The organism is Streptomyces sp. NPDC043908, assembly GCF_056435525.1.
The window spans coordinates 230,686-343,464 of sequence record NZ_JBWKEI010000004.1; the positions used below are offsets into that span (position 1 = coordinate 230,686).

Sequence of the window (112,779 nt, forward strand, 5' to 3'; positions counted from 1 at the left end):
GGGGGTCGGAGCCGGCCGCGCGCGCCGCGTCGTAGTCCGCCGGAGCGAACACCACGGTCGCAGCGGGGATGTTGAGCAGGGCCGGGGCACGGCAGGCCAGGACACTCAGTGGCCCGGGCACGCCCGACGAACCGCCCGCCGTGCTGGCGGCCAGCGCCACGAACGCGTCGGCGAGCCGCTGTTCGGGTGTCATGACACCTCTCTCAGATAAGTTTCCGGTCTCCGTGTACGACCTGCCGGGCCACGGTGTCGCAGGAGACCTCCTCCGCGAACGCCCGGGCCTTGATGAGTGCCAGCGCGTCCGAGACGGAGCAGCCGGCACCCGCGGATACCATTCCGGCCGCCTGGTGCACGGTGGCCCGGATGTCCGTCCCGCCGTAGAGGTGGGGGTCGGCGTCGGGGTCGAGTAGCACGATGTGGGTGAGGGCCTCGGCGACCTCGGCGAGGTGAGCGGTCGCGGTGTCCGCGGGCCGCGTGCCGAAGACCGTCAGCGCGCCGATGCAGCTGCGCTGCGCCCGCAGCGGTACGGCGGCCACCGAGGCGATGCCCAGCGAGAGCAGGGAAGGCCCGCACCACGGCCAGCGCGCCTCGATCTCGGGCCCGGACACCCGCACCGGACGCTGCCCCGCCGCCGCGTCCCGCCCCGGGCCCTCGCCCAGTACGTACTCCAAATCCTGTGCCAGGACGGCCAGGTGATTCGACGCGGCGAACGCGAGCTGGTTCTGCTCGGCGTCGAGCAGGGCGACCGCCGCGCTGGGCGTACCGCACGTCTCCGCGACCACCGTCATGAACCGCGGCCGGGCGCTCTGCCCTTCGGACCAGGCCGCGGCGCGCTGGGCGAAGCCGTCCTGGAGGCGGGCCGAGGCGCGATGGCTGTCGGCGGTCCTGCGATGTGTCTTCGCGATCTGGGCGTGGAACTCCTGACCGGGCCGCGTGGCCAGGAGCTCGTGCCGCTCGGCGATCGCGTCCGCCCGGTCCGCCCTGTCCCGGGCCAGCGCGGCGCGCTGCCGGGCCACCGCTGTCAGTCCGAAGTGCTCCCCACGCCCCTGAGGGTCCATGAGTACGACGCTACGCCGCCGGGGGTGAGTGGAAGGTGTGGTTTCGGCTCTCTTCCATCATCAGGACGACGCCGCCGTGGTTTCCGCCGAACGGGGAGCAGAACACGTCGCAGGTGATGGGCCGGCCGATGCGGCTGAGCGCCCCCACACCGAGCGGGCCGGAGCGCTCGCGGGTCTCCATGCATCGCTCCACGACGGGCCGCAGCTCCTCGGTGGGCAGGCCGAAGTCCAGGTCGAAGAAGGGCCGGTCCAGCACCTCGTCGGCGCGCAGTCCCCACAGGTCGACGGCGCCCCGGTTCCAGCTCTTCACCTTCAGGTCCTTGCCCAGGACCACGACACCCGCCGCGATGCTCGTGAGGACCGCCTCCAGGAACGATCTGGCCTCGTCCAGTTCGTCCGTACGGATGCGCATCTCCTCGTTCATCGTCTCCAGTTCCTCGTTGCCGGACTGGAGTTCCTCGTTGGTGGTCTCCAGTTCCTCGTTGGTGGACTGGAGTTCCTCGTTGGTGGTCTCCAGTTCCTCGATGCTGGACTGGAGTTCCTCGTTGGTGGTCTCCAGCTCCTCGTTGGTGGACTGGAGCTCCTCGTACGCCGTCTCCAGCTCCTCCCGGACCCGTTTGACCTCGGCCTTCAGCTGCGTGGCGACCGTCACGTCGGTGAAGGAGATCACGGTGGCGACGTGCAGCCCGCTGGGTCCGGAAAGTGGCTGGATGAGGATGTCGCAGTACAGGACGTCCCCGGCCCCCCGCCGCTCGACGCGGTTGACCCGCAGGGTCCGGCGCTCGTGAGTGGACTGGTCGATCAGGGAACGGAGCTCGACCGGCCGGTAGGAGACTTCCAGGTCCTGGAAGGGGCGGCCGATGTCGCTGGTGCTCAGGCCGAGCTGGATTCTCGCCTGGCTGTTGACCGCGACGACGGTTCCGTCGGCGTCGAGGGCGATCAAGGGGGTGGGGCCGGCGTCGAGCACCAGGTCGCGCAGCTGGCGGGTGCGCGCCACCGAGTGCACCTCGCTGCCCGTGGCGGCCCTGATCTTCAAGGGGGCCGGGTGATAGGCCGGTCCCTTGACGCCGGCCCTGCGCCGGAAGACGCGCTGGCGCATGTTCACCACTTCGAACCGCTCGCCGTCGTTCAGCAGCATCTCGGCCTTGCCGAGGAAGAGGAAACCGCCGGGGCGCAGGGCGAAGTGGAAGCGGTCGATGATCTGTGTCTGGGCCTCGACGTTGAAGTACATCATCGTGTTCCGGCACACGAGCAGGTCGAGCCGGGAGATCGGGGCGTCACGGGTGATGTCGTGGCGCCCGAAGATGACCCGGCGGCGCAGGTCGAGGCGGAAGCTGAACTGAGCGTTGTTCTGCTCGAAGTACGTGTCCCGCAGGTCCGAGGGGAGCGACTCCAAGGCCTTCGCCGTGTACAGCCCGGAACGGGCCTCGCGCAGTGCTTCCTCGTCGACGTCCGTGGCGTAGATCTTGACCCGGCGCAGACACTCCTCGATGCCCAGCGCCTCCGAGAACATCATGGCCAGCGAGTACGCCTCCTCGCCGCTGGAGCAGCCCGCGCTCCACACCCTGATCTCCTGATCCGGGTCGAGCGTTTCCAGCAGCTCGGGGACGACCTCGTGCTGGAGGAGGGTCCACGCCTCCGGGTCGCGGAAGAAGGAGGTGACGTTGATCAGGATGGTGTTGAACAGGGCGCTGAACTCGTCCGCGTCGGTCTCCAGGAGATCCTGGTAGTCCGGATACGAGCGGATGCCGACGTCGGTCATCCGCTTGTGGATGCGCCGGGCCAGCGTCGAGCGCTTATAGCCGGTGAAGTCGAAACCGCGGGCGTCCCGGATGAAGGTGAGCAGCTCCTCCAGCGCCTCGTCGTCCTCAGCGTCCTGCGGTCCGCCCATCACTGCCTCTCGGCCTCGACAAGTCCGCGTACGACCGCGGCGATCTCCTCAAGAGGTAGCACGAAGTCGACCGCCCCGGTGTCCACGGCCGACTGGGGCATCCCGGCGAACTCCGCGGTCATCGGGTCCTGGGCGATCACCGTGCCGCCGTGCGCCTGCACGGCACCGGCTCCGGTGGCTCCGTCCCGGCCGGTCCCGGTGAGTACGCAGGCGATCGCAGCCGGACCGTAGGCACGGGCGACCGACTCGAAGAGAAGATCGGCGGAGGGACGGACGAAGTGGACGGGCTCGGTGGTGGACAGACTCAGGACGCCTTCCGAGTCGACGAGGAGGTGCTGGCCGGGAGGGGCGATGTACACGGTGCCGGGCCGCACGCGCTCCCCGGCATCCGCGATCTTGACCACAAGCGCGGTCCGGCGGGCGAGGACCTGGTCGAGCACCGTCCGGTGGCGTGGGTCCAGGTGCTGGACCAGCAGCACGGGTACCGGCAGCTCCGGGCCCAGGCCGCCGAGCACCGCGCTCAGTGCTTGGATGCCGCCCGCGGACGACGCGACGGCGACGACGCCGAAGTGATCTGCGGATGAACGTTCGCGCGTCACATCACGAGCGTAACGGAAACGGTGGGTGAGGAGCCGAAGCCGCCGACGGAGGCCCGTGCTGACGGCCGATGCCTCAGGAGATGACCGCCTGGTCCAGTGGCACCTGTTGAGCTCACGGTCAAGCTAATCAGCAAATGTTTACCCGAACAGGTGTATCTCACTTCGAGTGAATCGTTTCTGTTCGAGGGGATGGCCTGTTCCCGACCTGGGGCGGCCTAGAGTCACCTGGTCGTCACCCGTGCTCCCGGTGGCCGAGGACTTCCACTGACGCCCGCTTCGCTGTCGAAGCGGGCATCTCGCGAACCCCACGGAGATGGCGCGATGCCCCGGGAGCCCGTTTCTTCCGTCCACTTCTCTGTCGGCCCTTCTGTCCACCAGATGCGCGTCCGCGAGACGGCAGGGCGGACTGTCGTCGAACTGCTCGGTGAGATCGACATGGCCGTCGTCCTGTGCGTCACCGCCGAGATGGACGCACTGACCGACCGTCCGCATACCGACATCGTGGTCGATCTCGGCTCTGTCGAGTTCCTGGACTGCTGCGGGCTGGGGATGCTGTGCCGTGCGCGGCGACGCGTCGAGGAGCGGGGCGGACGCCTGACACTCGTCCGCGCCGGCCCCGTCGTCCGCAGGATGCTCCGGATCCTGGGGCTCGACCAGGTCTTCGCTGTGGTGGGCACCCTGGAGGGGGCGCTCGGCCGCCGCACGTCCGTGAACTGAGACCGGATCCGCAGGACCTCGGTTCCGGGCGGCCCCTGCGATGATTCGGCCGGTAGTGGCCTGTTGCCTGGGGGCAACCCGTCCTAGGCTGCTGCAACAAGGAACTCCACGCCCACCGAGTCAGAGGCAGCGGTGTAGGCCTGTGCGGTGGGCGGTTTCCGACCCCGTGCCCCCGGGTCGGGAGAGACATGTTCTTCCCGTGGCCGGAACCACGTCCCGCAACGGACGTGAACGGACTCCGGCCCGCGTCCTCCCGGTCTCTTCGAGTTGGGGCCGTACTCCCGCGATGCCCCACTGGCTGCGAGGACGATCCGCGCGCGCGGATCCCGTGAATGGGGGACGCTGCTCCGCGCGCCGGCGGCCGTCGCCGATGCAGGGCGCCGGCGACGGCCGCCGAAAAGGCCTCCTCCGAACCGTTGATGGGCCGGACCGGCTCGAGCGTTCGGCAGGGCATGGTGCCCCCGCCCTTTCAGGCGTCCTCCCCCTAAACGGAAACCATGCCGATGCCGACTCTGCGGCGAGTCGGCTCAGGAGCCACCGTGCGAGTGGTGCGGTCACACGAAGTGCATCTCAGGATTCGAGACAACCCGGGGGCCCGCCCTCAAGGTGGGGGCTTAGGGGCTCAATTCGGGGCCGTAATCGGCGCTTTATGGCATGCGAATGGCACGCAACCCAAAAATGGTCTGGACAAGAACAAACCCCAGGTCGTCGACCTGGGGTTTTCCATGGAGCGAGTGACGGGAATCGAACCCGCGCTCTGAGCTTGGGAATCACGCGGGGCTTGAGCTGCGGATACCGTCCTGAACTGCGGAAACAAGGTTAGTGGCGGCCGTCGAAGTGGCCATCTTGACACCCCTGGTGCCCGCTGGCTTGGAGCGGCGGCGCTGTGACGGGGTCGGCGGATCAGGGGATCAAGAGCAACACCTGTTCGGGGCTGGCAGGGCAGACCCAGGCCGCTCTATCGTCCACCGCGGCAGCGGACATCGGGTGCGGGTGCCCTGGGCACGGGGGCAGGGCTTGGCCGTGTGTCAGCTCGATGGCCCAGTCCTGCAGCCGGTCGGCCAGGAGCACGAGGGCTTCGACGTCCTCCATGTCCGGTGGCAGGTGGACCCGCGTGGACTCGTCGGCGCTGGAGACCAGGACGTGGACGCCTTCGCCCAGGGGTGGCTCATCGTCGAGCGGCGCCGGCCCTGACTGCACTGTGAGCCAGGAGCTGTATGCCTCCGCCGGGAAGGGGGCAGTTACGGTTTCCCTCGTGAGGGCTGTTGGGTCGTACCCAAGGGTCACGACCGAGATCTCGCACCGGCCTGTCAGGCCGAGACGGTTGACGATCGCCTCGGCCTGACGGGTCACCATGTCAGTGGGATGCATGCGGGGATTATCCGCGGATAGGGACGACGCCGCCCGCGAAGGTGAGCGTGCCGCGGCCGGTGCGGCCACCGATTTTGACGGAGAAGGTCATGTAGTCCTGGTAGTCCACCGCGTCCCACGCGTTGACCTTGCCCATGGTCCCGTGGAACAGGTACGACGAGCCGACCGTGTGGGGGCTGTTCGCGGGCTGGCTCTTCCTGTTCTTCCACCAGCGCAGGCCGGTCTCCCGCACCGGACTGCTGATGATGGCCCGTACCGCCGGGGAGATCTTGTATCCCCAGTTGATGTTGTTGTAGGCACAGTTGTGGCGCGCCACGAAGGTGCCGCGTGCGTCGCTCCAACTCCGGTTGTCGTAACACTTGAGGACAGACCGGCCACCTCCGCCGCCCGGGTCGACACGCATCGGGGTAGCGGTATCGTCCGCGGCTTCCGGCGTGTCCGGGGAGTCGTTGTCGGCCGAGAGCACGCTCAGTTCCTCTGCCGAAAGCGTGCCCGCCGGTTCGGGGGTCGAGGCGACGTCCACGACGTCGTTGAACTTCGTCAGCTCGTCGGCCACCTGCTCGTCGGACATCACCGGGGTGTCGTCGCCGTGAGGGCGGTCCTCCGGAGCCTGTTTGTCGAGGACGATGGTCAGCTTGGCCGTGGCGTTGCCGGTGTCCGAGACGACGATCGGATCGTCGGACTCCGACGCTCCGTCCGCGTGGGCGGCGGACAGGGGCCCGAGGGCCATCGGACTCAGTGCGAGTGCGAGCGTGGCAGCAGCACGTCCGGTCAATAACTTGGTGCGGCGTCCCATGTGAATCCTCCCCGAAGCGGGCAGTCGGTCAGTCCCCCGAGCCGGGGGAAGTGGATGTCCAAGAGCCCGGCTCGGTGAACTTAGCGGCGGACAAGGTTCGTTGGGCATCTGTGACGAGCCCGCGTGTTGATCGAGCGGTGCCTGTTACAAGGCCGCAGTAATCCGGCCGCGACTGTCCGAGAGGTGTGACCAGTGCGGTGCCGGGACCGATACCCGCATCTCTTGGCACTGTCATGTTCTTGTTGTCGCGCTTGAAGGCGCTTTCGCGTCTGCGCAGGAACATGCGCCCGCCGCACGAATGGTGCAGATCACATGAAATCCGTCTCGGGATTCGAGATGATTTGGCGGCGCGCCCCCCTGGATGGGCTTGTGCCGCTCGACTAGGTGCAGTATTCGGTCCCTTATGGCACGCGAATGTCATGCGGAGCCAAATGGTCTAGATGACAAAAAACCCCAGGTCGTCGACCTGGGGTTTCTCCATGGAGCGAGTGACGGGAATCGAACCCGCGCTCTGAGCTTGGGAAGCTCATGTTCTACCATTAAACTACACTCGCGCAACGATCCCCCGAAGGGCCTCGCATCGTTGCTCACCTTACCTCATCCCCGCCCCCAGGCGTATCCGCCCGGGGGCTTCTCGTGTTGCGCGTGGCGGGATTCGGGTGTGGGGGGCCGGAGTTGGGGCGTACGGTGCTGGGGGTCCTCGGGGGTGGGGGCGGTGTCGGAGTGCCGCTTGGAGTGGCGTCCCGTTCATCCCTTAATGTGGTGGTTTCTCCGTCCATGCTTGTTGTTGGGGAAGGGACTTGAGCCACTTGATGGACTCGCTGGAGCGCACCGTCGTCCGCTGTGCCGAGGGGCACGTCTTCACCACCGATATGTTCCCGATGCAGCAGCTCGGGGCCGAGCGGATCGGGCCCGGCCGGCTGCTCCGGTGCCCCCGCTGCGCCCGGCTGCGGCACGCCGTCCCCGTGGCGGGCGAGCGGCGGTAGGCAACCGCCCGGGCCGTACGCGGTGGCGCGCGCGGGTCTGTCCGATTACGGCGGGCCCGCGCACCCTGCGTATCCTCGGGACGTGCTTCTCTCAGACAAGGACATCCGGGCCGAGATCGACGCGGGTCGCGTCCGTATCGATCCGTATGACGAATCCATGGTCCAGCCGTCCAGCATCGACGTACGGCTCGACCGCTACTTCCGGGTGTTCGAGAATCACCGGTACCCGCACATCGACCCCGCGGTCGAGCAGGCGGACCTGACGCGGCTCGTCGAGCCCGACGGCGACGAGGCCTTCATCCTGCACCCGGGCGAGTTCGTGCTCGCCTCGACCTACGAGGTCATCTCCCTCCCCGACGACCTCGCGTCCCGGCTGGAGGGCAAGAGCTCGCTCGGACGGCTCGGCCTGGTCACGCACTCCACGGCCGGCTTCATCGACCCGGGCTTCTCGGGGCACGTGACGCTGGAGCTCTCCAACCTCGCGACCCTCCCGATCAAGCTCTGGCCGGGCATGAAGATCGGGCAGCTGTGCCTCTTCCGGCTGACCTCCTCCGCCGAGGAGCCCTACGGCTCCGAGCGGTACGGCTCCCGGTACCAGGGCCAGCGCGGACCGACCGCCTCGCGGTCCTTCCTCAATTTCCATCGGACCCAGGTGTGAGTGACATGAGCGACGTACGCGAGAACCTGACCTACGAGAAGTTCGGGGGCGCCATCCGCGACCTCGCGCAGACCATCGCGGACGACGGGTACGAGCCCGACATCGTCGTCTCCATCGCGCGCGGCGGCGTCTTCGTCGCGGGTGGTCTCGCCTACGCCCTGGACTGCAAGAACATCCACCTCGTGAACGTGGAGTTCTACACCGGCGTCGGCACCACCCTGGAGATGCCGGTCATGCTCGCGCCCGTCCCCAATGCGATCGACTTCTCCGGCAAGAAGGTCCTGATCACGGACGACGTCGCCGACACGGGTAAGACCCTCAAGCTCGTCCACGACTTCTGCGTCGACCACGTCGCCGAGGTCCGCAGCGCCGTCATCTACGAGAAGTCGCACTCGCTCGTGAAGTGCGAGTACGTCTGGAAGCGCACCGACGAGTGGATCAACTTCCCGTGGAGCGTCGAGCCGCCCGTCGTACGCCGTGAGGGTCAGGTCCTCGACGCGTAGAGCAGGCAGGGACAGACAAGGGACGGACAGTCGACACGGGGAGGGGCCCGGGGTTCACAAAACCCCGGGCCCCTCCCCGTATCCACCGAGCACCCGTACCCGCGTACCCGCGTACCCGCGTACCCGCGTACCCGCGTACCCGCGTACCCGCGTACCCGCGTACCCGCGTGCCCGCTAGATCGTGCCCAGCTTGATCAGGCTCAGCAGCGCCACCAGCTGGATCGCGCTCGCGCCCAGTGCCCTGGGCCACGGCAGGTCGTGCGACTTGCTCACCATCGACGTGAACAGCGCGCCCGCCGCCAGCCAGGTCACCCAGCCGACCACCTGCACCAGGCCGTTGTCCCCGCCCAGGAACAGCGCAAGGAGCAGCCGGGGCGCGTCCGTGAGGGACATGATCAGCATGGACAGGCCCACGGTCGGCTGCCAGGAGCCGTCGCCGCCGAGCTGGCGGGCCATGGTGTGGGTCACCGCGCCCAGGATCATGCCGCCGAGGACGAAGACCACCCCGGTGGTGAGGACCACCGGGACGGCCTTGTTCAGCGTCGTGTTGATGACGTCCTCGCGGGCCTTGTCGAAGCCGAAGATCGCCAGCAGGCCGTAGAGGAACGTGATGGTCAGCGCCGGGCCCCACACGGCGTAGTCGCGCATCTGCCAGAACGTCGGTCCCGGCCGCGTCACGATGCCGTGCAGCAGGTCCTTCCAGCGCAGCCGGGGGCCGGACGGGGGCGCCGCCGCGGCGCCGGCGCGGTAGGTCGCGCCCTGGCCGTACGGGTCCTCGTCGATGCTGAAGGCCTGGGTGTGGCCCGGGTTGTTGGCGTACGGGTCCTGGGCGGGCGTGTACCCCTGGGGAGCGCCCTGGCCGTAGCCGCTCTGGCCGTAACCGCCCTGGCCCTGGCCGCCGTACGGGTCGCCGAAGTACTCCGGCTCGTCCTGCCGCGGGTGCGGCTGCTGCTGCCCGTATCCGTACTGCTGCTGTGCGCGCTGCTGCGGAGAGGCGGGCCACTGGCCTCCCTGGCCGTGTCCCTGCCCCTGTCCCTGCTGCGGTCGCCGTCGCGGGTTCCGGTCGTCCCGGCCGCGCCCCATCCTGAATCCTGCCACGCTTTCGAACGTACCTGTTCTGACGGGGCGCCAAGCCGGGGCGGCGGGTCCGGGGCGTCTTTGCGGCTGAGCTGTGACATCCCCTAGGGGGTCCCGGAGGGGGCCGGGGGCGCGGCCCGCCGGGCTCGGCCCCAGCCCGCCGTCGTGAACCGGACCAGGGGTTTCTCCCGTACGCCGGTGTCCGTTCCGGCGTACACCGCCACCAGGTCGCGCGTCTCGTCCCGGTGGACACGGACCGCCACATCGGCCACTTGGTCGCCGGTGAAGTCCGCGACCTGGAGGACGTCCGTCACCGGCGCCGCGCCGCCGCCGGGCAGGGTGGTCGCGGGCGGCCGCGGGGGACGGGCGGAGGTGGCGGGGCCGTACGTGTAGGTGCCGCCGGGGCGCGCCGGGCCGCGGGGGCCGCCCAGGAGCAGCCGGGCCCGCGCGCCGGGGGCGGCCGACTCGCGGACCACCAGGTCGTCGCAGCCGTCCCCGTTCACGTCCGCTCCCGGCTCCGGCGCGGCCAGGACCGGGCCGCCGCCGGGGAGCGGGGCACCCGCCGCGCGCGGGGCGCCGGTGCGGGCGAAGGGGCCGCGCAGGAAGCTGATGCGGCCGCCGGTGGCGGTGACCGCCAGGTCCATGGCCTCGTCGCCGTCGAAGTCGCCGCAGACGGGGTGGTCGGGCCAGTCGTCGCCGTACCGGGCGCGGCCGGGGATGCCGAGGACGACCGCGCGGGTGGTGAGACCGCCGGGGCCGCCGAAGAGGACCTGGAGGGGTACGGGCGGGCGGCCGGTGCCGTCGTACGGCGGGTCGGTCGTCACGATCAGGTCGCCGAAGCCGTCGCCGTCCAGGTCGCACGCCGCCTCGGCCTCGAAGGTGGCGGGCCGCTCGCCGCGGACCGGGGCCGCGTCGTGGCGGGTCGTGAGGATCTGGCGGGCGGCCGGGTCGAGGGCGCGGGCGGGGTCCGTGCCGTAGACGACGGCGATACCGGCGTCGTCGCCGTGGCGCTCGCTCTCGTCCTTGGCCAGGTCGTCGACGACCAGGTCGCGGTGGCCGTCGCCGTTGAAGTCGTACGGGACGGTGCTGCCGCGGCCGTGCGGTACCGGCCGTCGCGGCTCCACGGGTGGCGGCACGGACCCGGCCTCGGTGGCGGGCGCCGACGGGCGGGCGGGGGCGGACTGGCAGCCCGCCGCGCCCCACACCGCCGCGGCGACCACGGCGGCCGCTCCTGCCGCTCTTGCCGCTCTTGCCGCACCTGCCACGGTTCTTCGCGTACGCATCGGCCTCGTCACGCGCCACAGGATGCCCCATCGTGGGCCAGGGGTGAGCGGGGGGTGGCCGTCTGTGCTGACGTCCGTCCCGCGTCCGTCCCGCGTCCGTCCCGCGTCCGTCCTGCATCTGTGCTGCCTCTGTTCTCCGGATGGCCTCGGCCGGCCTCCGGCCGTCCTCGCGTACACGACAGCGGCCGGTCTCCGCCTGGGGGCGGGGACCGGCCGCTGTGGGTGGTGCGGGGCCGTCGGGTGCGGTTACTTCACCGGCTCGGGCTCCGGGGCCGGCTCCGCGTCCTCGGAGGCCGTCGGGTCCGCCGGCGTCTTCACCGAGTCGAGCAGCAGCTGCGCCACGTCCACGACCTGGACGGACTCCTTCGCCTGGCCGTCGTTCTTCTTGCCGTTGACCGAGTCGGTCAGCATGACCAGGCAGAACGGGCAGGCCGTGGAGACGATGTCCGGGTTGAGGGAGAGGGCCTCGTCGACGCGCTCGTTGTTGATGCGCTTGCCGATCCGCTCCTCCATCCACATCCGCGCGCCGCCGGCGCCGCAGCAGAAGCCGCGCTCCTTGTGGCGGTGCATCTCCTGCTGGCGCAGGCCCGGGACCTTGTCCATGATCTCGCGCGGAGGCGTGTAGACCTTGTTGTGACGGCCCAGGTAGCACGGGTCGTGGTACGTGATCAGACCCTCCACCGGGGTCACCGGGACCAGCTTGCCCTCGTCGATGAGGTGCTGGAGCAGCTGGGTGTGGTGGATGACCTCGTACTCGCCGCCGAGCTGCGGGTACTCGTTGGCGATCGTGTTGAAGCAGTGCGGGCAGGTCGCGACGATCTTCTTCGACGACTTGGGCTTCTTCGTCTCCGGCTCGTCGTCATCCTCGCCGAACGCCATGTTCAGCATCGCGACGTTCTCCTGGCCGAGCTGCTGGAACAGCGGCTCGTTGCCCAGGCGGCGCGGCGAGTCACCGGTGCACTTCTCGTCGCCGCCCATGATCGCGAACTTGACGCCCGCCATGTGCAGCAGCTCCGCGAAGGCCTTGGTGGTCTTCTTGGCGCGGTCCTCCAGGGCGCCGGCGCAGCCGACCCAGTAGAGGTAGTCGACCTCGCTGAGGTCCTCGACGTCCTTGCCGACGATCGGGACCTCGAAGTCGACCTCCTTGGTCCACTCCACACGCTGCTTCTTGGCGAGCCCCCAGGGGTTGCCCTTCTTCTCCAGGTTCTTGAGCATCGTGCCCGCCTCGGACGGGAACGCGGACTCGATCATCACCTGGTAGCGGCGCATGTCGACGATGTGGTCGATGTGCTCGATGTCGACCGGGCACTGCTCGACACAGGCGCCGCAGGTGGTGCAGGACCACAGGACGTCCGGGTCGATGACGCCGTTCTCCTCCAGCGTGCCGATCAGCGGGCGCTCGGCCTCCGCGATCGCGGCGGCCGGGACGTCCTTCAGCTGCTCGGGCGTCGCCTTCTCGTTGCCCTCCATGTCCTTGCCGCCGCCCGCGAGCAGGTACGGCGCCTTGGCGTGCGCGTGGTCGCGCAGGGACATGATCAGGAGCTTGGGCGAGAGCGGCTTGCCGGTGTTCCAGGCGGGGCACTGCGACTGGCAGCGCCCGCACTCGGTGCAGGTGGAGAAGTCGAGGATGCCCTTCCAGGAGAAGTGCTCGATCTGGGAGACGCCGTAGACGTCGTCGTCGCCCGGCTCCTCGAAGTCGATCGGCTGGCCGCCCGAGGTCATCGGCTGGAGCGCGCCCAGCGCCGTGGAGCCGTCGGCCTCGCGCTTGAACCAGATGTTGGGGAAGCCGAGGAAGCGGTGCCAGGCCACGCCCATGTCGGTCTTGAGGGAGACCGTGATCATCCAGATGAAGGAGGCGGCGATCTTCAGGCCCGCGACCGCGTAGGTCAGGTTCTGGATCGTCGTCAGGCTCAGGCCCTTGAGGGCCAGGATGAGCGGGTACGAGGCGAAGAACCCGGGCTCGTAGCTGTCCACGCCGTGCTGGACGCCCTCCAGGGCGCGCAGCGTCATGATGCAGACGCCGACGATGAGGATGATCGTCTCGACGAAGTACGCCTGGCCGGTGTTGGAGCCGGCGAACCGGGACTTGCGGCCCGGCTTGTCGGCCTTGCTCAGCTGGCGGACGGTGATCAGCGTGAGGATGCCGAGCGTCGTCATCAGGCCGAGGAATTCGACGAAGATCTCGTACGGCAGCCAGTCGCCGATGACCGGGATCAGCCAGTCGGCCTGGAAGAGCTGCCCCACCGCGTTGACGATCGTCAGCAGCAGCGAGAAGAAGCCCACCGCCACGAACCAGTGCGCCACGCCGACGACGCCCCAGCGGTTCATCCGGGTGTGGCCGAGGAACTCCTTGACCACGGTCACGGTGCGCTGGACGGGTTCGTCGGTGCGGGTGCCCGCGGGCACCGGCTGGCCGAGCCGCACGAACCGGTAGATCTGCCAGATTGCACGGCCGAACAGCGCTACGCCGACCGCGATTAGGACCAGCGACACGATGATCGCGGCGAGTTGCATGTGGGGGCTCCTCGGGCCTGCCAGGGATTACTAAGCAGTAACTTATCGAGCTCGTCTGAGCGTACCCATTTATGCGGCGGCGCTGTAGCCGCGCACGCGGTGATCTGTGTCGCTCAGGCGGCCCTCAGTGTGGACGGGGTTTCCGGCACTTTTGAAATGTCCATCGTGTTATTCAGCCCATACACGGACATAACAATCTAACTTGGTTCGCATGATCTCCGGGCTCACCGCCGCCGTCGCCGCCCTGCTGTGCACCGCCCTGCTGGCCGCGGTGGTCCGCGCGGCCGTCCTGCGTGCCGGGGCCGGGGGCCCGCGCCCCGCCCGCACCCCGCACCTCGGCGGCATCGCCGTCGCCGTGGGCACGCTCGCCGCGGTCGGAGCCGGCCCGGTGCTCGGGCTCGCCGAGCTCGGGGACGGGGTCGGGCCCCTGCTCGGCGCCGCCGGGGCCGTGGCGCTCCTCGGGCTCGCCGGGGACCTGCGCCCGCTCGGGGCCCGGGTCAGGATCGGGGTGCAGACCGCCGCCGCCACCGTGGTGGTCGCCCTGGCGTCGGGGCTCTCCCCGGGGACGGGCGCGCTCGCGGTGCTCTGGATCGTGCTCGTCACCAACGCCTTCAGCCTGCTGGACGCCACCGACGGGGCGATGGGGACGGTGGCCGCGGTCATCGCGCTCGGGCTCGCCGTCTGCGCCATCGAGGACGCGCTGACCGGACTCGCCCTGCTGCTCAGCGTGCTGGCCGCCTCCCTCACCGGGTTCCTGGTGCACAACTGGCACCCCGCGCGGATCGTCCTCGGCCACTGCGGCTCGCTCTTCACCGGCTTCCTGCTCGCCTGCGCGGCCGTACTCGTCCACACCGAGGCCGACCCGGCGCGGGCCACCGCCTCGCTGTCCGCCCTGACCGCCGTGGTCCTGGCCGACGCGGTGCTGGTCCTGGTGTCGCGCCGGCTCGCCGGGCGGGCGCTGGCCGAGGGCGCGGCCGACCACATCGCGCACCGGCTGCGCCGCGTCGGCCTGACCGTGCAGGGCACGGCCGTCGTCCTCGGCGTCGCCGCGCTGCTCGGCACCGTCACCGCGCTGCTCGTCCATGACGGCCGCCTCGCCCCGGCCGCCGTGCTGCCGCTCGTGCTCGGCACGGCCGTCGCGGTGGTGGCCCTGCTGCGGGTGCCGGTCTACGGCGACGCGGCCCTGCGTACCGAACCGGCCCCCGGGGCCGCCCGCGAAGGAGCACCGGCGTGAGCATCGACATGATCGCGATGGGCGACCGCGCCCGGACCGCCCTGCGCCGCCTCGCCCGCCCCCTCGGCGCGCCCGGCCGGCCCGCCGACGAGGACGGCGCCCGCCTGGTGCGGCTGCTGCGGCGGTACGAGATCGACCTGGTCCTGGACGTGGGCGCGTACAGCGGGGCGTACGGCACGATGCTGCGGCGCTGCGGCTACGAGGGGCGGATCGTCTCCTTCGAGCCGCTGCGCGAACCCCGCGCCGAGCTGCGGCTGCGGGCCGCGGAGGACCCCTTCTGGTCGGTGCTGCCCTACGCGCTCGCCGACCGCAGCGGGCCGCTCACCCTGAACATCGCGGGCGACGCGGGCGTGAGCAGCTCGGCGCTGGCGATGCTGCCCCGCCATCGCGCCGCCGCGCCCCACACCGCGTACACCGGCACGCGGTGCGTCGAGGCGCACCGGCTGGACGCCCTGTGGGAGGGCGTCACCGCGCCCGGCGAGCGGGTCTTCGTACGGCTCGCGGTGCAGGGGTACGAGCACGAGGTGCTGCGGGGCGCGGGCGCGTACGCGGACGAGATCGTCGGGCTCCAGGCCGGGGCGGCGCTGGTGCCGCTGCACGAGGGGGGCGCCGGGTTCGACGATGTGCTCGCCCACGCGCGCGAGGAGCTCGGGCTCTCGCTCATGTCGGTGCGGCCGGGCCTCGCGGACCCGCGCGACGGACGCCTCCTCCAGTGCGAACTGATCCTCCTGCGCGAGGACGCCCCGGCCCCCTCGGAACAGGTCCCGCCCCAGGCCGCACACGCCGACTGACTTGGTGGGACCCCGGGCACGCGCATAAGCCGCACATAAAAGTTGAGCCCCCCAGACTCAGCTCTGTTGACCGCTCGGGGCGAGTCATGCATCCTTGAGTCAGTTCCACTCAAGATGTCAGTTGGAGGAAACCGAAATGGCACGTGCGGTCGGCATCGACCTGGGCACGACTAACTCCGTCGTCAGCGTTCTCGAAGGCGGCGAGCCCACCGTCATCACCAACGCCGAAGGCGCCAGGACCACGCCGTCCGTCGTCGCCTTCGCCAAGAACGGCGAGGTCCTCGTCGGTGAGGTCGCCAAGCGGCAGGCCGTCACCAACGTCGACCGGACCATCCGCTCGGTCAAGCGCCACATGGGCACCGACTGGAAGATCGACCTCGACGGCAAGACCTTCAACCCGCAGCAGATGAGCGCCTTCATCCTGCAGAAGCTGAAGCGGGACGCGGAGGCCTACCTCGGCGAGAAGGTCACCGACGCGGTCATCACCGTCCCGGCCTACTTCAACGACTCCGAGCGCCAGGCGACGAAGGAGGCCGGTGAGATCGCGGGCCTCAACGTCCTGCGCATCGTCAACGAGCCGACCGCCGCGGCGCTGGCGTACGGCCTGGACAAGGACGACCAGACGATCCTCGTCTTCGACCTCGGCGGCGGCACCTTCGACGTGTCCCTCCTGGAGATCGGTGACGGCGTCGTCGAGGTGAAGGCCACCAACGGTGACAACCACCTCGGTGGTGACGACTGGGACCAGCGCGTCGTCGACTACCTGGTGAAGCAGTTCCAGTCCGGCCACGGCGTGGACCTCTCCAAGGACAAGATGGCGCTCCAGCGCCTGCGCGAGGCCGCCGAGAAGGCGAAGATCGAGCTGTCCTCGTCCACCGAGACCTCGATCAACCTGCCGTACATCACGGCCTCGGCCGAGGGCCCGCTGCACCTGGACGAGAAGCTGACGCGCGCCCAGTTCCAGCAGCTGACCGCGGACCTCCTGGAGCGCTGCAAGCACCCGTTCCACAACGTCATCAAGGACGCGGGCATCCAGCTCTCCGAGATCGACCACGTCGTCCTCGTCGGTGGCTCCACCCGTATGCCCGCCGTCGCCGAGCTCGTCCGCGAGCTGACCGGCGGCAAGGACGCCAACAAGGGCGTCAACCCGGACGAGGTCGTCGCCATCGGCGCCGCCCTCCAGGCCGGTGTCCTCAAGGGTGAGGTCAAGGACGTCCTGCTCCTCGACGTGACCCCGCTGTCCCTCGGCATCGAGACCAAGGGCGGCATCATGACCAAGCTCATCGAGCGGAACACCACGATTCCGACGAAGCGCTCCGAGATCTTCACGACGGCCGAGGACAACCAGCCGTCCGTCCAGATCCAGGTCTACCAGGGCGAGCGCGAGATCGCGGCGTACAACAAGAAGCTCGGCATGTTCGAGCTGACCGGTCTGCCGCCGGCCCCGCGCGGGGTCCCGCAGATCGAGGTCGCCTTCGACATCGACGCCAACGGCATCATGCACGTGACCGCGAAGGACCTGGGCACGGGCAAGGAGCAGAAGATGACCGTCACCGGCGGCTCCTCGCTGCCGAAGGACGAGGTCAACCGCATGCGCGAGGAGGCCGAGCAGTACGCGGAGGAGGACCACCGCCGCCGCGAGGCCGCCGAGTCCCGCAACCAGGGCGAGCAGCTCGTCTACCAGACCGAGAAGTTCCTCAAGGACAACGAGGACAAGGTCCCCGGCGACGTCAAGACCGAGGTCGAGGCCGCGGTGGCCGAGCTCAAGGAGAAGCTGAAGGGCGACTCCGCCGAGGGCGACAACACCGCGGAGATCCGCACCGCGACCGAGAAGCTCGCGGCCGTCTCCCAGAAGCTCGGCCAGGCGATGTACGCGGACGCCCAGGCCGCCCAGGGTGCCGCCGGCGCCGAGGGCGCCGAGGCTCCCAAGGCCGAGGACGACGTCGTCGACGCCGAGATCGTGGACGACGAGAAGCCGGGCGACGCGAAGGGTGGCGCGGCCTGATGTCTGAGGAGACCCCGGGCTTCGAGGAGAAGCCCGACGTCCCCTCCGGCGCACAGGAAGACGCCGAGCCGAAGGCCGCCGACTCCTCGAAGGAGGAGAAGGCGGCCCCGGCCGGGGACGCAGCCAAGGAGATCGCCCTGCAGGCCGAGCTGGACCAGGCCCGGACGGCGCTCGCCGAGCGCACGACGGACCTCCAGCGCCTCCAGGCCGAGTACCAGAACTACCGCCGCCGCGTGGAGCGGGACCGCGTCACGGTCAAGGAGATCGCCGTCGCCGGCCTCCTGACCGAGCTGCTGCCCGTGCTCGACGACATCGGCCGGGCCCGTGAGCACGGCGAGCTGACCGGTGGCTTCAAGTCGGTGGCCGAGTCGCTGGAGACGGTCGCCGCGAAGATGGGCCTCCAGCAGTTCGGCAAGGAGGGCGAGCCCTTCGACCCGACGGTCCACGAGGCCCTGATGCACAGCTACGCGCCGGACGTCACCGAGACGACCTGCGTCGCGATCCTCCAGCCCGGGTACCGGATCGGCGAGCGTACGATCCGCCCCGCGCGGGTCGCCGTCGCCGAGCCCCAGCCGGGCGCGGCGAAGGAGGGCAAGGAGGCCAAGGAAGGCGGCGGCGGCACGGCCGAAGAGGAGAGCGGTGGCCCGGACGAGGGCTGACGCGACGGTCATGGGTGAAGTGGTCGTCCGGGAGGAGGGACGTCGATGAGCACGAAGGACTTCGTCGAGAAGGACTACTACAAGGTCCTCGGCGTCCCCAAGGACGCCACCGAGGCCGAGATCAAGAAGGCGTACCGCAAACTCGCCCGCGAGTTCCACCCGGACGCCAACAAGGGCGACGCCAAGGCGGAGGAGCGCTTCAAGGAGGTCTCCGAGGCGAACGACATCCTCGGTGATCCCAAGAAGCGCAAGGAGTACGACGAGGCGCGCGCCCTCTTCGGCAACGGCGGCTTCCGGGCCGGTCCCGGCGCCGGCGGCGGCAGCTTCAACTTCGACCTGGGCGACCTCTTCGGGGGCGCCCAGGGCGGCGGGGCGGCCGGCGGCTTCGGCGGCGGGCTCGGCGACGTGTTCGGCGGGCTCTTCAACCGGGGCGGCGCGGGCCCGGGCACCCGGACCCAGCCGCGCCGCGGCCAGGACCTGGAGTCCGAGGTGACGCTCAGCTTCACCGAGGCGGTCGACGGGGCCACGGTCCCGATCCGGCTCTCCAGCCAGGCTCCCTGCAAGGCCTGTTCGGGCACCGGCGACAAGAACGGCACGCCCCGGGTGTGCCCGACGTGCGTCGGCACCGGACAGGTCTCGCGCGGCACCGGCGGCGGCTTCTCGCTGACCGACCCGTGTGTGGACTGCAAGGGCCGCGGTCTGATCGCGGAGAACCCCTGCGAGGTCTGCAAGGGCAGCGGCCGCGCCAAGTCCTCGCGGACCATGCAGGTCAGGATTCCGGCGGGCGTCTTCGACGGCCAGCGGATCCGGCTGCGCGGCAAGGGCGCGGCGGGCGAGCGCGGTGGCCCCGCGGGCGACCTGTACGTGGTCGTCCACGTGGACAGCCACCCGGTCTTCGGCCGCAAGGACGACAACCTCACCGTCACCGTGCCGGTCTCCTTCGCGGAGGCGGCGCTCGGCGGCGAGGTGAAGGTGCCCACCCTGGGCGGGCCGCCGGTCACCCTGAAGCTCCCCGCGGGCACGCCCAACGGCCGTACGATGCGGGCCCGGGGCAAGGGCGCGGTCCGCAAGGACGGCTCGCGCGGGGACCTGCTGGTCACCGTGGAGGTCATGGTGCCCAAGGACCTCGGCGACAAGGCGCGCGAGGCCCTGGAGGCGTTCCGCGAGGCGACCGCGGACGAGGATCCGCGGGCAGAACTGTTCCAGGCCGCGAAGGGAGCATGAGATGGACGGCCGACGACGCAATCCGTTCGAACTGACCGATGAATCGCCGGTGTACGTCATCTCGGTCGCCGCTCAGCTCTCCGGTCTGCACCCGCAGACCCTGCGCCAGTACGACCGCCTCGGCCTGGTCTCGCCCGACCGCACGGCCGGGCGCGGCCGGCGCTACTCGGCCCGCGACATCGAACTGCTCCGTACGGTGCAGCAGTTGTCGCAGGACGAGGGCATCAACCTGGCCGGTATCAAGCGCATCATCGAGCTGGAGAACCAGGTGGCCGCGCTCCAGCAGCGCGTCGCCGAGCTCTCGGCCGCGGTGGACGGGGCGGCGGCCGCCATGCGGCAGCGCGAGGCCCAGGTCCACGCGTCGTACCGGCGCGACCTGGTGCCGTACCAGGACGTGCAGCCGACCGGCGCCCTGGTGGTCTGGCGGCCCAAGAGGCCGAAGGACACGCACTAGCGCGGTCCACCGCCCGGACGCGACACCGGTGGCTCGACGAACGAACGAGAGGGCCCGCGGTCCCCACGAGGGGGCGGCGGGCCCTTTCGCGTGGGCGCGCGGGACCCGGCGCGGAGTGCGGCCCGCGCGCGGCATCCGGGGCGCGGCCCCGGCGTGCGGCCCGGGGCCTTCCACCGGTGGCCGCCGGTCAATGGCCCGTGCCCTGCCAGAGGCTCACCGCGAGGGCCGCGCACGAGGTCAGGGCGGCGATCGCGGGCAGCGGCCAGCGCCCGCGCTCCAGGGCGTCCAGACGGTCGTCGTGTTCTCCCAGCGTCTTGTCGGTCTGGTCGGCGCGCTGGAGCAGCAGTGCCAGGTCGCCCCGCGTGGTGGCGAACCCGACCTCCACCGCGCGCCGCAGCCGTTCCAATTCGATCGCGACTCCTTCGGCCTGGCCGGTGTTCACCATGAGGGCTCCTTCGGTAGATGGCGGATCAGGACCACGAGCCGGCGGGAGGAGAGCCGGCCGCGGTGCCAGTCCAGGAGGTCCACGCCGTAGTGGCGCAGGAGCGCGGCTTCCAGCGCCTCGGCGTTGTCCTCCACGTACACGCCGAGGCGCAGCCTTCCCCCAGGCCGAGCCCGGTGTCGCGGCCCCAGGAGGCGAGGACCGCCTCGATGTCGTGCGGTGAGGGGCGGTGGCGGCGCAGCCGGGCCGACTGGGCCCCGCCGAGGAGGAGTTCGAGCGAGGCGCCCAGGTCGTCACCGCCCAGGGCGCGCAGGGCGCGGGCCGTAGCGCGGGTGAGTTCGCCGGGCAGTTCGAAGAGCTCGCCGCCCAGCTCGAAGGCCCAGGAGCGGCCGGACGCCTCCAGGCGCTGGGCGCGGGCCGCGTCGGCGCGAGGGGCGCCGGGGGCGGGTGTCGCGGGTGGTGCGGCCATGGTGCCTCCCTCAAATGGCCGGTTCCGTAACGGGGTTGAGAGCCGGATCGCCGTACCCGCCGGGCGGGTCAGCGGATACAGTCGGTGTCACCTCTACGGGTGAGGCAGGGGAACAACGTGACCGTGAACGTGGACGAGCGCGAACGGCTGGCCGAGCGGTTCGAGGCCAACCGCACCCATCTGCGGGCCGTCGCCTACCGGATACTCGGCAACCTCAACGAGGCGGACGACGCCGTCCAGGAGGCCTGGCTGCGCCTCAGCCGCACCGACGCGGGCTGTGTGAAGAACCTCGGCGGCTGGCTCACCACCGTCGTGGGCCGCGTCTGCCTGGACATGCTGCGCTCGCGCGACTCCCGGCGCGAGCTGCTGTACGACGAGCCCGTGCCGGTGCGCGGGCGCGGGCACGAGGAGCCGGGCGACCCGGAGCACGAGGTGCTGCTCGTGGACTCGGTGGGCCTGGCGATGCTGGTCGTCCTGAACACGCTGGCGCCCGCCGAGCGGATCGCCTTCGTGCTGCACGACATGTTCATGGTGCCCTTCGACGAGATCGCCCCGGTGGTGGGGCGTTCCACGGTCGCCACCCGCCAGCTCGCCAGCCGGGCCCGGCGCCGGGTGCAGGAGTCCGCTCCGGTGCCGGACGCGGACCTGGCCCGCCAGCGGGAGGTCGTCGAGGCCTTCTTCGCCGCCTCGCGCGCCGGGGACTTCGACGCGCTGCTCGACCTGCTCGACCCGGACGTGGTGGTCCGGGCCGACCGGGCGACCGTGGAGGTGGGGGCGATGGGCGAGGTCCGGGGCGCGGCGGCGGTGGCCGGCACGTTCAACGGCCGCGCCCACACCGCCCAGCTCGCCCTGGTGGACGGCACGGTGGGAGCCGTGTGGGCGCCCGGGGGCGAGCTCAAGGTGGTCATCGGGTTCACCCTGGCCGGGGGCCGGATCACCGGGATCACGCTGCGGGCCGACCCGGACCGGCTGCGCCGTCTGGACCTGGCGGTCCTGGCGGCGTAGGAGGCACGGGCCGGGCCCACGCCCGGCGTTCGCGGGACGGCCGTGGGCCCGGTGGACGCGGTGCGGTGCGGTGCGGTGCCGTGCGGTGTGGTGCCGCGCCGTGCCGTGCCCGAAGCCGGGCGCGGAACGGCGCGACCGGCCGGGCACGGTCCGGGTCCGCACGGGGTCCTGCGGGTCAGAAGGCGACGATCCCCTCCGATCCCGGGGCAAGCCCGCCCGCGCTGGGCGCGAGCACCCCGGGGCTGATCACCCGCGGCGGGTCATCGGCCACGCCGAAGCCCTTCAGCGTGGTCAGCCCCGCGCTGGACTCGATGCGGTAGGCGCTGATCGACATCTTGTCGCAGTACGGCGTCCCCTCCACGTAGGTGGGCAGCCGGGGGTCGGCGATCTTCTCGTCGATCCCGGCGGTCAGCACGTACAGGTACAGGCCGTCGTTGGTGATGGCCATGTCCTGGGTGGCGTGCGAGTTCTTGCTGACGGCGAGGTGGCCGTCGGCCGGGAAGAGCGTGATCTCGCCCCGCTCGTCGATGCGGAAGGCGCCGATCGAACCGCTCTGGGCGTTCGCCACGTACACCACGCCCGGGTCCAGGACGCTGTTCGCCGTCCAGCAGGTGGTGAGTTCGGTGGTGGTCACCGACGCGCTGATCACCTGGAGGGTGCCGTCGCGGCCGACGTGGTACGTGGACATGGAGCCCAGGAAGCCGGGTGCGCCGATGATCTCGGTGACCATCAGCACGTCGCCGTGGAAGGTGGCGGTGAAGGGGGCGAGCCCCGCGGACTGGTTGCGCACCGGCTCGCCCACGCGGCCGTAGGCGTCGACGGGGAAGACGTCGATGATGTTCGTCTGCCGCTCGGTGACGATCAACCGGGTGCCGTCCGGCGTGAACTGGATCTGCGAGGGGCCCGCCCCCGCCCCGCCGATCAGGGCCTTGCGGGAGCCCTCCACCGGAGTGAGCGAGCCGTCGTCGCCGACGCGGAAGCCGGCGATGGACCCGTCGGTGGCGTTCACGGCGAACAGGAGGTTGCCGTGGACGGCCACGCTCACCGGGCGGACACCGCCGGCGGGGACCCGGCTGACCAGCCGCAGCCGCTCGCCCTCGACGGCGAGCGAGGAGACCTCGTCGCTGCCGGAGTCGACGCCGAACAGGAACCGCTGGTCCTCGGAGGCGATGAGCGAGCCCTGCGAGACCAGCGGGTCGGAGGTGTCCTCCAGGTCGTAGCTGCGGCCGACGCCGAGGCCGCCGGTCGGGTAGGTGCCCTTGCGGGTCAGGTTGCCGTAGACGTCACGGGCGAAGACGGTCACCGAGTTGCCGGTCTCCTGGTTGCTCATCACATAGACGAAGCCGCCGCGCCGCGCCGGGGGCGGGGGCGGGTTGTCGCCGGGGTGACCGGAGCCGGAGGCGGTCACGGCGCGGGTCTGCGCGCCGGAGGTCTCGTTCGTATCCATGGGGGACTCCTTCTTCTTGGCCTTCTCGGCCTTCTCGGCCTTCTTGGCATGCGGCTTTCGGCCGCGGGGCAGCAGACGCACGGTGTACGGGCCCTAGGCCGCGGGACCGGCCGCGCGGGAGGCACGCAGGCCGTGGGCGGCGATGTCGTCGGCGATGTCGAGGCCGAGGCGGACGCCGCCGATGTTGAGGCTCAGGTCCATGTCGCCGGAGGCGTTCGGGACCCAGCCGTCGTAGTTCCAGTGCACGCCGAGGAAGACCCGGCTGAGGCTGTTCTCGCGGATCATGTCCCAGAGCCCGCCGGGGAAGGTGCGGACCACCCGGGTGCGGGCGATCCCGTTGGTGTCGGTGGTCGTGCCGTTCAGCTCGTCGGAGACGAACTCGAGACCGGCCGCCAGGTTGTCCGGCCCGTAGGAGCCGTGGCGGTAGAACTGCCGCACCGACTGGAAGGCCGCCGCGCCGAAGGTGGCGTGGCCCGAGGGGTAGGACGGGAAGTTCGGCGTCCGGTTGACCCGGCCACCGGGGTTGTTGGTGTTGGGCGCGCCCAGTGGCAGCCACTCGGGATCGGCGTCCGCGCCGAGCGGCGCCCCACCGGTGCCGGCCGGGCCCGAGGAGGGGTCGTGCTCGCGGATGCCGACGACCGGGCGCCACAGGTCGTAGACGTACTTGTCGGTCCAGGCCAGGATGCCCGCGTCGGCCATCGCCGCGTTGAGGAGGGCGAACAGCCGGGCGTTCTGCGCGGTGTCGTTCCGCTGGGCCTCGGCGACCTTGCGGACGATCATGTTGTAGAGGCGCGGCGGCGTGCCCAGGCCGATGACCCCGTCGTACGCCCAGAACACGCCGATGGCCGTCTCCCGCGGGGTGCGCCGGCCGGCCCGCAGGTCCTCGGGGAGCGCGCCCGCCAGATGCGTCGCGATGCCCTTGGCGCGGACCTGGCGCAGCGCCGCCTCGTACCGCGGGCTGCCCGGCCGCGGCGGGGCGTCCAGGTGGTGGCGGGTGGTGGCCGCGAAGAGGTGGGAGCGGGCGCCGTAGTACGCGGCGTACACGCTCTGGCCGGGGTCGACCGGGTCGGGGCGGTGGTGTCCGCGGGCGGTGGAGTAGACGTAGCCGTCGTCGCCGAGGCCGGGGTCGGCGCCGCGCAGCGACAGGAGCGCGCGGGCGACCCGCAGGCCGAAGGCGTGGCCGGGGCCGGTGCCGGGTCCGGACGGCAGGGCGGCGGCCCGGTGCTGGGCGTTGAAGTACTCCTTCTGGGCCGGGTAGAGGGCGCTGAGCGTGGCGTGCGCGGCGGCGGCGACGGCCGCGTCGGAGGAGGCGCCGGCCGGGGCCTCGGGCAGCGAGTCGCCGAGGTAGCAGTCGTGGCCGGGGTGGATGGCGAAGTAGGCGTCGTGCATGGCGAGATGGGTCAGGGCCAGCGCCCGGGAGGCGCCGCACGGGCCCCGGGTGCCCGCCTCGGCGGGGGCGCCCGTGGTGTGGGTCGTGCGGTCGGCCTCCAGGGCCACCGCGTTCCAGAACAGGATCTGGTCCACTGGGGACTCCTTTCACGGTGGTGTGCCGCAGGCACGGCCGCGGCGCCCTTCTCCTGGGCGGAGGGGCGTGAGGGAAGCGGCCGGAGCAGCACGAAGCGGCAGACCCGTCGCCCCGGATGTGGGCGCGGTTCTGCCGCTGCTCCCAGTGTGATCGGGGGTGCCCGATCCCGCAACAGGCCTGCTCGGGGCGGGGGTTGGGGCGTGAGCGGGGACAGCGGAAGGGCCCCACCCGGGGTGCGGGTGGGGCCCTGCGGAGAACGGGTCACGCCAGGCGGAGAGCTGGTCACGCCAGGCGGCGGAGCGGGCCGGGTCAGTGGTGCGGGATCTCGTCGCGGTGGACGGAACGCTCCGCCGCGAACACGTCCTCCAGCCGGTAGAGCAGCCTGCGCCCCTGCCGGCCCGAGGCGCGCAGATGGCCCAGCTGGACCCACTTGCGCAGGGTCGCGGGCGAGACGGCCACCTCGGCGGCGGCGAGCTCGCCGGAGACCAGGCCCGGGGCCGGGAAGGCGGTCACGAGGCCTCCTCCAGGTCCGTGCGGACGACATGGCGGCACACGGGGTTCACACAGAGCACGGCGCCGCGCTCGGGGAAGACGCGCAGCGACACCGAGGCGCACGCGGGACAGCGCCCGCCGATCCGGATCATCTGCTCCGGGTCCCCTAGCTCGCGGGCACAGCGCCGGGCCATCCGCCGGGTCTCGGCCGTCACGTGCGCGGCGAGGTCCGGCAACTCGTCCACGGCGTCGAGGAGTTCGGCGATACGGGCCAGCCGGGCCACCACCGGGGCCGGGGCGGGCGGGCGCAGGCCGAGCCGCTCCCGTACCGCCTCCTCCAGCTCGACCACGCCGTCGGTGATGTCCCGTACGGCGTCGGAGATGTGCAGCCGGATCGGGGCGGTGGTGGAGCGGAGCGAGCCGCCGGGCCGCTCCCGCGGGCCCGCCGGGGACGGCGCCAGCTCCGCGAGGAGGTCGGGGAAGCGGCGGGCCAGCGACTGGAGCCACACCGCGTCCGCGCGTCCGCCGCTCATCGCTCCGCCTGCCCGGGCGCGGGCGTCGGGGGCCGTTTGACCTCGCGGCCGTTGCGCCAGAGCCGTCCGCCGCTCACCCCGTCGAAGAAGGTGTGCGCGGGGTCGACGACCACTTCGCACTCGGTGCGGATGGGACACTGATTGCATGCTCGCAATACCGGTTCGGCGTCGGAGGGGACGCGGGCGAACACGGACTGTTGTGGGAGGTTCGCGCAGGCGGCGGCCCTGCGCCAGTCGAGGTCGTCCGCCGCTCGGGACAAGTACGAGGTCATATGGGCTTTTCGAGTGGTCAGGTGTGCGGGCACGTGCAAACCCCTCCCCACGTATGGGAACACGAGTTCGGCAAATTGCGAACGCGTGATCAGGGTGACACGGTGCGTGCGCGTACGCAAGCGACTCATGCGTGCGGGCGCGCACCTACTGTCGCGCGAGCGCCCCGGGGGTACGCTGTCTCCCGCGACGAGGGAGAGCGACCACATGGGTTCGAGCGCACGGGCCGGCGCCCGCAACGAACAGGGCTACCGCGGCGACGGCGGTCGCGGTCATGCGGACGGGCTGGAGGAGTTCGCCGCCTGGATCGAGCGCCTGATGCGGCTGCGGAACTACGACATCGACAGCCCGCGCGGGGGCGGCAAGTCCAAGCTCGCGGACGACGCCGGGGTCCACCGGGCCGCCGTGAGCAGGCTGTTGCAGCGCCAGAGCATGCCGGACCTGGAGACCATGCGCAGACTGGCGGCGGTGCTCGGCGTACCGCTGCGGGACATGCTCATCCGCTCCGGCAGGCTCTCCGAGGACGATCTGCCGATCGCCGTGGGCCGGGGCGGGCAGGACGGGGAGGGCGCGGTGCCGCTCGGCCCCGAGGAGGCCGCCCGGCTCATGGGGGTGCCCGAGGAGCTGCGCGAGCTGTTCGTACGCGTGACGAAGGCGTTCCTGCCGGACGGACGTGAGGGGGCCGGCAGCCCGGGGGTGTGAAGGAGGGCGGGGGATGGCGGACGGCGACGGTTCAGGAGGCGAACAGGACGCTCTGGCCGAGGTGTTGGGCGGCCTGTTGATCGAACTGGGGGAGAAGGTCCGGCGCGCCGGCCTCGACGGCGTACGGGTCCTGACCGACCAGGAGCTCCAGCACGAGCAGCTCCGCTGGTTCCGCGAGGGCTGGGAGGAACACGCCCGCGTCGGCCGCGGGGCGGACGCGCAGGGGCGCGCCGCCCGGCGGGGCGAGGACGGGCCGCGGCCCCCGGTGGAGGAGGACGCCTGTCACGGGGGCGACGGCGAACGGGACGCGGCCGGGCACCCCGAGGCGGGCCAACCGCCGCCGTCCGGGCGGCTGTTGCGCTTCCCTCAGACCCCCGACGGCCGCCTTGGCCACCCGCTGCCGATCGTCGGCACCGGCGAGGCGCGCGGCAGGGACCTCATGCCGCACCGCCCGCGCGGGCGCCAGCGCGGCCGGCCCGCGGACGACGGCGACCCGCCGGGCAGCCACCCGCACGTATGAGACCGGGCAGCCACCCGCACGTATGAAGGGGAGAGGGCGGCCGCTCCCGTACGAGGTGCGCGGGGCCCGGCTCAGTCGTCCTGCTCCAGGATTCCGGACTGGGCGATGAGATAGCCGAGCTGGGCGCGGCTGCCGCTGCCCAGGGCGGCGTTCAGCTTGGCGATGTGGGCGCGGCAGGTGCGGACGTTCATCCCGAGGCGCCGCGCGATGGAGTCGTCCACGTGCCCCTCCACGAGGAGTTTGGCGATGGAGCGCTGGACGCCCGTGATGCCCTCCGCCTTGGAGGAGCCGTACGGGACCTCCTCCTCCCACGGCACCGCGTGCAGCCAGAACTGGTCGAAGACGCCGACCAGATACTGCACCAGGCCCTCGTGCCGCAGCTCCAGCGCGACCCGGCGGTCGCTGCGCGCGGGGATGAAGGCCACCCGGCGGTCCACGATGATCAGCCGGTCGATGATCTCTTCCAGCGTGCGGACCTCCAGGCCGTAGGGCGCGATGCGCTCCACGTACCCGATCGTCGCGGAGTGGTGGCGGGCGGTGTGCTGGTAGAGGGTGCGCATCCCGACGCCCCGGTCGAGCAGTGGCTGGACCCGGCGCAGGCCCGACTCCAGGGTCTCGGGTCTGCGTCCGCTGCCGGGCTGGATGGTGAGCAGTTCCTTGGTGCACTCGTCGATGACGCGGTCCAGCGTCGCGTTGATGAGCTCCAGGCCCTCCAGGACCGTGATCGCGTGGGTGCTCGCCGCGTCCTCGCTGGTGATCGCCATGAACGGCTCGAAGGTGCTGGCCAGTGACATCGACAGCTTCCTGCGCTCCTGGATCTCGCGTTCCAGGGGCTGCACGAGCTGGTTCAGGACGACGGAGGGAGGGACCGGCCGCAGCTGCTCCGCGTCGTCCGCGTCGGGCCGCAGCAGCGCGAGATCGATGAGACAGGGAGCGGCCTGGGCTTCCGTGCGAGTTATTCCGCCGGTACGCAACGCGGTGGCGTAGAGGGTCTTGCCCATCTCGCACAGGTCTGTAGGGCCATGACTATGTCCGAAGTGCCCCTGATACAACCGGATTACACCCCCCTCATACTCCTGAATTACAGGAACATGATGCCTGGCCTCGCTGGTGGAAGCGCTCAGAGTGAGCCATCGTCTTATGCGCGGGGGGAGGGAATGATCATAAAGAGGTGGAGATCGGCCATGAGCAGGATGGTTCGAGCACTTAGCGCTATAGCCGTTGTCGCGGCTGCTCTTTGCGCTCTCGCCGCGAGTGGGGAACCCACGTGGGAGAGCAAGCCGTCCCACGGAACCGTGGCGGCTCCGGGAGAGCCCACCTGGGAGCACAAGCCGGTGACGCGGGTCCTGGCGGCTCCAGTGGAGCCTACCTGGGAGGTCGCGCCCGCGGGTGTAAGCGCATGAGCCTCCCGCCGGACGACCGGGTCTTCCGGCGCGAGATGGCCACGGCCTACCGCTCGGGGTGGCACTTCATCGACCTCGTCACGGCGATCCCCCACCGTGGCGATTCGTTGATGGTCACCCTGTTCGGCGAGCCGATCCTGGTCGCGCGCGAGGACGACGAGGACGTCCGTGCCTACCGGTGCCTGCGCCGGCCGCGCGGGGCGCCGCAGCCGATTCGCTGTGCCGTGCGCTACGGCATGGTGTTCGTCAATCTGGACCAGCGAGACCACCAACTGTTCGACCCCGAGTCGTCTACCGCCACCCCCCGCAGTGCCTGAAGCGATTCCCCCGTCGTTGTAAATCGCTCAGGCGCTTCCCCCACACAGCGGCGCCATCGTGGACCTGAACACGGTGGCGCCGCTGTGCTGCCCGGGTACGGGCCCGCCCGCGCCCCGCGCGCGTGGCCGGGCCCGGCTCAGCCCCGGCCCATCGCCCGCTCCAGGACGATCTCGATCAGCACCCGGTCCGGGTTCTCGCGCGGCGTCCGCCCGTACCGCTCGGCGTACCGCGTCACCGCCTCGGCGATCGGCCCCGCCTCCGTCCGTACGTACGCCCGGCCCTCCAGGGTGGCCCAGCGGCGCCCGTCCACCTGGCAGACCGCGACCCGCGCTCCCTGCTCACCGGCCGCCAGCACGTTCCGCACCTTCCGGCTGGACCGGTTGGCGATCACCCGCGCCACGCCCGCCTCCGGGTCGTAGGTGACCCCCACCGGCACCAGGTGCGGGCTGCCGTCCGGGCGCGGAGTCGTCAGCGTGCACAGGTGGCGCTCGCGCCAGAAGGCGAGATAGGCCGCGTCGGGCTGCCGGGGGTCCACAGGGGTACGCGTGCGGGAGGCCGGGACGGCCGCCGTGTCCGTGCTCGTGCTCATGCGCCGAACCTACGCGGAACTCGTCCCCGCCACCTTGAGCGGAATGGGCTCAACTTTATGTACGCTGGATGAGTCATGGATTTCGTACCCCCTGCGCCGAGGAGGAGAGACCGCGCGTGGACGCCGAGCTGACCAACAAGAGCCGGGACGCGATCAACGCCGCGAGCAGCCGGGCCGTGTCCGACGGACACCCCGACCTGACGCCCGCGCACCTGCTGCTCGCCCTCCTGACCGGCGAGGAGAACGAGAACATCACCGACCTGCTGGCCGCCGCCGGGGCCGACCAGGCCGCCGTCCGGTCCGGGGCGGAGCGGCTGCTCGCCGCGCTGCCCAAGGTGGCCGGTTCCACGGTCGCCCCGCCGCAGCCCGACCGCGACCTGCTGGCCGTCATCGCCGACGCCGCGCAGCGCGCCAAGGAGCTGGGCGACGACTACCTCTCCACCGAGCACCTGCTCATCGGCCTCGCCGCCAAGGGCGGCCGGACCGGCGAGCTCCTCTCCCAGCAGGGCGCGACCGCCAAGAAGCTCCTTGAGGCATTCGAGACAGTACGAGGAGGACGGAGGGTGACCACCCCCGACCCGGAGGGCCAGTACAAGGCCCTGGAGAAGTTCGGCACGGATTTCACGGCCGCCGCCCGCGAGGGCAAGCTCGACCCGGTCATCGGCCGGGACCAGGAGATCCGCCGGGTGGTGCAGGTGCTCTCCCGGCGCACCAAGAACAACCCGGTGCTCATCGGTGAGCCCGGCGTCGGCAAGACCGCGGTCGTGGAGGGCCTGGCCCAGCGGATCATCAAGGGCGACGTCCCGGAGTCGCTGAAGAACAAGCGGCTCGTCTCGCTGGACCTGGGCGCGATGGTGGCCGGGGCGAAGTACCGGGGCGAGTTCGAGGAGCGCCTGAAGACCGTCCTGTCGGAGATCAAGGCGAGCGACGGCCAGATCATCACCTTCATCGACGAGCTGCACACGGTCGTCGGGGCGGGCGCCGGCGGCGACTCGGCGATGGACGCGGGCAACATGCTCAAGCCGATGCTGGCCCGCGGTGAGCTGCGGATGGTCGGCGCCACCACGCTCGACGAGTACCGCGAGCGCATCGAGAAGGACCCGGCCCTGGAGCGCCGCTTCCAGCAGGTCCTGGTCGCCGAGCCCACCGTCGAGGACACCATCGCGATCCTGCGCGGCCTCAAGGGCCGGTACGAGGCGCACCACAAGGTGCAGATCGCCGACAGCGCGCTGGTGGCCGCGGCCACCCTGTCCGACCGCTACATCACCTCCCGCTTCCTGCCGGACAAGGCGATCGACCTGGTGGACGAGGCGGCCTCCCGCCTCCGTATGGAGATCGACTCCTCGCCGCTGGAGATCGACGAGCTCCAGCGGTCGGTGGACCGCCTCCGTATGGAGGAGCTGGCCCTGTCCAAGGAGACGGACGCGGCGAGCAAGGAGCGGCTGGAGAAGATCCGCCGCGACCTCGCCGACAAGGAGGAGGAGCTGCGCGGCCTGACCGCCCGCTGGGAGAAGGAGAAGGAGGGCCTGAACCGCGTCGGTGAGCTCAAGGAGCGCCTCGACGACCTGCGCGGCCAGGCCGAGCGCGCCCAGCGCGACGGCGACTTCGACACCGCCTCCAAGCTGCTGTACGGCGAGATCCCGACCCTGGAGCGCGAGCTGGAGGCCGCATCCGAGGCCGAGCAGGAGGCCTCCAAGGACACCATGGTCAAGGAGGAGGTCGGCCCGGACGACATCGCGGACGTGGTCGGCTCCTGGACCGGCATCCCGGCCGGTCGCCTGCTGGAGGGCGAGACGCAGAAGCTGCTGCGCATGGAGGACGAGCTGGGCCGCCGGCTGATCGGCCAGTCCGAGGCGGTCCGCGCGGTCTCGGACGCGGTGCGCCGGACCCGGGCGGGCATCGCCGACCCCGACCGCCCCACCGGCTCCTTCCTCTTCCTGGGCCCCACCGGCGTCGGCAAGACCGAGCTGGCCAAGGCGCTGGCCGACTTCCTCTTCGACGACGAGCGGGCCATGGTCCGCATCGACATGTCGGAGTACGGCGAGAAGCACAGCGTCGCCCGCCTGGTCGGCGCCCCGCCCGGGTACGTGGGGTACGAGGAGGGCGGCCAGCTCACCGAGGCGGTCCGCCGCCGCCCGTACAGCGTGGTGCTGCTCGACGAGGTCGAGAAGGCGCACCCGGAGGTCTTCGACGTCCTGCTCCAGGTCCTCGACGACGGCCGCCTCACCGACGGCCAGGGCCGCACGGTCGACTTCCGCAACACGATCCTGGTGCTGACCTCCAACCTGGGCAGCCAGTACCTGGTCGAGCCGCTGACCAGCGAGGAGGAGAAGAAGCAGCAGGTCCTGGAGGTGGTGCGGGCGTCCTTCAAGCCCGAGTTCCTCAACCGCCTGGACGACCTGGTGGTCTTCTCCGCGCTCACCAAGGACGAGCTGGCCCACATCGCGGAGCTCCAGATCGCCCGCCTCGCCAAGCGCCTGGCCGACCGGCGCCTCGCCCTGGACGTCACCCCCGAGGCGCTGGCCTGGCTCGCCCACGAGGGCAACGACCCGGCCTACGGCGCCCGCCCGCTGCGCCGGCTCATCCAGACCGCCATCGGCGACCGGCTCGCCAAGGAGATCCTGGCGGGCGAGGTCAAGGACGGCGACACGGTCCGCGTCGACCGGGTGGGGGACGGCCTGAGCGTGGGTGCGGCGACCGGAAAGAGCCTGTAGCCGGGTGGCCGCGCCGGGATTCGGTCAGCCGTCAGCGGATACCCGTGGCGGGGGTTGCCAGCCCCCGCCCGGCATGGGAGAGGATGACCGGAACCGTACGAAGGAAGATTCACGATGAGCATCGACCCGTCCTCGATTCCGAATTTCGGGGCTCAGCCCGGCCCGCAGCCCACCGGTGGACCGGCCGGGCCCGTCGTACCCGACCAGGATCTGGTCAAGCAGCTCCTGGACCAGATGGAGCTCAAGTACGTCGTGGACGACGAGGGCGACCTCGCCGCTCCGTGGGAGGAGTTCCGCACGTACTTCATGTTCCGCGGCGAGGAGGACCAGCAGGTCTTCTCGGTGCGGACCTTCTACGACCGCCCCCACGGCATCGACGACAAGGTCGCGCTGCTGGAGACGATCGACGACTGGAACCGCCGCACCCTGTGGCCCAAGGTCTACACGCACACCCACGACGACGGCGCCGTCCGCCTCATCGGTGAGGCGCAGATGCTGATCGGCACCGGCGTCGCCCTGGAGCACTTCGTCTCCTCGACGGTCAGCTGGGTCCGCGCCTCGATCGAGTTCGACAAGTGGCTCGTGGAGCAGCTGGGCCTGGAGAAGGCCGTCGACGGCGCCGAGGGCGACGAGGGCGACGCGCCCGGCGACGACGCCTGACGCGCACCGCTCACAGCGCCATCGGGGCCAGCGTCAGCAGATACGCCCCGTACGCGAACGACAGCCCGGCCAGGGCCGCGGTCACCGTGACCGCCGCCCGCGGCCGGGCTTTCGTCAGCGCCGCCGCCAGCGGCAGCAGCAGCGGGAACGCCGGCAGCAGGAACCGCGGCTTGGACTCGAAGAACCCCGACCCGCCGACGGTGATCAGCACCAGCACCCCCGTGTAGACGAGCAGCGGCAGCGGCGGGCGCTCCAGCACGAACAGGGCGAACAGCAGCAGCGCCGCCACGGTGATCAGGAACGCCATCGTGTAGCCGAGGTCGAACGGCCCGGTGGCCAGCTTCCGTACGAAGCGCAGCGAGCCCCGGCCGAAGTCGAACCGGGACGTCCAGGCGGCCTGGACCGCGAAGTAGCCGCCCAGCGGATCACCCCTTCGGGCGCCGACCGACAGGACGTATCCGCACCAGCCCAGCGGCGCCACCGCCCCGGCCGCCCACACCCGCCAGTCCCGCCGTGCGCCCCGCCCGCCGCCCCACAGGGCCGCCGCGGCCGCCGCCGTGACCGCCGCGGCCACCGCGACCGCGTTGGGCCGCGAGAGGCCCGCCAGGACCGCCAGGCCGCCCGCCCACAGCCAGCGCCGCTCCAGGACCGCCCACAGCGACCAGGCGGCCAGCGCCGTCATCACCGGCTCGGTGTACGCCATCGACAGCACCACCGAGTGCGGCAGCAGCCCCCACAGCAGCACCAGCGCGGTCGCCGTGCGCCGCCCCGCCAGCCGCTCCCCGACCGCGTGGATCCCCCACGCCGCCGCCCCGGCCGCCGACCAGGACACCAGCAGCCCGGCCGTGCCGCCCGCCACCGGCAGCGCCGTCGTCACCAGCCGCAGCAGGCTCGGGTAGAACGGGAAGAACGCCAGATCGCTCTGGACCGTCCCGTCCGGCCAGTACAGCGTGCGCCCGTAGCCGTTCGCCGCGATCTTGATGTACCAGTCGGCGTCCCAGGCGGTGGCCAGCAGCGCACGCGGCGAGCGCCCCAGGTGCCAGGCCCACACCGCCAGGACCAGCATCCCGGTGAGCCGGGCGGCGGCGAACAGCCCGAGCGCGGGGGCCGCCCGGCGCAGCGCGGTCAGCCGGCGCGGCGTGGACAGGGCGTCCGCGGACCGGCGTACGAGGGCGGTGATCTCGGCGGACAGGGTGCACCTCCGGGCGCGCGCGTGGTCGGTCCTCCCCGGACTCTCGCGGCGCCTCGTCCCGCGAGCTCAGCCCGCGAGCGCCTTCAGCCGGGAGACGGCCTCTTCGAGCACACTCTCCCTCTTGCAGAAGGCAAATCGGACGAAAGGCGCGCCCGCGTCCCGGTGGTCGTAGAAGACGGCATTGGGAATCGCCACCACCCCGCAGCGCTCCGGCAGCGCCCGGCAGAAGGCGAAGCCGTCGCCGCCGTGCGAGAGCTCGCGGCCCAGCGGGCGGATGTCGGTGGTGACGAAGTACGTGCCGGCCGGGCGGTACACCCCGAACCCGGCCGCCGCCAGCCCCGCGCTCAGCAGGTCCCGCCTGGCCCGCATCTCCTCGCGCAGGGTGTCGAAGTACGCGTCGGGCAGCCGCAGCGCCTCGGCGACCGCGTACTGGAAGGGCCCGGAGGCCACGTACGTCAGGTACTGCTTGGCGGAGCGCACGGCCGCCACCAGCTCGGGCGCGCCCGTCACCCAGCCGACCTTCCAGCCGGTGAAGGAGAACGTCTTGCCCGCCGAGCCGATGGTGAGGGTGCGCTCGCGCATCCCCGGCAGGGTGGCGACGGGCACGTGCTCGCCGTCGAAGACCAGGTGCTCGTAGACCTCGTCGGTGACCACCAGCAGGTCCCGTTCGCGGGCCAGCTCCGCGATCGCGGTCAGCTCCTCGCGGCTCAGCACCGTCCCGGTCGGGTTGTGCGGGGTGTTGAGCAGGATCAGCCGGGTGCGCGGGGTGACGGCGGCGCGCAGCTCGTCCAGGTCCAGCCGGTAGCGGTCGCCGTCGGGCCGCAGCGTCACCGGCACGCGCGTGCCGCCCGCCATGGCGACGCAGGCCGCGTAGGAGTCGTAGTACGGCTCCAGCGCGATCACCTCGTCCCCCGGCTCCACCAGCGCGAGCAGCGAGGCCGCGATCGCCTCGGTGGCACCCGCCGTCACCAGCACCTCGCGGTCCGGGTCGAACGCCAGCCCGTAGCGCCGCAGCTGGTGGTCGGTGATCGCGGTGCGCAGCTCGGGCACGCCGGGACCCGGCGGGTACTGGTTGCCGCGTCCGTCGCGCAGGGCGCGCACGGCGGCCTCGCGCACCTCGTCGGGACCGTCGGTGTCGGGGAAGCCCTGGCCGAGGTTGATGGCTCCGGTCGACACCGCGAGGGCGGACATCTCGGCGAAGACCGTGGTGCCGAACTCGGCGAGGCGGCGGTTGAGGACAGGACGCGCGCTGGAGGTCATGGCGGCCATCCTGTGGGCAACCTCTGGAGTTGCTCAAGTCTGCTTTCGCGCGCGCGGGCCGAGGGCATCCCCCTGTCACACGATGCAGAAGGACGGTGGGGGAGATGGGATATGTCGTCGCGGGGGCCGTACTGGTACTGATCTGGTACGTCGTCGGCAGGGTCACCAGGGGAAGCAACGCCAGGTGGCGGCGGGGGTGGTACTCGTCCAAGGGGGGCGGCTCCGCCGGCGCGGCCGGCTCGTCGGGTCCCTGGTGGGCCGGGGACAGCGGGGGCGGCCACGGCCACCACGGCCACCACGGCGGCCACTCGTGCGGCGGCGGCCACTCCTCCTGCGGGGGCGGCTCGTCCTGCGGAGGCGGGGGCGGCGGCTGCGGCTCCAGCTGACGGCGTGCGGCGGTCGCGGCTGACACGGGGCAGCCGATTCCGTCCGCACGCCCCTTCCCGGCGCCCGGCGGGTCCGCACCCGCCGGGCGCTCCCGCGCGCACCCTCGCATTGAACAGGTGAACCGGCTTGCCTCCCAGGGGATGGAAACCACGTCAAGTTGGGTAAAAACGCTGTGAGCGCCGCGTACTTCATGATTCCCTCGCTGTTGAGAAACGCAGCCCACGGAACCTCCCCCCACCCGGGCGGACCCGAGCAGACGGTCCCCCCTTCCCCCGCACGGTTCCGGGGTGCCCCCGGTCGTCCACCCTCCCCATGTGCGTTTTGCGGAGCCCACCCATGCTCACGACTCTCAAGACCGCCTACACCGACACGCGTGCCAGCGACCTCGCCTGGGCGCTGGGCCGGGAGCCGCTGCCCGCCCTGGCCGTCCTCGACCTCGAACTGTCCGGCGCGAAACTCCAGTTGAGGCTCCTGGGCGCCTCCCACCAGGTGCTCCTCGAAGAGGAGCAGGGCTCCTGTTCGGAGACCGTCGCCTGTATGCCCGGCAGCAGCACCCCGCTCCCCCTCGGGGTGGCGAAACACCTCGGGGAGTGGGAGTACGAGTTCGCCGCACGGGTGGAGACGCTCTCCGGGGGCTCGTTCGCGGGGCGCGCGCAGGAGCTGCTCGCGCTGGTCGCCGACCATCCCAACGGCCTCGCGGGGACGTTTCCCGGCTCCCCGCACGCCTTCACCGCGATGCTCGCGCAGCGCAGCGAGGGCCAGGTGCGCTGGCGGACCTGGCACGCGTACCCGCAGGAGGGACAGTTGGTGGTGACCCGAACGAGGGTCGGTGTCCGGACGGCGGCGCCCCTCGCGCGGTGAGGATGCGTGCAGGCAGGAGGGGGTGCGCCGCCACCCGGGGGACCGTAATTCCCTCCGCCGTGCGCGAGTTGCACCCTTGTGGGTGACAAGGTGCCAGCGAGTCGTGACGTAGCGTTCCCATCATGATCGAACCGTCTGTGCCCGTCCTGCCCTGTGGCATCCCGCCGCCGGCACCCCGGCGCAGCACCGCGCGGTTCATCGTGCTCGGCACCGTGTTCATCTGCGCGGCCTGCGGACTCGTCTACGAACTCGAACTGGTCGCCCTCGCCTCGTACTTGATCGGCGACTCGGTCACCCAGGCCTCCGTCGTGCTGTCCGTGATGGTCTTCGCCATGGGCATCGGCTCCCTACTCGCCAAACGGCTGCGGGTGCACGCCGCCGTCGGCTTCGGCCTGATCGAGGCGGCCCTGGCGCTGGTCGGCGGCTGCTCGGCGATGGTGCTGTACGCGACGTTCGCCTGGCTCGGCGGCGCGCGCTACGCCCTGGTGGCCTTCTCGCTCGGCATCGGCGTGCTCATCGGCGCGGAGATCCCGCTGCTGATGACGCTGATGCAGCGCGTCTCGCGACAGGACCCGGGCGGCACGGTCGCGGACCTGTTCGCCGCCGACTACGTGGGAGCGCTCGTCGGCGGCCTCGCCTTCCCCTTCCTGCTGCTGCCGCTGCTGGGCCAGCTGACCGGCGCGCTGCTGACCGGCGCGGTCAACGCGGTGGCGGGCGGGGCGCTGGTGCTGTGGCTGTTCCGGCGCGATCTGACCCCCCGCGCCCGCTGGTGGCTGCTCGTGGCGAACGTTCTGGTCCTCGCCGTCCTGGCGGTCACCACGGCCCTGGTCGGCGCCTTCGAACAGGCGGCGCGGCGCGCGGTGTACGGCGGTCAGGTGCGGGTCGCGGTGCAGACCGGCGTCCAGGAGATCGTCCTCACCGGCAGCCGCACCGGGCACGGCCCCGGCGGCCCGCTCGACCTGTTCCTCGACGGCCGGCTGCGGGTCAGCGGCCGGGACGAGCACCGCTACCACTCGGCGCTCGTGGGCCCCGCGATGGAGTCCGGGCGGCACCGGCGGGTGCTGATCCTGGGCGGCGGGGACGGCCTGGCCGCGCGCGAGGCCCTGCGCTTCGCGGACGTGCGCGCGGTGACCCTGGTCGAGCTGGACGCGGGCGTGGTCGCCCTGGCCCGCCACGACCCGGCCCTGTCGGCGCTGAACGGCCACGCGTACGAGGACCGGCGGGTGCGGCCGGTGGTCGCGGACGCCTTCGACTGGCTGCGCGGGCCCGGCCGCTCGGCCGGGCCCTTCGACGTGGTGATCTCCGATCTGCCGGACCCGGGCATCACCCCGAGCACCAAGCTGTACTCGGAGGAGTTCTTCGGCCTGGCCGCGCGTGTGCTGGCGCCCGGCGGGCGCGTCGCGGTGCACGCGGGCCCGGTCGCGACGCGGACGCACACGTACTGGACGGTGGAGTCGACGGTCCGCTCCGCGGGCCTGTGGACCGTGCCCTACCGGGCGACCGGCCGCCTCACGGGCTTCACCGCGGGCCCCGACCGCGCCTCGGGCGCCACCGGGGCCCCGCACGACTGGGGCTTCGTCCTCGCCTCCCCGTCCGGCCCGCCGGGCGCCCCGCTCGCCCCGGAGCTGGAGCCCCTGGGCGAGGACCGCCCCCGCGAGGAACTGCCCCCGTCGACGCTGGTGCACCCGCGCTATACGGGATGACGGCGGGCCGCGGGGCCGCGCGGGCCCGTCCGGGTCGGGGGCGGGGCCCGGACGGGCGGGTTCGGCGCGGCCCGGCGCGTCGTTTGCGGAGACGGGACGGCCACCCCTGAGTAGGCTCGTGACCCATGGAGCATGAGGTGTTCGTTCCGGTTGAGGTCCAGTCCCTGCGTGAGACGCTGCGGGACCCGGGCAGGGTCGCCCGCTGCGTCCCCGGTCTCCAGCAGGACGCGGGCGAGCCGCCGGTCGCCGGCCGGCTGAAGCTCCGCGTCGAGGGCCACACGATCACCTACCGCGGCACGATGCGGATCACCGAGCTCGACGAGGACACCTTCGGCGTGGAGGCCGAGGGCACCGAGGCGCGCGGCACCGGCGCGGGCAGGTTCTCCCTGACGCTCCGGCTGGCGCCCCAGGACGAGGGCACCCGGATGTCCGTCACCGCCACGGCGACCGCGGACGGCCGCGTGGCCACCGCGACCCCCGAGGGCACCCGGGCCTCGGCCGCCCGCCTGCTGGACCGTTTCGGCGCGGCCCTGGCGGCGGACGCCCGGGGAGCAGGGGAGGAGAGCGGCGACACGGCCCGGGACACCGGCGAGCCGGACGCGACCGAGGCCGGGGCGGCCGTCCAGGGCGCGGAGGCCTCCGGACCCGACGCCGCCGCGCCCCAGATCCCCGCGCCCGACACCGCCCCCCACGACGCCGCGCCCCGGGACGCCGCCGCGCCCGGCGAGGAGCCCGCGGCCGGTCCCGCCGGGCCCACCACCTCCGGGTCGGGGACCGCCTCCACCCCGGACGCCGACGCGGACGTGGACGCCGCGGCGCGCGGCGAGGACCCGGCGGAGGACCCCGGCCTCGGCCACTCCGTCTTCGACGCCGCCGTCCCGCCGCCCTCGCTCGACCCGCTCGCCGAGGAGGAGTTCGACATCCCCGGGGACGGCGACTACCTGCCCGCCGAGGCCGCGCACGCCCGGCGCACGATGATCGGCCGCAGCGCCGAGGAGGTCGACCACGCGCCGCCGCGCGGGCGGTACGCGCCCGTGCCCGCCCCGGCCGGCTCCGGCGCGGGCGCCACCCTGCGCTGGGCCGCCCCGGCCGCCGCGTTCGCGCTCGCCTCCGCGGTGGTGGTCGGCCGCGCCCTGCGCCGGCGCCGCTGACCCGCTCCAGTCGGCCGGACACGGCGACGCGCGCGCGGGCGGGTGCGGTGACGCCAGTAGTGTCGGGGGTGTGAGTAGCGACAAGAGTGTCCGGCTGGCGGCCGGCGACGTCGAGTTGACGGTCCGTCCGGACCTCGGGTGCCGGATCGAGAGCCTGCGTGTGGGCGGTACGGAAGTGCTGCGCCAGGGCGACAAGTACGGCTCGTTCCCGATGGTGCCCTGGTGCGGCCGGGTGGAGAACGGCGAGTTCCGCAACGGCGGCACCAACCACCGCCTTCCGCTGAACGCGGCGCCGCACGCCATCCACGGCACCGGCCGCGACACGGCCTGGAAGCGGGTGCGCACCGGCGAGACCGAGTCCGGCCACGCCGAGGCCCACTTCACGTACGACCTGGCCGAGCCCTGGCCGTACACCGGTCGCGTGACGCAGATCTTCGAGCTGTCCGAGAGCGCGCTGACGATGACCATGGGCGTGGAGACGTACGGCGACTCCTTCCCGGCGCAGGTCGGCTGGCACCCCTGGTTCCGGCGCAGCCTCGGCGGCGAGGACGTACAGCTGGGGTTCACCCCCGCCTGGCAGGAGGAGCGCGGGGACGACCACCTGCCCACCGGCCGGCGCATCGACCCCCTGCCCGGCCCCTGGGACGACTGCTTCGGCATGCCCGACGGCGTCGACGTCACCCTCACCTGGCCGCGGCAGCTGGAGCTGAAGGTGACCAGCCGCAGCGAGTGGGTGGTGGTCTATGACGAGCAGGAGGAGGCGGTGTGCGTGGAGCCGCAGTCCGGCCCGCCCAACGGCCTCAACACCCTGCCGCGGCTGGTGACGCCGGTGGACCCGCTGGAGCTGGCGACGACCTGGAGCTGGCGCCGCCTTTAAGCTGGCCGACATGACTGATGTACGAGCCGACCTGCTCCAGCAGATCAAGGACAAGGCCGTGGTCCACGGCAAGGTGACCCTCTCCTCGGGCCGGGAAGCCGACTACTACATCGACCTGCGCAGGATCACGCTGGACGGCGAGGCCGCGCCGCTGGTCGGCCAGGTCATGCTCGACCTCACCGCCGACCTGGACTTCGACTGCGTGGGCGGCCTCACCCTGGGCGCCGACCCGGTGGCGACGTCGATGCTGCACGCCTCGGCCGCGCGCGGCCGCCGCCTCGACGCCTTCGTCGTCCGCAAGGCGCAGAAGGCGCACGGCATGCAGCGCCGGATCGAGGGCACCGAGGTCAAGGGCCGCCGCTGCCTGGTGGTCGAGGACACCTCCACCACCGGCGGTTCGCCGCTGACGGCCGTCGAGGCGGTGCGGGAGGCGGGCGGCGAGGTCGTCGCCGTGGCCACGATCGTCGACCGGGGCGCGGCCGACGCGATCACCGGAGCGGGCCTGACGTACCTCACGGGCTACCAGCTCGGCGATCTGGGCCTGGCGTAGCGGCCGCGCGGCGGTGGGTGCGCCGCCCCGGATGCCGGGGCGGCGGTAACCGGTCCGGGGTACCCGGCAAGATCGACTGACGGGCACTCCGAAAGTGGTGGGCCGGGCCCCCGTACCCCTGCCCACCGACTCTGACCTGCGCTTTCGGTGAGAGGGCGGCTGTTTCACGTGAAACAGCCGCCCTCTCCCGCGTCCGCGGGGTGGAGCCGGGCGCGGAGTCTGGAAAGATGGGCCGCGACGATGACGTCGCCCCCAGGTCAGGGCCAGCACATATCGCACACCCCGCACATCACAAGGAGCGGACAGATGCCCATCGCAACCCCCGAGGTCTACAACGAGATGCTCGACCGGGCGAAGGCAGGCAAGTTCGCCTACCCGGCCATCAACGTGACCTCGACCCAGACCCTGCACGCTGCGCTGCGCGGCTTCGCGGAGGCCGAGAGCGACGGCATCATCCAGATCTCCACCGGCGGTGCCGAGTTCCTGGGTGGCCAGTACAACAAGGACATGGTCACGGGCGCGGTCGCCCTGGCCGAGTTCGCGCACGTCGTCGCCGCCAAGTACGACATCACCGTCGCGCTCCACACCGACCACTGCCCCAAGGACAAGCTGGACGGTTACGTCCGTCCGCTCCTGGAGGTCTCGGCCGAGCGCGTCGCCAAGGGCCTGAACCCGCTCTTCCAGTCGCACATGTGGGACGGCTCCGCCGAGACCCTCGCGGACAACCTGGCCATCGGCCAGGAGCTGCTCGCCAAGGCCGCCGCCGCCAAGATCATCCTGGAGGTCGAGATCACCCCGACCGGCGGCGAGGAGGACGGCGTCAGCCACGAGATCAACGACGAGCTCTACACCACGGTCGACGACGCGCTGCGCACCGCCGAGGCGCTCGGTCTGGGCGAGAAGGGCCGCTACCTGCTGGCCGCCTCCTTCGGCAACGTCCACGGCGTCTACAAGCCGGGCAACGTCGTGCTGCGTCCGGAGCTCCTCAAGGACCTCCAGGAGGGCGTCGCCGCCAAGTACGGCAAGGCCTCGCCGTTCGACTTCGTCTTCCACGGAGGCTCCGGCTCCACCGAGCAGGAGATCGCGACCGCGCTGGAGAACGGCGTCGTGAAGATGAACCTGGACACCGACACCCAGTACGCCTTCACCCGTCCGGTCGCGGACCACATGTTCCGCAACTACGACGGCGTCCTGAAGGTCGACGGCGAGGTCGGCAAGAAGTCGACGTACGACCCGCGCACCTGGGGCAAGCTCGCCGAGGCGTCGATGGCCAAGCGCGTCACCGAGGCGTGCGCGAACCTGCGCTCGACCGGCACGAAGCTGAAGTAACGGGCGCGCGGGCCCGCAGCCCGCGCTCCCCCGTCCGGGCCCGGTATCCCCCTCGCGGGGGGTGCCGGGCCCCGTGCGTTCCGCGAGAGTGGAGTGCATGAGCGTGACGATGGGGACGGCGGCGGGGCGGTGGGTGCTGTTCACGACCGTGCTCGGGTCCGGGATGGCGATGCTCGACTCGACCGTGGTCAACGTGGCCCTGCCGCGCATCGGGGCGGACCTGGACGCGGACATGGCCGTGCTCCAGTGGACCGTCAACGCGTACATGCTCACGCTCGCCGGGCTGATCCTGCTGGGCGGCGCGCTCGGCGACCGGTACGGCCGCCGCAAGGTCTTCGTCGTCGGCGTCGTCTGGTTCGCCGCGGGCTCCCTGCTGTGCGGGCTCGCGCCGGACGCGGGCGTCCTGATCGCCGCCCGCGCCCTCCAGGGCATCGGCGGCGCGCTCCTCACCCCCGGCTCCCTCGCCCTCATCCAGGCGAGCTTCGCCCCCGCCGACCGGGCGGCGGCCGTCGGCGTCTGGTCGGGCCTGGGCGGCGTCGGGGCGGCGGTGGGGCCGTTCCTGGGCGGCTGGCTGGTGGACGGCCCCGGCTGGCGCTGGGTCTTCCTGCTGAACGTCCCGCTGGCCGCGCTGTGCGTGCCGGTGGCGCTGCGGCACGTACCGGAGTCCAGGGACGCACGCGTGCACACGGCCCGGTTCGACGCGACGGGCGCGGCGCTGGGCGCGCTGGCGCTCGCGCTGGTGACGTACGCGCTGATCGAGGCGCCGGGGCAGGGCGCGTCCCCGCTGGTGCTGGGCGCGGCGGCGGCGGGCGTCCTGGCGGGCATCGCCTTCCTCCGGCTCGAACGCCGGCTGACCGACCCCATGCTGCCGCCCGAGATCTTCGCCTCGCGCCAGTTCACGGCGGTGAACCTGGTGACGGTGTGCGTGTACGCGGCGTTCGGCGGCTTCTTCTTCCTGGCGGCGCTCCAGCTCCAGGTGGTGGCGGGGTACTCCGCGCTCGGCGCCGGCGCGGCCCTCCTCCCGACGACGGCCCTGATGCTCCTGCTCTCGGCCCGCTCGGGCGAGCTGGGGGAGCGCATCGGCCCGCGCCTGCCGCTGACGGTGGGGCCGCTGCTGTGCGCGGGCGGGATGCTGCTGATGCTGCGGGTGGGGGAGGGCGCGTCGTACCCGCGGGACGTGCTCCCCGCGGTCGTCGTCCTCGGCCTCGGCATGGTCACCCTGGTCGCGCCGCTCACCGCGACGGTGCTGGGGTCGGTGGACGCGGGGCGGGCGGGCCTTGCGAGCGGCATCAACAACGCGGCGGCGCGGGCCGCGGGCCTCATCGCGGTGGCGGCGCTGCCGCTGGTGGCGGGCATGTCCCCGTCGGCGTACCGCTCGGCGGCGGAGTTCGGCTCGACGTTCCGGCGGGCGATGCCGGTGTGCGCGGGGGTGCTGGCGGTGGGCGCGGTGCTGGCGTACGCGACGGTGCGGCGTCCGCGGGCGGGGTGCCACGCGGAGTGCCGGGTCTGCTGCGGGGTGGCGGGGCCGCCGCTGGAGCGGGACCGGGAGGTTTGACGTTCGGGGCCGCCGAGGGCTTCTCCCCCCGGGCCCCCTTGGTTCGTCCGCGGACCGTGCCGGGGTGCTCGCGCAGTTCCCCGCGCCCCTTGGATGCGCTCCTGCGGGGCTCCCAGGGGCTGCCGCGCAGCGGCATTCTCAGGGGCGCGGGAGCGGGCGGCGTGGGGGGAGAGGACCCGGTTGTCGGTCGGACGCGGCAGACTGGCTCCATGTCCCTTCACGAAAACCTCCTCGGCGGCCCCGCCCCCACCCACCTGCCCGACGACCCGGAACCCCGCGAACTCCTCGCGCAGGGCACCGCCCCCGCCGACGTCGCCGCCAAGTACCCCACCTCCTCCCTCGCCTGGGCGCAGCTCGCGGACGACGCGTTCGACGCGGGCCGCACCGTCGAGTCGTACGCGTACGCCCGCACCGGCTACCACCGCGGCCTCGACTCGCTGCGCCGCGCGGGCTGGAAGGGCCACGGCCCGGTGCCGTGGGAGCACGAGCCCAACCGCGGCTTCCTGCGCGCGCTGCACGCCCTGGCCCGCGCCGCCCAGGCCATCGGCGAGGAGGCCGAGTTCGAGCGTTGCACCGCGTTCCTGCGGGACTCCTCGCCGCTCGCGGCCGACACGCTGAGCTGATCCGTGCGTATGCGTACCGCCCGGACAATTGGCGTACGGGCGGTACGATCGCACGCAGCATCGAATACAGGACAATCGAACGAAGAACGTCGCTCATGCACGAGTGAGCAACGCGGACGCGCTGGCGCACGAGGCCCCACACCTCTCCCCCAACTCCAGCCGGGAGCAGGGGAGAAGTCTGTCTTGGGCAAGCGAGCAGCCCGCAACGGAGCCCGTCGTGCGGGCGGCCCGGCCCGGCCCCGCAGCGGTGGCGGACACGCTCCCCGGCGCGGCCCACGCGCCCTCCTCGTCGGCGGCCTCCTCGGCCTCGCCCTCGTCTGCGGGGCGGCCCTGAGCGCCTGCCGCCCGGGTGACAACGATGCCGCGGCCCACGACGGCAAGGGCGTGCCCGCCTCCGGGCCCGGCACCTTCACCCCCGCCCGCGCCTCCGGCGCCCCCGTCGGCACCGGCGGCCCCCTGCGCCGCTACAGGGTCCTCGTCGAGAACGGCGTCGACCTCTCGCCCGCCCGGGCCGCCACCGAGATCCAGGCGATCCTCGCCCACCCCCGCGGCTGGGCCGCGCACGGCCGCGGCCGGTTCCAGCTGGTCTCCGGCGACCGCGCCGCCGACGTGACCATCAAGATCGCCACCCCGGCCACCACGGACAAGCTCTGCGCGGTCAACGGCGACACCCACGGCGAGCTGAACTGCGAGGTCACCGACGGTGTCGTGGTCAACCTCAAGCGGTGGGTGAAGGGTTCGCCGCAGTACGACGGACCGCCCGCCGAGTACCGGCATCTGATCATAAACCACGAGATCGGCCACCTGATCGGCTTCCACGGGCACATGGCCTGTCCGGGCCCCGGCCGGCCCGCCCCGGTGATGCAGCAGCAGATCAAGGGCCTGAACGGCTGCACGTCCAACGCCTGGCCGTACACCGAGTCGGGTGGCTTCGTGGAGGGCCCGTCCGTGCCCTGACGTGGGTGGAGGGGGCGTGCTTATGATGCGGGTGGGGACCGGGGCTCCGATGCCGATGAAGGAAGGGGCGGACCGCTACCCGGACACGTCGAGGAGACAGCGATGTCATCAAAGATGTCCGAACCGGCCGAAAACGCCGGAGCCGCCCGATCCGCCGAAGCCGCCCGCTCTGCCGAAGCCGCCCGCTCCGGAGCCGCGGCCACCGCCGCGGCCACCGCCGCGGCCACCGACCCGGCCGACGCCCCCAACCTGGACTTCGCGGGCACGACCCCGTACGAGGACTACGTCCAGGCGGACGTCCTCACCCACCTCCAGCACCTGCGCTCCGACGACCCCGGCGAGATGGTCTTCCTGGTCACCACCCAGGTCATGGAGCTGTGGTTCACGGTCATCGTCCACGAGTGGGAGACCGCCACGCGCGCGTTGCGCGAGGACCGGGTCCAGGTGGCCGTGGACGCGCTGAAGCGGTCCGTACGCGAGCTGGAGGCCCTCAACGCCTCCTGGACGCCGCTCGCCCAGCTGACCCCCGCGCAGTTCAACTCCTACCGCTCGGCCCTCGGCGAGGGCTCCGGCTTCCAGTCCGCGATGTACCGGCGGATGGAGTTCCTGCTGGGCGACAAGTCGGCGTCGATGCTGGTGCCGCACCGGGGCGCGCCGCGCGTGTACGCCGAGCTGGAGAAGGCGCTCCAGGAGCCGAGCCTGTACGACGAGGTGCTCGCCCTGCTCGCCCGCCGGGGGCACGCCGTCCCGGCCGCGGTCCTGGAGCGCGACCTCTCCCAGCGGTACGAGCCCTCGCCCGAGGTCGAGGCGGTCTGGGCCGCGCTCTACACCGGGGACCAGAACGGGGAACTCGTGCGCCTGGGCGAGGCGTTGACCGATGTGGGCGAGCTGGTGTGGCGCTGGCGCAACGACCATCTGGTGGCGACGAGGAGAGCGATGGGCGCGAAGACGGGCACGGGCGGCTCGGCGGGCGTGGCCTGGCTGGAGAAGCGCGCCGCGAAGAGCGTGTTCCCCGAGCTGTGGACGGCGCGCAGCCATGTCTGAGTCCCTGGCCGGCAAGGCCGCGGCGCTGGACGCCGCAGACGACCTCGCCAAGCACCGCGAGCTGTTCGCCCTCGACGACACCACGGTCTACCTCGACGGGAACTCGCTGGGCGCGCTGCCGCGCCACGTCCCGGCGCGCATGCAGGAAGTGATCACCCGCGAGTGGGGCGAGCTGCGCATCCGCTCCTGGGACGAGAGCGGCTGGTGGACGGCGCCCGAGCGGATAGGCGACCGGATAGCGCCGATCGTCGGCGCCGCGCCGGGCCGCGTCGTGGTGGGCGACTCCACCAGCGTGAACGTCTTCAAGGCCCTGGTGGCGGCGGTGCGCCTGGCGCCCTCCGACCGGGACGAAATTCTCGTCGACGCGTCCACGTTCCCGACGGACGGGTACGTGGCGGGGTCCGCGGCGCGGATGACCGGCCGGTCCGTCCGGGCGGTCGCGCCCGGCGAGATGGCCTCGGCGGCGGGCCCGCGTACGGCGGCGGTCCTGGTCAACCACGTCGACTACCGCACGGGCCGGCTGCACGACCTGCCCGGCATCACGGCCGCCGCGCACGAGGCGGGCGCGCTCACCGTGTGGGACCTGTGCCACAGCGCGGGCGCGCTGCCGGTCGGGCTCGACGCGCACGGGGTGGACTTCGCGGTGGGCTGCACCTACAAGTACCTGAACGGCGGCCCGGGTTCCCCGGCGTACCTGTACGTACGGGGCGACCACCAGCCGTCCTTCGACTCCCCCCTGCCCGGGTGGAACTCGCACGAGGACCCCTTCGGGATGCGCGCGGAGTACGCCCCGGGGGCGGGCGCCGTACGGGGCCGGGTCGGCACCCCGGACATCCTGTCCATGCTGGCCCTGGAGGCGGCCCTCGACGTCTGGACGGGCGTCTCCATCGACGCCGTCCGCGCCAAGTCGCTGGCGCTGACGGACTTCTTCCTGGAGTGCGTGGAGGCGTACGTGCCGGCGGGGCGGGTGGAGTCGGTGACGCCGTCCGCGCACGCGGAGCGGGGGAGCCAGGTGGGGTTGCGGTGTGAGGGGGCGGGGGATGTGATGCGCGCGCTCATAGCCGCGGGGGTGGTGGGGGACTATCGCCGTCCTGATGTGCTGCGGTTCGGGTTCACGCCGCTGTACGTGGGGTTCGGGGATGCGGAGAGGGCGGCGCGGGCGCTGTCCTCGGCCCTGGGTTAGCCCCACCCCGCCCTTTCCCTGAACCCTCCGGGGGTGGGGGGGCTCCCAGGGCTGCACCCCGACCCCGCGGCGTCCGGGGACTGCCCCGGCCCGGCCCCGCTGCCCCGGGCTTCGCCCCTGGTACCCCCTTTTTGTCTGCGGACCGTGCGTGGCTGGCCGCGCAGTTCCCCGCGCCCCTAAAAGCCACGGGCCGAGCCCCCACAAGGGCGCGGGAACGACGCGCCGGCCCCACCCGCCCCGAAAGGGGCGCGGGGAACTGCGCGAGCAGCCCACCACGGCCCGCAGACAAGGTTCCGGCCGGTCAAGGGGCGCGGGGAACGGCGCGAGTAACCCACCACCGGCCTGCAGACAAGGCTCCGGCCGGTTAAGGGGCGCGGGGAACGGCGCGAGCAGCCCACCACCGGCCCGCAGACAAGATTCCGGCCGGTTAAGGGGCGCGGGGAACTGCGCGAGCAACCCACCACCGGCCCGCAGACAAAGGTTCGACCCGAAAGGGGCGCGGGGAACGGCGCGAGCAACCCACCCCGGCCCGCAGACAAAGCCCCGGCCCGCACACATCCCCCAGAAAGGCGCCCCCATGCAAGACCCACTCCCCCCCAACCCCCAGGACGCCGCCGAAGCCGCCTCCGCCTTCTCGCACCCCCACGTCCCCCCGGACACCACCGCCCCTTACGGCCCCCACCCCGACCAGGTCATCGACTTCTACGCCCCCCGCCACGACACCCCGGCCGCCCCCCTCGTCGTCGCCCTGCACGGGGGCGCCTGGCGTGAGCGGTACGACCGGGGGCACCTCACCCCGTTCGTGGACTTCCTCGCCCGCCGCGGGTTCGCCGTCGCCAACGTCGAGTACAGGCGCGGTGGCCTGCTGCCCAGGCAGGGCGGCGGCGGCACCCCCGTCGCCGGACGCTGGCCGGACACGTTCGACGACGTGGCCGCCGCCCTCGACGCCCTGCCCGCCCTCGTCCGCACTCACCTCCCCACCGCCGACCCACGGCGTACGGTCCTCACCGGCCACTCCGCCGGAGGCCATCTCGCGCTGTGGGCCGCCGCCCGCCACGTCCTGCCGCCGACCTCCCCGTGGCACGCCCCCGCCCCCGTCCCCCTCCGCGGTGTCGTCGCCCTCGCCCCCATCGCCGACTTCGCCACCGCCCTGGCGCTGGACGTGTGCGACGGGGCCGTGCTCCAGCTCCTCGGGGGCGAGGGGCCGGGCGGCGAGGCGAGGGCCGAGGCCCGGGTCGCGGACGCGGACCCCGCCGCCCTCCTTCCCACCGGCATCGCCACCACCCTCGTCCAGGGCCGGGACGACGTCGTCGTGCCGATGGCCGTCGCCGAGGCGTACGCCGACGCCGCCGCCCGCGCCGGAGAGCCCGTCGGGTTCACCGTGCTCGACGGCGTCGGCCACTTCCCCCTCATCGACCCCGCCGCCGACGCCTGCGCGGTCGTGGCGGAGGAGATCGCGCAGCTCGCGTACTAGACCGGCGGCCGGCGCCCCGCGGGCCGGCGCCCCGCGGGCCGGTGCCACCGGCCCCAGTACCTCGGCCCCAGTACCTCGGGTAGTACCTGAGACGGACGCCGCCGGATCCGCAGCGCAGGGGACGCCCCGGGCACCCGCCCCCGCCTACCGTGGTCCCGTGAACGAGACCCTCAGCCCCCCGCCGGGCGGTACGCCGGGCAGCGGCGGGCGCAGCCCCGAGTTCCTGCTCGCCATGGACCTGTTCGGCGGGCTCCGCCAGGACCTGTTCCGGGACGCCTTCGCCTACCGGCCGCTGCCGCCGATGCGCACGGACGGCCCGCTCACCCGCCGGCTGCCCGCCCGGCTGCGCGGGTACGCCGCCTGGCGGGCGCACGCGGCCGTGCTCTTCGTCGCGTTCTGCGCCGCGATGATCACGTACACCGACCGGTCCCAGGGCTCGGGTCCGGGGCTGATCGTCTGGGCGGCCACGGGTCTGCTCACCGCGATACCCGTCGCCATGACCCTGATACGGCCGGTCGGCGCCTGGTGGGCGGTGTGCGCGTCCACGGTGGTCATGGCCGTCCTCGGCGGGGGTGGGGGCGGTTTCTCCGTCTGGCCGTGGGGGCCGGGCGGGTTCCTCGCGCAGCTCGCGGTGATGGTCGTGGTGGCGCTGCGCACCCGGCCCCGGACCGCCGCGTGGATGTGGGTGCTGACGCTGCTGCTCGGTTCGTTGATGCGGTTCCCCGGCGGGTACGGCGGTTACGGGGGCTACGGCGGCTCGGACGAGGGGCCGATGGCCGTGACGTCCGCGATCCTGCTCCTGATCGCCGTCCTGGTGAACGTCCGCCGGGACGCCGAGCGGAAGATCACCGTCCAGCAGTCGGTCACCGCCGTCGAACGCGACAAGCGGACCGTGCTGGAGGAGCGCACCACCATCGCGCGCGAGCTGCACGACGTGGTCGCGCACCACATGTCGGTGGTCGCGATCCAGGCGGAGGCGGCCCCGTACCGCGTCGAGGACCCGCCCGCGGAGCTGACGGCCGCGTTCGCCACCATCCGGGAGAACGCGGTGGCCGCGCTGACCGAACTGCGGCGCGTGCTCGGTGTCGTACGCGCGGAGGACTACGAGGCGCCGGACGCCCCCCAGCCCACCCTCGCCGACCTCGACCGGCTGCTGGCGAACGTACGCGACGCGGGGCTTGAGGTGACCAAGGCGGTCACCGGCGCGGTGCGGGAACTCCCGCAGGGCGTCGAGCTCTCCGCGTACCGCATCATCCAGGAGGCGCTCAGCAACGCCCTGCGGCACGCGCCGGGCGCCGAGGCGCGGGTGGAGGTCGGGTATGTGCTCGGCGGGGTCGGCCTGCGGGTCGTCAACGGCCCGCCGACCGCCGCCGTGCCCGCATCGCCCGGGAGCGGCCACGGCATCACCGGGATGCGGGAGCGGGTGGCGATGCTGGGCGGCGAGATGACGGCGGGCGGGACCGGGGACGGCGGGTACGAGGTCGCGGTCTTCATCCCCGTGGCGCGGGACGGGGCGGCTGAGGCTGCGGAGGCTGCGGAGGCGGTGGAGGCATGAGCGCGAGCGCCGGTACGGGGATCCGCGTCCTGATCGTCGACGACCAGATGATGGTCCGGGAGGGCTTCTCGGTCCTGCTCAACGCCCAGCGGGACATCGAGGTGGTCGGCGAGGCGGTCGACGGGCGGGAGGCGGTGGCCCGGGTCCGCGAACTGCGCCCGGACGTCGTCCTGATGGACATCCGGATGCCCGAGATGAACGGGATCGAGGCGACGCGGGAGATCGTGGCGGCGGACGCGGGGGCGCGGGTGCTGGTGCTGACGACGTTCGACCTCGACGAGTACGTGTACCAGGCGCTGCGGGCGGGGGCCTCCGGCTTCCTCCTCAAGGACGCGTCCGCGCGCCAACTCGCCGAGGGGGTACGGGTGGTGGCGGCCGGGGACGCGCTCCTCGCCCCCTCGGTGACGCGCCGCCTGATCACCGAGTTCGCCCGGGCGGCGCCGGTGCGGCGGGGGGTGGCGCCGGGTGTGGCGCCGGGGGCGGTGCAGGTGGAGGAGCTGACGGACCGCGAGACGGAGGTGCTGGTGCTGATCGCCCAGGGCCTCTCCAACGCGGAGATCGCGGACCGGCTGGTGGTGGCGGAGTCGACGATCAAGACGCATGTGAGCAGGGTGCTGGTGAAGCTGGGGTTGCGCGACCGGACGCAAGCAGCGGTATACGCCTACGAATCCCGCCTGATCACCCCGTCCTGACCCCCACCCCGGGCCTGCGCCCCGAGCCCCGTCTCCGTCTGACGAAGTCCGGGCCGCCCGCCCAGGGCTTGAGGGGGCGGGCGGGGTGGGGAAGAAGTCTTCATGGACACCAGCCCCTTCGACCCCACCTCCCCCCACTTCACAGCCAACCCCTACCCCGCCTACCAGCAACTCCGCCGCACCGCCCGAGCCCACCACCACCCCCCGACCCACCAGTGGCTCATCCCCCACCACGCCGACGTCTCCGCCCTCCTCCGGGACCGCCGCCTCGGGCGTACCTACCTCCACCGGTTCAGCCACGAGGAGTTCGGCCGTACCCCGCCGCCGCCCTCCCACGAGCCGTTCCACACCCTCAACGACCACGGCATCCTCGACCTCGAAGCCCCGGACCACACCCGTATCCGCCGTCTCGTGGCGAAGGCGTTCACGCCCGGACGGGTTGAGGAGCTGGCGCCCGTCGTCGACCGGATCGCCCGCCGCCTCGTGGGGGACTTCGTCGCGGCGGGCGGCGGGGATCTGCTCGCGGAGGTGGCCGAGCCCCTCCCCGTAGCGGTGATCGCCGAGATGCTCGGCGTCCCCGGGGCCGACCGGCAGCTGCTGCGGCCCTGGTCGGCCGACATCTGCGGGATGTACGAGCTCAACCCGGACGAGGAGACCGCCGCCCGCGCGGTCCGGGCGTCCGTGGAGTTCTCGGCCTATCTGCGGGAGCTGATCCGGGAGCGGCGCCGCGCCCCCGCCCCCGACCTCGTCTCCGCGCTCATCGCCGTCCACGACACCGACGGCACCACCCTCACCGAGCAGGAGCTGATCTCCACCTGCGTCCTGCTCCTCAACGCCGGCCACGAGGCCACGGTCAACACGACGGCCAACGGCTGGTGGACGCTCTTCCGCCATCCCGAGCAGCTCGCCCTCCTGCGCGCCGACCCGGCGCTCCTCCCGGGCGCCGTCGAGGAACTGCTGCGCTACGACACCCCGTTGCAGCTCTTCGAACGCTGGGTGCTCGACGACATCGAGGTGGGCGGCACCCCCATCCCCCGGGGCAGCGAGGTCGCCCTGCTGTTCGGCTCAGCCAACCGCGACCCGGCGGTGTTCCCGGACCCGGAGACCTTCGACGTACGCCGCCCGCCCGCCACCAACCGCCATGTCAGCTTCGGCGCGGGCATCCACTACTGCCTCGGCGCGCCCCTGGCCCGCCTCGAACTGGCCACGTCGTTCGGTCTGTTGCTGCGCCAGGCCCCGCGCATGCGGCTGCTGGCCGAGCCGAGGTGGAAGCCGGGGTACGTGATCCGCGGCCTCACCGCCCTCCAGGTGGAGGTCTGACTCCCCAGCCACCCCGGACCGCCTCCGGCCGGGCCACGGGCCGCCCCGGGCCACTTCCGCCCGGACAACCGGCCGCCTCCGCCCCGGCCACCTCAGCCCCCGGCCGCCTCAGCCCCCGCGGGCACCATCAGCGCCCACGATCCCGCCGTCCACGTACGACTCCACACCGGCCCCACCACCACCGGCCCCGCCCGGTACCGGAACCCCTCTCCGCCCCGGACCCCACCCCCGGACCCGCCCCCGGCGACACCTTCGGACCCGCCCCCGCGCCCCCCGGCGGCCCCGCCCCCGTACATCCCCCCAACCGACACCCCCCCGACCGACACCTCCACCACCGACCCCCGCCCCCGCACCACCGACCCCCCGCACTCCTCCACCACGACCTGCGCCACCCCGTCCCCGCACCCCACCGACACCCCCGCGAGGGGACGGTCCAGGTCGGTCAGGAGGGTGCCGTCCGTCTCGATCCGCAGGTGGTGCGCCACCGCCGCCGCCACCGGGGTCGGCGCGCCCACCAGCGTCCGGACGAGCGAGCGGCACGTCCCCCACACCGTCGGACCCGCGGCCCGGACGGGCGCCGGAGCCGGCGCGGGGATGCGCAGCTCCCCCAGCACCACGCCGCCGCCGTCGTCCACCAGGAGGCCGCGGCGGCGGGGGACGCCTTCCAGGACCGCCCGGGCGGCCGCCACCGCGTCCGTCGGCACCCCCAGTGACCTGGTGATTTCCACGGCGGACGCGCTGCCCACGGGCACCACGGAAAGGGCCGGGCCCGACAGTCCGTGCTCCCGTTGGAGCAAGGTCACAGTACGTAGCAGGACATGGTCGTCACCCACCACCACCAGCCGCCGCCCACCCCGCCTGGCCAGGGCCCGGGAGAACTCCTCCACCCCCTCCGGCCAGCATATTTTCGCCTGTGCGGCCGCAGACAGCACATCCTTCGCGATCCGTACGGACTCGCCGTCGATACGGCGGGCGACCGGGTCGATGACCACCAGTAGCCGGTCGGCAGCCGACACGTCGGTCCTTCCTCGGGTAGCATCTTTGTGCAAGAGCCCCTTGCGCTATTGCGCCAGGGGCTTCGTCTATTCCGGGGCACGCGGGTGAGGGCGGCGACACGCCCCTGACCTTGGACATGCCCCGCCCGGAAGGGGTGTACGCCTGTGCCCGCACTTGTGCTGCTCGGTGCTCAGTGGGGTGACGAAGGCAAGGGAAAGGCCACCGACCTCCTCGGTGGATCCGTTGACTATGTAGTGCGCTACCAGGGCGGCAACAACGCCGGCCACACCGTCGTCGTCGGCGACCAGAAGTACGCGCTGCATCTTCTCCCTTCCGGGATCCTCTCGCCGGGGTGTACCCCGGTCATCGGCAACGGAGTCGTCGTCGACCCGGCGGTCCTGCTCTCCGAGCTGAGCGGGCTGAACGAGCGCGGCGTCGACACGTCCAAGCTGCTCATCAGCGGTAACGCTCACCTGATCACGCCGTACAACGTCACCCTGGACAAGGTGACGGAACGGTTCCTCGGGTCCCGCAAGATCGGCACCACCGGCCGCGGCATCGGGCCGACCTACGCGGACAAGATCAACCGCGTCGGCATCCGCGTCCAGGACCTGTACGACGAGTCGATCCTCACGCAGAAGGTCGAGGCGGCGCTGGAGTCGAAGAACCAGCTGCTCGCCAAGGTCTTCAACCGCCGCGCGATCGAGGCGGAGAAGATCGTCGAGGAGATGCTCCAGTACGCGGAGCAGATCAAGCCGTTCGTGGCCGACACGACGCTGATCCTCAACGACGCGATCGACGAGGGCAAGGTCGTCCTCTTCGAGGGCGGCCAGGGCACGCTCCTCGACGTCGACCACGGCACGTACCCCTTCGTGACCTCGTCGAACCCGACCGCGGGCGGCGCCTGCACGGGCGCGGGCGTGGGCCCCACGAAGATCAGCCGCGTCATCGGCATCCTCAAGGCCTACACGACCCGCGTCGGCGCCGGTCCGTTCCCGACCGAGCTGTTCGACCAGGACGGCGAGGACCTGCGCCGCATCGGCGGCGAGCGCGGTGTGACCACGGGCCGCGACCGCCGCTGCGGCTGGTTCGACGCGGTGATCGCGCGGTACGCGACCCGGGTCAACGGTCTGACGGACTTCTTCCTCACCAAGCTCGACGTCCTCACCGGCTGGGAGCAGATCCCGGTCTGCGTGGCGTACGAGATCGACGGCAAGCGCGTCGAGGAGCTGCCGTACTCCCAGACCGACTTCCACCACGCGAAGCCGGTCTACGAGATGCTGCCGGGCTGGTCCGAGGACATCACCAAGGCGCAGACCTTCTCCGACCTGCCGAAGAACGCGCAGGCGTACGTGAAGGCGCTGGAGGAGATGTCGGGCGCGCCGATCTCCGCGATCGGTGTCGGCCCCGGCCGGACCGAGACGATCGAGATCAACTCCTTCCTGTAGGACGGACGCTCCACCCCCGAGGGCCTGCCGGTACGTACGTACCGGCAGGCCCTTCGGCGTCGGTACTGCCGGTGCCCCGGCCGTATCGCGGCGGCCCGGAAAATCGTTCTGCCGGGTGTGATCACCCGTCAGCTGCTCTTCTGCCTCGGCGTGAGCGTGGCGCTCGGCCCGATCGGCGCGCAGGTGTACGCGGAGACCGGCGCCTGTCCGGTGGGCCCCGTGCCGCCGCCGAGGGCCGCGCCGCCCGCGCCCACAGCGCCCACAGCGCCCGCCGCGCCCGTCGGGGCCCCGCGGCCGCGGCCCGCGCCCCGCGGCGAACGCCCCGGCCCCGGGCCCCTCGCGCCCCCGGCCCGCCCCCGGGCGGCGGTGGCGGCGGCCCGGCCGCGTCCCGGGCCGCGAGCCGTCCCCGCACGGGCGGCCGACGCGAGCGTGCCGCGGCCGGCGGCGGCCCGCGGCCACCGCTTCGGCCGCGCGTACCACCCGAGTGCGACCGGCCACCTGGCGCCCGCCGGGTTCTCCACGGTCACGCTGATGCTCCTCGTCACCACCCCGGCCGTCCTGGCCGCCGCCATCCTCCGCCCCCGATCCCGTTCCGGAGCCCGCCCGTGTCGCAATGGCTAGTCCTCGTCGTCGCCATGGCGCTCGTCTGCGCCGTCGTCCTGAGCGTCACCGTGCTGCGCCACCGGCGGGTGGCCGAGGCCGAGGACCCCAGCGAGACGCCCGACGTCATCGAGTACATGGTGATGATGGTCGGCGTCGTCTACGCCATCGTGCTCGGCCTCGCGATCGCGGGCGTGTGGGAGGCGCGCGGCGCGGCCGAGGACTCCGTACGGCGCGAGGCCCAGGCGCTGTACGAGGTCGGGCAGCGCGTCGACGTCTACCCGCCCGCCGTGCGCGACCGTATCCGCGGCGAGATCGGCACCTACGCGCAGCACGCGGTGACCGCCGAATGGCCCCTGCTGGTCAAGGGCCGGGAACCGGAGCCGGACGGCGCGGCGCTGCTCGCGGCCGTCCGCAGCGACGTCGCCCACCGCGCCCCCGCCAACGACCTCCAGGCGCAGGCGTACCAGCCGCTGCTCGACCAGATCGCCACCGCCGACGACGCCCGGCACACCCGGATCGCGGGCGCCGGTTCCACCCTGCCGGACGTCGTCTGGCTGGGCCTTCTCGCCGGGGCTGTGGTGACGATCGGGCTGATCTTCACGCTCCAGATCCGCCGCTCGGCCCGGGAGCTGCTGCTCGCCGGGATCTTCAGCGGCCTGATCGTCTTCCTGCTGTTCCTGGTCTGGAGCTTCGACGCGCCGTTCGGCAGGTCGGGCACGGAGTCGGCGGAGCCGCTCCGCGAACTCGTCACGCAGGCGGCCGCCCGCTGAGCCGGCGGCGTACGCCCCGCACGGCTCCCGCCGCCTGCCCGGTCACTGCTCCCCGGCCTTGTCGTACGTCAACTGCTCGCCGGTGTCGTCGTTCTCGCGGCGCAGCCGGCCGTCCGCGAGGAGCGTGACGGTGGTGGCGGCGCCCGGGGAGCAGGACGTGGTCGGGCCGGACTCGACGGTCGACGGGCCGAGCTTGAGCGGGCCGTCGGGGCCGGTGGGCGCGGCGGCGAGCTTGGCGCGGAAGACGCAGTGGTAGGTGCCGCCGGAGTCCAGCGGGCCGTCGGCGGTGAGCGTGAGCACCGTGTCGCCGACCTTGCCGGGCTCGATGACCAGGCGGCGGGTGCTGTGCCCGGAGCCGCTGTCGATGGACCCGGCCCACGTCCCGAGGTACTGCCGCGGGATGTCCCCGGCCGGGCTCTCGCCGGGGGTCGGGCTCGGGCTCGTGCCGCTCGTGCCGCTGGTGGCCGGGCCGGGGGTCGGCTCGCCGGACGAGGGGGCGGGCGAGGCCGAGGAGCCGCCCGCCCGCTTCGGCTTCCCGCTGTCGCCGTTCATGTACGCGTACACGGAGCCGCCCGCGCCGACCGCCACGACCAGCGCCACGACCACGAGCGCGACCGTCGACCTGGTGCTGCGGCGCGGCTCCTCGTCGGGGGGCGGGGGCGGGCCGTAGCCGTAGGGGGGAGCCGCTTGGGGATAGCCGTAGGCGTGGGGAGGCTGGGGGGAGGCCAGATACGGGTTGGGGTGCGGGGTCGAGTTCGGGGTCGAGTGCGGGTGCGGGTGGGGGTACTGGGGCTGGGGCGGGTGGCCGTGGCCGCTCCCGTTGGCCCAGGCGGGAGGGAACAGGGGTGGCGGGGTGCCCGTGCCGTTGGGGGAGATCACGGTCGGGGTGGGGGTCGGGGTCGGGGTCGGAGTGGGTGCCGGGGCCGCCGGGGGCGGGGGGCCCGGGGGGAGTGCGGGCATCGGGGGCGGGGCGGGGGACGGGGGCAGGGCGGGGGTCGGCGCCGTGCCGCCCTCCGGGTTCTCCACGTCCAGCAACTGCACGGCGTGGCTGCCGAGTTCGGCGACCAGCGGGCCGGGGAGCCACGGCCCGGGGGAGGCGTCCTCGGGGCCGAGGCGCTCCAGGATCGCGTCGAGCGAGGGCCGTGACCCGGGGGTCTTGTGCAGGCAGTCGCGGACGAGGTCGCGCAGGGACTCCGGGACGCCGTCCAGCTCCGGGGGCTCCTGGGCGATCCGGAACATCAGCGCGTGCACGCCGCTGTCGCTGCCGCCGAAGGGGAGTCTGCCGCTGGCGGCGAACGCCAGCACGGACCCCAGGCAGAAGACATCGCAGGCCGGGGTGATCCGGTCGCCGCGCACCTGCTCGGGGGCCATGAAGCCGGGCGAGCCGACCAGCGCGCCAGTACGGGTCAGGTTCTCGCCGGCCGCGGTCTCCAGGGCCCGGGCTATGCCGAAGTCGATGACGCGGGGGCCGTCGATGGTGACGAGGACGTTGGAGGGCTTCAGATCGCGGTGGATCAGCCCGGCGGCGTGGATGTCCTGGAGGGCGTGGGTGAGGCCGCGGGCCAGGACGCGTACGGAACGTTCCGGCAGGGGGCCGTGGTCGCCGCCCACCACGGTGTGGAGGCTGGGGCCGGCGACGTATCCGGTGGCGACCCAGGGGACGGGGGCCTCGGTGTCGGCGTCGAGGACGGGGGCGGTCCACCGGCCGCCGACGCGCCGGGCGGCCCGCACCTCCTGCCGGAACCGGCCCCGGAACTCCTCGCGGGCGGCGAGGTCCTCGCGCACGAGCTTGACGGCGACGGTGCGGCCGCGGTCGGAACGGGCGAGATAGACCTGCCCCATGCCGCCCGCCCCGAGCCGCGCGAGCAGCCGGTACGCCCCGATCCGCTGCGGATCCCCGTCCTGAAGCCTCTCCATGGCGCCCGCCGCCCCCCTCGCTCGAACGAGCTCAACGGCCTGAGGATAGTGGGAGGGGAAGTTGGGTGCCCCTGACCGCCCCAATTTGGCCCGACCCCGTCCCCCTCGTGCGGGGGCGCGGCGTGACCGTGCAGCGTGTCTTTGTCTGCGGACCGTGGAGGCTTGCTCGCGCAGTTCCCCGCGCCCCTGGGGGGTTGGGCGTGGCCGGGGCGTGTGTGGCTCGGCCCCTTGGGGGCGCGGGGAACTGCGCGGCCAGCCCGGGGCGGTCCGCAGGTGACCGCGAAACCTGTCTTTGTCTGCGGGCCGTGGGGCTTGCTCGCGCAGTTCCCCGCGCCCCTGAGGGGGTCTTCCCTGGCCGGGGTCGTTTGGCTCGGTCCTTTGGGGGCGCGGGGAACTGCGCGGCCAGCCCACCACCGGCCGGCCGGTGACCGTGAAGCCGGGGAACCCGTCTCCCGGGACGACCGCCCCGCAAGGGGCGACACCCTGCCGACCCACGCCCCCCACGGCAGACAACCTGGCCATCCCCACCCCCACCCCCCACTCCTTACCCTGGCCCCATGACCCCTCATGTCGACCCCGACCCCCGGACCGGCGCGGCCGTGAAGGCCGCCGACCGCGCGCACGTGTTCCACTCCTGGTCCGCCCAGGGCCTGATCGACCCGCTCGCCGTCGCCGGCGCGGAGGGGTCGTACTTCTGGGACTACGACGGCAAGCGCTACCTCGACTTCACCAGCGGCCTCGTCTTCACCAACATCGGCTACCAGCACCCCAAGGTCGTCGCCGCGATCCAGGAGCAGGCGGGCAAGCTGGCCACCTTCGCGCCCGCCTTCGCCGTGGAGGCCCGCTCCGAGGCCGCGCGGCTCATCGCCGAGCGCACCCCCGGCGACCTCGACAAGATCTTCTTCACCAACGGCGGCGCCGAGGCCGTGGAGAACGCCATCCGGCTGGCGAGGGTGCACACCGGGCGCCACAAGGTGCTGAGCGCGTACCGCTCGTACCACGGCGCCACCGCCCAGGCCATCAACCTCACCGGCGACCCCCGCCGCTGGGCCTCGGACACCGGCTCGGCGGGCGTCGTCCGCTTCTGGGCCCCGTTCCTCTACCGCTCCCCCTTCTACGCCACCACCGAGGCCGAGGAGTGCGCCCGCGCCCTCACCCACCTGGAAGACACCATCGCCTTCGAGGGCCCGGCCGGTATCGCCGCGATCATCCTGGAGACGATCCCCGGCACCGCCGGCATCATGACCCCGCCCCCGGGCTACCTCGCGGGCGTCCGCGAGATCTGCGACCGGTACGGGATCGTCCTCGTCCTGGACGAGGTCATGTCCGGGTTCGGCCGCACCGGATCGTGGTTCGCCGCGGACCTGTACGGCGTCACCCCGGACCTGATGACCTTCGCCAAGGGCGTGAACTCCGGGTACGTCCCCCTCGGCGGCGTCGCCATCTCCGCCGAGATCGCCGCCACCTTCGACACGCGGCCCTTCCCCGGCGGCCTCACCTACTCCGGGCACCCCCTGGCCTGCGCCGCCGCCGTCGCCACCATCAACGTGATGGAGGACGAGGGCGTCGTCGCCCACGCCGCCCACATCGGCGCGACCGTCCTGGAGCCGGGTCTGCGCGAGCTCGCCGCCCGCCACCCGGCCGTCGGCGAGGTGCGCGGTACCGGCGTCTTCTGGGCGCTCGAACTGGTGCGGAACCGGGAGACCCGCGAGCCGCTCGTCCCGTACAACGCCTCCGGCGCCGACGCCGCCCCTATGACCGCCTTCGGCGCGGCCTGCAAGAAGAACGGCCTCTGGCCCTTCATCAACATGAACCGCACCCATGTCGTCCCGCCCTGCAACGTCACCGAGGCGGAGGCGAAGGAGGGCCTTGCGGTCCTGGACGAGGCGCTGTCCGTGGCGGACGAGTACACGGTCTGAGCCCTCCGGGGCCGCGCCCCGGACCCCTTGCGTCCTTCGTCCGCGGGCCCGGTGGGAACTGTGCGTCGAGCCTCCACCGGCCCGCGGGCGAACCCGCAGCTCACCCCGCCCCGCCGTCCGCCCAGGGCCCCCTGGCCTATCGTGTGCGGAACACCGACGAGGGGAGGGGCGCCCGTGCCCGCGAGTGGAGGCGTGACCCGCAGTACGCTGCGGCAGCAGATCGCCGACGCGCTGCGTGACGAGATACTGGCCGGGCGGCTCCAGCCCGGCGAGGAGTTCACCGTCAAGCAGATCGCCGAGCAGTACGGGGTCAGCGCCACCCCCGTGCGCGAGGCGCTCGTCGACCTCACCGCGCAGGGGCTGCTCGACTCCGACCAGCACCGCGGCTTCCGCGTCCACGAGTTCTCCGTCGACGACTACCGGGGCATGGTCGAGGCCCGGACCGTCGTGGTGAACGGCATTTTCAAGAAGATCACCGAGCTGGGCGCCGGGCACGGCCCCGCGCTCGTCTCCGTACGGCGCCGCGCCGAGGAGTGCGCCCGCGCCGCCCGCAGCGGGGACCTGAACATCCTCATCGGGTACGACCTGCGGTTCTGGCGCGAGCTCGGCGCCCTCGCCGGGAACCCCTACATCTCGGACTTCCTGCACCGGCTGCGAATGCAGTGCTGGGTCTTCGCCGTGCCGTACCTGCGGGGCCGCTCCGACCTGTGCGACTGGCTGTGGAACGGCCACGGCGACCTGGTCGACGCGGTGGTCGAGGGCGACGGCGACGCCGCGTACGCCGTGATCAGCGCGTACAACGACCACTCGCTGACCTGGGCGGAGCGGCTGAAGAAGTGATCGACGGCGGCCTGCTCGACCTCTCGGTCGTCATCCCCGCGTACAACGAGGAACGACGCCTGGGTCCCACCCTGGACGCGATCCGGGACCACCTCCACGACGCCCCGCTCTCCTGGGAGCTGATCGTCGTCGACGACGGGTCCCAGGACGGCACGGCGGACGTCGCCCGGGACGCCGCCGGCGCCGACCGGCGCATCCGTCTCGTCGCCGCCGACCGCAACCACGGCAAGGGCCACGCCCTGCGCCTCGGCGTCGCCGCTTCCCGGGGCGCCCGGGTGCTGGTCACCGACGCCGACCTGGCCACCCCCGTCGCCGAGCTCGACCGGCTCACCAAGGAGCTCGACGGCGCCGAGGCCGCCGCCGCGATCGGCTCCCGCGCCCACCCCGAGGCCGACATAGCCGTCCACCAGAGCCGGGTCCGCGAGTGGCTGGGGCGGATGGGCAACCGGCTGATACGCGCCGTCGCGGTCCCCGGCATCCACGACACCCAGTGCGGCTTCAAGCTCTTCGACGGCGACAAGGCGCGCGCGGCCTTCGCGGACGCCCGCCTCGACGGCTGGGGCATCGACGTGGAGATACTCCAGTACTTCCGCCGCCGCGGCTGGGCCGTGGCCGAGGTCCCGGTCCGCTGGTCCCACCAGGAGGGCTCCAAGGTCGGCCCCGCCGACTACGGCCGGGTGCTCCTCGAACTCGTCCGCCTCAAGGCGCGCTCCGCCAGCCGTGCGAGCCTCGCCCTGTCCGGCCTCTTCCTGCTCGCCTCGGTCCTGCTCTACAAGAACCTGTGGGCCGATCTCGGCGACGGCTACCTCGCCGACTCCGGGCAGGACCAGAACCAGTGGGAGTGGTTCTTCTCGGTCACCGCCGACAACGTCCGGCATCTGCGCGACCCGCTCTTCACCACGCTCCAGGGCTATCCGGACGGGGTGAACCTCATGGGCAACACGCCCATGCTGGGCCTGTCCGTACCGCTCGCGCCGGTGACGCTGACGCTCGGCCCGACCGTCACCTGGGCGCTCGTCCTCACCCTGGGCCTGACCGCCACGGCGTACGCCTGGTACCGGCTGTTCGCGCGGTGGGTGACCGGCAACCCGTGGGCCGCGGGGCTCGGCGGGGCGCTCGCCGCCTTCGCGCCGCCGATGGTCTCGCACGCCAACGCGCACCCGAACTTCTGCGTCCTGTTCATGATCCCGGTGATCCTCGACCGCGCCCTGCGGCTGTGCGCACCGGCCGCGGACGTGCGCCGCGACGGCGTGCTGCTCGGGCTCTTCGGCGCGTACCAGATCTTCCTCGGCGAGGAGGTGCTGCTGCTCGCCGCGCTCGGCACGCTGCTCTTCGCGCTGTCGTACGCGCTGGCCCGCCGCGAGGTGATCCGGCAGGCCGGACCCACGCTCGCCAGGGGCCTGGGGGTGGCCGCCCTGGTCTGTCTGCCGCTGGTCGCCTACCCGCTGACCCGGCAGTTCTTCGGCGAGCAGAGCTATCACTCCGTGCTGCACGGCGACGCGGCGGGCAACAGCCCGCTGTCGTTCCTGAAGTTCTCCGGCCGGGCGCTGCTCGGCGACGAGACGACGGCGGACGGGCTGGCGCTCAACCGGACCGAGCAGAACGCCTTCTACGGCTGGCCGCTGATCGTCCTGGCCCTGGCGATCACGGTACGGCTGTGGCGGCACGCGCTGGTGAAGGCGCTCGCGTTCACGGCGGCCGCCGCCGCGCTGCTCTCGCTCGGCCAGAGGATCCGGATCCCTTACACGCACGTGGTGCTGCCGGGCCCCTGGCGCGCCCTCGCCCACCGGCCGCTCTTCGAGTCGGTCATCGAGGGCCGGGTCGCCATGGTCTGCGCGCCGGCGCTCGGCGCGCTGGTCGCGCTCGCGGTGGGACGCCTGACCACGGCGGGCCGGGTGCGGCGGGCGGCCGTCCTCGTGGCGGTCGCGGCGGCGCTGCTGCCGATCGTCCCCACCCCCTTTCCGGTGACCGGGCGGACGCCGGTGCCGTCGTTCTTCGCCGACGGGCTGTGGCGGGCGTATGTGAAGCCCGGCGAGTCCGTGGTGACCGTGCCGCTGCCGGACCCGGCCGCCGCCGACGCCCTGCACTGGCAGGTCCGCGCGGACCTCGGCTTCCCGCTGCCCGGCGGCTACTTCAACGGCCCCTGGGGCCCGGACCGGATCGGCATCTACGGCGCCTCCCCGCGCTGGACCTCCAACCTGCTGCGCGACGTGCGCTACGGCGCCGCGATCCCGCACATCGACGAGGGCTGGCGCGCCCAGGCGCGGGCGGACCTGGCGTACTGGAAGGCCGGGCTCGTCGTCCTGCCGCCGCAGGACAACGAGGAGGCGCTGTACACGACGGTGACGCGGCTGCTCGGCAGGGAGGGCCGCCGGGTGGACGGGGTATGGATCTGGGACGTGGGCCGCTGAGGGCCGACGGCGAGGGGGAGACGTCCATGGGTCTTCCGGGACGTGTGGGACGCCCGAGCCGGCGGTCCGGCGGCGCGTTGACGCGTGCTCGGCACGGGAGTTGACGGGCGAGCTTCGCGGAGCGTGCTCGGCGGACTACGCTGTCCCGACCATCGCGACCTCGTAAGGAGCCCCGTGGCCTGTGACTTGTGGCTGGTCCCCCTCGTCGACGTGCTGTGCCACAGCCCCGACAACCCGTTCGCCGAGGAGATCGCCTCGTACGACAAGGCACTCGGTGAGGCAGGGCTGCCGCCCGTGCCCGTCTTCGCGTACATGCCCGGCCTCTCGGGCGACGTCGCCCCGGTCGCGGGCTTCGACTACGACGCGCTGCACTTCCTGCGCCGCGCCTACCTCCTCCAGCTCTGCCGGCTCGCGGTGACCCCGGTGGACGAGCTCGGCGGCGACTACGAACAGCTCCTGGAGATGTTCGAGACGACGGCCCAGCAGTCCCATCTGGTCTGGCACTACGACCACGCGGGCGCGTATGTGCCGGTGGACTTCCACACCCCGCTCGCCAACGAGGAGCTGCTGGCCGGCGGCGGTCCGCTGGGCTCGACGCACGGGCTGCTGCGGGAGCTGGAGTTCGTGGCCCCGGCGATCGGCATAGACCCGGTGAACCCGCCGATGGCCCCGGCCCCGCCGGACCGCCCGACCTCGCTGGAGGAACCGGCCGGCCCGATCCCGTACGACGAGAGCCCCTTCGCCCGGGAGCGGCACGTGTGGCTGGGGCTGCACGCGGCGGCGACGCGCTCGCTGGCGCAGGGATCCATGATCATCTTCAGTTAGGCCCCGGCCGGCGGGGGGATGTCGCCGGGGCACCACCCGCCCCACCCCCGGCCGTAAACTCCGCGCCATCCGGCGGGAGTAGGACCGGGTCCATGGCAGAAACGACGAGCGCCGCGAGCGCCGCCCCGGCCCGCTTCTCCGACGTCAAGGGGTGGTTCTGGCCCGCCGACCAACTGCTCTTCGACTGGTTCCTGACGCGCCAGGAGCGCCAGGGGTTCCGGGGCGACCTGCTGGAACTCGGCGCGTACCTGGGCAAGAGCGCGATCTTCCTCGGGTCGTACCTGCGGGCGGGCGAGACGTTCACGGTCTGCGACCTGTTCGACTCGCCCGCGCCGGACGACCCCAACAGCGAGGAGATGGACCGCTCGTACGCGACCCTGACGCGGCGGGCCTTCGAGGCGAACTACCTCTCCTTCCACGACGAGCTGCCGGTCGTGGTCCAGGCCCCCACCTCGGTGATCACCTCGCGGGTGCGCCCCGGGAGCTGCCGCTTCGTCCACGTGGACGCCTCGCACCTGTACGAGCACGTGTACGGGGACATCGAGGCGGCGCGGGAGCTGATCGCGCCGGGCGGGATCGTGGCGTTCGACGACTTCCGGGCGGAGCACTGTCCCGGGGTGGCGGCGGCGGTGTGGGGCGCGGTGGCGACGCACGGGCTGCGGCCGGTCTGCATCACGGGCACGAAGTTCTACGGCACGTGGTCGGATCCGGAGCCGGTGCGCTCCGAGCTCCTGGCGTGGCTGGGGGCGCGGCCCGATCTGTGGCACGGGGTGGAGGAGGTGGCGGGGGCGCCGCTGATCCGGATCGACGGGAAGAGGGCGGTGGCGCCTGGGGCGCCGCGCTCCCGCCACGAGGGGGTGGCGTCCCCGGGCGGCGCCGCCACGCCTCCGGCGCCCCCGGAGCCGCGGCCCCCGCTGGCGCGACGCCTGGCGAGAACGCTCCTGCCGCGCCGCTGAGGCGGTACCCCCACCCCGCCCCTTCCCGAAAGTCCTCGGGCGGGCGGCCTGAGCTCCGGCCCGCGGACCGTGGTGGGCCGAGCGCGCAGTTCCCCGCGCCCCTAGGCGCCTAGGGGCGCGGGGAACTGCGCGAGCAACCCCAGACAACCCGCAGCCAAAAACCGGGCCCCGAAGGGGCGCGGGGAACTGCGCGGCCAGCCCCCACCGACCCGCAGACAAACACTCGGCCGAAAAGGGGCGCGGGGAACTGCGCGAGCAGCCCCCACTCACCCGCAGACGGAGCAGCGGCCGCCTACCGGGGCGACTCCGGTGGCCGCTGCCGCGGCATGTTCGGGCGGGTGCCCGGAGGAAGCGGGAAGCGGCCGGGGCCGGGTGCCGCGTCCGGGCGGGGGGACGAGGACGCCAGGGACTGCATCACCAACGGCGCCGGCCCGGACCGGAACTCCACCATCCAGTCCGCCGTCTCCGACCGCACCAACTCCGTCACGTCCTCGGAGAACCGCCGCAGCACCGACAGACACCGCTCCGCCGCCTCCCCGGCCGTCCCCTCCGTGGGCCCCAGCACCTCCCGTACGCTCTCCGACGCCCAGTCGAACTGGAGCCCCTGCAACCGCCGCTGCACCGCCTGCGCCGTCGCCACGTCCCGCATCCACCCGGACGTCAGCCCGAAGTAGCGGTCGCAGGCCAGGCACGCCGCGCCGAGCAGGAGGAAGACGTAGCCCCAGCCGGAGGCGCCCGACAGCGCCCCCGTCACGTCGAGCAGCGGCAGCGTCGCCCCGGCGATCGCTCCCCCCGCCGTGCCCACCCGCAGCGCCCGCGCCCCGCGCCGCTTCCACAGCCGGTCCGCCAGGTACCACTCGGCCGTGCGCAGCGCCCCCGCCTCGACCCACCGGTACAGCTCGTCCAGCCGTTCCGCGGGCTCGCCCCAGTCGCCGAGCGGGAACGGGCGTCCGGTCAGGTCGCGCTCGTCCCGGGGCGGTCCCGGGGGCCCCTCGGGCTGCATCTCCGGCTGGCTCACCCGGCGCTCCCTCCGCGGTGCGAATCGACATCCCACGTCATCCCACGTCATCCGATCACCGCAGACGGACGGCGACAGTGACGGTGACGTAACGTACAGTCACGTACAGTTACGTCTTTTCGGCCTCCCCCGAGACGTGACGGCCCTTCCTACCGCCGAATGGAGGGGGCCAGAGCCGATATCCCGGGATTTCACCCCGTAAGTGGGCCTTGATCAGGTCGGAGAACCTCCGTGGAGTCACTCGAAAGAGTTGCGGAGCAGGGCGCGGGGAGACCACGTAGGCTCGGAGTGCCGGATCCTTCCGGCACGGAACAGACAGCAGCAGCGAACAGCAGCAGTCAGCAGCAGTCGACGTGAAGACGGAGTGCACCGTGATCCCTGGTGGTGGCCAGCCCAACATGCAGCAGCTGCTCCAGCAGGCGCAGCAGATGCAGCAGGACCTCGCCCGCGCGCAGGAGGAGCTCGCCGCGACCGAGGTCGACGGCCAGGCCGGCGGCGGTCTGGTGAAGGCGACCGTGACCGGCTCCGGCGAGCTGCGCGGCCTCGTCATCGACCCGAAGGCGGTCGATCCGCAGGACACCGAGGGCCTCGCGGACCTGATCGTCGCGGCCGTCCGCGCGGCCAACGAGAACGCCCAGCAGCTCCAGCAGCAGAAGCTCGGCCCGCTGGCGCAGGGCCTCGGCGGCATGCCGGGCCTGCCCTTCTGAGACGGGCGCGCCCGCGGGTGCGCCCCGCGGCCGGTACCGCCCATGTGAACAGTGGTGAACAACGCGGGTCCGCCCTTCTGCGGCGCCCGCCCACCAACTACCGTAAGCACCCGGAAGACCCACGAGAGGCAGTCCGTTGTACGAAGGCGTGGTCCAGGACCTCATCGACGAGTTGGGCAGGCTGCCCGGCGTCGGTCCCAAGAGCGCGCAGCGGATCGCCTTCCACATCCTCCAGGCCGAGCCCACCGACGTGCGCCGGCTCGCGCACGCCCTGCTCGAAGTGAAGGACAAGGTCCGGTTCTGCGAGGTGTGCGGAAACGTGGCGCAGCAGGAGCGGTGCAATATCTGCCGTGACGCCCGCCGCGACCTGGCCGTCATCTGCGTGGTGGAGGAGCCGAAGGACGTCGTGGCGATCGAGCGGACCCGTGAGTTCCGGGGCCGCTACCACGTGCTCGGCGGCGCCATCAGCCCCATCGAGGGCGTCGGCCCGGACGATCTGCGCATCCGCGAGCTGCTCGCCCGGCTCGCCGACGGCACCGTCACCGAGCTGATCCTGGCCACCGACCCGAATCTGGAGGGCGAGGCCACGGCGACGTACCTCGCCCGCATGATCAAACCGATGGGCCTGCGGGTCACCCGGCTGGCCAGCGGACTCCCCGTCGGGGGAGACCTTGAGTACGCGGACGAGGTCACGCTCGGGCGGGCCTTTGAAGGAAGGCGACTTCTCGATGTCTGACGCAACGCTGCACGCGGTCAACCAGGATCCGGACTCCTTCGCGGTCCAGATCGCCGACCAGGTCGAGTCCTTCATCGTCGCGGTCACCGAGGTGGCCAAGGGCGACGAGCCGGACAGCGCCGTGCCGTTCCTGCTCCTGGAAGTCTCCCAGCTGCTGCTCGCCGGGGGCCGCCTCGGCGCGCACGAGGACATCGTCCCGGACGAGCGGTACGAGCCGGACCTCGGCCCCGAGCCGGACGTCGACGACCTGCGGGAGCGGTTCGCCGCCCTGCTGGAGCCGATCGACGTGTACTCGGAGGTCTTCGACCCGTACGAGCCGCGCAAGGCGCCCGTCCCCTGCCGGATCTCCGACGACCTGGCCGACGTCGTCACCGACCTGCGCCACGGCCTCGCCCACTACCGCGCGGGCCGCACCAGCGAGGCCCTGTGGTGGTGGCAGTTCTCCTACTTCTCCAACTGGGGCTCCACCGCCTCCGCCACCCTGCGCGCCCTCCAGTCCCTGGTCGCCCATGTCCGCCTCAACCAGCCCCTGGAGGAGCTGGACGGCCTGGACACGGACGAGGACCTGTCCGAGGACTCGCTGGCCGACGAGGCGGGACGGGTGATGGCCGAGGAGATCGCGGGCCCGCTGGGTCTGCGGACGGTCAAGTAGTCCGCGTACGGGCGAGCAGGTCCGGCGTACGGGCGAGCAAGTCCGGCGTGCGGGCAAGCGGCCCGCGACGCCCCGCCGCCCTGTGAGCCGTCCCACACCATGCGTACCCGCGCGGTGGAGGGGCAGGTGCGCCTCCACGAGCGGACCGGATCCGACCCCCCCCTCCCGGGACTCGCCGCATCGCGAGCGGGACATCTCACGATGTGGCACCTCCCGGGCGGATCCGGCCCGCTCGTTAGACTGAGCCGACCGCAGTAATGGACTGAGCGAGGAGCGCACGTGGGCCTTGTCGTGCAGAAGTACGGAGGCTCCTCCGTTGCCGATGCCGAGGGCATCAAGCGCGTCGCCAAGCGGATCGTGGAAGCCAAGAAGAACGGCCATCAGGTCGTTGTCGTGGTTTCCGCGATGGGCGACACGACGGACGAGTTGATCGATCTCGCCGAGCAGGTATCCCCGATGCCTACCGGCCGTGAGTTCGACATGCTGCTGACCGCCGGGGAGCGGATCTCCATGGCGCTGCTGGCCATGGCGATCAAAAACCTGGGCCACAACGCCCAGTCGTTCACGGGCAGCCAGGCCGGCGTCATCACGGACTCGGTCCACAACAAGGCGCGGATCATCGACGTCACGCCGGGCCGCATCCGCACCGCCCTCGACGAGGGCAACATCGCGATCGTGGCCGGGTTCCAGGGCGTGTCCCAGGACAAGAAGGACATCACCACGCTCGGCCGCGGCGGGTCCGACACCACGGCGGTCGCCCTCGCGGCGGCGCTCGACGCCGAGGTCTGCGAGATCTACACGGACGTCGACGGTGTCTTCACCGCCGACCCGCGGGTGGTCAAGAAGGCCCGGAAGATCGACTGGATCTCCTTCGAGGACATGCTGGAGCTGGCCGCGTCCGGCTCCAAGGTGCTGCTGCACCGCTGCGTCGAGTACGCGCGCCGATACAACATCCCGATCCATGTGCGGTCGTCCTTCAGCGGACTCCAGGGCACCTGGGTCAGCAACGAACCACGTTCCCAGGCGGAGGGTCAGCAGGTGGAGCACGCCATCATCTCCGGAGTCGCCCACGACGTCTCGGAGGCGAAGATCACGGTGGTCGGGGTCCCCGACAAGCCGGGCGAGGCCGCGGCCATCTTCCGGACCATCGCCAACGCCGAGATCAACATCGACATGGTCGTCCAGAACGTGTCGGCCGCCTCGACCGGGCTGACCGACATCTCGTTCACGCTCCCCAAGGCCGAGGGCCGCAAGGCCATCGACGCCCTGGAGCGGGCCAAGACGACCATCGGCTTCGAGTCGCTGCGCTACGACGACCAGATCGCCAAGATCTCGCTGGTCGGCGCCGGGATGAAGACCAACCCTGGCGTCACCGCCGGGTTCTTCGAGGCGCTCAGCGACGCCGGCGTCAACATCGAGCTCATCTCGACCTCCGAGATCCGCATCTCGGTGGTCACCCGCGCCGACGACGTCAACGAGGCCGTCCGCGCCGTGCACACCGCCTTCGGCCTCGACTCCGACTCCGACGAGGCGGTCGTCTACGGGGGCACCGGACGATGACCCGCAAGCCGGCGCTCGCGGTCGTCGGAGCGACCGGGGGCGCCGGCGCGGTGCTGCTCCGGATCCTGTCCCAGCGCGCGGACGTCTGGGGCGAGATCAGACTGGTCGCCTCGCCGCGTTCGGCGGGCCGCAAGCTCACCGTGCGCGGCGAGGAGTGCGAGGTCCTCGCGCTGGACGAGGAGGCGCTCGACGGCGTCGACGTCGCCGTCTTCCTGGTGCCCGAGCCGGTCGCCGCCCAGTGGGCGCCGGTCGCCGCGGCCAAGGGCGCCGTGGTCGTCGACACCTCGGCGGCCTTCCGGACCGACCCGGACGTGCCGCTGGTGGTGCCCGAGGTCAACCCCCATGCCGTACGGATGCGGCCGCGCGGCATCGTGGCCTCCCCGCACTGCGCCACCCTCGCGCTGATCGTGGCGGTGGGCGCGCTGCACGCCGAGTACGGCCTGAGCGGGCTCGTCGTCTCCACGTACCAGGCGGTCAGCGGCGCCGGCCGGGCCGGAGTCGCGGCCCTGCGCGGACAGCTCTCCCTCGTCGCCGGTACGGAACTGGGCACCGGACCCGGTGACGTGCGCCGGGCCGTGGGCGAGGACACCGGTCCTTTCGCGGCGCCGGTGGCGCTCAACGTGGTGCCCTGGTGCGGGGACCCGGCCGAGGACGGCTGGTCCTCCGAGGAGCTGGGGCTGCGCGAGGAGACCCGCAAGGTGCTCGGTCTGCCGCGGCTCGCGGTGGCCGCGACCTGCGTCCGGGTCCCGGTGGTCACCACCCACTCCGTCTCCGTCCACGCGACCTTCGAGAACGAGGTCGAGGTGGCGCGGGCCCACGAGATCCTGGCCACCGCGCCGGGCGTGGTGCTCCTGGACGACCCGGCGGCGGGAGAGTTCCCCACGCCCGCCGACGCCGTCGGCACCGATCCCGCGTGGGTGGGACGGGTCCGGCGATCCCCCGACGATCCGTACGCGCTCGATCTCTTCGTCTGCGGAGACAACCTCCGCAAGGGCATGGCTTTGAACGCCGCTCAGATCGCCGAGCTGGCCGCCGCCGACTTCCCCGGCTGAATACCGGGCTGGATACGAGGCCGGATACCAGAGCGATTTCCCGGCGAGAAGGCCACAGACTTTGTACGATCTGTGAACGCTCTGTGAGCAAGTCGCTGGTCTGTACCACTTGAACTGCGCCGTTGCCCTGTTACACGATTCATTTCCGTGTCCCTGCAACCGGCAGCCCGGCATGGAGCGTCTATGCGGTCGCCCATCAAGGCGCCGTAAATATCGGGGCATTGGGGAAGAGCGAGTACGCATGAGGGCATTTGTCGCACTGTCAAAAACGGTGCCGTACGCGTACAACCCTGACGGGGGGAAGCGTGTCCAACTGGCGTGGCAGAGGTTCTCGACATCACCGCGATTCCGGTGCGCGGCTCAGTGGTCCGTCCGCTCCGGCGGCCGCGGTCTTCCGGCGGCATGCCGGTGATCGCCCCCACGCCGACCGCGCGCCCCACCCGCGTCCCCGCGCAGCCGACGCCGGCGCGCGAGGGCACTGACGACGCCATGGCCGCGGGGACCACCGTCGATCACCTCACCGAGACCTACCGCGCGCACTACCGCTCCCTGCTCGGGCTCGCCGCGCTGCTGCTCGACGACACGGCCTCCTGCGAGGACGTCGTCCAGGAGGCCTTCATCCGCGTCCACTCGGCTCGCTCGCGCGTGCGCGAACCCGAGAAGACGCTCGCCTATCTGCGCCAGACCGTCGTCAACCTCTCCCGCTCCGCCCTGCGCCGCCGCATCCTCGGGCTCAAGCTGCTCTCCAAGCCGATGCCCGACATGGCGAGCGCCGAGGAGGGGGCGTACGACCAGCTGGAGCGGGACGCGCTGATCAAGGCCATGCGCGGCCTCCAGCGCCGCCAGCGCGAGGTGCTCGTGCTGCGGTACTTCGCGGACATGACCGAGTCGCAGGTCGCCGAGACGCTGGGGATATCCCTGGGCTCGGTGAAGGCGTACGGTTCGCGCGGGATCGCGGCCCTCCGGATAGCCATGGAGGCACCGGTATGAGCGCCAAGTGGAATGCGGGATTCGGGGACAGGGAGGACCGGCGGGGAGACGGCGGGAGCGGCGACCACCGCGGCCGACGGGAGAACGACACACTTGGCGCGGGCGACGCGTTCGGCGCGGGGAGCGCGGCCGATGCGTTCGGCGCGGATGGCGCGGATGGCGTGTTCGGGGCGGGCGGGGTCCGAGGGGAACACGGACACCACGAAGACCGCCACCATGCGGACCGCCACCAGGAGGACCGCCACCACGGTGACCGCCACCACGGGGAGAGCACATACGGGCCCGACCGCCCTTGGGACGACCGGACTGGAAACACCATCGTGAACGACCCCTTCCCACCTGGCCCCACCCCCGACGAGGACGCGCTGCGCCGGCTGCTGCGGGGCGCGGTGGACGGCCTGGAGCCGTCCGACGGGGCCCTGGACCATCTGCGCCGGGCCGTCCCCGCCCGCCAGGCCCGCAAGCGGCAGGCGGTGGTCGGCGCGGTCGCCGCGGCCCTGCTCATCGGCACCGCGATCCCCGCCTTTCTGCACGTCGCCAACACCGGCGGAACGTCCGAGGAGCGGCCCACCATCGCCGGGCACGGCCAGCAGACCCAGGGCGGCACCGGGGCCGCGCCGGGTGTGGAGGACGGGGGGCGAAAGGCCGGCCGGCCCTCCGGCCGCAGCACCCCCGCCCCCACGCCGAGCGGCACCGTGAAGTCCCAGGAGCCCGGCAGGACCTCCGCCGGCGGCACGGTGGGGGGCCCGAGCGCACCCGTCGGCGGGCCCGTGCAGACCGACTCACCGGCCTGCGACGCCACCGAACTCGGAGTGAAGTCCGCGCGCATCAGCAAGCCCGACGCCGACGGCAAGGTCTACGGAACGTTCCGCGTCGCCAACGTCTCCCAGAAGCTCTGCCAGGTCAGCGGGGCCGGCAAGGTCGACTTCCAGGCCCTCGGCGCGGCCGACGCCTCTCGGATCACCGTCGTCGACCACGCCACCGGCGACCCGGCGGCCGGACTGCCCGACCCCTCGCTGGAAGCCACCGGCCTGGTGCTCAAGCCGACGGCCGCGTACGAGATCAAGTTCGCCTGGGTGCCGTCCGAGACCTGTCCCAAGCCGCAGCCCTCGCCCGACCCCTCGTCCTCGACGGTCAGCGGTGGCAGCGGCGGGGCGACCACCGGCACCGGCACCGTGACCGCGACGACCGGCACCCAGCCCCAACTGGCCGCCGTCGACCCGGCGACCCCGGCCACCCCGGCGGACGGCAAGGTCGCGGTGACCCACGTGGCGGAGCCCGGCGCGCCGACGGCCGAGGCGACCATCCCCAACGCCTGCGCCGGAACGATCTACCGCACAGGAGTCCTGGCAGCCCCGACCCCACCGTCCCCCTGAGGGGGAGCCCGGGGCGGGGTTCTTCTGCGGCCCGGTGGCGGGTTGCCCGTCCGCGGCCAAGTGGTGGGTTGCCCCTGGTGGGCTGGTGTTCGTCTGCGGGCCGGTGGTGGGTTGCTTGCGCAGTTCCCCGCGCCCCTGGTGGGCGGGTGTTCGTCTGCGGGCCGGTGGTGGGTTGCTTGCGCAGTTCCCCGCGCCCCTAAGGGCCGGTGTTCGTCCGCAGACCGTGGCGGGCTGGTCGCGCAGTTCCCCGCGCCCCTAAGGGCGTCTGTGGCCGAGCTGGGCTTTCCGGCGGAACCCGACCCCCTAGGGGCGCGGGGAACTGCGCGAGCAACCCACCACGCACGTGCAGACACAGGCCGGGCAAAACGGGGCCGCGGGGAACCGCGCGCTCAGGCGGACGGGCGCGGGCGGGCGGGCCGCGGGCGGGCTCAGGCCGTGCCGTGGGGCTCGGGCGTCAGACCCAGCTCCGCGTCCTCCGCCGCCTCGGCCTCCCGCCGCAGCAACCGGAACCACATGAACACCACGAACCCGGCGAAGACGAACCACTCCCCGGTGTACCCGAGGTTCTGGAACGCCTTCAGATCCAGCCCGGTGTTCTGCGGCTTCACGGCCGGCACCGCCGTCATCCCCGAGTCCGCCGTCGTCAGCGTGACCCACGCGTCGTACACCTCGTACGGCACCAGGTTGACCAGCGACGCCGCGCTGATCATCCCCAGCTGGCCCCGGGGCAGTCCGCCCGAGGCGTTCACCCCGTCCGTCCCCGGCGTCTCGGACGCCTGGAGCGCCCCGGTGACGGTGACCTGGCCGGTGGGCGGGGCGGGCGCCGGGCGCCCCTCGGGGAGCCAGCCGCGCACCACGGGCAGGGCCTTGCCCGCGTCGGTACGCAGCAGGGTCAGCACATAGGACCCGTCGCGCCCGTCCACCCGCCGGTCCGGCACCAGGAACTGCTCCCCGTACCGCCCGATCGCGTTCACCGTGCGGCCCGAGGTCTTCTGGTCGACGGGCAGCAGCTCGCGCAGCGGCGCGGCCTTCTGCCCGGCGGGGTCGGGCCGCTTCTCGGCCGCGTTGTGCGACTGCACGCGGTCCTCGAAGCGGCCGAGCTGCCAGGACCCCATGAACACGCAGAAGGGGATGGCCAGCACGACGAAGACGTTGATCCCCCACCAGCGGGGCGTCAGCAGGAACCGGTACACACCACCACGGTACGGAATCCCCCCGGGATCCCGGGCCGCGGGGTCCCGGGGCCGCGGGGTGCCGGGGTGCCGGGGCCGGGTGCCCGGGGGCGGTCAGGCCTCCAGGTGCCTCCCCGCGAAGTCCAGTTCCAGCCGCACCTGCTTGATCCGCTCCTCCACGACCAGCGAGCCGTGCCCCGCGTCGTACCGGTACACCTCGTGCGGCGCGCCGCGCGCGGCCAGGCGGTCCACGTAGTTCTCGACCTGGCGGATCGGGCAGCGCGGGTCGTTGACGCCCGCCGAGATGTAGACGGGCGCCTTCACCATGTCCACGTACGTCAGCGGCGACGACGCCTCGAAGCGCTCCGGCACCTCCTCCGGCGTGCCGCCGAACAGCGTGCGGTCCATCGCCTTCAGCGCTTCCATCTCGTCGTGGTACGCCGTCACGTAGTCCGCCACCGGCACCACGGCGAGCCCGAGCGCCCACGCGTCCGGCTGGGTGCCGAGGCCGAGCAGGGTCAGATAGCCGCCCCAGGACGCCCCCGACAGCACCAGCCGGGACGGGTCGGCGAGGCCGGACGACACCGCCCACTCCCGGACCGCCGCCACGTCCTCCAGCTCGATGAGTCCGACCCGGTGCTTGAGCGCGTCCGTCCACTGTCTGCCGTAGCCCGTGGAGCCCCGGTAGTTGACGCGCACCACCGCGTAGCCGTGGTCGATCCAGGCCGCCGGGCCCGCCGCGAACGCGTCGCTGTCGTGCCAGGTGGGGCCGCCGTGGAGCTCGAAGACCGTCGGGAACGGGCCCGCCCCGGCCGGCTTCTGCACCAGCGCGTGGATACGGCCCCCCGGGCCCTCCACCCACGCGTCCTCCACCGGCACCGAGGCCGGTGCCTTCATCCCCGGCGGGTCGAGGACGACCGCGCCCGTGGTGGAGCGCACCTCGGACGGGCGGGCCGCCGAGGACCACAGGTACTCCACGGTCCCGTCGGGCCGGGCCGTGGCGCCCGAGACGGAGCCGGCCGGGGTCTCCACCTCGATCAGCTCGGCCGCCCCCAGGTCGTACCGGAACAGCTCGCTGCGGGCCTCGAAGCTGTGGACGACGAGCAGCCCCGAGCCGTCCGGATACCACTCCGCCACCACGTCACCGGGCAGTTCGAGCGCGAGCTCGGTCTCCTCGCCGGACGCCACGTCCCACACCATGGGCTCCCAGCGGCCCCGGCGCTGATGGGCGACGAGCAGCCGGGTGTCGCCGGGCAGCGGAGCGAAGCCCAGCACTTCGAGGCCGAGCTCCTCGGCCCCGCCCTTGGTGTCGTCGAGCTCGGCCACGGGGGAGCCGTCGAGCCGGACCACGCGCAGCGCCGAGTGCATCGCGTCGCCGTGCTCGGTGTGCTCCAGGGCGATCAGCGTCCCGTCGTGCGAGAGGTCGCCGACGCCCGCCGACTCGCGGTGCCGGTAGATCTCGGCCGGGGCGGCCCCGGGCCGGACGACGTGGACCGTGGTGCCGTCCTCGTCGGTGGAGCGGCCGACCACCGCCGTGCCGTCCCGGCCGAGCGCGAGGCCCGCCGGGTAGGACGGCTCCAGGCCCGGCACGGCGGGCTCGTCGGCGCCCCCGCCGAACGGCTGGCGCATCCACACCCCGAACTCGTCGCCGTCCGTGTCGTTGAACCACCAGATCCACTCGCCGTCCGGGGTCAGCACCCCGTCCGTCGTCCCGTTCGGCCGGTCCGTCGCCTGGCGCTGGGCGCCGCTCGCGCGGTCCCATGCGTACAGCTCGTACGTCCCCGTCGCGTTGGACACGAACAGCGAGCGGTCCGGGGCGTCCTCCGCCCAGTCGGGGAGCCCGACCCTGGGCGCCCTGAACCGCTTCTCCCACTCCGGCATCTCGTTCATGGACCCCATCATGCGCCGCCGCGCCGACAACCCGCCCCCACCGTCCGCAGCCTGTGGACAACTGTGGGCGTGGACATGCCGAGCGAGCCGGGGGGGCGATCAGGGGCCCGGGCCTCCGGCCGGGGGCAGGGGGCGCGAGCCGTGCGGACGGGGACGGCTGCCGGGGACGGCCGGCAGGGGCGGTGGCGGGCCCTTCGGTGGCCGCGCCACCGGGGAAGGGCGCAGCCGTTCGTCCGCCGTACGCCCGTGCCTCACAACTCGTTCATTTTGGGCTCATAGCTTCGCGGCCATGAGATCCATGGGACACAAGCGCCGCAAGGCGCTGACGGTGGTGGCGCTGGCCTCCGCCGTCGCGGCGGGCAGCGCCGTCACGGCCAACTCCGCCCCGCAGCACGGCGGCCGCCCGTTCCCGGGCCACGGCCAGGAGATACACAACGTCATCTACCTCCTCGGCGACGGCATGGGCCGCACCCACGTCACCGCCGGCCGCGAGCGCTACTACGGCGCCCAGGGCAAGCTGAACATGGAGCGCCTGCCGTACACCGGCGCGGTCGCCACGTACGCCGTGGAGAAGGGCACCGACCAGCCCGCGCTCGTCACCGACTCGGCCAGCTCCGCGACCGCCTGGTCCTCCGGCGTGAAGACGTACAACGCCGCGCTGGGCGTGGACGCGTACGAGAAGCGCCGCGTGACGCTGATGGAGCAGGCCAAGAAGGCCGGCTTCGCCACCGGCAACGTCTCGACCGCCGAGGTCACCGACGCGACCCCGGGCGCCCAGTTCAGCCATGTGCTGCTGCGCGGCTGCCAGGGCCCGGTGTACTCGGACGCGGCCTGCCTGCCGAAGAACGCGGACGGCTCGTACGAGAAGGCCCCCGAGGACAAGACGCTGATCACCCCGGTCGCCGAGCAGATCGCCCGCAACGGCACGGCCGACGTCGTGTTCGGCGGCGGCCTCGCCCGCTTCGAGCCGGACGACCAGAAGGCCCTCCAGGCCCAGGGCTACCAGGTGCTCGGCAGCTTCGGCGACCCGGCCCTGCCCGCCCAGAGCGCCGCCAGCCAGAAGGTCGCCACCAAGGCCGACCTCGACGCCGTGAAGGCCAAGAGGGTCGTCGGTCTCTTCAACCGGGGCAACCTCACCGTCGAGCAGGCCAAGGCCGGTCTGCCGGCGGACGCCCCGCAGAAGCAGGAGCCGACCCTCGCCGACCTGGCGAAGAAGTCGATCGACCTGCTCGACGGGCGCTCCAAGAAGGGCTTCTTCCTCCAGATCGAGGGCGCCCAGATCGACAAGCGCTCGCACGCCAACGACGCCGCCCAGACGCTGGCCGAGGTGAAGGCGTTCGACGACGCGGTCAAGGCCGCGTACGACTTCGCCCGCAAGGACGGTCACACGCTCGTCGTCGTCACCGCCGACCACGAGTGCGCGGGCTTCAACATCATCGAGAAGGGCACCTACACCAACGCCGAGTCCGTCGCGCCCCCGGCCAACACGGACGCGGGCAACCCGGCGAACAACTCGACGCCGTCGCGCGACAAGTCGGGTGCCAAGGACCCGGTCCGCTCGTCCGGCATCCTCAACGGCTCCGGCTCCGGTGACGCGAAGAACTTCGCCCCGGCGACCTTCCGTACCCCGGACGACCCGGCGGGCGTCAAGGACGGCAGCCCCGACGCCAGCCTGTGGCTGACCTACCTCTCCGGCAACCACACCGGCGCCGATGTGCCGATCTACGCGTACGGGCCGGGCGCCGAGAAGTTCGCGGCCAGCCAGATCAACACCGAGCTGTACGGCAAGATGTACCGCTCGCTGTTCGGCCGGGCCCCGCGCGGCTGACCCGGCAGGGCGGTCGGAGCGCGCTGTTGCACGTGAAACGCCCTCCGCTGTTTCACGTGAAACATCGCCCCAACGCCCCTTCCCGACGGGGCGGTTGACGACCATCGCCGCCCCTCCAGGGGCCGGGGGACCACCCTCCCCCGGCCCCGCACCGCCACTTCAGGAGTACGCAGTGAACCGCTCGATCCGTCTGGCCGCGCTCGCCCTGGCCGCCCTGGCCCTCACCACGGCCTGCGGGGGCTCGGGGGACGGCAGCGGCGCCGACGCCGGGCAGCGGCCCGTACAGGCCGAGCAGGCGGCGGCCCCGGCCGTCACCTTCCCCGCGCCGAGCGGAGCGCCGGCTCCCGCCAAGACCCTCGCCAAGGTCCCGGCGAAGGGCGAAGTGCGGCTCGAACAGGGCCCGTTCACGGACCGCGTCCGCGTCACCGGGCTCGCGCTCTCGGAGCGCGAGCCGTCCGTCACCGGCCACTTCGCCATCACCTCCGACGTGAGTGACGTGCTGGCGCTGGAGCTGCGTGCCGCGTTCTACGACGAGCGCGGCCACCTGGTCGGCACCGGCTCCTTCCAGTACGCGGAGGAGGGCGAGGCGGGCGAGGCCGCCCACGGCACCGCCGGACACGCCAAGCCCCGCGCGGAGGGCGCCGGCATCGACTTCTCCGCCGTCCCGAAGACCGCGTTGACGGGCACCCCGGCGAGCGCGGTCCTGTCCGTCCCGGTCCTGGTCAACGAGTAGTGGACCGACGCCCGTTGGAACGCCCGAGGCCGTCCGCTCACGCCAGTCGGCGGGCCAGGGCGCGTCCGGCGGCCCGGCCGGAGAAGACGCAGCCGCCGAGGAACGTGCCCTCCAGCGCGTTGTAGCCGTGCACTCCGCCGCCGCCGAACCCGGCGACCTCCCCGGCCGCGTACAGCCCGTCGAAGGGGGTCCCGTCCGGCTGTACGACCTGGGACTCCAGCGTCGTCTCCAGACCGCCGAGCGTCTTGCGCGTCAGTACGTGCAGCCGTACGGCGATGAGCGGCCCGTGCGCCGGGTCGAGCAGCCGGTGCGGCTTGGCCACTCGCGAGAGGCGGTCCGGCCAGTACGCCCGGGCGTTGCGCATCGACATGGCCTGGAAGTCCTTGCCGTAGGTGTTGTCGACCTCGCGGTCGCGCGCCTGGATCTCCCGGTGCACCTGGTCGAACTCGAGCTTGGGACCCGGCGAGATCGCGTTCATGCCGTCGACGAGGTCGGGCAGGGTGCGGCGGACGACGAAGTCCTCGCCGTGGTCGAGGAAGGCCTGCACGGGGCCGGGCGCGCCCTTGCGCACCCGTGACAGGGCCAGCTTCAGGTCCTTGCCGGTGATGTCGGGGTTCTGCTCCGAGCCGGAGAGCGCGAACTCCTTCTCCACGATGGAACGCGTCAGCACGAACCAGGTGTGGTCGTGGCCGGTCCCGGTGATGTGCTTGAGCGTGCCGAGCGTGTCGTGGCCGGGGAAGAAGGGCGCGGGCAGCCGCCGCCCGGTCGCGTCCAGCCACAGCGAGGACGGCCCGGGGAGGATGCGGATGCCGTGGCCCGGCCAGACGGGGTCCCAGTTCATCAGGCCCTCGGTGTAGTGCCACATCCGGTCGCGGTTGACGACCGAGCCGCCCGCGTCCTCGGTGATCCCCAGCATCCGCCCGTCGACGTACGCGGGCACCCCGGTCACCATCGAACGCGGCGCGGGCCCCATCCGCTCGACCGGCCAGTTCCGGCGGACCAGGTCGTGGTCGCCGCCGATGCCTCCGGAGGTGACGACGACGGCCTGCGCGCGCAGCTCGAACTCGCCCACCGCCTCCCGTGAGGAGGCCACGCCGCGCGCCTCGGACGACGGCGCCAGGACGGTGCCGCGCACCCCGACCGCCGCCCCGCCCTCGACGACCAGTCCGTCCACGCGATGCCGGTACGCGAAGGTGACGCGCCCGCGCGCGGCGGCCTCCAGGACCGGCTCGCGGAAGACCCGGACGACCTCGGGGCCGGTCCCCCACGTCACATGGAAGCGGGGCACCGAATTGCCGTGCCCGCCCGCCGTGCCCGCGCCGCGCTCGGCCCACCCGACGGTCGGCGTCAGACGCAGCCCGAGCCCGGACAGATAGCTCCGCTTCTCCCCGGCGGCGAAGTTGACGTACGCCTTGGCCCACTGGCGCGGCCAGTGGTCCTCGCGTTCGCGGTCGAACGCGGCCGAGCCCATCCAGTCGGCGAGGGCGAGGTCGTACGAGTCGTGGATGCCCATCCGGCGCTGCTCGGGACTGTCGACGAGGAACAGGCCGCCGAGCGACCAGAAGGCCTGGCCGCCGAGGTTGGCCTCGTTCTCCTGGTCGACGACGAGCACCTTGCGGCCCGCGCGCACGAGTTCGTACGTGGCGACGAGCCCGGCGAGGCCGGCTCCCACGACGATGACATCGGCGTCGTCACTCACGGGGTCTCCTGAAGGGGTAGGGGGTTACGGGGTGGCGGTGCTCTTGATGCTCTCGGTGCTCTCGGTGCTCTCGGTGGTTTCGGTGCTGTAGGCGTGGAGGACGTGCAGGAACAGGGCCTCGCGGCGGGCGCGGACGGCCTCGTTCGCGGGGTCGAGCAGCACCTGGACGGTGGTGCCGTCGTGGACGGCGACGAGCGCCTGCCCGAGCGCGTCCTCGTCGGTCACCCGGCGCCCGGCGCGCCCGAGCGCCGCCACGACCACCGGCAGCACCGCGTCCTGGATCGCCTGCTCCCGGGCGGCCATCACCCGCCGCAGGGCCGGATTGCGCAGGGCGTGCGCGGTGAACTCGGCGGTGACCCGGTACCAGGCGTCGTCGACCGGGATGGCCCGCAGCGCGGCCCGTACGGCGTCCTCGGGCGCTGCCGCCGACACCTCGGCCAGGACGCCCCGCACATCCGCGAGCAGCCGCTGCGAGCGCTCCTCCCACATGGCGAGGAACAGCTCGTCGAGGGAGGTGAAGTTCGAGTAGAAGGCGCCGCGGGTGTATCCGGCGCGCTCGCAGACCTGCTCCACGGTGGACCGGCCGAACCCCTCCTCGGCGAACACCTCCAGTGCGGAGTCGAGCAGCCGCCGCCGGGTGCGGGCGCGGCGGGTGGTGACGCGCTTGGGGGCGGGCGGGGACGGGGCCGGATGGGCCGAGGCGGTGGGTGGGGTGGGTGGGGCCATGAGGTCCTCCTCTTGGATACGGGAACGTATCGGATACGCGAATGTATCCACAAGGGTTCTGACCTGGGAGTGCGTGGCCGGGCTGGCCAGTCGAGGGTGGCGGAGGCATCGAGGGCGTCGAGGGCGGGGAGTCCGGGAACCGATCCGTACCTATCCGGCCGGCCGGTGTCCGGGACCGGCCCCGCCACTCGGGGGCCGTGTCGTGTCCGAGACGGGCCCCCACGTTTCGGTCGCGTCCCGCGCGTGCCGCCCTTTGTCGCGTTTGCGGCCTGTACAGCTCACGCTCCCCGCAGCAGGGTTCTCCCCGGCGGCAGGGCCGCGGCGCCCGGGGGAGCGCGTACCGAGGACGCGACGGACGGGAGGCGAACATGCGCGACTCGCTCGGGGCGGCCGGTCCGGCCGGGGCGCAGGACCCCGGTCCGGAGGGCGCGGGCTTCGCGTACCACCCCGTCGAGCGCGAGCTGATCGTCGTCGCCCTCCCGGAGCTCGCCGGAAGCGGCTCGGCGCCCGCCGGAAGCGGCTCGGGGTTCACCGGAAGCGGCCTGGGGCCTACAGCCGGCGGCCGGGGGTTCACCGAGGAGCCCAAGAGGCCCAAGGAGCCCGGGGAGCCCCAGGGATCACCGGCGCTGGACATGTTCCTGATGGACCAACAGCTGGCCCTGGAGCCGCTGTTCGGCAGTGAGGCACGGGTGCGGGAGGCGCTTGCGCTGCTCCCCCGGCACGGCGCCGACGTACCCGACCTCACGCTCTTCCACCGCGTCCGCGGCGGTGAGGACCGCCTGGAGGAGCTGGCCTGCCGGCTGGCGGGGCTCCCCGGAATCGAGACGGCGTACGTGAAGCCGAGCGCGCTCCCGGCGACGGGGCCGTTCGGCGGGAGGGAGGAGGACGACGACGGACGTTCCGACGAGCGCGCCGACGAAGGGCGGCGCGAGAAGGAGGGGGCCGCCACCCCCGACTTCAGCGGGCGCCAGGGCTATCTGGGGCCCGCGCCCGAGGGGGTGGACGCGGCGTGGGCGTGGCTCCAGGCGGGCGGCTCCGGCGAGGGCGTGAGCATCGTCGACGTCGAGGCGGCGTGGCAGCTCGGCCACCGCGACCTCGGTCCGAAGGTCGCCGGACTGGTCGCCGGTACCCCGGTCGAGGACCTGGCCTGGCGCAACCACGGCACCGGTGTGCTCGGGGTGCTCGGCGGCAGCCGCAGCGGCAGCGGCACGCTGGGCATCGTCCCGGAGGCCGTCCTCGCGGTCGCGTCGATCCACGGCATCGGCACGGCCCGGGCGATCACCTGCGCCGCCGACCGCCTCGGGGCGGGCGACATCCTGCTGGTCCCGCTGCACCGCCCGGGCCCGCGCTTCGGGTACGCGGCCGACGACGACCAGCGCGGACACATCCCGCTGGAGTGGTGGCCCGACGACTTCGCGGCCGTACGGTACGCGACGGCCCGCGGCGTGGTGGTCGTCGAGGCGGCCGGGAACGGCGCGGAGAGCCTGGACGACGCGCTGTACGCGTCACGCCCGGACGGCTTCCCGACGTGGTGGCGCAACCCGTTCGACCCGGCGGCCCCGCCCTCCGGCGCGATCATGGTCGGCGCGGGCGCCCCGCCCCCGGGCACCCACGGCCGCGACCACGGCCCCGACCGCTCCCGGCTGGGCTTCTCCAACTTCGGTACGCGCGTGGACGCCCAGGGCTGGGGCCACGAGGTCACCACGGCGGGCGGCTTCTGGAACCGGCCGGGCGAACTCCAGGGCGGGCAGGCGGAGGACGCCTGGTACACGGACGCGTTCTCCGGTACGTCACCGGCGGCGGCGCAGGTCGCGGGCGTACTGGCCTCGCTCCAGGGCATGTTGCGCACGGCGGGGCTCGCGCCACTGGCGCCCGGGCCCCTGCGCGCGCTGCTGCGCCGCACCGGCTCGCCCCAGCGGGAGGCACCGGGCCGCCCGCCCTCCCAGCACATCGGCACCCGCCCGGACCTGAGGGCGATCGTGTCCCACCTGGTCCCCCGCCGCACCACGGAGGGCCTGGCAGAACGCTTCCGGGACGACCTCCTGCCCGCCCCGGGCCAACTCGCCCTGTACGTCAACGGATCCTGGCGCACACTGCCCGCCCCCGAGCCACAGATCCGCCTGGCGATCCACACGGCGTTCGCGGGCGCCGGACATGTCGTACGGGTGCGGTACACGGATGAGGGGGAGGTGGTGGGGGTGAGGGTGACGGGGGAGGGCTGAGAGGGGCGGGAGCGGCGGGGACGAACGGAAGTAGGCGGAGGCGGAGACGAAGATGACCGGATCACACCAGCTCGGCCAGGCCCAGGTCCAGGACGCGGGAACGGAACCGCCACACCGCCTCCAACAACAGCTGGCCCAACTGCATCAACTGGGCCGCCAGCACCCGTTCCAGCCCCTGCTCCAACAGCAGCAGGGGGACGACCAGGCACAGCCACCATCCCCACCCCAGCCCCAAACCCCACCGCCACCCTCACCGCAGTACTCCGTGGCGTACGCCACCGCCGTCCAGGCACCGATCGCCGCGTTCCCCGGGATCGAGGCGGCGATGACCCTGATGGTCAACGGCCGCGAGGTACGCCTACCGCACCCGAGCCAGTTCGTGATCGAGCGCGTCCTGAGCGCGTTCCGCGACGGCCAGTTCGTGCGGGTGGCGTACGACGACCGGATGATGGTGAAGGGAATCGAGGTGGAGGCGTCGCGGGCGGTGCGGTAGGAGGCGGGGCGGGGGCCATCAGGTACGGCGGGCGGCGACGCGGTCCGGTGTGGGCCACCGTACGTCGTGTACCCAGCCGAGGCGTTCGAGAAGGCGGATGACGGCGGCGGAGGGGTCGAGCTGCCCGCGGTCGACGCCGTGGCGGGCGCTGGTGGGGTCGGCGTGGTGGAGGTTGTGCCAGCTCTCGCCGAAGGAGAGCAGGGCCAGCGGCCACAGGTTGGTGGCCCGGTCATGGCGACGGGTGCGGAACGGGCGCTCACCGATCATGTGGCACAGCGAGTTCACGCTCCAGGTCACGTGGTGGAGCAGGGCGATGCGGACCAGTCCGGCCCACAGCAGTGCGGTCAGGGCGTGGAGCCAGGTTCCGCCGATCGCCCAGCCCAGGGCGAAGGGGAGGGCCAGGGTGAGGACGCACAGCAACGGGAAGGCCCGTGAGACGGCGCGGATGTCGCGGTCGGCGAGCAGATCGGGTGCGTAGCGCTCGGCGGGGGTGGGGTCGTTGCGGAACAGCCAGCCCACGTGGGAGTGGACCAGGCCGCGCAACTGGCCGCGCAGATGCGTGCCGTAGCGGTAGGGGGAATGCGGGTCGCCGGGGCGGTCGGTGAAGGCGTGGTGGCGGCGGTGCGTGGCCACCCAGCCGATGACGTCGCCCTGGAAGCTCATCGATCCGGCCACCGCGAGCGCGATCCGCACGGGACGGGCGGCCCGGTACCCGCCGTGGGTCAGACCGCGGTGGAAGCCGACCGTGACCCCCAGCCCGGTGACGACGTACAGGGTGACGGCGAGCAGGACGTCGGTGGGGTGGATGAGACGTCCCCACAGCAGCCAGGCCGACAGGCCGAGCGCGAGGAACGGCAGGATGACGATCACCGAGGTGACCGCCACGTACAGCCGCGCGCCACCGTGGCGGGCCGGCGCGGGGTGGTCGTCGGCGGGGAAGGGGGCGCTCCCGTCGTACGTCTGGGACGAGGCAGCCCGCCGGCTCGCAGGGGCGGGAGTGGGCGAAAGGGTCGAGAGGGTGGAACTGGACGACATACAGAGCTCCTTGACGTCGGTCGGGGCTCGGTTGGGAAGAGCCGGCCGGGGTCTTGGGCCAGAAGTCGCTGGTGGGCGGCCCGGGGGTCAGCCCGTTTCGCCGATGCGGGGGCGCCGCGCCTGTGAGCGGCTCTCGGTGAGCCGGGGGTGCGCATCGGGGCGGGTACCCGCGTGGGACGGGTTTCCACCGTCAGGTGGGAGCCGACTGCCGCTCCCAGTGCTGCCCGGGGATAGCTGCGGGGTTCGTCACAGGCGGAGACCCCGGCCGAGGGCCACGGGCACCCGCCGCGCGGCGTCGGGCTGTACGGCGATGCGGATTCCCGCGCCGTCAGCTCCCTCCGGCCGTACCGGCGGCTGCGGCGGCGGCGAGAGCGCCGCCATCCGCCTCCCACGCTTCCGCCTGCGTACGGCCCGACGGCCCCGCCGTGGCCGTGGGGTGGCGCTCCCGTTCACCGGCGATCAGAGCGCTGCCACCGCGTACGTTCCGCGGATCGCAGGCGGCGGCCATCAGCCGCGCGGCCGACTCCGGGCTGGTCTCTGGCGGGATGATCAGCAGGTCCCAGCGCCCTACGTGGTAGGAGAGGAGCAGGAGTTGGTGCGGGTCCTGCTCGGCGCGGAACCAGCCCACCTTCACGACATGGCCGTGGACGGGGACCTTGCGTGGAATGTCGGGCCAATGGGCCGGGTTGACCGCGACGCGCGTGATGCGGCCCCACCGCGGGTCCAACGAGGCGGTCAGGAGGGGAAGTTCGCCGGTGAGGTCGCGCGAACGCGGCCACCAGGCGCCGTCGAGCAGCCCGGTGCGCGGTCCCGGGGGTTTGACGGACAGCCGCAACGGCGGGTGGGCCGAGGGACTGGCCGGAGGTGTGGGGCGTGTGGTGAGCACCGTCATGGTGTCGACCTGTCCCCGGGCTGTCGTGCGGGCCCGGTGCGATGGGCCGAGCGAGAAACCGGCATGGAAGCCGGTCAGGAGTCCCTCTCGGTACCACCAACGTACTCCTGCGGCCGCCCCGACCACGACTGCCCGACCACGGCGCCCCGACCGCCACTGCCCGGCCCCAGCGGCCCAGCCACGCCCTGTTGCGGGGCCGGGGACGCGTGGTGCGCGCCGCCTCACATGAGAGGAATCCGGCGTGGCTTCGCTTCGGTCAGGCCGCAGCCTCGGGTGGTGTGGGGGCGGGCAGTTCGCTCAGGACGGCGAAGTCGAGGCGCAGGCGTGGGTGGTTGAGCAGGTGCAGGGTTGCGCGGCGGGTGCAGATCAGCCGCAGGCGCCCGTGTCGGCCGCCGGTTCGAGCTCGGGCGCGATTGAGCAGCCGTACACCGGCGCCGTCGATGAACTCGACCGGACGCAGGTCGATCAACAGGTCGGTGTCGCCGGCGTGGGTGAGGGCGTCGAGGTGCCAGCTGATGCCGGGGGCGGTGTGGATGTCGATTTCGCCGCACAGGACCACCAGGGTGCAGGCACCGTGGAGCCGGATTTCCTTGACGCAGGAGCTTGCAGGGGGTGAGGTCATGGCGACCCTTGTTCCGGAGGCGGTTGTCCCTGGGGACTGAGGACCAACGGGATCTGGGTCGGCCCTTCAAGGTAGCGGGCTGTGGCGGCCCGCCGACGCGTTGTGCCGAGCGGCTGCGGGAGTGCCCGCCTTGCTGCTATGCGGATCCGTTGTCCTCTATGCGGAGCCGACGGGCCAGTACGTCGCGGGCGACGTCCAGGAGCGGCGTGTCGTGGCTGAAGGCGTAGCCACGCAGTCTGACCAGGGCGAGGTCACAGGTGGTGTCCAGCTGGTCGGCGAGCATGCCGGTGGCCTGGTGGACCTCGGCGAAGTGGAGACCGGGCTCGTCGAGCAGCGGAACGTGCGGCAGGTCCGCGTGGGCGGAGGTGGCGATGATGATCTGGGCCATGGTGTCGGCCAGACCGAAGGCGTCGGTGAGCTGGTCCGTGGAGAGCCCGCCGGGCCGCGTGCGATGTCCGGTCAGCGCCCCGAGCGCGATGACCCCGATGCGCAGCGGAAAGGAGAACACCGCGCGTACGCCGAGCTCCTCGACGGCGCCCGGCAGACCGGGCCAGCGATCCGTGACGAAGGGGGACATGTCAGTAATGTCGGGCACGAGTATCAGTGTCCCGTGCCGCGCGGCCTCCAGCGTCGGCCCCTGCCCCTGGACCCGTTGCAGGTCCTCCAGCGCGAGGGTGCGCTCTCCGAAGGACTGCACCAGTTCGGCCGGGGCTCCGCCCGGGGACAGGAGCAGGCCGAGCCCGCTGAGCCCGAGCATGTCGGCGCAGGCCGCGAGCGGCAGCGGTGCCAGGCCGGGGCCGGTGTGGGAGCTGAGGGTGCGCAGGTAGTAGGCCAACACCGGATGCGTCACCGACGCCACCCCCTCCGGGGGGCGGAGCGGACCGTCCGGCGGCCGGCCCACCGGTCAGCGCCGATGGGCCGGAGCTTCACCGGTCGCGCCGCTCGAGAAGGGACGTGTCGGCCGTGCCCTGCAGCACCTGGCGCGCGATCTCGGTGAGCCGCGTCTGGTGGTCGCGTGCGTAGCGGCGCATGAGGATGAACGCCTCCTCGACGCCGGTGCCGCGGCGATTGGCCAGATAGCCCTTGGCCTGTTCGATGATGACGCGGCTGTCCAGGGCGGCCTGGAGTTGTGCGGTCACGGTCATCTGCTCGCTCACCGCCCGCTGCTGCAGGACGCCGATGGTGGCGGTATCGGCCAGTGCCTGCGCCAGGCGCACTTGGGAGTCGTCCAGGGGGCCGGGCCGGTCCCTGAACAGGTTCAGGGAACCGATCACCTGGTCGTGCAGACGGAGCGGCGCCGCGACCACCGAGGTGAAGCCGAGCTCGGTCGCCCGCGGTGCGAACCGGGGCCACCGCATACGGGCCGACAGGGTGGCCAGCGCCACGTCGGGGACCGGTTTCTTCGTACGGAAGCAGTCCCGGCAGGGACCCTCGTCCCACTCGATGCTGGCCAGTTCGAGCCGGCGGGTGCGCTCGTCCGAGGCCGCCGCGTCCACCAGCTGACCGGCGGGAGTGGCGAGCAGGACGCCGGCCGAAGCGACATCCAACAGGTGCACACAGTGATCGGCGAGCGTGTGCAGGAATCCGATGACGTCGAAGTCCTGGACCAGGGTGTCGGCGAGGTCGACGAACGCGGCCGCCAGCTGTTCCTCACGCGGCAGTTCACGCATGCCCCACCCACCTCTGCTAGTGATCCGGGGACACCTTCCCACAGGCTGTTGTCCCCTGCCGCCACCCAGTCTTCTCCCTTTCGTGTGCCTTTGCCAGGCGCCTGTGGACTGCCGTCGGCCTTCGGCGGTGCCGCAGGCCGGGGCGGTACCGGGTCTTCCCGCCGGGCCAGGCCCATCACTGCCCTCGGGCGGGCGGCAAGCGGCCATCCACGCCGGGCGCCTATCGACAACCACCGGGCAGTACTACGCTGTTGAGCGCGGCCCTGGCCCTCGGCGGCAGCTCAGCTCTCCGTCCTCGTGACCGCTGTCGAGCGGGGGAGCCCCTTCGCGCCGGGAGGCCCACCGTGGCCCTCTTACTCGCCGTCCTCGCCCTCGCCTCTCTCGGTCCGGGCTTCGTGAACTCTCTGTGGCGGCTGACCGGGGCCGGACATGATCCGCACAGCTGACATCCGCGAGGGGCGGACCATGCGGCAGGCGACCACAGGCCGCGAAGCCCGGCAGGCGCCGTGCGCCGAACCGGTGGCGGAGCTGCGCGATCTGGCGGTTGAAGTCAGTGAGCTGCGCGTCGAGAACGAGCAGTTACGCGGTGCGTTGACCAGTCGCGCGGTGATCGACCAGGCGCGCGGCATGCTGATGGCCCTGGCGCCGTGCTCCGGCGAGCGCGCCTGGGGCCTGCTGGTGGACGTCTCCCAGCACTGCAACGTCAAGCTCCGGGACGTGGCGGCCGCGCTGGTCGCCACTGCGGAGGACGAGGCGTTCCCGGACCCCATGCGACGCGGGCTGCGCGACGCGCTGCGGCGCCTGCACGCGCCCGACCCGCCGTGACGGGCAACCGAGAGGGGCCGCGACGAGCTCGACGGCGGCACCGGGAGCTGTGGCCCGACCCCGCCTGCGTCTTCGTCCTGGCCGGCCGGCCGGCCACCTGCCGGACGCTTCCCCCGGGCGCGCTGCCCGATGCCTCCCCGAAACCGCCCTTGGCCCCATGCCCGAAGCCGGCACCCAAAGGGCTCCCAAACGGCACGCCAATTGGCCCCCGCACGCACGTCAGGCCCGGTACTGATTCCTCAGTACCGGGCCTGACCTGGTGTTTCGGCTGTCGGCGTGGCGGGATTTGAACCCACGACCTCTTCGTCCCGAATGAGGTCAGGGCCACATCTCAAGCTCCGACCCGAGGCACCTGCGCAGGTCAGGGCGTTGGTCTGAGTTGGTCTGGCTCCGTCGCGGCCGGGTGTTGGGAGAAGATCTTCTCCCAACTTTCTCCCAGCCATGGAGAGCCGACGGGACCTTGGCTTGGTCAGCCCGTCTCGCCGAGGCGCTCGGCCAGATTTCCGATCACGCGTTCACGGTCAGGTCCAGCCAGTCGGCGCGCGCGGTCGTACGCTTGGTCAACCCGGGACCGCGGACGCTCTCCCTTGCGCATCCAGTCGAGAAGCTCTCCTGCTTCCTTGGCCGAGAGCCGCTTGAGCCCCGCCAGGACTTCGTCCAGCTGCTCCGGATCGGGGATCTCATCACGCACTGTCTCGTTGCAGCGAGAGCACTCGATACGCCAGTTATTGAGGTCGTCCCTGGCCCCTCGGGACTTGAGCCGCTCCTGCGGAACGAGATGACCGATGGTGAGCCGGACCGGCTCACCATCCTCAAGGTAAGTGTCGTCGGCGCCCAGCCCGCAGATCCTGCACCGCGAGCCGTCCTGGTCCATGACCAGTCGGCGGATACGAGCGCTGGGGGCGAACTTCTTGTACTTTGCCCGTTCGCCGACAAGCCAGATCTGGCCGCCCTTGGCCTTGAGCCGGTACTCATCCTGCGCCAGTGTGCCGTCGGTGCGCTGGGAGGGAATGCTCCAGTCGCACTTGCGGAGTTCGCGCAGGCGTCGGTTCAAGTGTTCCGCGGACTCCGCGATATCCGGCCCCAGGGCAGCGCGCAGTTCTCGCATCGTGAACGTGTCGCCAACGTTCTTGTTGAACCACAGCCAGGCCGCGAGACGCTTCTCCTGGCCGAAGCGCTTCGCCTTCGTGCCGGGCTGGATGGTGAGATCCCACCACGGGGTGCCGTCTGGCGCTCGGGACTCGTCGTTCTCGGTAATCTCTTCAGGCATATGCTGATTATCTTCGATGTGAAGCGCCTTGCACAGCATACGGATTGAAGGCTTCCTGCCTGACTCACTGCCCCCTCTGCCTGGCTGTCATGCTGCGGGAGCACGTCTGTTAGACCCGTCTGCGGGCGCGACCTCGAAGCCGCTGGTTGCGCGGACGGCCGTGAAGAGCGCGCCGAGCTTCTGTTGTTGGGTACGTGAGATGATCCGGAACCTGCTTCTCCAGTTGCCAACCGTCCCGCGACGAGGCGCCCGAACACTCCGGCCGGGCCTCAGAGGCCGCCGTTGTCGCGTCGCAGGGCATCGTCAAACCACGGCGAGCGTGACTTGGGTGACAGGGCAACGCCATCGGCTCCGTGTCCGGTAGGGCGCTGGCGGAGGATGCGAGATTCGAACTCGTGAGGGGCTGCCCCCAACACGCTTTCCAACTGTCCGCGCGGCCGTCCAGGGGCGTTCACGAGAGTTCGAACGACAGGTCAGACGGAGTGCGCGTACGTCGGCGAACGGGGGCGCCCGCCGACGCACTGGACAAAGACCAGGACAACGAACGGTACTGAGCAGCCCCTCCGGACGTACCGCCTCCGTATCCAGTTTGTACGCCCCTGTTGATATCGGGCAACAGGCTTTGTGCCCAGGGGTTCCCGCGAAACCCAGCCCGGGACGCAACACGGTTCGGGGAGACCGGTCATGCGCAACCCTTGCTACTGCGTCCCGGTGCGGGGAGGAAGGGACGGAGAGTCGACGATAGGCGGAGGACGAAGTTCGTTCTGCTGCCCTTGGCCGAACCAGTAACCGATGATGGCTCCAGCAATCCCTGTGACCGGGGTGACGTAGAGACTGAAGTCCTCCGCTGCAACTCCAGCGATCATGGCAACCCAAGGAGAAGCGATGATCGCAAATACAACGGCAACTAACGCCCAGCCGCGAACATTCTCTGCGCGTCGAATGAGACCGGACTGATCGAAGGCAAGATCTGCCCGGTGTCTCCTATCTGCAAGTTCCACTTCCCAGCGCCGCTCGATCTCACGGAGCCGAACCTCTGCGTCGATCTCTTCGGGAGTCTCCGGGCGCTTGCCAAGATGAAAGATCGGCTGCTTTTGCTCGGAAGCGAGCTGCTGGTTCTTTTTTGTAAGGTCGGCTATTTGCTGCGTAAGGCTATCTATCTCATCGCGTTGACTTCCCCATAGGCTTAAGGAGCCTTCCTCGCTCTTCACGCGCAGCCGATATTCCGTAACCCAATCTTCCTCGGTTACAGGCATCCTCCCCATTTTCCACTCGTGTGTTCGTCCGTCGAATGCAAATCCCTCGGGTGTCGCCTCGGACATGTGCTCCTCCTTCTGCTGAACGGACCGCCGGTGCAGGGCAGTACCGCGCGGAATGGTGGCGCGTTACTGCTGGCCATAGCTCAGGCTCATACGGGGCGGCCCCCGATGACCCTGTTGCAGATTGTGACACAAAGTACACTGCACGCAGTAGGCTGCCTGCGTCCTTGGCGACCAGTTGCCCAAAGAAGTCGCAGCAGTGGAAAACTCGGTACCAAACAGGCTAATTTATCAAATCACCCACGTTCAAAATCTACGCGACACAGGCGAGAGTGCCGCCACGCAATGCGGGATCACCGGCACCGATATCGGAAAGCCGGGAATCAAGCAGTGCCTTCGTAGCGCGGTCGGTAATTGCGGACCCGGCGGCACGCCGGTGGACTACGTGCCCTTCTGCTTCGGCTATCGATCCCCCATGTTCGATCGATTTACATCGGAAATGTGCCGACCTGTCGCAGGTCAAGATCCGGTCATTTATTTGGCGGCCAGCGTGGCAGCTGTGAGGAATGCAGGACTCGCAGATCGGTGCGCCGGAGACGGTCGGCGCCTACGATGCTGCGCATGAACGACCGTGTGCCCATGGGTGAGGAGATGCGCCTCTTCACCGTCCCCATCACCGAGGCGCTGGCGCGCGAGGCAGCGGAGATCCTGGCCCGGTTCCGGGAACTCGCTGACGGCGCTCTGCGAGTAAGGGACAACCAGGCGTTCGAGCAGAACACGACGTCCCTCTTCCGCAGGGAGGAGGCTCAGATCTCGGCACTCGAAGAGCCACTGCGCAGCGAGCGAGCAGCCTTGCGGGGCATGCTCATCGAAACCGCCAACCTCACGAAGGACAACGCGATGGACCACGTGCGGGCGCTGGAGCACGACATTGTGATGCAGCCGCCACCGGTGTGGTCTCCGCTCACGCTGAGCCGTGTCGTCATGGAAGGTGTGCTCTTCAGTGAGTACCTGCTCGACGCTACGGCTCCGCTGAACCGGCGCCTAGCCCGGCTTGCGGGTATGTGGATGACTGACGCCATGCACGCGCAGAAGCAGGCCGAGGCTCACGGGCACGACCAAGCGCAGAGCAGTCAGATGATGAGGTACGTGCAGGACTGCTTGCAGAAGTGCCAGGCCACAGAGCGCCGCAACAATCAGGGCAAGCTGATCGGCTACAGCCTGGACAGCGAAAACGCGCCCATGGACATCAACATCACTCAGCGCGCAGCCACAGTCATGCCAGCCTGGTTGCCGACGCCGTACCGTCTGGCGTCAGGTGCAGCGCACAGCCGTCCGTGGACGATCGGGCGTGCCAAGGACTTGGCTGGTGGGGACGGGATCGTGGGCGAGGCAGCCACCGTCATGGCTGCGGTGATGGTTGCTCTGGGCTCGGTAGAGGTGGTCGTGCGCGCCTTCGGGGAGTACTTCGGTGTGGACCAGAGTGGAGACCTTCAGCAGATGGAGGAGGAGCGCAAGGCGTTCGTCTACAGGGCGATCGGCATCGCGCATGCCCAGTAGGTGATGACACCTGCCCACGGTGGCGCGCTGCCCTTCGCCTAGTCCGGCCGTGCGACCCTTGACGTCGAGTGATGGAGCGACGCGAGAGGAGCCGAAGTGCCGGAGGCCAGTCCGCGCGGAACCTACCTGGTCATTGCGGAGACGCTGCGAAGTGAGCTTCAGGCGGAGCACGGCAAGGAAACCTTGCCATCAGAGGCCGATCTGATGGACTCGCACGGTGTCTCCCGGAACACGATCCGTCGGGCACTCAAGGTTCTCGAAGCTGACGGGGTTGTTGAGTCCGTCCCGGGGATCGGGTGGCGCATGGTTCGGGGAGGTGACCGGCGGTCACTCGCGGAGCGCATGACGGACCTGCTCAAAGAGGACTCACTCTCGGTAGGGGACGCCTACCCGTCCGAAGCAAAGCTGTGTGAGCGGTTCGGAGCATCCCGGACCGCCGTGCGCCGTGTTCTTGCCCAGATGGAGGGAAACGGCTTGCTGGCGACCGTGCACGGTAAGGGGCGGACCGTGCTTGCCCTCCAGGCTTCCACCGGCCAGCCGTAGCCTTGGCCGTCATGGGACTCACAAAGTGGGCGTACGCGCTCTCCGAATCGCTGCTTTCTGATCCGCTTCCGCGCCGGTGGGCTCACTCACTCGGGGTCGCCAAACGCGCTCGTTCCCTGAGCCCGATCCTGGGCAACGACGCGGAGGTGTTGGAAGCGGCGGCCGTGCTTCACGACATCGGCTACTCGCCGGCCATCGCGGTCACGGGTTTCCACCCCTTGGATGGTGCGCGGTTCCTCAGAGATCAGGAAGGCGCGGACGAACGGGTTGTTCGTCTCGTGGCGCATCACTCCTGTGCCTTGCTGGAAGCGGAGGAACGTGGACTTCGTCAGGAACTTGAGGGCGAGTTCGAGCTAGAGCGTCCCGACCTGGTCGACGCCTTGCTCTACTGCGACATGACGACAACGCCGGACGGGACGCAGACGACGCCGCGTGAGCGACTAGATGAAATTGTGCAGCGATACGGCCTGGACACGATCGTCGGACGGTTTATCCAGCGCGCGGCCCCCGAGATCCATGCAGCGTCGAAGCGGGTCGGGGATCGGATGGCGGAAGCCTCCGTTGGCGGTCAGCCGATGTAGGGCTCTTGCCGCGCGTCATCAAGGCCGTGCCTGATGCGCAGCATCATCGATGGGTGGATGTCGAGTCCGTCAAGGTCCGCCGGATCAACCCAGCGGACCTCTTTCGACTCGCTACTTGTGCGTAGCGAACCGCCGATTGGGTGTGCCCGGAAGCAGATGGAGAACTGTTGCCGGACCTCGCCGTCGTCGTACGCCAACACGTGGTCGGGGTCGGTGTAGAGCCCGACGATGTTGTCTACCTCAACATCGATACCGGTCTCTTCCCGTACCTCACGAACGACCGTGTCAGCGATGCGCTCGCCGATGTCGTGCCCACCACCGGGCAGGGCCCAAAGGTGGTTGTCGGTCTTGTGGATGAGCAACAGCCGTCCCGCCTCGTCCTGGACAACGGCGGTCACCGACGGGACAACCGAGTTGGCGGTAGGAGCGTGCGGGTCACGGAAGTAGTCAATCCGGCTCATCAGCGTGTGCCTTCCCAACCAGTAGGTGACGAGACCGGACGGGCCGCCTGCCAGACTTTCTCGACGCTCTCAGCGTAGGCGTCGAAGAGTTCACCGCCGGGGACGCGCCGCAGGTGGAGCACGGGCGCCATGTAGGCGCCGACCCCGTAGAGGTGACCGTTCGCCAGCATCTCGTCGTCGGCCCGGTAGATCGAGTTGTAGAGCGTGGTGCCGTGCAAGCGGAACTCGACGCCTGGGAGCCCGAAGAGCGGGGCGTAGTTGATGAGGGCGTTGCGAATCTTGCCCGCCATCGCGGCACCGATCCCTTCGTCCTCGCCCCTCACAGCCACAGCCGGCGAGTCGGGTTCTCCCAGCATGAAGCGGATGGGTACTCCGTCGGCCGCCTTCTCCTTCACGATGCGGTGAAACGTCGCGTCCTCGGTGAGCCAGAACCCCGAGTACACCAGTAGGTCAAACTGCCGGGTGGCCTTGGAGTACAGGTTCGTCCAAAGGGTCTGCATCACTACGGACCGGTGCGGATACAGCCTGACCAACTCGGCGTTGCCGGTGGCGGTTACCTCGGCCGACGTTCGTTCGTCCGGCCAGAGGTACGACACTTCGCACTTCAGGAGTGAGGCGGTCGCGTACTGGAAGCGTCGATAGGGCTTCCTCCCCGGGTCGTTGATCCAGCGCTCTACCGTCTTGGCCGAGACTCCGAGACGTTCGCCTACCTCATCAAGGGTCAGGCCCAAGTCGACGATCGCGCCGCGTAATCGCTCGTTCGCCACGTCAAACCTCCGCATGTGCGGGACGACTTGGTACGACTTCACGCTAGCCAAGAACGACCTGAGCCGTACAGGCGTGAAGTCGAACGTCGTCGTCGGCGCCGCCACTCTGTAGGTACATCGAGCGCGAGGGGCGCGCGAATCCAAACAGCCGAAGGGCTTGACGGGGCGAACCTCCCTCTGCAAGATGAGGAACACGTAATACATGTTCCTCTCGGTCGGCCGCTTCGGCGGGCGGCCGAGCGCACGGCAAGGGGCCCGGGACAGAGCGGGCCGAGGGACCCGGACCCCTAGTCAACCGGAGGGCTTAGATCGAAAGATCACGTCTCCATACGCCTGAAACGGGAGCTCGTGTTCCCGAAGGAGACGACGTACCACGGCACATCAACGCACCGCCGCTTACGGTGCGTCCGCTCTCATCCCCCGACGCGGCGGCACTCCCGGACAGGACAGCCCGCCGCGCCCGGTCTCTATCCCGACGCAGTCAGGAGTTCTTCATGACCGAGCGCATTCTTCCTGTGGACGTCATCGGCCCGATCGCCCTGGATCTGACGATGGCCACCGGCAGTATCCGCGTCGTCGTCGACCCGGAGTTGAAGCAGGCGCGCATGGTGCTGACGACAGAGGCCACCTCCGGCCCGTCGGCCGACGCGATCCGCGACACCATCGTCAGCCTCACCGGGCAGAACCTTCGGGTCCGCGTCCCGGACGTCGCAGGCGGCACGGGCGGCACCACCACCGTTCGCGTGGGCGGCAACACCATGACGTTCTCCGGTGGGAACGGCGTGCAGATCGTGAACGGCAACGTCCACATCACCGGCCACGGTGGCGGCAAGGTCTTCATCAACGGCCGTGAGGTCACCGCGACCGGCCCGGCCGGGGGCGCGGTGACGCGGATCAGTGCTGTTGTTCATCTGCCCGCACAGTCGGTGGCCGCGATCAGCACGCACAGCGCGAACACCGTCGTCACGGGTGCGCTGGCCAGGCTGGAGTACGACGGCACCTCCGGAATGCTGACCGCTGAGTGCGTCGGTGATCTGGAAGCCTCGCTGACCAGCGGCAGCGTCATCGTCGGCGAGGTGGGCGGCCCGCTGGACGTGAACCTGACGTCCGGCAGCGTCAAGGTCGGCGCCTACAGCGGGCACCACGCCCGCTTGAACCTCACCTCAGGCAGCGTCCGCATGGCCGCGACCGCGCAGTCCAGCGGCCGTCTGACCGTGAACGCCACTTCCGGCAGTGTCCGCGTCACCGGTGCCGGTCACCTGAACGTCCGCCGCCGGGTGACCAGCGGGCACGTACAGATCAGCTAGCCCTTGCCGCCCCGCCTGACCTGCGACAGGAGTAGTCGTGCCCGACTTTGACGTTGAGATCGTCTCGTTTGGCTACCTGCACGGGGAGCCGTCGGCCGCGCACCTGACCATCGACCTGCGCCACCACTTCCGCGACCCGCACGTGTCGCCGGAATTGCGCTACATGACCGCGCACGACGCCCCGGTGCGTGCCGCGGTGATGAACACCCCCGGCATCCCGGAGCTGATCACAGCAACCGTGCGGGCGGTCTGCGCGTTCCGGTCCGGCCCGAGTGCCGGACCGGTCGTCGTCGCCAACGGGTGCGCCGGCGGTCGCCACCGCGCCCCGACCTTCGCCGATCACCTCGCCGTGCATCTGCGGGCGGCCGGGCTGACGGTGCGGGTGCAGCATCGCGACCTGGACAAGCCCGTCGTCGAGCGCTAGGCGCCCACCCCCACACATCACCCCTTCGCGGGGCGGTCGCACTCCCGGACAGGACAGCCGACCGCCCCGCGCCCTTCCCGACGTATCCAAGGAGAGCTCTGCCATGCGTATGCGCAGCTTCGTCGCCGGCCAGGAAGCGCACGGCGACACCGAGTTCGCGGAACTGGCGCTCGGCATCGACATCGACCTGTTCAGGGGCCCGCTGAAGCCCGAGACGCACCGCGAGCGTGCCGCCCGGGAGGATGCGGCCCGTGACGTCCTGGCCGACCTGCGGGCGGAGGCGGAGGCCGGTGACGAGATCGCCGGTTGGGACGCCCTGTACGCCGACGCACTGACCCGCACGGTGCCGTTCCTGCGTGCCGCCCGCGAGTACCAGCCCGGGGCGGGGGAAGCGGCATGAACGCGCCCCGCAACCCGCTGACCCGGCTTCAGACCGGTGTCCTGGCCGCTGCGTTCGTCCCGATGCTGGGCACGGGTGTGATCGGCGGTATCGGCACGTACAGCAACATCGGGCACGCCTACGGCACCGGGACCGCGCTCGGTGCCCTCGGCGCCGGTGAGGGCGCAACCGCCGTCCTCGCCCTGGTCCTGTTAGGGCTGACCATGCTGGGACAGTCCTCCCCGCGCGTCGTGCGGACCGGCCTGTGGGCGCTGCCGACGGCCGCCGCCGTCATGGGCGCCATGGCCGCGCCGGACCCGGGACGCACCGTGATCTACGCCCTGACTCCCATGGGCATGTCCGTGTCGGCGGAGGGCATGGCGTTCCTCGCCCGCCGGATCGTCGTCCACACCGACGGCCGGGACGCGGAGAACGAGCGGCGCACAGCCGACATCGTGCAAGCCCTCGCCTACCACCGTGCCCGGGCCGCCCACCACCCGAGCGACCGGATCCGCAAGCGCTCCGATCGGGCCTCGTGGCGTCTGGCCCGCAGGGTCGGGGTCGGGGACACGGCGCTCGGATCGCGACTGCTGGAAGTCCAACGCGACCGGATCACCAGTGGTGCGGATGCCGCACTGATCTCGATGTTCGGCGGCACGAGCGCCACCCCCACACTGGACACAAAGGCGGAGGAATCTGCCAAGACCATGAGGAATCGGTCTATGGCTGACCGGCCGGAATCGACCCCGGCCCCCGCTGCTCTGACGCGTCTGCCGGTGCTCGATCCGGTGGCGGTCGACCACGTGAAGTCGACTCTCCCGCACAAGCCCGCACCGGCCATCGCCCCGCTCGATCCGGGGCCGGTCGAGTCGACCAAGCGGCGGTCGGTGGCGGCGGCCGATGGCCCCCGGCCCCGCCGGGCGACCGGACGGGTTCCCGACGTGGCCCGATCGCCCCGCCCCACGCGCACGCCCGATCAGTTGCTCGCTGAGGCACACACCGCGACCGCTGACTGGCCGGACGCGCAGATCACCGCTGAGGGCATCCGCCGCACCCTGCACACCTCGCCGGCGCGCGCCCGGACGCTGAGGGACACGCTCCTCGCTGAGCGGGCCAAGGCCGCGTGATGGCCGTGGCGTTCGGCAAATGCTACGACCCGAACGGCGCCCGCTTCGGCGTCCCCACCTTCCCGTGGCGCTACGCCCCCGACGGTCTGGCCACCCGCCGTCAGCTCCGCAGTCAGGGACTGCGGCCGGGCGGTCAGCCGGTCGCGGCGCAGGTACTGCGTCCGCGCTACCGGCGCGGCCCCCTGGTCGCCTACCTCTACCGCGTCGACCGGGCCAAGCCGGTGCGCCCGATGACGCCGGGCAAGCGCACCGCGCTCGCCAAGGCCAACCAGGCCCGGCGCACTTGCCCGGCCTGCCGCACGGACGCCGGATACGTCATCCCGACCTCGCTCGGCATGTGCGCGACCTGCGCCTACCCCGAGGAACAACGCACCTCGTGAACTCGCGGGAACCGTTCCTCACCCTCCGCAGGGGGACGAACTGTCCCCCCTCAACCAGGGGGGACAAGGTGTCCCCCCCTTACTGCCGAGTACGGCTCTCATCATCTCTGCACCGGGTCCGGCCGCCCGACCTTCCACAGCAAGCCGACCGGACCCTTCGACTCCCGAAGGAGTGCGTACATCGTGACGGAGAACCCCGAGTTCCTGCCCACCGACGACCCGCAGGGCACGGACGAGCTGACGGCTGAGGTACTGCCGTTCCCGCTGAAGAAGAAGACTGACCCCACCGACCCGGCTATGCCGGCCGGTGTCGTGAAGCCGGGAGAGTGGGAGGCCGAACTCCCCGACACTGCCGACCCGGAGGCCGACGGCCTGAGCGAGGGCGCGCCGGTCGACCCGCCGCGCGAGATCTACCCGCCCTCGGTCGCGGAGTGGATGGAGGCCAAGGACAAGGCCCGGATGCCGGTGCTGCCGGACTGGGTGAAACTCCCCGACCAGCGCAAGGCTGTGCGCAAGTGGGCGGTGCGCCACTACTCCGCTGTTGCCGGCTATCACGCGATCCGCCTGCCCCTGGTCTACACGCCGAAGATCTGCATGTACTCCCCGCGGGGCGCGTGGCGGTGGTCGACGGCGATCGGCCGGTGGGTGTTCGACGCGGAGGGCAAGGGTCTGCGGCTCGCGGCCGTGGCGAGCGAGGACGCGGCGGAGTATCTGAAGCTGTCGCGCCAGCGCAACGACCGTGTCCGGCTGCGCGGCATCGTCGCCGCCATCGCCGGGTTCGTCGGACTGGCCGCCGCACTGACCCTGTACGTGATGGCGCCGTCGTGGCTGCTCATGCTGGCCGTGGCCGCGATGACCACCACCCTCGGTGCGGTCGGGGCGCCGGCTGACCGGCCCCTGATCGACATGGCGAAGGTGACGTTCCGCAAGCGCAAGCTGTCCTCGGACATCGTCATCCGCGCGCACGAGGTAGCGGGGCTGACCAGCAAGGACCAGACGATCGGCTTCCCGCGCCCGATCGGCCGGGACGGCGACGGCTGGCGCGTCGTGGTCGACCTGCCGTACGGCAAGACGTTCGAGGACGCGATGAAGGCTCATGCCCGCCTCGCCTCCGGCATGGACATCGCGCCCACTCAGCTCTTCCTCGACAAGGACGAGACGAGCGGGCGGCGGGTGTCGTACTGGATCGCCGACCGTGACCCGCTCGCCGTGCCGTCGGGCAAGTCGCCGCTGTTGGGGGCGACGCGGGTGGACTTCTGGAAGCCGTTCCCGTGGGGCGTGGACGAGCGAGGCAACCCGGTCATGGCCACGATGCTGTGGCTGTCGCTGCTGGTCGGTGCGGTGCCGCGTCAGGGCAAGACGTTCTCTGCCCGCACGATTGCGCTGGCCGCCGCGCTGGACCCGTACGTGAGGCTGTACGTGTTCGACGGGAAGGCGTCGCCGGACTGGCGCAAGTTTGCGCTGGTCGCGCACCGCATCGGGTTTGGCATCGTGCCCAAGAACGGGTTCGACCCGGTGGTGCACCTGCTGACCTCGCTGCGTGAGCTGAAGGCGGACGTCGAAGACCGCTACCACCGGCTCTCCGAACTGCCGTTGCACATCTGCCCGGAGGGCAAGCTCACCCCGGAGATCAGCCGGGACAAGAAGCTGAACATGCCCCTGATCCTGTTTGTGGTGGACGAGGTGCAGGAGTACCTGACCCACCCCGAGCACGGCAAGGAAATCCTGTCCCTGATGGTCTACCTCGCCCGGGTCGCCCCGGCCGTCGGCGTCAGCGTCATGACGTCCACGCAGAAGCCGGACGACAAGGCGTGCCCCTCGGAGCTGCGCGACCAGCACCAGGCCCGGTTCGCCCTGCGGGTCGGCGCCTACCAGGTCTCCGATGTCATCCTCGGTGCGGGCTCGTACTCGGAGGGATTGGACGCGTCCAAGCTGCTGAAGTCCCACAAGGGTGTTGGCCTGCTCAAGGGCATGTCGGACGACTCCGGGATTGTGCGCACCTATCTCGCTGATGGCCGCGATGCGGAACGCATCCTGACCCGGGCTGCCGCGCTGCGCGAGGCCGAAGGGACCCTGTCGGGCGACGCGGCCGGCCAGGCTCCGGCGCCGGAGGTGTCCGCGACGATCCTGGACGACGTCGCGGCCGTACTCGGCAAGGGCGAGACCAAGATTTGGTCCGAGACCATCGTCGACCGCCTCGCCACCCTGCGCCCCGAGACCTACGGGCCGTGGGCGGAACTTGAGCCCAAGCCCAAGGCCGAAGCGCTCACCGCCGCGCTCAAGCCGTTCGGCGTGGCCACCGAGCAGATCGGCCGCCGCATCGACGGCAAGACGGTCAATAAGCGCGGCATCAAGCGTGAAGACCTCGCCGCCGCGATTACTCAGCGCAACGAAAAGCGCGACGCCGGATAGCCCCGGAGGGTCGCTAGCGCTAGCGGTGACCGTTGCTAGCGCTAGCGACCCTGCTAGCGACCTAAACCACGTCTGATCAGGTCGCTAGCGGCTAGCGGCCCACCTGCGGAAACCCTCCAAACCCTCCCTGAGAGGCTCCCTGATGAGCTTCCCTCTGCTCGCTATCGCCTGCCTACTCATCGTCACGCTCGGTTACGGCGCCACGTGCTGGCTGAGCCCGTTCGGCGACTGCCGCAAGTGCTCCGGCATGGGCTACGCCCTCAAGACCGACCGCAAGGGACACCTCAAGCGCGGCAAGCACTGCCGCCGCTGCCACGCCACCGGCAAGCGCATACGCGTCGGCCGCTGGATCTACAACCGCGCCGCGCGCACCTACCGCGCTGGCACCCGCTGACCCGCCGGGAGACCCCGTGACCCTCACCGTCCCGCTCGTTCTGCTGCTCGCCGTCGCCGTCGTGCTGCTTCTGCGGTTCAAGGCCGTCGGCGCCGGCGCGGCCGTCGCCGTCGCGCTCTTCGGCTTCTACCTCGCCCACACCAGCGCGGCCGACACCGTCAACCAGCTCGTCACCGCCTTCACCGACGCCATGCCCGGCATCAGCCGCTGACCGGAAGGGAGACCAGCACCATGAACGAACCCACGACGTACGGCCGTCCGAGCGCACGTGAGACGGCGCCCGTGCACGTCCACACCCCCGCCCCGCTCACACCCGCCCACACGGCGCCGCTCGTGCCTGTGCAGCCGGGCACCGTCCCGGCCGTGGCGAGCGTCGTCCTGCCGGACGGCCGCGTCGTGACCGGCTATGCCATTGAGCCTGCCAAGCCCGAACCGGTCGTCGCCAAGCCGGCCGTCTCGCGGGCGGCGGTGAACGTCGCGCTCGGGGGCGTCGGCTTCCTCGCCGTGTGCGGCGGACTGCTGCTGCTGACGTCGTTCATCGCTGCCCTGACCGCGTTCATCACACAGCTGATCATCCTGGCGGCCGTCATCTTCGGCGGCTGGACCGCCGTGCAGGTCTTCAGCGCTGGCGGCGGAGGCAACACCTTCCACATCCGCAAGGCCGTGTTCAAGCGCAACCACTTCCACGGCTAGCTGTGCCCGTGGGCGGTGGCACTCCCGGACAAGGACAGCCCGCCGCCCACGGTCTCCGATCCCGACGTTGCAGAACAGGAGACCTACAGCATGACCCAACTGCGTGCTTTCAGCGAGGGCCCCTTAGCCCCTGCCACCCGAACGCGGCGGGTGCTGCCCCGTCCGCGCCTGCTGGATCTGTACTGCTGCCAGGGCGGCGCGGCCAAGGGCTACGCCGACGCCGGGTTCGACGTCACCGGCGTCGACATCACCCCGCAGCCGCGCTACCCCTTCACCTTCGTACAGGCCGATGCGGTCGCGTTCGTCCTGGAGCACGGCGTCAGGTTCGACTTCATCCACGCGTCCCCGCCGTGCCAGCACGACAGCGAGTGCCAGCGCATCCAGGGCAACGCCCACCCGGACCTGATTGCGCCCACCCGCACCGCACTGGAGTCGACGGGGCGGCCGTGGGTAATCGAGAACGTACGGGGTGCGGTGCCGAAGCTGAACGGCCCGGTGGCGCTGTGCGGCACCATGTTCGGGCTGGAGAACTACCGTCACCGGTTCTTCGAGCCGGGCGGCGGCTTCACCCTCGCCCAGCCGGCGCACCCGGCGCACCTGGTGCCGCAGGCCAAGATGGGCCGCCCCGTCCCGCCCGGCCACTACGGGCAGTTCGTCGGGAACTTCTCCGGCGTTGCCCTCGCCCGGCGGGTGCTGGGGGTCCCCTGGATGAACCGCGACGGCATCCGCGAATGCGTCCCGCCCGCCTACACCGAGTGGATCGGCCGTGCGGCGCTGGCCCACCCCGTTCTTGCCCTGGGGGTGGCGGCGTGAACGCGCGTGTGCTGCCTTTGCGGCGCCCGAACGGGCTGCGGGTGCTGGATCTGTGCTGCGGAGCGGGGGGCCTGTCGATGGGTTACTACCTCGCCGGGTTCGACGTCGTGGGCGTCGACAACCGCCCGCAGCCGAACTACCCCTTCACCTTCCACCAGGCTGACGCCCTCAACTTCCCCCTCGACGGCTTCGACCTGGTCCACGCGTCGTGGCCCTGCCAGCACTTCGCCCGGGTCACCGCCTGGCGCGGAAGCCGTGCGGACCACCCCGACCTGCTCACCCCCGGCCGCGCACGGCTGGAAGCCGCCGGGCTGCCCTGGGTCATCGAGAACGTGCCCGAAGCGCCGCTGAGGCCGCACTACCTGCTGTGCGGGACTCAGTTCGGCCTAAGCGTCCGCCGCCACCGGGCCTTCGAGACGTCGTGGGGCGGCGGCGGGGACCTGGTTGCGCCCTGCTGGCACCACAAGGGCCTGCTGGCGTTCGAGCACAAAGGCGAGCGCGCCTACGCCGACGCGATGGGCTGCACCTGGATGAGCAACATCGAAGCCCGCCAGGCCGTGCCCCCCGCCTACACCGAGTGGATCGCTACCCAGTTCCTCGCTCTGGAAGGGAGGGCGGCGGCATGAATGCGACGCCCGAAGCTCTGCGGGTCGCCCTCGCCCTCGCGGCGGCCGGCGTCCCGGTTCTACCTCTGCGCGCGGGCAAGGTGCCGTTCGGCAACTGCCCTTCCTGCAAGAACAGCGCATGCGGCGGCCGACCCAACATGAAGAACGCGGGCCCCTGCCAGTGCCCCGCTCCCTGCCACGCGTGGGCCGCCGCAACCACCAACCCGCGCGTCCTCACCTCGCCCATGTGGGCACCGGTCTGGCGTGAGGCGGCAGCCGTCGCCTACCACCCCGGCGGGGCCGGGCTGACAGTGGTCGACTTGGACAACGCGGCGGCCGTCGCATGGGCCCACAAGACCCTGCCAGCCACCCGCGCGGTGTCGACGACGCGGGGCGAGCACTGGATCTACCGGGGCACCATGGCTTCGGCCAACGCGGTCCGGCCCGGCGTCGACATCAAGTCGACCATGGCCTACGCCCGCTGGCTCGGCCCCGGCTCCGGTCCGCTCGTGGCGCTGCCGGACGTGGTCCGCTCGCTGGCCGTGAAAGCGGCCGTGCACCGGCCCTCGCCGCCCGGCGTCGGCGTGGCCGTGCGGTCTTCCGGCGGGATGTGCCCGCACCGGACCCCCGCGTACCTCCGCCGGGGCTTGGAGATGGCGGAGCAGCGGATCATCGGCGCGTCCGCCGGTGTGCACGCCACGGTGTACGCCACGTTCCTGGCGGTGCTCTCCCGGCACGGCCGGTGCGGGTGCCTGACTGACGTGCACGTCGCCCGGCTGTTCGCCGCCGCTCAGACCAAGGGCGAGACGGCCCGGCACTGCGCCGACGCGTGGGCCAACGCCCGCACGGCCCTGGGGATGTGAGCACTGTGCCCGAGGACGACAAGACCCCGGCCCGGCAGATCATCACCGACTACGCGCAGTCCCACTTCCGGTACTTCCGCACCGTCGACGGCACCGTCTACGCCCAGCGCACCGGCCATCCCGTGGCCCGCCCGATCCGCTCCCAGGGAACCAGCGGGAGCCACCGTCAGGAACTCATGGTCGGCCTCTTCCGTGACGGGGTCGGCGTCTTCAACGGAACCGCCCTCAAGGAGGCGTTGGACTTGATCGAAGCACTCGCCTCACCGAGCCGGTACAGCCCACCCACATCCGCGTCGCCCCTGGATTCGACGGGGCCACCTGGCTGGACCTGGGCCGCGACGACGGCCAGTCGGTCCGCATCCACCCCACCGGGTGGGACATCCGCGTCCCCGACCCGCAGGAAGTGTGCTGGCGGCGCACCCAGCTCACCGGCGAACTCCCCCTCCCGGCCAAGGACACCAACGGCAAGGGCCTGGACCTGCTGCTGCGGCTGTGCAACTTCGCCGACGCCAAGACCGAGGCCCTGGCCATCGCGTGGCTCATCGGCTGCCTCGGGCCGTCCGCCCCGGTTCCCGCCCCGTTCCTCACCGGCCCGCAAGGGGCGGGCAAGTCGACCGGCGGGCGGATGCTCGTGCGGATCATCGAGGGAATGACCGGCGACCTGCGCCGGGCCCCCAAGGACGAGGAGAACATGATCACGGCCGTCGCCGCCGGATGGATCACCGCTCTCGACAACCTCTCCCATCTGCCCCCGGACCTGTCCGACCTGATGTGCTGCGTCATCACCGGTGCCGAGAGCATCAAACGCGCGCTCTTCACCGACGGGGACGTCGTCCGCTCCCGCTATCGGCGCCCGATGCTGCTGACCGGCATCGACGTCGGCGTCATCCGCCCCGACCTGGCCGAACGCCTCCTCACCCTGCGTCTGGAACGGCCCAAGGTGCGGCGCACCGAGGCGGAGCTGTGGGCGGAGTACGCCGAGATCCTGCCCGTCGTCCTCGGCTCCCTGCTCGACCTGGCCGTCAAGGCCCGCGCAGTGCAGGCCGAGACGCCGACCGACCTGCGGATGGCCGACTTCGCCCACCTGTGCGCCCAGCTCGACGCCGCCATGGGCTTCGGGACGCTGGCCGCTTACCGGGCCAGCCTCGACGACCTCAACGACGACGTCATCGAGGGTGATCTGCTGGCGCAGACGGTCCTCAAGCACGCCGACGAGCTCGCCCCGGGCGAGGAGGTGCGGATGACGTCGGCGGAGTGGCTGCACGCCCTGACCGCCCTCTACAGCGGTGAAGAGTGCCGTCCGCTGCCCAAGGGGTGGCCAACCACCGGCAAGGTGCTGTCCGACCGGCTCCGGCGCATCCAGCCCACCCTGGCCGCCCGGGGTGTCCTGGTCGACTGGGGCCGCACCAGCGCCGCCCGCTACATCGAGATCACCCGCCATGCCCCGCCCCTCGAGCCGGAGCAGCAGACCGCGTTCTGACCGCCGCCGGGCCGACAAGGAAGAGGAGCACGCCCCCGCCGGGAGTGCTCCTCTTGCTGTCCCGGCGGCGGCAGCCGCTCGGCCCGAGTCGCGCCGCGAAGCGGCTCCTTCTTCAAGCCCGGACAGGGCGACGCACAACCACAGACACCACCCCTTCTCTTTTGTCCTAAGAAGGGAAGACCTGCGTCACTACGTCACCACGGGCCCATCAGACGGCCCCTGACCTGCGGCAACACAGGGTGACGCACCGTCGAATTGTGCGTCATCCCACGTCACCCGCGTCATCCCGGTGACACGGGACCGTGTCACCGGTGACGCAGCCCCCGCCGGGCTGCGTCATCAAAACCCGCAGGTCAGAGCCCTGATTGACGCAGGTGACGCGATGACGCAGAAATCCCCGCTTCGGACCGGTCGTCTAGAAACCCGCTGAAGGAGAGATGTGAACGAGAAGATCACCGGCCTGCCTCAGCTCCACTCAGCGGCCGACGTAGCTAAGTCCCTCGGCTGCTCCGAGTGGTGGGTGAAGGAGCAGGCGCGCCGTCGCCGTATCCCCTTCATCCGTAGCGGCGGTGGCTACCGTTTCACGCGGCAGCACGTGGAGGAGATCTACCTCCTGCTGGAAGAGCGTCCGAGCCAGCCGACTGCCCGGCACCAGCCGCGCGCGGCCAACGCGCCTCGCAGGGCGGCGGCGCGCGGCGACTCGCCCATCGTGCAGCTCCGCGCCCGGCCCCCGCGCCGCGCTCAGAAGACTGCCTGAAGACCAGACCACAGCGCGGGCGGGGCCGGTTCACCGGTCCCGCCCGCTGCTCATCATGAGAGGAAGGCATGGGGTTCGCCGAACACCGGAAAACGTACTGGCGCGGCCGGTTCAAGGTCGAACCGGGCAGGTATGACACCGTGGTTGACGAGCTGGGCGACGTCATCCGCTTCCGTACCAAGCGCGAAGCCGTACAGGCCGCCAACGCCGAAGAGGCCAAGGTGCGAGCGGGCAAGCGCAAGGACCCAGCTGCCGGGCAGATTACCTTCGGGGAGTACGCCTCCCGTTGGTACGCCGAGCAGGACTTGGCCGCGTCCACGATGCAGAACTACCGCCGCCACTTGGAGGATCACCTACTCCCTGAGTTCGAAGGCCAGGCGCTCGCCGAGATCCAGCGCGGGCACGTGGACGCTTGGGACAAGAAGGAGAAGGCGCTCTATGCCCTGTCGAGCGTTAAGACGTGGCGGGCGACGCTTCACCTGGTGCTCGAAGACGCGATGGACGAAGGGCTCATCGAGTCCAACCCGGCTACGAAGCGGCGTGGCAGAGGGAAGCGAGCGGGGCGTTCCAGCGCTCGCGGCCCCGAGAAGGTCACTACGAATCCACTGGGCATCCTGCTCACCGCCGAGCGCGCCGCCATTCTGTCCGGCCGTGACGATGAGTTCGTGGCCACGGTTACCAAGGGGTACACCGGCATGCGTTGGGGTGAACTGGTTGGCCTCGAAGTCGCGTTCCTGCGACCGGCCGCGATCCGGGTTGATTGGCAGCTCTACGAGCTGGACTCGGGCGACTTCGAGCGCTGTCCTCCCAAGGACGACAGCTACCGGACCGTGGACATCCCGCCGTTCCTGAGCCGCTTGCTGACTGAGCACGTTCAGCGCGCCAAGCCCGCTGCCTGCTCCTGCCACAGCAAGGCGTACGTCTTCCGTGGCCAGGGTGTTTCCCGCACTGGCGAGACGGGGGCCAAGGTCATCGACGTCGCCCGTCGCGCGGGGGTCTCCACCGGCACTGTGTCTAACGTGATCAACCGGCCGGACATGGTCGTGGAGCCAACCCGTGACCGGGTCCGTCAGGCCATCGCGGACCTTGGCTTCACCCGTGGCGGTGGTGCCGTCGACCAGGCAGCGCACTGGCGCCGCAATGGCTTCGCGACGTGGCTCTTCACCCCGGCCGTGTCCGGCTGGTACCCGAAGAAAGCGCCGCAAGAGGCCCGGCCCGTTCCGATCCTGGGGGAGCCGTGGCCGGGGGTACCGGCGCGGGGTAGGGGAGCCATGGCACGGGCCGACTCCTGTTGGGTCGCCATCGCCAAGGGCATGACGCCTCACGGTCTGCGCCACACACACAAGACCCGTATGGAAGGGTTCCGCACTCCGCCCAAGCTCATGGACGAGCGGTTGGGCCACGTCGACGGGTCGATCCAGGCACGCTACTCGCACATCACGAAGGAGATGCGCGCCGCCCTCATGGCCGACCTGACGGGGGAATGGGAAGCAGCGTTGGACGCCCGCGCGGCCATGGCGGCTACGTCCCCCGTCGCCGTGCTCGACGCCCTCTTACGGGAGCGGGCGGCGCGCCCGTCCTAGCTAGCCCGCTTCCTGGGAGAAATTCCAAGATCTTCTCCCAGATTTCTCCCAAGGGAGCCCCGGAATGCCAATCAGGGCCGTGAGTCTAAATCGACTCACGGCCCTGAACTGGTACTTCAGCTGTCGGGGTGGCGGGATTTGAACCCACGACCTCTTCGTCCCGAACGAAGCGCGCTGCCAAGCTGCGCTACACCCCGATGTCACCGGTTGTCGCGGCGACGTCGTTTACTTTAGCCCACCGGCGGCCGGAGACGAAATCCGGTTTCGGGGGGGTGGGGTGAGCGCGGGGTGGCGGGTTCGTTCGGGAGGGGCACGGCGTGGGGGCGTCGTCAGGTTCGGGGTGTCAGGGTCAGCAGGGTCGCCTCCGGGGGGCAGGCGAAGCGGACCGGGGTGTAGCGGTTGGTGCCGCAGCCCGCGGAGACGTGGAGGTAGGAGCGGTGGCCGCCGGACTCGTGGGTGGAGAGGCCCTTCACGCGGTCCGTGTCCAGGTCGCAGTTGGTGACCAGGGCCCCGTAGAAGGGGACGCACAGCTGGCCGCCGTGGGTGTGGCCGGCCAGGACCAGGGGGTAGCCGTCGGCCGTGAAGGCGTCCAGGGTGCGCAGGTAGGGGGCGTGGACCACCGCGATCGAGAGGTCCGCGTCCTTCTCCGGGCCGCCCGCCACTTCCGCGTACCGGTCCCGCTTGATGTGCGGGTCGTCCAGGCCCGTGAACGCCAGCTCCAGGCCCTCCAGCTTCAGCCGGCCCCGCGTGTTGCTCAGGCCCACCCAGCCCGCCGTGTCGAAGGCGTCCCGCAGGTCCTCCCACGGGTTGTGGATCACTCCGACCGCCGGCGGGTTGCCGTTCAGGCCGTGCTTGCCCTGGACCTTCTCCAGCAGGTAGCGGGCCGGGTTGCGCAGCTTGGGGCCGTAGTAGTCGTTCGAGCCGAAGACGTACACACCGGGGAACTCCATCAGCGGGCCCAGCGCGTCCAGGACCTCCGGTACGCCCTCCGGGTCCGACAGGTTGTCGCCCGTGTTCACCACGAAGTCCGGGCGCAGCCCCGCCAGCGACTGGAGCCACGCCCGCTTCTTGCGCTGGCCGCTCACCATGTGGATGTCCGAGACCTGGAGCACGCGCAGCGGCCTCATCCCGCTCGGCAGTACGGGGACGGTCACCCGTCGCAGCCGGAACGAGCGGGCTTCGAAGCCCGCCGCGTAGGCGACGCCGGCCGCGCCGATCGCCGTGAGAGCCGCCGTTGCCTTCAAGGGAATCCCGTATCGCGCGTGCATGCGCTCCATCGTCGCAGACGCGCGGAGTGAGGTACGTACGCCCCGGGCCGCGCCCGCGCGCGCTCGGGGGCCGCGCTCCCCGCGTGAAACTGGCACGCGCCCCGGGCGCGTCACCTGCGACACTGGGCGCATGACCACGCTCAAGGCCACGCTCAAGGACGACCTCACCACCGCCATGAAGGCGCGCGACGAGCTGCGCTCGTCGACGCTGCGACTGACCCTCACCGCCATCGCCAAGGAGGAGGTCGCGGGCAAGAGCGCGCGCGAGCTCTCCGACGACGAGGTGCTGAAGGTGATCGCCAAGGAGGCGAAGAAGCGGCGGGAGGCGGCGGAGGCGTTCGAGCAGGGCGGCCGGGCGGAGTCGGCGGCCAAGGAGCGGGCCGAGGGGGAGATCCTCGACGCGTACCTGCCGAAGCAGCTGTCCGACGACGAGCTTCACGCGATCGTCGCGGAGGCCGTGGAGGAGGCTCGGGCCGCGGGGGCCGAGGGGCCGCGGGCCATGGGGGCCGTGATGAAGATCGTCAAGCCGAAGGTGGCGGGGTTGGCCGATGGGGGCCGGGTCTCGGCGGCCGTCAAGGGCCTCCTCGCGGGCTGAGCCCCGCGTACCCCCTCGGGGCTGCGCGCCCGCCCCGATCCCCCCTTGCGGCTGCGCCGCCGGACCCCTCTCGCGGCTGCGCCCGCGAACCCCTTGGGGCGGCGCGGCGCCCGCGACCCCCTCGGGGCTGCGCCCCGCAAGCCCCGTTGTCGGCTGCGGACCGTGGGCCGTTGTGCCCACCCGTTCCGCCCTGCGGAACGCCTGCCCACAACGGGCGGGGGTGGGGGCTAGTGGCCCGGGCCCCAGGCCTCGCCCACAGCGACCGGGGCACGCAGCCCGCAGCCCCGTGGGGGCGCCCCCCAGCGAGAAGGGCCGCCCAGAGTCCCCGGGCGGCCCTTCTCGCTTCCGGCCTACGGGCCCGCCCAGGATCCCCCGGGCGGCCCTTCTCGGTTCCGGCCTACGGCCAGTTCCCCCCGATCGTCTGTCCCGCCCCGCCGATCACTCCCGGCGGGATCGAGATCCCCGGGTTCGGCGGGGCCGTGATGCCGCCGCCTCCGGCTCCGCCGCCCGGCTTGTTGTCGCCGCCCCCGGGGCGGTGCTTCTTGCCGCCCTTGTTCTTGCCGGGGGTCTGGGGCTTGGCGTTGTCCGGGTCCGCCGGGGGCTCCTTCGACTGCTGCGGGTCGGGGATGTCCACCCGTACGAACTCGGGGGCCGGCAGACCGGAGAGGGCGCCGGTCATGGCGTCCTTCCAGATGGGTCCGGGGACCTCACCGCCGTACACCTTCTCCTTGTAGACGCCGCCGATCGTGATGTTCTCCATCTCGACGTTCTGGAGCGGGCTGCCGACCCACACCGCGCCCGACATGTTCGGCGTGTACCCGACGAACCAGGCGTTCTTGCGCGCGTCGGTGGTACCGGTCTTGCCCGCGTTGTCGCGGTCCGACAGGCCCGCCTGCGCGCCCGTACCGGAGTCCGTCACACCGCGCAGCAGCGTGTTGATCGCGTCCGCCGTGTTCTGGGACATCGCCTGGCTGCACGAGGACTTCGGCACCCGCAGCGCCTTGCCGTCCGCCTTCCTGATCGACTCGATGGCGACCGGCGTGCAGTAGGTGCCCCGGGAGGCGAAGGCCGCGTAGGCGCTCGCCATGTTCAGCGGGGAGATACCGGTGGAGCCCAGCGTCAGCGCGGACGGCACCATCGGGAGCTTCGCTCCGTTGCCCTGCACCACGTGCAGCTTCTCCGTCATCTGCGACACCGGGCACATCCCGATCTCGCCGAGCATCTGCACGAAGTACGTGTTGACGGACTTCTCCATCGCCTTGCGCAGCGAGTACGGCCCGTGCTCGGACTCGTTCTCGTTCTCCAGCGACTCGTGGTTGGTGTTCACCCACGGCTTGGCGCCGCACGTCTGGACCGTCTCGGGGTAGTCCATCTCGTACGGCGACGGGTACTCCTGCGTCGGGGGCTTGCCGCCCTCGATCGCGGCGGCGGCCAGGAACGGCTTGAAGGTCGAGCCGACCGGGAAGCCGAAGTTCGAGCCGCCCATCTGCCGGTTGACCGAGAAGTTGATCTGCGTCTCGTGGTTGCCGAAGCCGTACGGACGCGACTGGCCCATCGCCATGATCTTGCCGGTGCCGGGCTGGACCAGCGTCACGGCGGTGGCGACCTTGTCGGACTGGTAGACGTGCTCCTTGATGGAGGCCTGGGCGGACTGCTGGGCCTGCGGGTCCAGGGTCGTACGGACCGTCAGGCCGCCCTGGTTCCAGAGCTTGGCCCGGTCCTCCTTGGTCTTGCCGAAGACCGGGTCCGAGAGGAAGACCTCGCGGACGTAGTCGCAGAAGAAGCCCGCGCCGCTGATGGCGGTGATGCAGCCGTTCTTCGGCTTGGCGACCTTCAGCCTGATCGGCGCGGCCTTGGCGCGGTCCGCCTCGGCCTGCGAGACGTCCTTCTTGTCGGCCATCCGCTGGAGGACGACGTTGCGGCGCTTCTTGGCCTCGGTGGCGTCGTTGACCGGGTCGTACCGGCTCGGCGACTGGACGATGCCCGCCAGCATGGCGGCCTCCTCCAGCTTCAGGTCCTTGGCCGGCTTGGAGAAGTAGCGCTTGGCGGCGGC

General features: G+C 71.8%; 110 protein-coding genes, 2 tRNA genes and 1 pseudogene (2 of these 113 cut by a window edge). 72 read left to right on the forward strand and 41 right to left on the reverse strand.

The features are described 5' to 3' along the window. The 4 genes in view from AC069K_RS11645 to AC069K_RS11660 are tightly spaced (at most 10 nt apart) and all read right to left on the reverse strand, a layout consistent with a single transcriptional unit that may run on beyond the window. Window positions 1–193, reverse strand: partial view of an ANTAR domain-containing protein gene (locus tag AC069K_RS11645; protein WP_478614776.1) — the 5' portion only. Its footprint begins 539 nt before the window's first position; only the first 193 of its 732 coding nucleotides appear in the window; the start codon lies at window positions 191–193; its stop codon lies off the left edge, out of view. Window positions 194–203: 10 nt separating this feature from the next. Then, complete coding sequence (locus tag AC069K_RS11650) at window positions 204–1,058, reverse strand: GAF domain-containing protein (RefSeq protein WP_365100581.1); 855 nt, start codon at window positions 1,056–1,058, stop codon at window positions 204–206. Between the two features lie 10 nt (window positions 1,059–1,068). Beyond that, window positions 1,069–2,949: a CheR family methyltransferase gene (locus AC069K_RS11655; protein ID WP_365100579.1), complete on the reverse strand. Its 1,881-nt coding sequence runs from the start codon at window positions 2,947–2,949 to the stop codon at window positions 1,069–1,071. Then, entirely contained in the window at window positions 2,949–3,548 is a 600-nt protein-coding gene (locus tag AC069K_RS11660) for a chemotaxis protein CheB (RefSeq protein WP_365100578.1), read from the reverse strand. Before AC069K_RS11660 ends, AC069K_RS11655 begins: the two co-directional genes overlap by 1 nt. A gap of 378 nt (window positions 3,549–3,926) precedes the next feature. Between AC069K_RS11660 and AC069K_RS11665 the strand changes: the two genes are divergently transcribed. Continuing rightward, complete coding sequence (locus tag AC069K_RS11665) at window positions 3,927–4,265, forward strand: STAS domain-containing protein (RefSeq protein ID WP_478614782.1); 339 nt, start codon at window positions 3,927–3,929, stop codon at window positions 4,263–4,265. Between the two features lie 903 nt (window positions 4,266–5,168). On the opposite strand, the gene AC069K_RS11670 is transcribed toward AC069K_RS11665, so the two are convergent. The 3 genes from AC069K_RS11670 to AC069K_RS11680 form a co-directional block, all read right to left on the reverse strand. Next, on the reverse strand, window positions 5,169–5,636 hold the full coding sequence (locus AC069K_RS11670) for a hypothetical protein (RefSeq protein ID WP_365100574.1): 468 nt from the start codon (window positions 5,634–5,636) through the stop codon (window positions 5,169–5,171). 7 nt (window positions 5,637–5,643) lie between these two features. Beyond that, a complete protein-coding gene (locus AC069K_RS11675; protein WP_478614785.1) occupies window positions 5,644–6,432 on the reverse strand; it encodes a hypothetical protein in 789 nt (262 codons plus the stop codon). Between the two features lie 480 nt (window positions 6,433–6,912). Next, window positions 6,913–6,986, reverse strand: a tRNA-Gly gene (locus tag AC069K_RS11680). A 246-nt stretch (window positions 6,987–7,232) separates the two neighbouring features. Between AC069K_RS11680 and AC069K_RS11685 the strand changes: the two genes are divergently transcribed. The 3 genes from AC069K_RS11685 (at window position 7,233) to AC069K_RS11695 (ending at window position 8,579) form a co-directional block, all read left to right on the forward strand. Then, window positions 7,233–7,418 carry a hypothetical protein gene (locus AC069K_RS11685; protein WP_358833343.1) on the forward strand — a complete coding sequence of 62 codons (186 nt, stop codon included), beginning with the start codon at window positions 7,233–7,235 and terminating at the stop codon, window positions 7,416–7,418. A gap of 82 nt (window positions 7,419–7,500) precedes the next feature. Further along, complete coding sequence (gene dcd, locus AC069K_RS11690; protein ID WP_358833339.1) at window positions 7,501–8,076, forward strand: dCTP deaminase; 576 nt, start codon at window positions 7,501–7,503, stop codon at window positions 8,074–8,076. A 5-nt stretch (window positions 8,077–8,081) separates the two neighbouring features. Then, a complete protein-coding gene (locus AC069K_RS11695; RefSeq protein WP_101392481.1) occupies window positions 8,082–8,579 on the forward strand; it encodes a phosphoribosyltransferase in 498 nt (165 codons plus the stop codon). 174 nt (window positions 8,580–8,753) lie between these two features. Here AC069K_RS11695 and AC069K_RS11700 read toward each other — a convergent pair whose 3' ends face one another. The 3 genes from AC069K_RS11700 to AC069K_RS11710 all read right to left on the reverse strand — a co-directional run bounded on the left by AC069K_RS11700 (window position 8,754) and on the right by AC069K_RS11710 (window position 13,453). Next, window positions 8,754–9,677 carry a Yip1 family protein gene (locus AC069K_RS11700; protein WP_365100570.1) on the reverse strand — a complete coding sequence of 308 codons (924 nt, stop codon included), beginning with the start codon at window positions 9,675–9,677 and terminating at the stop codon, window positions 8,754–8,756. 83 nt (window positions 9,678–9,760) lie between these two features. Next, entirely contained in the window at window positions 9,761–10,876 is a 1,116-nt protein-coding gene (locus AC069K_RS11705; protein ID WP_478614790.1) for an FG-GAP repeat domain-containing protein, read from the reverse strand. A 309-nt stretch (window positions 10,877–11,185) separates the two neighbouring features. Further along, window positions 11,186–13,453 (reverse strand): (Fe-S)-binding protein, encoded by a 2,268-nt coding sequence (locus AC069K_RS11710; RefSeq protein WP_365100566.1) that lies wholly within the window; start codon window positions 13,451–13,453, stop codon window positions 11,186–11,188. A gap of 211 nt (window positions 13,454–13,664) precedes the next feature. Here AC069K_RS11710 and AC069K_RS11715 point away from each other — a divergent pair, with 211 nt between their 5' ends. From AC069K_RS11715 to AC069K_RS11740, 6 genes are all read left to right on the forward strand, one after another. Next, a complete protein-coding gene (locus AC069K_RS11715) occupies window positions 13,665–14,687 on the forward strand; it encodes an MraY family glycosyltransferase (RefSeq protein WP_365100564.1) in 1,023 nt (340 codons plus the stop codon). Beyond that, window positions 14,684–15,478 (forward strand): FkbM family methyltransferase, encoded by a 795-nt coding sequence (locus AC069K_RS11720; protein WP_478614795.1) that lies wholly within the window; start codon window positions 14,684–14,686, stop codon window positions 15,476–15,478. Before AC069K_RS11715 ends, AC069K_RS11720 begins: the two co-directional genes overlap by 4 nt. A 136-nt stretch (window positions 15,479–15,614) precedes the next feature. Further along, entirely contained in the window at window positions 15,615–17,483 is a 1,869-nt protein-coding gene (gene dnaK / locus AC069K_RS11725; protein ID WP_365100561.1) for a molecular chaperone DnaK, read from the forward strand. Continuing rightward, window positions 17,483–18,142, forward strand: coding sequence for a nucleotide exchange factor GrpE (gene grpE, locus AC069K_RS11730; protein WP_365100559.1), 660 nt, complete (start codon window positions 17,483–17,485; stop codon window positions 18,140–18,142). The genes dnaK and grpE overlap by 1 nt, the downstream gene beginning before the upstream one ends. A gap of 45 nt (window positions 18,143–18,187) precedes the next feature. After that, window positions 18,188–19,366, forward strand: a complete 1,179-nt coding sequence (gene dnaJ, locus AC069K_RS11735; protein WP_358836499.1) for a molecular chaperone DnaJ — start codon at window positions 18,188–18,190, stop codon at window positions 19,364–19,366. Between the two features lies 1 nt (window position 19,367). After that, complete coding sequence (locus AC069K_RS11740; protein ID WP_358836498.1) at window positions 19,368–19,820, forward strand: heat shock protein transcriptional repressor HspR; 453 nt, start codon at window positions 19,368–19,370, stop codon at window positions 19,818–19,820. 187 nt (window positions 19,821–20,007) lie between these two features. Here AC069K_RS11740 and AC069K_RS11745 read toward each other — a convergent pair whose 3' ends face one another. Together AC069K_RS11745 and AC069K_RS11750 are read right to left on the reverse strand one after the other, a co-directional pair. Then, on the reverse strand, window positions 20,008–20,265 hold the full coding sequence (locus AC069K_RS11745) for a hypothetical protein (protein ID WP_365100557.1): 258 nt from the start codon (window positions 20,263–20,265) through the stop codon (window positions 20,008–20,010). 25 nt (window positions 20,266–20,290) lie between these two features. Further along, window positions 20,291–20,731 (reverse strand): hypothetical protein, encoded by a 441-nt coding sequence (locus AC069K_RS11750; RefSeq protein ID WP_478614803.1) that lies wholly within the window; start codon window positions 20,729–20,731, stop codon window positions 20,291–20,293. Window positions 20,732–20,860: 129 nt separating this feature from the next. Between AC069K_RS11750 and AC069K_RS11755 the strand changes: the two genes are divergently transcribed. Continuing rightward, the gene (locus tag AC069K_RS11755; protein WP_358832239.1) at window positions 20,861–21,736 is read left to right on the forward strand and encodes a sigma factor; all 876 of its coding nucleotides are present in this window, start codon (window positions 20,861–20,863) and stop codon (window positions 21,734–21,736) included. A gap of 175 nt (window positions 21,737–21,911) precedes the next feature. On the opposite strand, the gene AC069K_RS11760 is transcribed toward AC069K_RS11755, so the two are convergent. The 5 genes from AC069K_RS11760 to AC069K_RS11780 all read right to left on the reverse strand — a co-directional run bounded on the left by AC069K_RS11760 (window position 21,912) and on the right by AC069K_RS11780 (window position 26,038). After that, window positions 21,912–23,264 carry a lactonase family protein gene (locus tag AC069K_RS11760; RefSeq protein ID WP_478614806.1) on the reverse strand — a complete coding sequence of 451 codons (1,353 nt, stop codon included), beginning with the start codon at window positions 23,262–23,264 and terminating at the stop codon, window positions 21,912–21,914. A gap of 12 nt (window positions 23,265–23,276) precedes the next feature. After that, entirely contained in the window at window positions 23,277–24,707 is a 1,431-nt protein-coding gene (locus AC069K_RS11765; RefSeq protein ID WP_365100551.1) for a vanadium-dependent haloperoxidase, read from the reverse strand. Between the two features lie 310 nt (window positions 24,708–25,017). Then, the gene (locus AC069K_RS11770; protein WP_478614810.1) at window positions 25,018–25,221 is read right to left on the reverse strand and encodes a helix-turn-helix domain-containing protein; all 204 of its coding nucleotides are present in this window, start codon (window positions 25,219–25,221) and stop codon (window positions 25,018–25,020) included. Continuing rightward, on the reverse strand, window positions 25,218–25,733 hold the full coding sequence (locus tag AC069K_RS11775) for a hypothetical protein (RefSeq protein ID WP_365100548.1): 516 nt from the start codon (window positions 25,731–25,733) through the stop codon (window positions 25,218–25,220). Before AC069K_RS11775 ends, AC069K_RS11770 begins: the two co-directional genes overlap by 4 nt. Then, on the reverse strand, window positions 25,730–26,038 hold the full coding sequence (locus AC069K_RS11780) for a WhiB family transcriptional regulator (RefSeq protein WP_478614813.1): 309 nt from the start codon (window positions 26,036–26,038) through the stop codon (window positions 25,730–25,732). Before AC069K_RS11780 ends, AC069K_RS11775 begins: the two co-directional genes overlap by 4 nt. A 283-nt stretch (window positions 26,039–26,321) precedes the next feature. Between AC069K_RS11780 and AC069K_RS11785 the strand changes: the two genes are divergently transcribed. Next, on the forward strand, window positions 26,322–26,705 hold the full coding sequence (locus AC069K_RS11785; protein ID WP_358832238.1) for a helix-turn-helix domain-containing protein: 384 nt from the start codon (window positions 26,322–26,324) through the stop codon (window positions 26,703–26,705). Window positions 26,706–26,718: 13 nt separating this feature from the next. Continuing rightward, window positions 26,719–27,225, forward strand: coding sequence for a hypothetical protein (locus AC069K_RS11790; protein ID WP_478614816.1), 507 nt, complete (start codon window positions 26,719–26,721; stop codon window positions 27,223–27,225). Between the two features lie 71 nt (window positions 27,226–27,296). On the opposite strand, the gene AC069K_RS11795 is transcribed toward AC069K_RS11790, so the two are convergent. After that, window positions 27,297–28,226 (reverse strand): helix-turn-helix transcriptional regulator, encoded by a 930-nt coding sequence (locus AC069K_RS11795; protein ID WP_358832229.1) that lies wholly within the window; start codon window positions 28,224–28,226, stop codon window positions 27,297–27,299. Window positions 28,227–28,624: 398 nt separating this feature from the next. On the opposite strand from AC069K_RS11795, the gene AC069K_RS11800 reads away from it, so the two are divergent. Next, window positions 28,625–28,945 carry a Rieske (2Fe-2S) protein gene (locus tag AC069K_RS11800; protein ID WP_283142738.1) on the forward strand — a complete coding sequence of 107 codons (321 nt, stop codon included), beginning with the start codon at window positions 28,625–28,627 and terminating at the stop codon, window positions 28,943–28,945. 137 nt (window positions 28,946–29,082) lie between these two features. Here the strand turns inward: AC069K_RS11800 and AC069K_RS11805 are convergent, their stop codons facing one another. After that, complete coding sequence (locus AC069K_RS11805; RefSeq protein ID WP_478614820.1) at window positions 29,083–29,535, reverse strand: pyridoxamine 5'-phosphate oxidase family protein; 453 nt, start codon at window positions 29,533–29,535, stop codon at window positions 29,083–29,085. Window positions 29,536–29,651: 116 nt separating this feature from the next. On the opposite strand from AC069K_RS11805, the gene clpB reads away from it, so the two are divergent. Further along, window positions 29,652–32,249: an ATP-dependent chaperone ClpB gene (clpB, locus tag AC069K_RS11810; protein WP_478614823.1), complete on the forward strand. Its 2,598-nt coding sequence runs from the start codon at window positions 29,652–29,654 to the stop codon at window positions 32,247–32,249. A gap of 114 nt (window positions 32,250–32,363) precedes the next feature. Then, complete coding sequence (locus tag AC069K_RS11815) at window positions 32,364–32,909, forward strand: YbjN domain-containing protein (RefSeq protein ID WP_358832226.1); 546 nt, start codon at window positions 32,364–32,366, stop codon at window positions 32,907–32,909. Between the two features lie 10 nt (window positions 32,910–32,919). Here AC069K_RS11815 and AC069K_RS11820 read toward each other — a convergent pair whose 3' ends face one another. Then, window positions 32,920–34,056, reverse strand: coding sequence for a hypothetical protein (locus AC069K_RS11820; RefSeq protein ID WP_365100654.1), 1,137 nt, complete (start codon window positions 34,054–34,056; stop codon window positions 32,920–32,922). A gap of 111 nt (window positions 34,057–34,167) precedes the next feature. Further along, the gene (locus AC069K_RS11825) at window positions 34,168–35,370 is read right to left on the reverse strand and encodes a pyridoxal phosphate-dependent aminotransferase (protein WP_478614825.1); all 1,203 of its coding nucleotides are present in this window, start codon (window positions 35,368–35,370) and stop codon (window positions 34,168–34,170) included. 95 nt (window positions 35,371–35,465) lie between these two features. Here AC069K_RS11825 and AC069K_RS11830 point away from each other — a divergent pair, with 95 nt between their 5' ends. The 16 genes from AC069K_RS11830 (at window position 35,466) to AC069K_RS11905 (ending at window position 52,622) form a co-directional block, all read left to right on the forward strand. After that, window positions 35,466–35,747 (forward strand): hypothetical protein, encoded by a 282-nt coding sequence (locus AC069K_RS11830; protein ID WP_365100540.1) that lies wholly within the window; start codon window positions 35,466–35,468, stop codon window positions 35,745–35,747. A gap of 337 nt (window positions 35,748–36,084) precedes the next feature. After that, window positions 36,085–36,609: a DUF2617 family protein gene (locus AC069K_RS11835; RefSeq protein WP_365100538.1), complete on the forward strand. Its 525-nt coding sequence runs from the start codon at window positions 36,085–36,087 to the stop codon at window positions 36,607–36,609. A 122-nt stretch (window positions 36,610–36,731) separates the two neighbouring features. Then, window positions 36,732–38,312: a polyamine aminopropyltransferase gene (locus AC069K_RS11840; RefSeq protein ID WP_478614829.1), complete on the forward strand. Its 1,581-nt coding sequence runs from the start codon at window positions 36,732–36,734 to the stop codon at window positions 38,310–38,312. A gap of 125 nt (window positions 38,313–38,437) precedes the next feature. Further along, window positions 38,438–39,463, forward strand: a complete 1,026-nt coding sequence (locus tag AC069K_RS11845; protein WP_365100536.1) for an SRPBCC family protein — start codon at window positions 38,438–38,440, stop codon at window positions 39,461–39,463. A gap of 70 nt (window positions 39,464–39,533) precedes the next feature. Continuing rightward, window positions 39,534–40,340, forward strand: coding sequence for an aldose epimerase family protein (locus AC069K_RS11850; protein WP_365100535.1), 807 nt, complete (start codon window positions 39,534–39,536; stop codon window positions 40,338–40,340). A gap of 10 nt (window positions 40,341–40,350) precedes the next feature. Continuing rightward, window positions 40,351–40,890, forward strand: coding sequence for an orotate phosphoribosyltransferase (pyrE, locus tag AC069K_RS11855; protein ID WP_358832219.1), 540 nt, complete (start codon window positions 40,351–40,353; stop codon window positions 40,888–40,890). Between the two features lie 306 nt (window positions 40,891–41,196). Beyond that, a complete protein-coding gene (fbaA, locus tag AC069K_RS11860) occupies window positions 41,197–42,219 on the forward strand; it encodes a class II fructose-bisphosphate aldolase (protein ID WP_101389020.1) in 1,023 nt (340 codons plus the stop codon). Window positions 42,220–42,316: 97 nt separating this feature from the next. Continuing rightward, window positions 42,317–43,774, forward strand: coding sequence for an MFS transporter (locus AC069K_RS11865; RefSeq protein WP_478614834.1), 1,458 nt, complete (start codon window positions 42,317–42,319; stop codon window positions 43,772–43,774). Window positions 43,775–43,983: 209 nt separating this feature from the next. Beyond that, window positions 43,984–44,397 (forward strand): DUF3151 domain-containing protein, encoded by a 414-nt coding sequence (locus AC069K_RS11870; protein WP_358832216.1) that lies wholly within the window; start codon window positions 43,984–43,986, stop codon window positions 44,395–44,397. Between the two features lie 183 nt (window positions 44,398–44,580). Next, complete coding sequence (locus AC069K_RS11875; protein WP_478614838.1) at window positions 44,581–45,354, forward strand: DUF3152 domain-containing protein; 774 nt, start codon at window positions 44,581–44,583, stop codon at window positions 45,352–45,354. A gap of 114 nt (window positions 45,355–45,468) precedes the next feature. Beyond that, a complete protein-coding gene (locus AC069K_RS11880; RefSeq protein WP_478615227.1) occupies window positions 45,469–46,398 on the forward strand; it encodes a tryptophan 2,3-dioxygenase family protein in 930 nt (309 codons plus the stop codon). Then, window positions 46,391–47,581 carry a kynureninase gene (kynU, locus tag AC069K_RS11885; RefSeq protein WP_478614841.1) on the forward strand — a complete coding sequence of 397 codons (1,191 nt, stop codon included), beginning with the start codon at window positions 46,391–46,393 and terminating at the stop codon, window positions 47,579–47,581. Before AC069K_RS11880 ends, kynU begins: the two co-directional genes overlap by 8 nt. A gap of 577 nt (window positions 47,582–48,158) precedes the next feature. Further along, the gene (locus AC069K_RS11890) at window positions 48,159–49,055 is read left to right on the forward strand and encodes an alpha/beta hydrolase (protein ID WP_478614844.1); all 897 of its coding nucleotides are present in this window, start codon (window positions 48,159–48,161) and stop codon (window positions 49,053–49,055) included. 157 nt (window positions 49,056–49,212) lie between these two features. After that, window positions 49,213–50,610 (forward strand): sensor histidine kinase, encoded by a 1,398-nt coding sequence (locus AC069K_RS11895; RefSeq protein ID WP_478614847.1) that lies wholly within the window; start codon window positions 49,213–49,215, stop codon window positions 50,608–50,610. Then, on the forward strand, window positions 50,607–51,302 hold the full coding sequence (locus tag AC069K_RS11900; protein WP_358832211.1) for a response regulator transcription factor: 696 nt from the start codon (window positions 50,607–50,609) through the stop codon (window positions 51,300–51,302). Before AC069K_RS11895 ends, AC069K_RS11900 begins: the two co-directional genes overlap by 4 nt. Window positions 51,303–51,404: 102 nt before the next feature. After that, on the forward strand, window positions 51,405–52,622 hold the full coding sequence (locus tag AC069K_RS11905) for a cytochrome P450 (protein ID WP_478614851.1): 1,218 nt from the start codon (window positions 51,405–51,407) through the stop codon (window positions 52,620–52,622). A gap of 92 nt (window positions 52,623–52,714) precedes the next feature. On the opposite strand, the gene AC069K_RS11910 is transcribed toward AC069K_RS11905, so the two are convergent. Beyond that, a complete protein-coding gene (locus tag AC069K_RS11910; protein ID WP_478614854.1) occupies window positions 52,715–53,638 on the reverse strand; it encodes a diacylglycerol kinase in 924 nt (307 codons plus the stop codon). 144 nt (window positions 53,639–53,782) lie between these two features. On the opposite strand from AC069K_RS11910, the gene AC069K_RS11915 reads away from it, so the two are divergent. From AC069K_RS11915 to AC069K_RS11925, 3 genes are all read left to right on the forward strand, one after another. Further along, a complete protein-coding gene (locus AC069K_RS11915; protein WP_358832208.1) occupies window positions 53,783–55,066 on the forward strand; it encodes an adenylosuccinate synthase in 1,284 nt (427 codons plus the stop codon). A gap of 117 nt (window positions 55,067–55,183) precedes the next feature. Beyond that, window positions 55,184–55,687 (forward strand): hypothetical protein, encoded by a 504-nt coding sequence (locus AC069K_RS11920; protein WP_478614858.1) that lies wholly within the window; start codon window positions 55,184–55,186, stop codon window positions 55,685–55,687. Then, entirely contained in the window at window positions 55,672–56,439 is a 768-nt protein-coding gene (locus tag AC069K_RS11925) for a bestrophin-like domain (RefSeq protein WP_478614861.1), read from the forward strand. The genes AC069K_RS11920 and AC069K_RS11925 overlap by 16 nt, the downstream gene beginning before the upstream one ends. 42 nt (window positions 56,440–56,481) lie before the next feature. On the opposite strand, the gene AC069K_RS11930 is transcribed toward AC069K_RS11925, so the two are convergent. Beyond that, window positions 56,482–58,356: a serine/threonine-protein kinase gene (locus AC069K_RS11930; protein WP_478614864.1), complete on the reverse strand. Its 1,875-nt coding sequence runs from the start codon at window positions 58,354–58,356 to the stop codon at window positions 56,482–56,484. Window positions 58,357–58,913: 557 nt separating this feature from the next. On the opposite strand from AC069K_RS11930, the gene AC069K_RS11935 reads away from it, so the two are divergent. The 5 genes from AC069K_RS11935 to AC069K_RS11955 all read left to right on the forward strand — a co-directional run bounded on the left by AC069K_RS11935 (window position 58,914) and on the right by AC069K_RS11955 (window position 65,307). Next, on the forward strand, window positions 58,914–60,275 hold the full coding sequence (locus AC069K_RS11935) for an aminotransferase class III-fold pyridoxal phosphate-dependent enzyme (RefSeq protein ID WP_478614867.1): 1,362 nt from the start codon (window positions 58,914–58,916) through the stop codon (window positions 60,273–60,275). Between the two features lie 174 nt (window positions 60,276–60,449). Beyond that, a complete protein-coding gene (locus AC069K_RS11940) occupies window positions 60,450–61,115 on the forward strand; it encodes a GntR family transcriptional regulator (protein ID WP_365100515.1) in 666 nt (221 codons plus the stop codon). After that, window positions 61,112–63,526 carry a glycosyltransferase gene (locus tag AC069K_RS11945; protein WP_478614871.1) on the forward strand — a complete coding sequence of 805 codons (2,415 nt, stop codon included), beginning with the start codon at window positions 61,112–61,114 and terminating at the stop codon, window positions 63,524–63,526. Before AC069K_RS11940 ends, AC069K_RS11945 begins: the two co-directional genes overlap by 4 nt. 174 nt (window positions 63,527–63,700) lie before the next feature. Next, window positions 63,701–64,351 carry a hypothetical protein gene (locus AC069K_RS11950; RefSeq protein WP_101389000.1) on the forward strand — a complete coding sequence of 217 codons (651 nt, stop codon included), beginning with the start codon at window positions 63,701–63,703 and terminating at the stop codon, window positions 64,349–64,351. A gap of 92 nt (window positions 64,352–64,443) precedes the next feature. Then, window positions 64,444–65,307 carry a class I SAM-dependent methyltransferase gene (locus AC069K_RS11955; RefSeq protein WP_478614874.1) on the forward strand — a complete coding sequence of 288 codons (864 nt, stop codon included), beginning with the start codon at window positions 64,444–64,446 and terminating at the stop codon, window positions 65,305–65,307. Between the two features lie 292 nt (window positions 65,308–65,599). Here the strand turns inward: AC069K_RS11955 and AC069K_RS11960 are convergent, their stop codons facing one another. Beyond that, on the reverse strand, window positions 65,600–66,325 hold the full coding sequence (locus AC069K_RS11960) for an SLATT domain-containing protein (protein ID WP_478614877.1): 726 nt from the start codon (window positions 66,323–66,325) through the stop codon (window positions 65,600–65,602). Window positions 66,326–66,696: 371 nt separating this feature from the next. Here AC069K_RS11960 and AC069K_RS11965 point away from each other — a divergent pair, with 371 nt between their 5' ends. From AC069K_RS11965 to AC069K_RS11995, 7 genes are all read left to right on the forward strand, one after another. After that, window positions 66,697–67,032, forward strand: a complete 336-nt coding sequence (locus AC069K_RS11965) for a YbaB/EbfC family nucleoid-associated protein (RefSeq protein ID WP_358833675.1) — start codon at window positions 66,697–66,699, stop codon at window positions 67,030–67,032. A gap of 136 nt (window positions 67,033–67,168) precedes the next feature. Then, window positions 67,169–67,768: a recombination mediator RecR gene (recR, locus tag AC069K_RS11970; RefSeq protein WP_358833676.1), complete on the forward strand. Its 600-nt coding sequence runs from the start codon at window positions 67,169–67,171 to the stop codon at window positions 67,766–67,768. Then, a complete protein-coding gene (locus AC069K_RS11975) occupies window positions 67,761–68,420 on the forward strand; it encodes a DUF5063 domain-containing protein (RefSeq protein WP_365100510.1) in 660 nt (219 codons plus the stop codon). Before recR ends, AC069K_RS11975 begins: the two co-directional genes overlap by 8 nt. A gap of 279 nt (window positions 68,421–68,699) precedes the next feature. Next, window positions 68,700–69,980 carry an aspartate kinase gene (locus AC069K_RS11980; RefSeq protein ID WP_358833678.1) on the forward strand — a complete coding sequence of 427 codons (1,281 nt, stop codon included), beginning with the start codon at window positions 68,700–68,702 and terminating at the stop codon, window positions 69,978–69,980. After that, window positions 69,977–71,032 carry an aspartate-semialdehyde dehydrogenase gene (locus AC069K_RS11985; protein WP_478614884.1) on the forward strand — a complete coding sequence of 352 codons (1,056 nt, stop codon included), beginning with the start codon at window positions 69,977–69,979 and terminating at the stop codon, window positions 71,030–71,032. The genes AC069K_RS11980 and AC069K_RS11985 overlap by 4 nt, the downstream gene beginning before the upstream one ends. A 318-nt stretch (window positions 71,033–71,350) precedes the next feature. Further along, entirely contained in the window at window positions 71,351–72,022 is a 672-nt protein-coding gene (locus AC069K_RS11990; protein WP_358833680.1) for a SigE family RNA polymerase sigma factor, read from the forward strand. A 320-nt stretch (window positions 72,023–72,342) separates the two neighbouring features. Next, window positions 72,343–73,398, forward strand: a complete 1,056-nt coding sequence (locus AC069K_RS11995; protein WP_478614888.1) for a hypothetical protein — start codon at window positions 72,343–72,345, stop codon at window positions 73,396–73,398. A gap of 428 nt (window positions 73,399–73,826) precedes the next feature. Here AC069K_RS11995 and AC069K_RS12000 read toward each other — a convergent pair whose 3' ends face one another. After that, window positions 73,827–74,591, reverse strand: a complete 765-nt coding sequence (locus AC069K_RS12000; protein ID WP_478614891.1) for an SURF1 family protein — start codon at window positions 74,589–74,591, stop codon at window positions 73,827–73,829. Between the two features lie 93 nt (window positions 74,592–74,684). Next, window positions 74,685–76,451: a S9 family peptidase gene (locus AC069K_RS12005; protein WP_365100651.1), complete on the reverse strand. Its 1,767-nt coding sequence runs from the start codon at window positions 76,449–76,451 to the stop codon at window positions 74,685–74,687. A gap of 298 nt (window positions 76,452–76,749) precedes the next feature. On the opposite strand from AC069K_RS12005, the gene AC069K_RS12010 reads away from it, so the two are divergent. Next, window positions 76,750–78,288, forward strand: coding sequence for an alkaline phosphatase (locus AC069K_RS12010; RefSeq protein ID WP_478614894.1), 1,539 nt, complete (start codon window positions 76,750–76,752; stop codon window positions 78,286–78,288). A gap of 172 nt (window positions 78,289–78,460) precedes the next feature. Beyond that, window positions 78,461–79,021, forward strand: coding sequence for a hypothetical protein (locus tag AC069K_RS12015; RefSeq protein ID WP_478614897.1), 561 nt, complete (start codon window positions 78,461–78,463; stop codon window positions 79,019–79,021). A 37-nt stretch (window positions 79,022–79,058) separates the two neighbouring features. On the opposite strand, the gene AC069K_RS12020 is transcribed toward AC069K_RS12015, so the two are convergent. Beyond that, the gene (locus tag AC069K_RS12020) at window positions 79,059–80,720 is read right to left on the reverse strand and encodes an FAD-binding dehydrogenase (protein WP_478614900.1); all 1,662 of its coding nucleotides are present in this window, start codon (window positions 80,718–80,720) and stop codon (window positions 79,059–79,061) included. Between the two features lie 24 nt (window positions 80,721–80,744). Further along, window positions 80,745–81,446, reverse strand: coding sequence for a TetR/AcrR family transcriptional regulator (locus AC069K_RS12025; RefSeq protein ID WP_478614903.1), 702 nt, complete (start codon window positions 81,444–81,446; stop codon window positions 80,745–80,747). 368 nt (window positions 81,447–81,814) lie between these two features. Between AC069K_RS12025 and AC069K_RS12030 the strand changes: the two genes are divergently transcribed. Further along, on the forward strand, window positions 81,815–83,668 hold the full coding sequence (locus tag AC069K_RS12030) for a S8 family serine peptidase (RefSeq protein ID WP_478614906.1): 1,854 nt from the start codon (window positions 81,815–81,817) through the stop codon (window positions 83,666–83,668). Between the two features lie 61 nt (window positions 83,669–83,729). Here AC069K_RS12030 and AC069K_RS12035 read toward each other — a convergent pair whose 3' ends face one another. Further along, a complete protein-coding gene (locus AC069K_RS12035; RefSeq protein ID WP_478614909.1) occupies window positions 83,730–83,903 on the reverse strand; it encodes a hypothetical protein in 174 nt (57 codons plus the stop codon). A 30-nt stretch (window positions 83,904–83,933) separates the two neighbouring features. On the opposite strand from AC069K_RS12035, the gene AC069K_RS12040 reads away from it, so the two are divergent. Further along, window positions 83,934–84,161, forward strand: a complete 228-nt coding sequence (locus tag AC069K_RS12040; RefSeq protein ID WP_358833689.1) for a hypothetical protein — start codon at window positions 83,934–83,936, stop codon at window positions 84,159–84,161. A gap of 18 nt (window positions 84,162–84,179) precedes the next feature. Here AC069K_RS12040 and AC069K_RS12045 read toward each other — a convergent pair whose 3' ends face one another. From AC069K_RS12045 to AC069K_RS12065, 5 genes are all read right to left on the reverse strand, one after another. Beyond that, window positions 84,180–85,196 carry an acyl-CoA desaturase gene (locus AC069K_RS12045; protein ID WP_478614913.1) on the reverse strand — a complete coding sequence of 339 codons (1,017 nt, stop codon included), beginning with the start codon at window positions 85,194–85,196 and terminating at the stop codon, window positions 84,180–84,182. Between the two features lie 328 nt (window positions 85,197–85,524). Then, window positions 85,525–86,088: a DUF5994 family protein gene (locus tag AC069K_RS12050; RefSeq protein WP_478614915.1), complete on the reverse strand. Its 564-nt coding sequence runs from the start codon at window positions 86,086–86,088 to the stop codon at window positions 85,525–85,527. Between the two features lie 256 nt (window positions 86,089–86,344). Beyond that, window positions 86,345–86,710: an STAS domain-containing protein gene (locus AC069K_RS12055; protein ID WP_365100489.1), complete on the reverse strand. Its 366-nt coding sequence runs from the start codon at window positions 86,708–86,710 to the stop codon at window positions 86,345–86,347. A 136-nt stretch (window positions 86,711–86,846) separates the two neighbouring features. Then, entirely contained in the window at window positions 86,847–87,560 is a 714-nt protein-coding gene (locus AC069K_RS12060; protein ID WP_478614919.1) for an ANTAR domain-containing protein, read from the reverse strand. 76 nt (window positions 87,561–87,636) lie between these two features. After that, on the reverse strand, window positions 87,637–88,380 hold the full coding sequence (locus AC069K_RS12065; protein WP_365100485.1) for a GAF and ANTAR domain-containing protein: 744 nt from the start codon (window positions 88,378–88,380) through the stop codon (window positions 87,637–87,639). Between the two features lie 429 nt (window positions 88,381–88,809). Between AC069K_RS12065 and AC069K_RS12070 the strand changes: the two genes are divergently transcribed. Continuing rightward, window positions 88,810–89,205, forward strand: coding sequence for an ANTAR domain-containing protein (locus tag AC069K_RS12070; protein WP_478614922.1), 396 nt, complete (start codon window positions 88,810–88,812; stop codon window positions 89,203–89,205). Between the two features lie 469 nt (window positions 89,206–89,674). Here the strand turns inward: AC069K_RS12070 and AC069K_RS12075 are convergent, their stop codons facing one another. Continuing rightward, window positions 89,675–90,475: an HNH endonuclease gene (locus AC069K_RS12075; protein WP_478614924.1), complete on the reverse strand. Its 801-nt coding sequence runs from the start codon at window positions 90,473–90,475 to the stop codon at window positions 89,675–89,677. A gap of 698 nt (window positions 90,476–91,173) precedes the next feature. Then, a complete protein-coding gene (locus AC069K_RS12080) occupies window positions 91,174–91,797 on the reverse strand; it encodes an FtsB/FtsL family cell division protein (protein ID WP_478614927.1) in 624 nt (207 codons plus the stop codon). 196 nt (window positions 91,798–91,993) lie between these two features. Between AC069K_RS12080 and AC069K_RS12085 the strand changes: the two genes are divergently transcribed. The 4 genes from AC069K_RS12085 to AC069K_RS12100 all read left to right on the forward strand — a co-directional run bounded on the left by AC069K_RS12085 (window position 91,994) and on the right by AC069K_RS12100 (window position 94,418). Then, a complete protein-coding gene (locus AC069K_RS12085) occupies window positions 91,994–92,359 on the forward strand; it encodes a DarT ssDNA thymidine ADP-ribosyltransferase family protein (protein ID WP_478614930.1) in 366 nt (121 codons plus the stop codon). Further along, window positions 92,356–93,294 carry a hypothetical protein gene (locus AC069K_RS12090; RefSeq protein WP_478614933.1) on the forward strand — a complete coding sequence of 313 codons (939 nt, stop codon included), beginning with the start codon at window positions 92,356–92,358 and terminating at the stop codon, window positions 93,292–93,294. Before AC069K_RS12085 ends, AC069K_RS12090 begins: the two co-directional genes overlap by 4 nt. Window positions 93,295–93,390: 96 nt before the next feature. Then, window positions 93,391–93,837: a GntR family transcriptional regulator gene (locus AC069K_RS12095; protein ID WP_478614936.1), complete on the forward strand. Its 447-nt coding sequence runs from the start codon at window positions 93,391–93,393 to the stop codon at window positions 93,835–93,837. Window positions 93,838–93,848: 11 nt separating this feature from the next. Beyond that, a complete protein-coding gene (locus AC069K_RS12100) occupies window positions 93,849–94,418 on the forward strand; it encodes an HD domain-containing protein (protein WP_478614938.1) in 570 nt (189 codons plus the stop codon). On the opposite strand, the gene AC069K_RS12105 is transcribed toward AC069K_RS12100, so the two are convergent. Together AC069K_RS12105 and AC069K_RS12110 are read right to left on the reverse strand one after the other, a co-directional pair. Beyond that, window positions 94,406–94,879 carry an NUDIX domain-containing protein gene (locus AC069K_RS12105; protein WP_478614941.1) on the reverse strand — a complete coding sequence of 158 codons (474 nt, stop codon included), beginning with the start codon at window positions 94,877–94,879 and terminating at the stop codon, window positions 94,406–94,408. The genes AC069K_RS12100 and AC069K_RS12105 overlap by 13 nt on opposite strands. Beyond that, window positions 94,879–95,646 (reverse strand): helix-turn-helix domain-containing protein, encoded by a 768-nt coding sequence (locus tag AC069K_RS12110; protein WP_478615231.1) that lies wholly within the window; start codon window positions 95,644–95,646, stop codon window positions 94,879–94,881. The genes AC069K_RS12105 and AC069K_RS12110 overlap by 1 nt, the downstream gene beginning before the upstream one ends. Before the next feature lie 494 nt (window positions 95,647–96,140). Here AC069K_RS12110 and AC069K_RS12115 point away from each other — a divergent pair, with 494 nt between their 5' ends. The 15 genes and pseudogenes from AC069K_RS12115 to AC069K_RS12185 all read left to right on the forward strand — a co-directional run bounded on the left by AC069K_RS12115 (window position 96,141) and on the right by AC069K_RS12185 (window position 108,863). Continuing rightward, entirely contained in the window at window positions 96,141–96,953 is an 813-nt protein-coding gene (locus AC069K_RS12115) for a DUF4097 family beta strand repeat-containing protein (protein WP_478614944.1), read from the forward strand. 37 nt (window positions 96,954–96,990) lie between these two features. Next, window positions 96,991–97,377 carry a RapZ C-terminal domain-containing protein gene (locus AC069K_RS12120; RefSeq protein ID WP_478614947.1) on the forward strand — a complete coding sequence of 129 codons (387 nt, stop codon included), beginning with the start codon at window positions 96,991–96,993 and terminating at the stop codon, window positions 97,375–97,377. Between the two features lie 109 nt (window positions 97,378–97,486). Continuing rightward, window positions 97,487–97,777 (forward strand): hypothetical protein, encoded by a 291-nt coding sequence (locus AC069K_RS12125; protein ID WP_478615234.1) that lies wholly within the window; start codon window positions 97,487–97,489, stop codon window positions 97,775–97,777. Next, complete coding sequence (locus tag AC069K_RS12130) at window positions 97,774–98,883, forward strand: conjugal transfer protein (RefSeq protein WP_478614950.1); 1,110 nt, start codon at window positions 97,774–97,776, stop codon at window positions 98,881–98,883. The genes AC069K_RS12125 and AC069K_RS12130 overlap by 4 nt, the downstream gene beginning before the upstream one ends. After that, window positions 98,883–99,263, forward strand: a complete 381-nt coding sequence (locus tag AC069K_RS12135; RefSeq protein WP_478614953.1) for an RRQRL motif-containing zinc-binding protein — start codon at window positions 98,883–98,885, stop codon at window positions 99,261–99,263. Before AC069K_RS12130 ends, AC069K_RS12135 begins: the two co-directional genes overlap by 1 nt. A 183-nt stretch (window positions 99,264–99,446) precedes the next feature. After that, entirely contained in the window at window positions 99,447–101,675 is a 2,229-nt protein-coding gene (locus tag AC069K_RS12140; RefSeq protein ID WP_478614956.1) for a cell division protein FtsK, read from the forward strand. Window positions 101,676–101,817: 142 nt separating this feature from the next. After that, entirely contained in the window at window positions 101,818–102,069 is a 252-nt protein-coding gene (locus AC069K_RS12145) for a hypothetical protein (protein WP_478614959.1), read from the forward strand. A 16-nt stretch (window positions 102,070–102,085) separates the two neighbouring features. Beyond that, window positions 102,086–102,280, forward strand: coding sequence for a hypothetical protein (locus AC069K_RS12150; RefSeq protein ID WP_478614962.1), 195 nt, complete (start codon window positions 102,086–102,088; stop codon window positions 102,278–102,280). A gap of 20 nt (window positions 102,281–102,300) precedes the next feature. Next, on the forward strand, window positions 102,301–102,762 hold the full coding sequence (locus AC069K_RS12155) for a hypothetical protein (RefSeq protein ID WP_478614965.1): 462 nt from the start codon (window positions 102,301–102,303) through the stop codon (window positions 102,760–102,762). Between the two features lie 90 nt (window positions 102,763–102,852). Next, complete coding sequence (locus AC069K_RS12160; RefSeq protein WP_478614968.1) at window positions 102,853–103,575, forward strand: class I SAM-dependent methyltransferase; 723 nt, start codon at window positions 102,853–102,855, stop codon at window positions 103,573–103,575. Continuing rightward, window positions 103,572–104,201 (forward strand): DNA cytosine methyltransferase, encoded by a 630-nt coding sequence (locus tag AC069K_RS12165; protein ID WP_478614971.1) that lies wholly within the window; start codon window positions 103,572–103,574, stop codon window positions 104,199–104,201. The genes AC069K_RS12160 and AC069K_RS12165 overlap by 4 nt, the downstream gene beginning before the upstream one ends. Beyond that, on the forward strand, window positions 104,198–105,043 hold the full coding sequence (locus AC069K_RS12170; RefSeq protein ID WP_478614974.1) for a bifunctional DNA primase/polymerase: 846 nt from the start codon (window positions 104,198–104,200) through the stop codon (window positions 105,041–105,043). Before AC069K_RS12165 ends, AC069K_RS12170 begins: the two co-directional genes overlap by 4 nt. 5 nt (window positions 105,044–105,048) lie before the next feature. Then, window positions 105,049–106,523: pseudogene (locus AC069K_RS12175) on the forward strand (ATP-binding protein). Window positions 106,524–106,962: 439 nt separating this feature from the next. Next, complete coding sequence (locus AC069K_RS12180; protein ID WP_478614977.1) at window positions 106,963–107,280, forward strand: helix-turn-helix domain-containing protein; 318 nt, start codon at window positions 106,963–106,965, stop codon at window positions 107,278–107,280. A 68-nt stretch (window positions 107,281–107,348) separates the two neighbouring features. Beyond that, complete coding sequence (locus AC069K_RS12185; RefSeq protein ID WP_478614980.1) at window positions 107,349–108,863, forward strand: LacI family DNA-binding transcriptional regulator; 1,515 nt, start codon at window positions 107,349–107,351, stop codon at window positions 108,861–108,863. 123 nt (window positions 108,864–108,986) lie between these two features. Here the strand turns inward: AC069K_RS12185 and AC069K_RS12190 are convergent. After that, a tRNA-Pro gene (locus AC069K_RS12190) sits at window positions 108,987–109,060 on the reverse strand. 132 nt (window positions 109,061–109,192) lie between these two features. Further along, window positions 109,193–110,131, reverse strand: a complete 939-nt coding sequence (locus AC069K_RS12195; protein ID WP_365100454.1) for a metallophosphoesterase — start codon at window positions 110,129–110,131, stop codon at window positions 109,193–109,195. 130 nt (window positions 110,132–110,261) lie between these two features. Here AC069K_RS12195 and AC069K_RS12200 point away from each other — a divergent pair, with 130 nt between their 5' ends. After that, window positions 110,262–110,726 (forward strand): GatB/YqeY domain-containing protein, encoded by a 465-nt coding sequence (locus tag AC069K_RS12200; protein WP_365100452.1) that lies wholly within the window; start codon window positions 110,262–110,264, stop codon window positions 110,724–110,726. Between the two features lie 397 nt (window positions 110,727–111,123). Here AC069K_RS12200 and AC069K_RS12205 read toward each other — a convergent pair whose 3' ends face one another. Then, a protein-coding gene (locus tag AC069K_RS12205) for a transglycosylase domain-containing protein (RefSeq protein ID WP_365100451.1) crosses the window boundary here: on the reverse strand, window positions 111,124–112,779 show its 3' portion. Its footprint extends 627 nt past the window's final position; the window shows 1,656 of its 2,283 coding nt (coding positions 628–2,283); the start codon falls outside the window, past its right edge — the gene reads right to left on this strand; it ends in the stop codon at window positions 111,124–111,126.

Excerpts from the sequence above, each read along its gene's own strand:
- AC069K_RS11825 (WP_478614825.1), bottom strand. The coding sequence starts at position 35,370 with ATGGCCGCCATGACCTCCAGCGCGCGTCCTGTCCTCAACCGCCGCCTC.
- AC069K_RS12160 (WP_478614968.1), top strand. The coding sequence starts at position 102,853 with ATGACCCAACTGCGTGCTTTCAGCGAGGGCCCCTTAGCCCCTGCCACC.
- AC069K_RS11715 (WP_365100564.1), top strand. The coding sequence starts at position 13,665 with ATGATCTCCGGGCTCACCGCCGCCGTCGCCGCCCTGCTGTGCACCGCC.
- AC069K_RS11865 (WP_478614834.1), top strand. The coding sequence starts at position 42,317 with ATGAGCGTGACGATGGGGACGGCGGCGGGGCGGTGGGTGCTGTTCACG.
- AC069K_RS11790 (WP_478614816.1), top strand. The coding sequence starts at position 26,719 with ATGGCGGACGGCGACGGTTCAGGAGGCGAACAGGACGCTCTGGCCGAG.
- AC069K_RS12050 (WP_478614915.1), bottom strand. The coding sequence starts at position 86,088 with ATGACGGTGCTCACCACACGCCCCACACCTCCGGCCAGTCCCTCGGCC.
- AC069K_RS12010 (WP_478614894.1), top strand. The coding sequence starts at position 76,750 with ATGAGATCCATGGGACACAAGCGCCGCAAGGCGCTGACGGTGGTGGCG.
- AC069K_RS11710 (WP_365100566.1), bottom strand. The coding sequence starts at position 13,453 with ATGCAACTCGCCGCGATCATCGTGTCGCTGGTCCTAATCGCGGTCGGC.
- AC069K_RS12030 (WP_478614906.1), top strand. The coding sequence starts at position 81,815 with ATGCGCGACTCGCTCGGGGCGGCCGGTCCGGCCGGGGCGCAGGACCCC.
- AC069K_RS11935 (WP_478614867.1), top strand. The coding sequence starts at position 58,914 with ATGACCCCTCATGTCGACCCCGACCCCCGGACCGGCGCGGCCGTGAAG.
- AC069K_RS11795 (WP_358832229.1), bottom strand. The coding sequence starts at position 28,226 with ATGGGCAAGACCCTCTACGCCACCGCGTTGCGTACCGGCGGAATAACT.
- AC069K_RS12170 (WP_478614974.1), top strand. The coding sequence starts at position 104,198 with ATGAATGCGACGCCCGAAGCTCTGCGGGTCGCCCTCGCCCTCGCGGCG.
- AC069K_RS12065 (WP_365100485.1), bottom strand. The coding sequence starts at position 88,380 with ATGCGTGAACTGCCGCGTGAGGAACAGCTGGCGGCCGCGTTCGTCGAC.
- AC069K_RS11815 (WP_358832226.1), top strand. The coding sequence starts at position 32,364 with ATGAGCATCGACCCGTCCTCGATTCCGAATTTCGGGGCTCAGCCCGGC.
- AC069K_RS12090 (WP_478614933.1), top strand. The coding sequence starts at position 92,356 with ATGAACGACCGTGTGCCCATGGGTGAGGAGATGCGCCTCTTCACCGTC.
- AC069K_RS11775 (WP_365100548.1), bottom strand. The coding sequence starts at position 25,733 with ATGAGCGGCGGACGCGCGGACGCGGTGTGGCTCCAGTCGCTGGCCCGC.
- AC069K_RS11740 (WP_358836498.1), top strand. The coding sequence starts at position 19,368 with ATGGACGGCCGACGACGCAATCCGTTCGAACTGACCGATGAATCGCCG.
- AC069K_RS11840 (WP_478614829.1), top strand. The coding sequence starts at position 36,732 with ATGATCGAACCGTCTGTGCCCGTCCTGCCCTGTGGCATCCCGCCGCCG.
- AC069K_RS11650 (WP_365100581.1), bottom strand. The coding sequence starts at position 1,058 with ATGGACCCTCAGGGGCGTGGGGAGCACTTCGGACTGACAGCGGTGGCC.
- AC069K_RS11830 (WP_365100540.1), top strand. The coding sequence starts at position 35,466 with ATGGGATATGTCGTCGCGGGGGCCGTACTGGTACTGATCTGGTACGTC.
- AC069K_RS11785 (WP_358832238.1), top strand. The coding sequence starts at position 26,322 with ATGCGGCTGCGGAACTACGACATCGACAGCCCGCGCGGGGGCGGCAAG.
- AC069K_RS12135 (WP_478614953.1), top strand. The coding sequence starts at position 98,883 with ATGGCCGTGGCGTTCGGCAAATGCTACGACCCGAACGGCGCCCGCTTC.
- AC069K_RS12070 (WP_478614922.1), top strand. The coding sequence starts at position 88,810 with ATGATCCGCACAGCTGACATCCGCGAGGGGCGGACCATGCGGCAGGCG.
- AC069K_RS11975 (WP_365100510.1), top strand. The coding sequence starts at position 67,761 with ATGTCTGACGCAACGCTGCACGCGGTCAACCAGGATCCGGACTCCTTC.
- AC069K_RS11870 (WP_358832216.1), top strand. The coding sequence starts at position 43,984 with ATGTCCCTTCACGAAAACCTCCTCGGCGGCCCCGCCCCCACCCACCTG.
- AC069K_RS11845 (WP_365100536.1), top strand. The coding sequence starts at position 38,438 with ATGGAGCATGAGGTGTTCGTTCCGGTTGAGGTCCAGTCCCTGCGTGAG.
- AC069K_RS11985 (WP_478614884.1), top strand. The coding sequence starts at position 69,977 with ATGACCCGCAAGCCGGCGCTCGCGGTCGTCGGAGCGACCGGGGGCGCC.
- AC069K_RS11670 (WP_365100574.1), bottom strand. The coding sequence starts at position 5,636 with ATGCATCCCACTGACATGGTGACCCGTCAGGCCGAGGCGATCGTCAAC.
- grpE (WP_365100559.1), top strand. The coding sequence starts at position 17,483 with ATGTCTGAGGAGACCCCGGGCTTCGAGGAGAAGCCCGACGTCCCCTCC.
- fbaA (WP_101389020.1), top strand. The coding sequence starts at position 41,197 with ATGCCCATCGCAACCCCCGAGGTCTACAACGAGATGCTCGACCGGGCG.
- kynU (WP_478614841.1), top strand. The coding sequence starts at position 46,391 with ATGTCTGAGTCCCTGGCCGGCAAGGCCGCGGCGCTGGACGCCGCAGAC.
- AC069K_RS12200 (WP_365100452.1), top strand. The coding sequence starts at position 110,262 with ATGACCACGCTCAAGGCCACGCTCAAGGACGACCTCACCACCGCCATG.
- AC069K_RS11905 (WP_478614851.1), top strand. The coding sequence starts at position 51,405 with ATGGACACCAGCCCCTTCGACCCCACCTCCCCCCACTTCACAGCCAAC.
- AC069K_RS11955 (WP_478614874.1), top strand. The coding sequence starts at position 64,444 with ATGGCAGAAACGACGAGCGCCGCGAGCGCCGCCCCGGCCCGCTTCTCC.
- pyrE (WP_358832219.1), top strand. The coding sequence starts at position 40,351 with ATGACTGATGTACGAGCCGACCTGCTCCAGCAGATCAAGGACAAGGCC.
- AC069K_RS12045 (WP_478614913.1), bottom strand. The coding sequence starts at position 85,196 with ATGTCGTCCAGTTCCACCCTCTCGACCCTTTCGCCCACTCCCGCCCCT.
- AC069K_RS12055 (WP_365100489.1), bottom strand. The coding sequence starts at position 86,710 with ATGACCTCACCCCCTGCAAGCTCCTGCGTCAAGGAAATCCGGCTCCAC.
- dnaK (WP_365100561.1), top strand. The coding sequence starts at position 15,615 with ATGGCACGTGCGGTCGGCATCGACCTGGGCACGACTAACTCCGTCGTC.
- AC069K_RS11745 (WP_365100557.1), bottom strand. The coding sequence starts at position 20,265 with ATGGTGAACACCGGCCAGGCCGAAGGAGTCGCGATCGAATTGGAACGG.
- AC069K_RS12100 (WP_478614938.1), top strand. The coding sequence starts at position 93,849 with ATGGGACTCACAAAGTGGGCGTACGCGCTCTCCGAATCGCTGCTTTCT.
- AC069K_RS11805 (WP_478614820.1), bottom strand. The coding sequence starts at position 29,535 with ATGAGCACGAGCACGGACACGGCGGCCGTCCCGGCCTCCCGCACGCGT.
- AC069K_RS12185 (WP_478614980.1), top strand. The coding sequence starts at position 107,349 with ATGGGGTTCGCCGAACACCGGAAAACGTACTGGCGCGGCCGGTTCAAG.
- AC069K_RS12125 (WP_478615234.1), top strand. The coding sequence starts at position 97,487 with ATGCGCAGCTTCGTCGCCGGCCAGGAAGCGCACGGCGACACCGAGTTC.
- AC069K_RS12115 (WP_478614944.1), top strand. The coding sequence starts at position 96,141 with ATGACCGAGCGCATTCTTCCTGTGGACGTCATCGGCCCGATCGCCCTG.
- AC069K_RS11880 (WP_478615227.1), top strand. The coding sequence starts at position 45,469 with ATGTCCGAACCGGCCGAAAACGCCGGAGCCGCCCGATCCGCCGAAGCC.
- AC069K_RS11835 (WP_365100538.1), top strand. The coding sequence starts at position 36,085 with ATGCTCACGACTCTCAAGACCGCCTACACCGACACGCGTGCCAGCGAC.
- AC069K_RS12025 (WP_478614903.1), bottom strand. The coding sequence starts at position 81,446 with ATGGCCCCACCCACCCCACCCACCGCCTCGGCCCATCCGGCCCCGTCC.
- AC069K_RS11665 (WP_478614782.1), top strand. The coding sequence starts at position 3,927 with ATGCGCGTCCGCGAGACGGCAGGGCGGACTGTCGTCGAACTGCTCGGT.
- AC069K_RS12005 (WP_365100651.1), bottom strand. The coding sequence starts at position 76,451 with ATGCCGGAGTGGGAGAAGCGGTTCAGGGCGCCCAGGGTCGGGCTCCCC.
- AC069K_RS11890 (WP_478614844.1), top strand. The coding sequence starts at position 48,159 with ATGCAAGACCCACTCCCCCCCAACCCCCAGGACGCCGCCGAAGCCGCC.
- AC069K_RS12155 (WP_478614965.1), top strand. The coding sequence starts at position 102,301 with ATGAACGAACCCACGACGTACGGCCGTCCGAGCGCACGTGAGACGGCG.
- dnaJ (WP_358836499.1), top strand. The coding sequence starts at position 18,188 with ATGAGCACGAAGGACTTCGTCGAGAAGGACTACTACAAGGTCCTCGGC.
- AC069K_RS11655 (WP_365100579.1), bottom strand. The coding sequence starts at position 2,949 with ATGGGCGGACCGCAGGACGCTGAGGACGACGAGGCGCTGGAGGAGCTG.
- AC069K_RS11695 (WP_101392481.1), top strand. The coding sequence starts at position 8,082 with ATGAGCGACGTACGCGAGAACCTGACCTACGAGAAGTTCGGGGGCGCC.
- AC069K_RS12145 (WP_478614959.1), top strand. The coding sequence starts at position 101,818 with ATGAGCTTCCCTCTGCTCGCTATCGCCTGCCTACTCATCGTCACGCTC.
- AC069K_RS11750 (WP_478614803.1), bottom strand. The coding sequence starts at position 20,731 with ATGGCCGCACCACCCGCGACACCCGCCCCCGGCGCCCCTCGCGCCGAC.
- AC069K_RS12105 (WP_478614941.1), bottom strand. The coding sequence starts at position 94,879 with ATGAGCCGGATTGACTACTTCCGTGACCCGCACGCTCCTACCGCCAAC.
- AC069K_RS12075 (WP_478614924.1), bottom strand. The coding sequence starts at position 90,475 with ATGCCTGAAGAGATTACCGAGAACGACGAGTCCCGAGCGCCAGACGGC.
- AC069K_RS12130 (WP_478614950.1), top strand. The coding sequence starts at position 97,774 with ATGAACGCGCCCCGCAACCCGCTGACCCGGCTTCAGACCGGTGTCCTG.
- AC069K_RS11900 (WP_358832211.1), top strand. The coding sequence starts at position 50,607 with ATGAGCGCGAGCGCCGGTACGGGGATCCGCGTCCTGATCGTCGACGAC.
- AC069K_RS11675 (WP_478614785.1), bottom strand. The coding sequence starts at position 6,432 with ATGGGACGCCGCACCAAGTTATTGACCGGACGTGCTGCTGCCACGCTC.
- AC069K_RS12195 (WP_365100454.1), bottom strand. The coding sequence starts at position 110,131 with ATGCACGCGCGATACGGGATTCCCTTGAAGGCAACGGCGGCTCTCACG.
- AC069K_RS12080 (WP_478614927.1), bottom strand. The coding sequence starts at position 91,797 with ATGTCCGAGGCGACACCCGAGGGATTTGCATTCGACGGACGAACACAC.
- AC069K_RS11930 (WP_478614864.1), bottom strand. The coding sequence starts at position 58,356 with ATGGAGAGGCTTCAGGACGGGGATCCGCAGCGGATCGGGGCGTACCGG.
- AC069K_RS11800 (WP_283142738.1), top strand. The coding sequence starts at position 28,625 with ATGAGCCTCCCGCCGGACGACCGGGTCTTCCGGCGCGAGATGGCCACG.